This window comes from Ancylobacter sp., from assembly GCF_965279025.1.
In the GTDB taxonomy this organism is placed as follows: Bacteria; Pseudomonadota; Alphaproteobacteria; order Rhizobiales; family Xanthobacteraceae; genus Ancylobacter.
The window spans coordinates 2,965,466-3,077,262 of the sequence record NZ_OZ257132.1; the positions used below are offsets into that span (position 1 = coordinate 2,965,466).

Annotated in this window: 102 protein-coding genes (2 of these 102 running past the window's edge); 47 read left to right on the forward strand and 55 right to left on the reverse strand. The window is 68.0% G+C overall.

Annotated elements, in window-relative coordinates; all coding sequences use genetic code 11:
* The 10 genes from ACQY76_RS13640 to ACQY76_RS13685 form a co-directional block, all read left to right on the forward strand.
* Positions 1-116, forward strand: the 3' portion of a protein-coding gene (locus ACQY76_RS13640) for a sensor histidine kinase (protein ID WP_428029276.1). Its footprint begins 1,270 nt before the window's first position; 116 of the gene's 1,386 nt are visible here — the last part of the coding sequence; its start codon lies beyond the left edge, outside the window; the stop codon is at positions 114-116.
* Positions 117-244: 128 nt separating this feature from the next.
* Positions 245-712, forward strand: coding sequence for a YMGG-like glycine zipper-containing protein (locus ACQY76_RS13645; RefSeq protein WP_428029277.1), 468 nt, complete (start codon positions 245-247; stop codon positions 710-712).
* Between the two features lie 173 nt (positions 713-885).
* A complete protein-coding gene (ccmI, locus tag ACQY76_RS13650) occupies positions 886-2,013 on the forward strand; it encodes a c-type cytochrome biogenesis protein CcmI (protein WP_428029278.1) in 1,128 nt (375 codons plus the stop codon).
* A 4-nt stretch (positions 2,014-2,017) separates the two neighbouring features.
* On the forward strand, positions 2,018-2,464 hold the full coding sequence (ccmE, locus tag ACQY76_RS13655) for a cytochrome c maturation protein CcmE (RefSeq protein WP_428029279.1): 447 nt from the start codon (positions 2,018-2,020) through the stop codon (positions 2,462-2,464).
* Between the two features lie 220 nt (positions 2,465-2,684).
* The gene (locus ACQY76_RS13660; protein ID WP_428029280.1) at positions 2,685-4,685 is read left to right on the forward strand and encodes a heme lyase CcmF/NrfE family subunit; all 2,001 of its coding nucleotides are present in this window, start codon (positions 2,685-2,687) and stop codon (positions 4,683-4,685) included.
* A gap of 5 nt (positions 4,686-4,690) precedes the next feature.
* Positions 4,691-5,194 carry a cytochrome c-type biogenesis protein gene (locus ACQY76_RS13665; RefSeq protein WP_428029281.1) on the forward strand — a complete coding sequence of 168 codons (504 nt, stop codon included), beginning with the start codon at positions 4,691-4,693 and terminating at the stop codon, positions 5,192-5,194.
* 91 nt (positions 5,195-5,285) lie between these two features.
* Positions 5,286-6,863, forward strand: coding sequence for a Do family serine endopeptidase (locus ACQY76_RS13670; protein WP_428029282.1), 1,578 nt, complete (start codon positions 5,286-5,288; stop codon positions 6,861-6,863).
* A gap of 390 nt (positions 6,864-7,253) precedes the next feature.
* On the forward strand, positions 7,254-7,934 hold the full coding sequence (locus ACQY76_RS13675; RefSeq protein ID WP_428033013.1) for a winged helix-turn-helix domain-containing protein: 681 nt from the start codon (positions 7,254-7,256) through the stop codon (positions 7,932-7,934).
* Positions 7,918-9,339 (forward strand): sensor histidine kinase, encoded by a 1,422-nt coding sequence (locus tag ACQY76_RS13680; protein ID WP_428029283.1) that lies wholly within the window; start codon positions 7,918-7,920, stop codon positions 9,337-9,339. The genes ACQY76_RS13675 and ACQY76_RS13680 overlap by 17 nt, the downstream gene beginning before the upstream one ends.
* 34 nt (positions 9,340-9,373) lie before the next feature.
* On the forward strand, positions 9,374-12,355 hold the full coding sequence (locus ACQY76_RS13685; protein WP_428029284.1) for a bifunctional [glutamine synthetase] adenylyltransferase/[glutamine synthetase]-adenylyl-L-tyrosine phosphorylase: 2,982 nt from the start codon (positions 9,374-9,376) through the stop codon (positions 12,353-12,355).
* Here the strand turns inward: ACQY76_RS13685 and ACQY76_RS13690 are convergent.
* On the reverse strand, positions 12,352-13,467 hold the full coding sequence (locus ACQY76_RS13690) for an NAD(P)/FAD-dependent oxidoreductase (RefSeq protein WP_428029285.1): 1,116 nt from the start codon (positions 13,465-13,467) through the stop codon (positions 12,352-12,354). The two genes, ACQY76_RS13685 and ACQY76_RS13690, sit on opposite strands and share 4 nt — an antisense overlap.
* Before the next feature lie 9 nt (positions 13,468-13,476).
* Complete coding sequence (locus ACQY76_RS13695; RefSeq protein ID WP_428029286.1) at positions 13,477-15,681, reverse strand: PAS domain-containing sensor histidine kinase; 2,205 nt, start codon at positions 15,679-15,681, stop codon at positions 13,477-13,479.
* Positions 15,682-16,086: 405 nt separating this feature from the next.
* On the opposite strand from ACQY76_RS13695, the gene fae reads away from it, so the two are divergent.
* Positions 16,087-16,626, forward strand: a complete 540-nt coding sequence (fae, locus tag ACQY76_RS13700; RefSeq protein ID WP_428029287.1) for a formaldehyde-activating enzyme — start codon at positions 16,087-16,089, stop codon at positions 16,624-16,626.
* A 76-nt stretch (positions 16,627-16,702) separates the two neighbouring features.
* Here fae and pepN read toward each other — a convergent pair whose 3' ends face one another.
* Positions 16,703-19,351 carry an aminopeptidase N gene (gene pepN, locus ACQY76_RS13705; RefSeq protein ID WP_428029288.1) on the reverse strand — a complete coding sequence of 883 codons (2,649 nt, stop codon included), beginning with the start codon at positions 19,349-19,351 and terminating at the stop codon, positions 16,703-16,705.
* A gap of 196 nt (positions 19,352-19,547) precedes the next feature.
* Here pepN and ACQY76_RS13710 point away from each other — a divergent pair, with 196 nt between their 5' ends.
* Complete coding sequence (locus ACQY76_RS13710) at positions 19,548-20,801, forward strand: acyltransferase family protein (RefSeq protein ID WP_428029289.1); 1,254 nt, start codon at positions 19,548-19,550, stop codon at positions 20,799-20,801.
* On the opposite strand, the gene folB is transcribed toward ACQY76_RS13710, so the two are convergent.
* Genes folB through ACQY76_RS13725 form a run of 3 tightly spaced genes read right to left on the reverse strand, consistent with a single transcriptional unit; the run spans position 20,785 to position 23,092 of the window.
* Positions 20,785-21,147 (reverse strand): dihydroneopterin aldolase, encoded by a 363-nt coding sequence (gene folB, locus ACQY76_RS13715; RefSeq protein WP_428029290.1) that lies wholly within the window; start codon positions 21,145-21,147, stop codon positions 20,785-20,787. The genes ACQY76_RS13710 and folB overlap by 17 nt on opposite strands.
* Positions 21,148-21,176: 29 nt before the next feature.
* Positions 21,177-22,220: a hydantoinase/oxoprolinase family protein gene (locus ACQY76_RS13720; protein WP_428029291.1), complete on the reverse strand. Its 1,044-nt coding sequence runs from the start codon at positions 22,218-22,220 to the stop codon at positions 21,177-21,179.
* Entirely contained in the window at positions 22,217-23,092 is an 876-nt protein-coding gene (locus ACQY76_RS13725) for an ATP-grasp domain-containing protein (RefSeq protein WP_428029292.1), read from the reverse strand. Before ACQY76_RS13725 ends, ACQY76_RS13720 begins: the two co-directional genes overlap by 4 nt.
* A gap of 117 nt (positions 23,093-23,209) precedes the next feature.
* On the opposite strand from ACQY76_RS13725, the gene ACQY76_RS13730 reads away from it, so the two are divergent.
* Complete coding sequence (locus ACQY76_RS13730; protein ID WP_428029293.1) at positions 23,210-23,908, forward strand: HisA/HisF-related TIM barrel protein; 699 nt, start codon at positions 23,210-23,212, stop codon at positions 23,906-23,908.
* Here the strand turns inward: ACQY76_RS13730 and ACQY76_RS13735 are convergent.
* From ACQY76_RS13735 to ACQY76_RS13760, 6 genes are all read right to left on the reverse strand, one after another.
* Positions 23,898-24,719, reverse strand: coding sequence for a triphosphoribosyl-dephospho-CoA synthase (locus tag ACQY76_RS13735; protein WP_428029294.1), 822 nt, complete (start codon positions 24,717-24,719; stop codon positions 23,898-23,900). The two genes, ACQY76_RS13730 and ACQY76_RS13735, sit on opposite strands and share 11 nt — an antisense overlap.
* A complete protein-coding gene (locus tag ACQY76_RS13740; protein WP_428029295.1) occupies positions 24,716-25,624 on the reverse strand; it encodes a RimK family alpha-L-glutamate ligase in 909 nt (302 codons plus the stop codon). The genes ACQY76_RS13735 and ACQY76_RS13740 overlap by 4 nt, the downstream gene beginning before the upstream one ends.
* Positions 25,621-26,592 (reverse strand): methenyltetrahydromethanopterin cyclohydrolase, encoded by a 972-nt coding sequence (gene mch, locus ACQY76_RS13745; RefSeq protein WP_428029296.1) that lies wholly within the window; start codon positions 26,590-26,592, stop codon positions 25,621-25,623. Before mch ends, ACQY76_RS13740 begins: the two co-directional genes overlap by 4 nt.
* Positions 26,593-26,599: 7 nt before the next feature.
* Positions 26,600-27,760 (reverse strand): ATP-grasp domain-containing protein, encoded by a 1,161-nt coding sequence (locus ACQY76_RS13750; RefSeq protein WP_428029297.1) that lies wholly within the window; start codon positions 27,758-27,760, stop codon positions 26,600-26,602.
* Positions 27,726-28,622 carry an NAD(P)-dependent methylenetetrahydromethanopterin dehydrogenase gene (locus ACQY76_RS13755; RefSeq protein WP_428029298.1) on the reverse strand — a complete coding sequence of 299 codons (897 nt, stop codon included), beginning with the start codon at positions 28,620-28,622 and terminating at the stop codon, positions 27,726-27,728. The genes ACQY76_RS13750 and ACQY76_RS13755 overlap by 35 nt, the downstream gene beginning before the upstream one ends.
* A gap of 88 nt (positions 28,623-28,710) precedes the next feature.
* Entirely contained in the window at positions 28,711-29,676 is a 966-nt protein-coding gene (locus tag ACQY76_RS13760) for a beta-ribofuranosylaminobenzene 5'-phosphate synthase family protein (RefSeq protein ID WP_428029299.1), read from the reverse strand.
* Between the two features lie 211 nt (positions 29,677-29,887).
* Here ACQY76_RS13760 and ACQY76_RS13765 point away from each other — a divergent pair, with 211 nt between their 5' ends.
* The 5 genes from ACQY76_RS13765 to ACQY76_RS13785 all read left to right on the forward strand — a co-directional run bounded on the left by ACQY76_RS13765 (position 29,888) and on the right by ACQY76_RS13785 (position 35,260).
* On the forward strand, positions 29,888-30,268 hold the full coding sequence (locus tag ACQY76_RS13765) for a 4a-hydroxytetrahydrobiopterin dehydratase (protein ID WP_428029300.1): 381 nt from the start codon (positions 29,888-29,890) through the stop codon (positions 30,266-30,268).
* An 18-nt stretch (positions 30,269-30,286) separates the two neighbouring features.
* A complete protein-coding gene (locus ACQY76_RS13770; RefSeq protein ID WP_428029301.1) occupies positions 30,287-31,522 on the forward strand; it encodes a formylmethanofuran dehydrogenase in 1,236 nt (411 codons plus the stop codon).
* Positions 31,523-33,190 carry a formylmethanofuran dehydrogenase subunit A gene (locus ACQY76_RS13775; protein WP_428029302.1) on the forward strand — a complete coding sequence of 556 codons (1,668 nt, stop codon included), beginning with the start codon at positions 31,523-31,525 and terminating at the stop codon, positions 33,188-33,190.
* Between the two features lie 355 nt (positions 33,191-33,545).
* A complete protein-coding gene (gene fhcD, locus ACQY76_RS13780; RefSeq protein ID WP_428029303.1) occupies positions 33,546-34,463 on the forward strand; it encodes a formylmethanofuran--tetrahydromethanopterin N-formyltransferase in 918 nt (305 codons plus the stop codon).
* Entirely contained in the window at positions 34,460-35,260 is an 801-nt protein-coding gene (locus tag ACQY76_RS13785; protein WP_428029304.1) for a formylmethanofuran dehydrogenase subunit C, read from the forward strand. Before fhcD ends, ACQY76_RS13785 begins: the two co-directional genes overlap by 4 nt.
* Positions 35,261-35,374: 114 nt before the next feature.
* Here ACQY76_RS13785 and mgtE read toward each other — a convergent pair whose 3' ends face one another.
* The 10 genes from mgtE to ACQY76_RS13835 all read right to left on the reverse strand — a co-directional run bounded on the left by mgtE (position 35,375) and on the right by ACQY76_RS13835 (position 44,791).
* Positions 35,375-36,754, reverse strand: a complete 1,380-nt coding sequence (gene mgtE / locus ACQY76_RS13790; RefSeq protein WP_428029305.1) for a magnesium transporter — start codon at positions 36,752-36,754, stop codon at positions 35,375-35,377.
* Between the two features lie 444 nt (positions 36,755-37,198).
* Positions 37,199-37,921, reverse strand: a complete 723-nt coding sequence (locus ACQY76_RS13795) for a (5-formylfuran-3-yl)methyl phosphate synthase (protein ID WP_428029306.1) — start codon at positions 37,919-37,921, stop codon at positions 37,199-37,201.
* Positions 37,918-38,484, reverse strand: a complete 567-nt coding sequence (locus tag ACQY76_RS13800; RefSeq protein ID WP_428029307.1) for a DUF447 domain-containing protein — start codon at positions 38,482-38,484, stop codon at positions 37,918-37,920. The genes ACQY76_RS13795 and ACQY76_RS13800 overlap by 4 nt, the downstream gene beginning before the upstream one ends.
* Entirely contained in the window at positions 38,481-39,953 is a 1,473-nt protein-coding gene (locus ACQY76_RS13805; protein WP_428029308.1) for a DUF6513 domain-containing protein, read from the reverse strand. Before ACQY76_RS13805 ends, ACQY76_RS13800 begins: the two co-directional genes overlap by 4 nt.
* A 1-nt stretch (position 39,954) precedes the next feature.
* Complete coding sequence (locus ACQY76_RS13810; RefSeq protein ID WP_428029309.1) at positions 39,955-40,512, reverse strand: flavoprotein; 558 nt, start codon at positions 40,510-40,512, stop codon at positions 39,955-39,957.
* Positions 40,509-41,114, reverse strand: a complete 606-nt coding sequence (locus ACQY76_RS13815; protein ID WP_428029310.1) for an aspartate kinase — start codon at positions 41,112-41,114, stop codon at positions 40,509-40,511. The genes ACQY76_RS13810 and ACQY76_RS13815 overlap by 4 nt, the downstream gene beginning before the upstream one ends.
* Before the next feature lie 276 nt (positions 41,115-41,390).
* Positions 41,391-42,197 carry a TrmH family RNA methyltransferase gene (locus ACQY76_RS13820; protein ID WP_428029311.1) on the reverse strand — a complete coding sequence of 269 codons (807 nt, stop codon included), beginning with the start codon at positions 42,195-42,197 and terminating at the stop codon, positions 41,391-41,393.
* 136 nt (positions 42,198-42,333) lie between these two features.
* Positions 42,334-44,148 carry an ABC-F family ATP-binding cassette domain-containing protein gene (locus tag ACQY76_RS13825; protein WP_428029312.1) on the reverse strand — a complete coding sequence of 605 codons (1,815 nt, stop codon included), beginning with the start codon at positions 44,146-44,148 and terminating at the stop codon, positions 42,334-42,336.
* 63 nt (positions 44,149-44,211) lie between these two features.
* Positions 44,212-44,517 (reverse strand): type II toxin-antitoxin system RelE/ParE family toxin, encoded by a 306-nt coding sequence (locus tag ACQY76_RS13830; RefSeq protein ID WP_428029313.1) that lies wholly within the window; start codon positions 44,515-44,517, stop codon positions 44,212-44,214.
* Positions 44,507-44,791 (reverse strand): type II toxin-antitoxin system ParD family antitoxin, encoded by a 285-nt coding sequence (locus ACQY76_RS13835; RefSeq protein WP_428029314.1) that lies wholly within the window; start codon positions 44,789-44,791, stop codon positions 44,507-44,509. Before ACQY76_RS13835 ends, ACQY76_RS13830 begins: the two co-directional genes overlap by 11 nt.
* 56 nt (positions 44,792-44,847) lie before the next feature.
* Between ACQY76_RS13835 and ACQY76_RS13840 the strand changes: the two genes are divergently transcribed.
* The 4 genes from ACQY76_RS13840 (at position 44,848) to ACQY76_RS13855 (ending at position 49,002) form a co-directional block, all read left to right on the forward strand.
* On the forward strand, positions 44,848-46,284 hold the full coding sequence (locus tag ACQY76_RS13840) for an FAD-binding oxidoreductase (protein ID WP_428029315.1): 1,437 nt from the start codon (positions 44,848-44,850) through the stop codon (positions 46,282-46,284).
* A 205-nt stretch (positions 46,285-46,489) separates the two neighbouring features.
* The gene (gene exbB / locus ACQY76_RS13845) at positions 46,490-47,575 is read left to right on the forward strand and encodes a tonB-system energizer ExbB (RefSeq protein ID WP_428029316.1); all 1,086 of its coding nucleotides are present in this window, start codon (positions 46,490-46,492) and stop codon (positions 47,573-47,575) included.
* A 6-nt stretch (positions 47,576-47,581) separates the two neighbouring features.
* Positions 47,582-48,139, forward strand: coding sequence for a TonB system transport protein ExbD (gene exbD / locus ACQY76_RS13850; RefSeq protein ID WP_428029317.1), 558 nt, complete (start codon positions 47,582-47,584; stop codon positions 48,137-48,139).
* Positions 48,136-49,002 carry an energy transducer TonB family protein gene (locus tag ACQY76_RS13855; protein ID WP_428029318.1) on the forward strand — a complete coding sequence of 289 codons (867 nt, stop codon included), beginning with the start codon at positions 48,136-48,138 and terminating at the stop codon, positions 49,000-49,002. Before exbD ends, ACQY76_RS13855 begins: the two co-directional genes overlap by 4 nt.
* Here ACQY76_RS13855 and ACQY76_RS13860 read toward each other — a convergent pair.
* The 5 genes from ACQY76_RS13860 to ACQY76_RS13880 all read right to left on the reverse strand — a co-directional run bounded on the left by ACQY76_RS13860 (position 48,989) and on the right by ACQY76_RS13880 (position 54,759).
* The gene (locus ACQY76_RS13860; protein WP_428029319.1) at positions 48,989-50,011 is read right to left on the reverse strand and encodes a dipeptide ABC transporter ATP-binding protein; all 1,023 of its coding nucleotides are present in this window, start codon (positions 50,009-50,011) and stop codon (positions 48,989-48,991) included. The two genes, ACQY76_RS13855 and ACQY76_RS13860, sit on opposite strands and share 14 nt — an antisense overlap.
* Positions 50,008-50,997, reverse strand: coding sequence for an ABC transporter ATP-binding protein (locus ACQY76_RS13865; RefSeq protein WP_428029320.1), 990 nt, complete (start codon positions 50,995-50,997; stop codon positions 50,008-50,010). The genes ACQY76_RS13860 and ACQY76_RS13865 overlap by 4 nt, the downstream gene beginning before the upstream one ends.
* Positions 50,997-51,977, reverse strand: coding sequence for an ABC transporter permease subunit (locus ACQY76_RS13870; protein WP_428029321.1), 981 nt, complete (start codon positions 51,975-51,977; stop codon positions 50,997-50,999). Before ACQY76_RS13870 ends, ACQY76_RS13865 begins: the two co-directional genes overlap by 1 nt.
* Positions 51,970-52,980, reverse strand: a complete 1,011-nt coding sequence (locus ACQY76_RS13875; protein ID WP_428029322.1) for an ABC transporter permease subunit — start codon at positions 52,978-52,980, stop codon at positions 51,970-51,972. Before ACQY76_RS13875 ends, ACQY76_RS13870 begins: the two co-directional genes overlap by 8 nt.
* A 180-nt stretch (positions 52,981-53,160) precedes the next feature.
* Positions 53,161-54,759 carry an ABC transporter substrate-binding protein gene (locus tag ACQY76_RS13880; RefSeq protein ID WP_428029323.1) on the reverse strand — a complete coding sequence of 533 codons (1,599 nt, stop codon included), beginning with the start codon at positions 54,757-54,759 and terminating at the stop codon, positions 53,161-53,163.
* A gap of 262 nt (positions 54,760-55,021) precedes the next feature.
* Here ACQY76_RS13880 and ACQY76_RS13885 point away from each other — a divergent pair, with 262 nt between their 5' ends.
* The gene (locus ACQY76_RS13885; protein ID WP_428029324.1) at positions 55,022-56,254 is read left to right on the forward strand and encodes an acyl-CoA dehydrogenase; all 1,233 of its coding nucleotides are present in this window, start codon (positions 55,022-55,024) and stop codon (positions 56,252-56,254) included.
* A gap of 52 nt (positions 56,255-56,306) precedes the next feature.
* Here the strand turns inward: ACQY76_RS13885 and ACQY76_RS13890 are convergent, their stop codons facing one another.
* From ACQY76_RS13890 to ACQY76_RS13930, 9 genes are all read right to left on the reverse strand, one after another.
* Positions 56,307-56,756 carry an RrF2 family transcriptional regulator gene (locus ACQY76_RS13890; protein ID WP_428029325.1) on the reverse strand — a complete coding sequence of 150 codons (450 nt, stop codon included), beginning with the start codon at positions 56,754-56,756 and terminating at the stop codon, positions 56,307-56,309.
* A gap of 129 nt (positions 56,757-56,885) precedes the next feature.
* Positions 56,886-57,035, reverse strand: a complete 150-nt coding sequence (locus ACQY76_RS13895; RefSeq protein WP_428029326.1) for a hypothetical protein — start codon at positions 57,033-57,035, stop codon at positions 56,886-56,888.
* 55 nt (positions 57,036-57,090) lie between these two features.
* The gene (locus ACQY76_RS13900) at positions 57,091-58,437 is read right to left on the reverse strand and encodes an ATP-dependent DNA helicase (protein ID WP_428029327.1); all 1,347 of its coding nucleotides are present in this window, start codon (positions 58,435-58,437) and stop codon (positions 57,091-57,093) included.
* A 132-nt stretch (positions 58,438-58,569) separates the two neighbouring features.
* Positions 58,570-59,589 carry a glycosyltransferase family 8 protein gene (locus tag ACQY76_RS13905; RefSeq protein WP_428029328.1) on the reverse strand — a complete coding sequence of 340 codons (1,020 nt, stop codon included), beginning with the start codon at positions 59,587-59,589 and terminating at the stop codon, positions 58,570-58,572.
* A 129-nt stretch (positions 59,590-59,718) separates the two neighbouring features.
* Positions 59,719-60,561 carry an EamA family transporter gene (locus ACQY76_RS13910; protein WP_428029329.1) on the reverse strand — a complete coding sequence of 281 codons (843 nt, stop codon included), beginning with the start codon at positions 60,559-60,561 and terminating at the stop codon, positions 59,719-59,721.
* Between the two features lie 71 nt (positions 60,562-60,632).
* Positions 60,633-61,469, reverse strand: coding sequence for a DMT family transporter (locus ACQY76_RS13915; protein ID WP_428029330.1), 837 nt, complete (start codon positions 61,467-61,469; stop codon positions 60,633-60,635).
* Positions 61,470-61,558: 89 nt separating this feature from the next.
* The gene (locus tag ACQY76_RS13920) at positions 61,559-63,019 is read right to left on the reverse strand and encodes an NAD-dependent succinate-semialdehyde dehydrogenase (RefSeq protein ID WP_428029331.1); all 1,461 of its coding nucleotides are present in this window, start codon (positions 63,017-63,019) and stop codon (positions 61,559-61,561) included.
* A 169-nt stretch (positions 63,020-63,188) separates the two neighbouring features.
* A complete protein-coding gene (locus ACQY76_RS13925; RefSeq protein ID WP_428029332.1) occupies positions 63,189-66,020 on the reverse strand; it encodes a DNA translocase FtsK in 2,832 nt (943 codons plus the stop codon).
* A gap of 190 nt (positions 66,021-66,210) precedes the next feature.
* Complete coding sequence (locus ACQY76_RS13930; RefSeq protein ID WP_428029333.1) at positions 66,211-66,531, reverse strand: GNAT family N-acetyltransferase; 321 nt, start codon at positions 66,529-66,531, stop codon at positions 66,211-66,213.
* A gap of 181 nt (positions 66,532-66,712) precedes the next feature.
* Here ACQY76_RS13930 and ACQY76_RS13935 point away from each other — a divergent pair, with 181 nt between their 5' ends.
* The gene (locus ACQY76_RS13935) at positions 66,713-67,324 is read left to right on the forward strand and encodes a nitroreductase family protein (protein ID WP_428029334.1); all 612 of its coding nucleotides are present in this window, start codon (positions 66,713-66,715) and stop codon (positions 67,322-67,324) included.
* 9 nt (positions 67,325-67,333) lie between these two features.
* On the opposite strand, the gene ACQY76_RS13940 is transcribed toward ACQY76_RS13935, so the two are convergent.
* Both ACQY76_RS13940 and ACQY76_RS13945 read right to left on the reverse strand, forming a co-directional pair.
* Positions 67,334-68,119, reverse strand: coding sequence for a hypothetical protein (locus ACQY76_RS13940; RefSeq protein WP_428029335.1), 786 nt, complete (start codon positions 68,117-68,119; stop codon positions 67,334-67,336).
* 7 nt (positions 68,120-68,126) lie between these two features.
* Positions 68,127-69,419: a hypothetical protein gene (locus ACQY76_RS13945; protein ID WP_428029336.1), complete on the reverse strand. Its 1,293-nt coding sequence runs from the start codon at positions 69,417-69,419 to the stop codon at positions 68,127-68,129.
* 296 nt (positions 69,420-69,715) lie between these two features.
* On the opposite strand from ACQY76_RS13945, the gene ACQY76_RS13950 reads away from it, so the two are divergent.
* Entirely contained in the window at positions 69,716-70,150 is a 435-nt protein-coding gene (locus ACQY76_RS13950; RefSeq protein ID WP_428029337.1) for a hypothetical protein, read from the forward strand.
* 68 nt (positions 70,151-70,218) lie between these two features.
* Here ACQY76_RS13950 and ACQY76_RS13955 read toward each other — a convergent pair whose 3' ends face one another.
* From ACQY76_RS13955 to ACQY76_RS13965, 3 genes are all read right to left on the reverse strand, one after another.
* A complete protein-coding gene (locus ACQY76_RS13955) occupies positions 70,219-72,393 on the reverse strand; it encodes a malate synthase G (protein WP_428029338.1) in 2,175 nt (724 codons plus the stop codon).
* A gap of 327 nt (positions 72,394-72,720) precedes the next feature.
* A complete protein-coding gene (aceA, locus tag ACQY76_RS13960; protein WP_428029339.1) occupies positions 72,721-74,016 on the reverse strand; it encodes an isocitrate lyase in 1,296 nt (431 codons plus the stop codon).
* Between the two features lie 147 nt (positions 74,017-74,163).
* Positions 74,164-74,415: a hypothetical protein gene (locus ACQY76_RS13965; RefSeq protein WP_428029340.1), complete on the reverse strand. Its 252-nt coding sequence runs from the start codon at positions 74,413-74,415 to the stop codon at positions 74,164-74,166.
* Positions 74,416-74,556: 141 nt separating this feature from the next.
* Here ACQY76_RS13965 and ACQY76_RS13970 point away from each other — a divergent pair, with 141 nt between their 5' ends.
* Positions 74,557-75,975, forward strand: a complete 1,419-nt coding sequence (locus ACQY76_RS13970) for a helix-turn-helix domain-containing protein (RefSeq protein WP_428029341.1) — start codon at positions 74,557-74,559, stop codon at positions 75,973-75,975.
* 6 nt (positions 75,976-75,981) lie between these two features.
* On the opposite strand, the gene ACQY76_RS13975 is transcribed toward ACQY76_RS13970, so the two are convergent.
* Complete coding sequence (locus ACQY76_RS13975) at positions 75,982-77,745, reverse strand: chloride channel protein (protein ID WP_428029342.1); 1,764 nt, start codon at positions 77,743-77,745, stop codon at positions 75,982-75,984.
* Positions 77,746-77,954: 209 nt separating this feature from the next.
* Here ACQY76_RS13975 and yghU point away from each other — a divergent pair, with 209 nt between their 5' ends.
* The gene (gene yghU, locus ACQY76_RS13980) at positions 77,955-78,833 is read left to right on the forward strand and encodes a glutathione-dependent disulfide-bond oxidoreductase (RefSeq protein WP_428029343.1); all 879 of its coding nucleotides are present in this window, start codon (positions 77,955-77,957) and stop codon (positions 78,831-78,833) included.
* A gap of 57 nt (positions 78,834-78,890) precedes the next feature.
* Here the strand turns inward: yghU and ACQY76_RS13985 are convergent, their stop codons facing one another.
* Entirely contained in the window at positions 78,891-80,318 is a 1,428-nt protein-coding gene (locus tag ACQY76_RS13985; RefSeq protein WP_428029344.1) for an MmgE/PrpD family protein, read from the reverse strand.
* A 31-nt stretch (positions 80,319-80,349) separates the two neighbouring features.
* Complete coding sequence (locus tag ACQY76_RS13990; protein WP_428029345.1) at positions 80,350-81,420, reverse strand: tartrate dehydrogenase; 1,071 nt, start codon at positions 81,418-81,420, stop codon at positions 80,350-80,352.
* A 295-nt stretch (positions 81,421-81,715) separates the two neighbouring features.
* On the opposite strand from ACQY76_RS13990, the gene ACQY76_RS13995 reads away from it, so the two are divergent.
* Positions 81,716-82,453, forward strand: coding sequence for an FCD domain-containing protein (locus tag ACQY76_RS13995; protein ID WP_428029346.1), 738 nt, complete (start codon positions 81,716-81,718; stop codon positions 82,451-82,453).
* Positions 82,454-82,457: 4 nt separating this feature from the next.
* Complete coding sequence (locus ACQY76_RS14000) at positions 82,458-83,486, forward strand: PdxA family dehydrogenase (RefSeq protein ID WP_428029347.1); 1,029 nt, start codon at positions 82,458-82,460, stop codon at positions 83,484-83,486.
* 201 nt (positions 83,487-83,687) lie between these two features.
* Here the strand turns inward: ACQY76_RS14000 and ACQY76_RS14005 are convergent, their stop codons facing one another.
* From ACQY76_RS14005 to ACQY76_RS14030, 6 genes are read right to left on the reverse strand one after another with little or no spacing between them, the layout of a single operon-like run.
* On the reverse strand, positions 83,688-84,389 hold the full coding sequence (locus ACQY76_RS14005; RefSeq protein ID WP_428029348.1) for an FCD domain-containing protein: 702 nt from the start codon (positions 84,387-84,389) through the stop codon (positions 83,688-83,690).
* Between the two features lie 42 nt (positions 84,390-84,431).
* On the reverse strand, positions 84,432-85,538 hold the full coding sequence (locus ACQY76_RS14010; protein WP_428029349.1) for a tartrate dehydrogenase: 1,107 nt from the start codon (positions 85,536-85,538) through the stop codon (positions 84,432-84,434).
* Positions 85,525-86,619, reverse strand: a complete 1,095-nt coding sequence (locus ACQY76_RS14015) for an isocitrate/isopropylmalate dehydrogenase family protein (RefSeq protein WP_428029350.1) — start codon at positions 86,617-86,619, stop codon at positions 85,525-85,527. The genes ACQY76_RS14010 and ACQY76_RS14015 overlap by 14 nt, the downstream gene beginning before the upstream one ends.
* A 5-nt stretch (positions 86,620-86,624) precedes the next feature.
* Positions 86,625-87,992, reverse strand: a complete 1,368-nt coding sequence (locus tag ACQY76_RS14020) for an MmgE/PrpD family protein (RefSeq protein ID WP_428029351.1) — start codon at positions 87,990-87,992, stop codon at positions 86,625-86,627.
* A gap of 11 nt (positions 87,993-88,003) precedes the next feature.
* Positions 88,004-88,798: an SDR family oxidoreductase gene (locus ACQY76_RS14025; RefSeq protein ID WP_428029352.1), complete on the reverse strand. Its 795-nt coding sequence runs from the start codon at positions 88,796-88,798 to the stop codon at positions 88,004-88,006.
* Complete coding sequence (locus ACQY76_RS14030) at positions 88,782-89,888, reverse strand: AbrB family transcriptional regulator (RefSeq protein ID WP_428029353.1); 1,107 nt, start codon at positions 89,886-89,888, stop codon at positions 88,782-88,784. Before ACQY76_RS14030 ends, ACQY76_RS14025 begins: the two co-directional genes overlap by 17 nt.
* A gap of 512 nt (positions 89,889-90,400) precedes the next feature.
* Between ACQY76_RS14030 and ACQY76_RS14035 the strand changes: the two genes are divergently transcribed.
* From ACQY76_RS14035 to ACQY76_RS14045, 3 genes are all read left to right on the forward strand, one after another.
* On the forward strand, positions 90,401-91,396 hold the full coding sequence (locus tag ACQY76_RS14035; protein WP_428029354.1) for a tripartite tricarboxylate transporter substrate binding protein: 996 nt from the start codon (positions 90,401-90,403) through the stop codon (positions 91,394-91,396).
* 76 nt (positions 91,397-91,472) lie between these two features.
* Positions 91,473-91,973 carry a tripartite tricarboxylate transporter TctB family protein gene (locus ACQY76_RS14040; RefSeq protein ID WP_428029355.1) on the forward strand — a complete coding sequence of 167 codons (501 nt, stop codon included), beginning with the start codon at positions 91,473-91,475 and terminating at the stop codon, positions 91,971-91,973.
* A 10-nt stretch (positions 91,974-91,983) separates the two neighbouring features.
* Positions 91,984-93,552, forward strand: a complete 1,569-nt coding sequence (locus ACQY76_RS14045) for a tripartite tricarboxylate transporter permease (RefSeq protein ID WP_428029356.1) — start codon at positions 91,984-91,986, stop codon at positions 93,550-93,552.
* 162 nt (positions 93,553-93,714) lie between these two features.
* Here ACQY76_RS14045 and ACQY76_RS14050 read toward each other — a convergent pair whose 3' ends face one another.
* Together ACQY76_RS14050 and ACQY76_RS14055 are read right to left on the reverse strand one after the other, a co-directional pair.
* On the reverse strand, positions 93,715-95,304 hold the full coding sequence (locus ACQY76_RS14050; RefSeq protein WP_428029357.1) for a rhodanese-like domain-containing protein: 1,590 nt from the start codon (positions 95,302-95,304) through the stop codon (positions 93,715-93,717).
* Complete coding sequence (locus tag ACQY76_RS14055; protein WP_428029358.1) at positions 95,301-96,230, reverse strand: alpha/beta fold hydrolase; 930 nt, start codon at positions 96,228-96,230, stop codon at positions 95,301-95,303. Before ACQY76_RS14055 ends, ACQY76_RS14050 begins: the two co-directional genes overlap by 4 nt.
* A 401-nt stretch (positions 96,231-96,631) precedes the next feature.
* Between ACQY76_RS14055 and ACQY76_RS14060 the strand changes: the two genes are divergently transcribed.
* The 15 genes from ACQY76_RS14060 to ACQY76_RS14130 all read left to right on the forward strand — a co-directional run bounded on the left by ACQY76_RS14060 (position 96,632) and on the right by ACQY76_RS14130 (position 108,466).
* Entirely contained in the window at positions 96,632-96,940 is a 309-nt protein-coding gene (locus ACQY76_RS14060) for an ArsR/SmtB family transcription factor (protein WP_428033014.1), read from the forward strand.
* The gene (locus ACQY76_RS14065) at positions 96,937-97,383 is read left to right on the forward strand and encodes a YeeE/YedE family protein (protein WP_428029359.1); all 447 of its coding nucleotides are present in this window, start codon (positions 96,937-96,939) and stop codon (positions 97,381-97,383) included. Before ACQY76_RS14060 ends, ACQY76_RS14065 begins: the two co-directional genes overlap by 4 nt.
* Positions 97,384-97,387: 4 nt before the next feature.
* Entirely contained in the window at positions 97,388-97,804 is a 417-nt protein-coding gene (locus ACQY76_RS14070; RefSeq protein ID WP_428029360.1) for a DUF6691 family protein, read from the forward strand.
* A 70-nt stretch (positions 97,805-97,874) separates the two neighbouring features.
* Positions 97,875-98,564 carry an HAD family hydrolase gene (locus ACQY76_RS14075; protein ID WP_428029361.1) on the forward strand — a complete coding sequence of 230 codons (690 nt, stop codon included), beginning with the start codon at positions 97,875-97,877 and terminating at the stop codon, positions 98,562-98,564.
* Positions 98,561-99,520, forward strand: a complete 960-nt coding sequence (locus ACQY76_RS14080) for a sugar-binding transcriptional regulator (RefSeq protein ID WP_428029362.1) — start codon at positions 98,561-98,563, stop codon at positions 99,518-99,520. The genes ACQY76_RS14075 and ACQY76_RS14080 overlap by 4 nt, the downstream gene beginning before the upstream one ends.
* A 191-nt stretch (positions 99,521-99,711) precedes the next feature.
* Positions 99,712-101,028, forward strand: coding sequence for an ABC transporter substrate-binding protein (locus ACQY76_RS14085; protein ID WP_428033015.1), 1,317 nt, complete (start codon positions 99,712-99,714; stop codon positions 101,026-101,028).
* Between the two features lie 235 nt (positions 101,029-101,263).
* Positions 101,264-102,136, forward strand: coding sequence for a carbohydrate ABC transporter permease (locus ACQY76_RS14090; protein ID WP_428029363.1), 873 nt, complete (start codon positions 101,264-101,266; stop codon positions 102,134-102,136).
* Between the two features lies 1 nt (position 102,137).
* Positions 102,138-102,968 carry a carbohydrate ABC transporter permease gene (locus ACQY76_RS14095; protein WP_428029364.1) on the forward strand — a complete coding sequence of 277 codons (831 nt, stop codon included), beginning with the start codon at positions 102,138-102,140 and terminating at the stop codon, positions 102,966-102,968.
* Between the two features lie 10 nt (positions 102,969-102,978).
* Positions 102,979-103,977, forward strand: a complete 999-nt coding sequence (locus ACQY76_RS14100) for an ABC transporter ATP-binding protein (protein ID WP_428029365.1) — start codon at positions 102,979-102,981, stop codon at positions 103,975-103,977.
* 89 nt (positions 103,978-104,066) lie between these two features.
* Complete coding sequence (locus ACQY76_RS14105) at positions 104,067-105,503, forward strand: mannitol dehydrogenase family protein (protein WP_428029366.1); 1,437 nt, start codon at positions 104,067-104,069, stop codon at positions 105,501-105,503.
* Between the two features lie 22 nt (positions 105,504-105,525).
* Positions 105,526-106,494: a carbohydrate kinase family protein gene (locus tag ACQY76_RS14110; RefSeq protein WP_428029367.1), complete on the forward strand. Its 969-nt coding sequence runs from the start codon at positions 105,526-105,528 to the stop codon at positions 106,492-106,494.
* A gap of 79 nt (positions 106,495-106,573) precedes the next feature.
* Positions 106,574-106,978: a hypothetical protein gene (locus ACQY76_RS14115; protein WP_428029368.1), complete on the forward strand. Its 405-nt coding sequence runs from the start codon at positions 106,574-106,576 to the stop codon at positions 106,976-106,978.
* Between the two features lie 140 nt (positions 106,979-107,118).
* A complete protein-coding gene (locus ACQY76_RS14120; protein WP_428029369.1) occupies positions 107,119-107,625 on the forward strand; it encodes a ferritin-like domain-containing protein in 507 nt (168 codons plus the stop codon).
* Positions 107,626-107,698: 73 nt separating this feature from the next.
* Positions 107,699-107,884: a DUF3008 family protein gene (locus ACQY76_RS14125; RefSeq protein WP_428029370.1), complete on the forward strand. Its 186-nt coding sequence runs from the start codon at positions 107,699-107,701 to the stop codon at positions 107,882-107,884.
* 177 nt (positions 107,885-108,061) lie between these two features.
* Positions 108,062-108,466 (forward strand): low affinity iron permease family protein, encoded by a 405-nt coding sequence (locus tag ACQY76_RS14130; protein ID WP_428029371.1) that lies wholly within the window; start codon positions 108,062-108,064, stop codon positions 108,464-108,466.
* 6 nt (positions 108,467-108,472) lie between these two features.
* On the opposite strand, the gene ACQY76_RS14135 is transcribed toward ACQY76_RS14130, so the two are convergent.
* From ACQY76_RS14135 to ACQY76_RS14145, 3 genes are all read right to left on the reverse strand, one after another.
* Positions 108,473-109,633, reverse strand: coding sequence for an ROK family protein (locus ACQY76_RS14135; protein WP_428029372.1), 1,161 nt, complete (start codon positions 109,631-109,633; stop codon positions 108,473-108,475).
* Positions 109,634-109,730: 97 nt separating this feature from the next.
* Positions 109,731-110,063 carry a DUF2934 domain-containing protein gene (locus ACQY76_RS14140; protein ID WP_428029373.1) on the reverse strand — a complete coding sequence of 111 codons (333 nt, stop codon included), beginning with the start codon at positions 110,061-110,063 and terminating at the stop codon, positions 109,731-109,733.
* A 144-nt stretch (positions 110,064-110,207) separates the two neighbouring features.
* Positions 110,208-111,797: the 3' portion of an FGGY-family carbohydrate kinase gene (locus ACQY76_RS14145; RefSeq protein ID WP_428029374.1), read on the reverse strand. It continues 15 nt past the right edge of the window; 1,590 of the gene's 1,605 nt are visible here — the last part of the coding sequence; the start codon falls outside the window, past its right edge; it ends in the stop codon at positions 110,208-110,210.

Here is a 111,797-nt window from a genome sequence, read left to right on the forward strand (position 1 = left end):
CCGGGCTCGGGCTTTCCATCGTCACGGAACTCGTCGGGCTGTATGGCGGACGGCTGACGCTCGACCGCTCGCCCTTTGGTGGCCTGCGCTGCGTGGTGCGCCTGCCGGCCGCCTGAGATGGCCGGTGAGAGGTGACGGGGCCGCGCTTTCGCCCTATTCCTCTTTCTTGGTGCGAGCCATGTTCGCGCGCGGTGCGTCGCGTGCGCAGCAGCACCTGCCTTGGCGAAGTTGGAGAATGGAATTCATGCGCGCTTACCAATTCGTGGCCGTGGGCCTTGTCGCCGGCGCCCTCGCGGGCTGCAGCACCGCGCAGGAGAACCCGAACACCGTCGGCGGGGCGGCAATCGGCGCGGTGGCGGGCGGCATCATCGGCCAGGTGGCAGGGCGCAGCACGGCCAGCACGCTGGTGGGCGCAGCGGTGGGCGGCCTGATCGGCGGCACCATCGGCAACGCGCTCGACCAGGCCGACCGCCAGCGGGCGCGCGATGCGGAAATGCAGGCGCTGGAATATGGCAACCCCGGCGCGCCGGTGAGCTGGCGCGGCGACAGCGGCAATTACGGCACCATCGTTCCAGGCCCCGCCTATGCGCGCGGCGGTTCGCCCCGTTGCCGCGAATTCACGCACACCATCTATGTCGACGGCCAGCCGCAGACAGCGCGCGGCACCGCCTGCCGCAACCCGGACGGCACCTGGTCGCCGGTGGCCGGCTGACGCCCGCACGCGCCCGTGGCGGGGTGACGCAGCGCCGGGCGGCTTGCCCGGCAAAGCGGCGCCGTTGCACCCGCCCGGTCGCGCGACTGTGAGCCTGCGGCGATCGGACCGAGGCTGTTACGGATTGGCGACAGGGCCGGGACCGGGTAACCCAGCGCATTAGAGGAAGACTAATGTTGCTGTGGATCGCCTTCTCGCTGATGACGGGGGCCGCCATTCTGGCGGTGCTCTGGCCGTTGCGCTCCGGCGCCTCCCGCGCGGCGGCCAGCGGAGCCGCGGCCGACCTTGCCGTCTATCGCGACCAGCTGGAAGAGATCGAGCGGGACCGGGCCTCCGGCCTCATCGCGGCGAGCGAGGGCGAGGCGGCACGTACCGAGGTCGCCCGCCGCATCCTGCGCGCCTCGGGAGAGATCGAACGGGAAGGTGCCGCGTCGGGCGGCGACCGGCGCCGGCGCCTGGTGGCGGTGATCGCGCTGGTCGGCATTCCCGTGCTGGCGGGCGGCCTGTATCTCTCGCTCGGCTCGCCGCTCTATCCGCCGCAGCCGCTGGCGCAGAGGCTGGAGGCGCAGCCAAACCCCTCCGACATCGCCATCCTCATCCGCAAGGTGGAGACCCATCTCGAAGCCAACCCGAATGACGGGCGCGGCTATGAGGTGGTGGCGCCCATCTATGCCCGCAGCGGCCGCTTCGACGACGCGGCGCGGGCCTGGGCGAACGCCATCCGCCTGCTCGGCCCCAGTGCCCCGCGCCAGACCGGGCTCGGCGAGGCGCTGATGGCGCAGGCCGGCGGCGTGGTGACGGCGGAATCGAAGGCGGCCTTCGAGGCCGCGCTCGCCGTCGATCCCAAGGACCCTAAGGCGCAGTATTTTCTTGGTCTCGCCGCCGAGCAGGACGGACAGAAGGCGCAGGCCGCCACGCTCTGGACCGCGCTGGCGGCCGAGACGCCGGCCGATGCGCCCTGGCGCGGGCTGCTGGGCGATGCCCTTGCCCGTGTCGGCGCGCCAATGCCGCCGCCGGCCGCCGCCGGGCCGGGAGCCGGCGATGTCGCGGCCGCCGAGGCGCTTTCCGCCGAGCAGCGCCAGCAGATGATCCGTGGCATGGTGGAGCGGCTGGAGGCCCGGCTGGCGGAGCAGGGCGACGACATCGACGGCTGGTTGCGCCTGATGCAGGCCTGGAACGTGCTCGGCGAGGGCGACAAGGCGAAGACCGCCGCTGCCCAGGCGCGCACGCATTTCGCAGGCGACACGGCCGCGCTCGGCCGCATCGACGCGCTGGCCCGCGAACTCGGCCTCGGGAGCTGAGCCCATGACCCGCAAGCGCCGCCGCCTTCTCGTCATCTCCTGCGCGCTCGGCGTGCTCGGCATCGCGGCCGGGCTGGTGCTGTTCGCGCTCAACGACACGATCGTGTTCTTCCGCACGCCCAGCGAGATCGCCCGCGAGGGCACCGCGCCGGGCACGCGGGTGCGGCTGGGCGGGTTGGTCAAGGACGGCAGCGTGCTGCACACCGACGGCACCCATGTGCGCTTCGTCGTCACCGATGGCGGGGCGGATATGGGCGTAAGCTATGCCGGCCTGCTGCCCGACCTGTTCCGCGAGGGGCAGGGGGTGATCGCCGAGGGGGTGGTGGCACCCGATGGCAGCTTCACCGCCGACAGCGTGCTGGCCAAGCATGACGAAACCTACATGCCCAAGGAAGTCGCCGACGCGCTGAAGAAGCAGGGCGTCTGGAAGGAAGGGGAGGCGACGCCGTGAGGGGGACCTTGCCCCAAGTCCCCGCATCGTCATCCCGGACGCGGCGCAGCCGCGCGCCGGGTTCGAGTGCAGTTCTGAAGGGCGTCGACGTCACGCGATCCCGGCTCGGCCTTGCGGCCGTCCGGGACGACGTTTCTTCCGGTTGCGCGCCCTTCGGCCACGCCGTCATCCTGAGGCGCCGCGCAGCGGCCTTGAAGGATGCTTGTTGGGAATCCCGCCCATGAACCCGGAAATCGGCCATTACGCGCTGGTGCTCTCGCTCGCCGTCGCCCTTTTGATGACGGTGATCCCCATCTGGGGGGCGCGCACCGGGGATGCGGCGCTGATGAAGGTCGGCTCGGCGCTGGCGCTGGTGCTCGCCGGCTTTGTCGGCCTGTCCTTCGCGACGCTGGTCGTCGCCTATGTGCAGTCCGATTTCTCGGTGCTGAACGTGGTCGAGAACTCGCACTCGGCCAAGCCGCTGCTCTACCGCATCACCGGCACATGGGGGAACCATGAGGGTTCCATGCTGCTGTGGGTGCTGGTGCTGGCGATCTTCGCGGCGCTGGTGGCGCTGTTCGGGGCCAACCTGCCGGCACGGCTGAAGGCCAATGTGCTCGGCGTGCAGGGCTCGGTGGCGGTGGCGTTCCTGCTGTTCATCCTGCTCACCTCGAACCCGTTCACCCGGGTCATCCCGCCCCCGGCCGAGGGGCAGGACCTGAACCCGATCCTGCAGGATATCGGCCTCGCCATTCATCCGCCGCTGCTCTATCTCGGCTATGTCGGCTTCTCCATCACCTTCGCCTTCGCCGTTGCCGCGCTGATCGAAGGGCGGATCGACGCCGCCTGGGCGCGCTGGGTGCGGCCCTGGGCGCTCACCGCCTGGGCGTTCCTGACGCTCGGCATCGCCATGGGTTCCTACTGGGCCTATTACGAACTCGGCTGGGGTGGCTGGTGGTTCTGGGACCCGGTGGAGAACGCCTCGCTGATGCCGTGGTTTGCCGGCACGGCGCTGATCCACTCCGCCGTGGTGATGGAAAAGCGCGACGCGCTGAAGGTGTGGACGGTGCTGCTCGCGATCCTCGCCTTCTCGCTGTCGCTGCTCGGCACCTTCCTCGTCCGCTCGGGCGTGCTGACCTCGGTGCATGCTTTCGCCACCGATCCCTCGCGCGGCGTGTTCATCCTTGCCATCCTGGTTTTCTTCATCGGCGGCTCGCTGGCGCTCTATGCGCTGCGCGCGCCGATGCTGCGGCAGGGCGGCATCTTTGCCCCGGTGTCGCGCGAGGGCGCGCTGGTACTGAACAATTTGCTGCTCACTGCCGCCGCCGCCGCCGTGCTGGTCGGCACGCTCTACCCGCTGGCGCTGGAGGCCTATAACGGCGCCAAGATCACCGTCGGTCCGCCCTATTTCAACCTGACCGTCGGTGCGCTGATGCTGCCGGTGGCGTTTGCCATGCCGTTCGGGCCGCTGCTGGCCTGGAAGCGCGGCGACCTGGCGGGCGCGGCACAGCGGCTGATGGCGGCCTTCGGCGCGGCCATCGTTATCGCCGCGCTGGCCGCCTATGCGCAGGGCGGCGGACCGGTGCTGGCGCCGTTCGGCATGGGGCTCGCCGCCTTCGTGGTGATCGGCGCGGTGGCGGAAGTGACCGAGCGCGCCGGCTTCGGCCGGGTGCCGATGGCGACCGCCTTCGCCCGCCTGCGCGGCCTGCCGCGCTCGGTGTTCGGCGGGGCGCTGGCCCATGCCGGCGTTGGCGTCTGCCTGTTCGGCATCATCGCCGAGACCAGCTGGAACGCCGAGCGCATCGCCGGCGTGAAGGTCGGCGGCAGCTTCGAGGTGGGGGGCTATGAACTCACGCTCGACCGGCTGGAGCCGCGCAACGGGCCGAATTATCGCGACCTCGTCGGGGTGTTCTCGATCCGACACGGCGGCGTCGACCTCGGCACCATCGAATCGGCCAAGCGCCTGTTCACCGCCCGCAACATGCCGACCACCGAATCGGGCATCCGCACCCTGTGGTTCAGCCAGCTCTATGTCAGCCTCGGCGACGAACTGCCCGGCGGCGGCGTGGGCGTGCGCGCCTATTGGAAGCCGTTCGTCACGCTGATCTGGATCGGCTCGATCATCATGGCACTCGGCGGCGCGCTCTCGCTCAGCGACCGGCGCCTGCGCGTCGGCGCGCCGAAGCCGGCGAAGAAGCCGAAGGTCAAGCCTGTTCCGGCGTCGCCGGTGCCGGCGGAGTGAGGGTAATGCGCGCGGGCCTCGCCTTTCTGCTGCTGGCGCTGACGCTCGCCGTCACTCCCGCCGCCGCCGTGCAGCCGGACGAGGTGCTGCCGGACGCGGCGCAGGAGGCGCGGGCACGCGAGCTCTCCAAAGAGCTGCGCTGCATGGTCTGCCAGAACCAGTCCATCGACGATTCCGACGCGCCGCTGGCGCGCGACCTGCGCCTGCTGGTGCGCGAGCGCATCAAGGACGGCGACAGCAACGGCGAGGTGCTGGACTATCTCGTGGCGCGCTATGGCGAGTTCGTGCTGCTGCGCCCGACCTGGCATGGAGCGAACGCCATCCTGTGGCTGGCGCCCTTTGCCGTGCTGGTCTTTGGCGGCATCGGCCTGTTCATTGCCTATCGCCGCCGTGCCGCACAGCCTGTGGCGGCGACCGCGCCGCTTTCCCCGGACGAGGAGGCGCGCCTGAGGACGGCGCTGGCCGACATCGCGTCTGCGGACAAGCCGGCCGACGTTACGAAAGTTTAACGCCGCCGCCAGACTGCGTTAAGGCGACGGCCTCTACGTTCTCGTTCAACGCTCCCGGTGGGGAGAGTCACTGTCGAACGAGGAACGATCTATGTCGCGCACCGCGCCCCTTCCGACCCGCACCCCTTCCTCCACGCTGCGCAAGAGCCGTTCCCGGCTGCTCGCCGGCGTCTTCACCCTGGCCCTCGCCGGCGGCACCGTCGGCGCGTTCGTGCTGCCGGAGATGATCTCCCCCGCCCAGGCGCAGCTCTCCACGAACCAGCCGGCCGGCACGTTCTCCTTTGCCGACATCGTCGAGAAGGTCTCCCCCGCCGTCGTCAGCGTGAAGGTGAAGAAGGACGAGGACGAGGTCGCCTCGAACGACGAGGAAGGCATGGGTGGCCAGAACGTGCCCCCGCAGATCGAGCGCTTCATGCGCCGCTTCGGCTTCGGCCCGGGTGGCCCCGGCGGCCCCGACATGGGCCCGCGTCGCGGCCCCGGCCCCGGCCATCGCAATGTGGTCGGACAGGGTTCCGGCTTCTTCATCTCCAATGACGGTTACGTTGTCACCAACAACCATGTCGTCGACGGCGCGTCCGAGGTGGATGTCACCACGACCGACGGCAAGAGCTACACCGCCAAGGTGATCGGCACCGATCCGCGCACCGACGTGGCGCTGCTGAAGGTCGAAGGCAAGTCCGACTTCCCGTGGGTGAAGCTCGCCGCCAAGGCGCCGCGCGTCGGCGACTGGGTGGTTGCGGTCGGCAACCCGTTTGGTCTCGGCGGCACCGTCACGGCGGGCATCGTCTCGGCCCGTGGCCGCGACATCGGCTCGGGCCCCTATGACGACTTCCTGCAGATCGACGCCCCGATCAACCGCGGCAATTCCGGCGGCCCGACCTTCGGTCTCGACGGCGAAGTGATCGGCGTCAACACCGCCATCGTCTCCCCCTCGGGCGGCAATGTCGGCATCGCCTTCGCCATTCCCTCCGAGACCGTCTCCGAAGTGGTTGACGCCCTGAAGGCCGGCGGGCAGGTGGCGCGCGGCTATGTCGGCGTGCAGATCCAGCCGGTCAGCGACGAAGTTGCCGAGGCGATGGACCTGAAGTCTTCGGAAGGCGCGCTGATCGCCCAGGTGCAGCCCGGCACGCCCGGCGAGAAGGCCGGCCTCAAGCCCGGCGACGTGGTGACGGAGATCGACGGCGCCACCGTGAAGGACTCCCGCGAGATGTCGCGCGAGATCGCCCGCAAGAAGCCGGGTACGGTCGTGAAGCTCAGCGTGCTGCGCGACGGCAAGCCGATGAGCATTCCGGTCACGCTGGAGCAACTGCCGACCGACGTCGCGGCGGCCGACAAGGCCAAGGCCGACGCCGAGGACAATGGCGAGAAGGACGGCAAGGGCATTCCGCGCCTCGGCCTCTCGCTGGCTCCGGCCAAGGGTGTCGCCGGCGCCGGTGACATCGGCGTCGTCGTCACCGAGGTCGATCCGAACGGCCCGGCCGCCGAGCGCGGCCTGAAGGCGGGCGACGTCATTCTCGACGTCGGCGGCAAGCCGGTGATGACCCCTGCGGAAGTTCGCGACGGGCTCGCCACCGCCAAGAAGGACAACCGCAAGGCCGTGCTGATGCGCGTGAAGTCCGAGCAGGGCACCCGCTTCGTCGCCATCTCGCTGGGCGACCAGCGCGGCTGACCGAGAGCACGCGCCGATCCGCCTGCCCGGCAAGCGGATCGGATCGCGGGCGCTCTCGTCCCGTGCAGAGGGCGATTTGCCGGACAGATTGATGAAATCTGATCGGATCGCACTCTGAGAGTTCCGGCTGCGGCTCGTTCCGTCGCCCCTTGGGCTGCGGCCGGTTCGGTGGCGCGGGGAGTCCGGAAGGGCTTCCCGCGTCATCCATTTCAAGGGTGGGCCGGTGCTGTCGCCGGCGGATGCACGATAGGCGCGAGGCTCGAAATGACGTACATGGAGACGAATTCGAATCCCACCGCCGCCTCCGGTTCCGCGCGGGGCAATGATGGCCCGGTCATCGACCTCGCGGATATCCGCAGGGCTGCCCGAAAGATCGCCGAAGAGTCTCCCATGCGCCTGCTCATCGTCGAGGACGACCGCGACGCCGCCGACTATCTGCGCAAGGCTTTCCGCGAGGCCGGCCATGTGGTCGACGTCGCCTCGGATGGCGAGGAAGGCCTCATGCTGGCGCGCGAGGGCGGCTATGACGTGCTGATCGTCGACCGCATGCTGCCCCGTCGCGACGGCCTGTCAGTGATCGCCGACCTGCGCGGGCGCGGCGACAAGACGCCGGCGCTCATCCTCTCCGCCCTCGGCCAGGTGGATGACCGCGTGACCGGCCTGCGGGCCGGCGGCGACGATTATCTGCCCAAGCCCTATGCCTTCACCGAATTGCTCGCCCGCGTCGAGGCGCTGGCGCGACGCGGCGGTCCGCAGGCGGCGGACACGGTGTACCGCGTCGCCGATCTCGACCTCGACCGTCTGGCGCATCGCTGCACCCGTGCCGGGCAGGAGATCGTGCTGCAGCCGCGCGAGTTCCGCCTGCTGGAATATCTCATGCGCCACGCCGGTCAGGTGGTGACCCGCACCATGCTGCTGGAGAACGTGTGGGACTATCATTTCGACCCGCAGACCAACGTGATCGACGTCCACGTCTCGCGGCTGCGCTCGAAGATCGACAAGGGCTTCGATCCGCCGCTGCTCCACACGGTGCGCGGCGCGGGGTACATCATTCGTGACGGCGCTCGGTAAACTCATCCGCACCACCGCGTTCAAGCTGCTCGCGGCCTATCTCTTCGTCTTCGCCATCTTCGCCGGATCGGTCATCGCCTATCTCGGCTGGCACACCCAGCGGCTGGTGACGCGCCAGGCGGTGGAGGCGATCGAGAACGACACGCGCTTCATGCAGGCGCAGTTCGAGCGCGGCGGCATTTCGCGGCTCGTGCAACTGGTGAACCGGCGCGCCCGCGCGCCGGATGCCGGGCTGCTGCTCATCACCAGCTTCAACGGCGACGCGCTCGGCGGCAATGTCCTGAACCTGCCGCTGAACTTCCTTGACAAGCAGGGCTGGCGGGAGATCGACTATCTGCGCTCGGAGGATTCTTCCGCCCCGCCAAGCCGGGCGCTCGTCCATGTGGTGTTCCTGCCCGGCGAATACCGGCTGCTGATCGGCCGCGACGTGGTCGAGCGCGAGGAACTGCGCCAGATCATCATCGGCCCCGCCGTCTGGGGGCTGGCGCTGCTCGTCGTGCTGGGCATGGCGGGCGGGCTGTTCATCACGCGGCGCGTGCTCAAGCGCATCGACCAGATGACCGCGATCTCCGACGGCATCATGGCCGGCGACCTCTCCGGGCGGCTGCCCGTGTCGGGCACCGGCGACGAGTTCGACCGCCTCGCGCTCAGCCTCAACGCCATGCTCGACCGTATCGAGGCGCTGATGGCGGGGCTGAAGGAGGTGTCGGACAACATCGCCCACGACCTGAAGACCCCGCTCACGCGGCTGCGCAATCGCGCCGAGGATGCGCTGCGCACCGCGCAGTCGGAAGAGGAATGGCGCCTCGCCACCGAGCGCACCATCGAGGAGTCCGACGGGCTGATCCGCACCTTTGACGCTCTGCTGATGATCGCCCGCGCCGAGGCCGGGCAGGCGAGCGCTTCCATGGTGCGGTTCGACCTCGCCGAGACGGTCGCGGGGGTCGCCGAACTCTATGAGCCCGTGGCCGACGAGAGCGGGCTCGACCTGCGCGCCGAGGTCGCCGGGCCGCTGCCGATGCGCGGCGTGCGCGAACTGTTCGGGCAGGCTCTGGCCAACCTGATCGACAACGCCATCAAGTACAGCGCGCCGGAAATGCCCGGCGACGCGCCCGACCTGCGTCGCGACATAACGCTCACCGCCCGGCGCGAGGGCGAGCGCGTGCGGCTCGTCGTTGCCGATCGCGGCCCCGGCATTGCCGAGGCGGACCGCCCGCGCGTGCTGGAGCGTTTCGTGCGGCTGGAGGCTAGCCGCACGCGTCCCGGCTTCGGGCTGGGTTTGTCGCTGGTCGCCGCAGTGGTACGGCTGCACGGCGGCACACTGTCGCTGGAGGGCAACGATCCGGGGCTGCGGATCGTTATCGACCTGCCGCTCGACCTTTCCGACGAGGTGATGGCGGATTAGACGGTGGACGGGGCGCAAGGGGGGCGACGAAGGCATGGCGGCAAGGAAGAACGGGCCGGTTACGTTGCGGGAGGGGCGCCTCATCGCAAGGCTTCGCCGTGCGCCGGGGTTTGCCGTGCCAAAGGTGCTTCCCGATGCCGTGAAGGATGCCGTCGCCTCTTCCTCGCAGCCCGTGCGGGTGCGTCTCGACACCTTGCTCGCCACGCATGACGATGCCCGCGCCGTCCTGGCGGCCGTGGTGGCGCATTCGCCCTTCCTGACCGATCTCATCCGTGTCGACCCCGCCCGGCTGCTGGCGCTGCTGGAGACGGAGCCCCTTGAGGCGCTGGCGAAGGCGCGCGCCGACACGGTGGCGGCGGTGGACGCCTCCTCCGACGAGGCCGAGGTGATGGCGGCGCTGCGGCGGCTGCGCGCGCAAACGGCGCTCACCGTGGCGCTCGCCGATATGGGCGGGGTGTTCGATCTTGTCACCGTCACCGCCGAACTCACCGCGACGGCCGATACGGCGATAGCGGCGGCGGTGGCGTTTCTGGTGCGCGAGGGCATCGGCGCGCGCAAGCTGCGCAAGACCGGCGTCGAGGGCCTCGGCTACACCGTGCTCGCCATGGGCAAGCACGGAGCACGCGAACTCAACTATTCCAGCGATGTCGACCTGATCGTGCTCTACGATGCCGATCGCGCCCCGCTCGCCAAGGATGTGGAAGCCGCGCCGTTCTTCGTGCGGATGACGCAGCGGCTGGTGCGGCTTATCCAGGAGCGCACCGGGGACGGCTATGTCGCCCGCGTCGACCTGCGGCTGCGCCCGGACCCGGCCTCGACCCCGGCGGCGCTCTCGGTGGAGGCGGCGCTCGCCTATTACGAACGCGAAGGCGCCACCTGGGAGCGCGCGGCCTACATCAAGGCGCGGCCCATCGCCGGGGATCTCGACCTCGGCCAGGATTTCCTCAGGCAGCTTGCCCCCTTCGTCTGGCGCCGGGCGCTGGATTACGCCGCGGTTTCCGATGTCCACGCGATGAAGCAGGACATTCACGCCTTTCGCGGCCATGAGGCGATCGCGGTCGAGGGGCACAACGTCAAGCTCGGGCGCGGGGGCATTCGCGAGATCGAGTTCTTCGCCCAGACCCAGCAGCTCATCGCTGGCGGGCGCGATCCGCGCCTGCGCACGCCGCGCACCCTGGAGGCGCTCGCCGTGCTGGCGCAGACCGGGTGGATCGGCGAGGGCGCGCGCGAGCAGCTCGACGAAGCCTACCATTTCCTGCGGCGGGTGGAGCACCGGCTGCAGATGGTGGCGGATGCGCAGACCCACAGCCTGCCGGAAGACGAGGAGACGCTGGCCGGCTTCGCCCGCTTCATGGGCTATGGCGACCGCGAAACCTTCGCGCAGGCGCTGACCCAGCGCCTGACCCGCGTGCAGGACCATTATTCCAAGCTGTTCGAGGACGCCCCGCCGCGCGCGGCGGTCGAGGGGCGGCTGGAGTTCCCGCTGAAGGCCGATGATCGCGAGACGCTGGCGACGCTGCACCGGCTCGGCTATGCCGACCCCAAGGTCGCCAGCGCCACCGTGCGCGGCTGGCTCGCCGGCGAGCCCCGCGCGCTGCGGCCGGACGGCATGCGCGAGGAGCTTGAGGCGATCGTGCCGCTTCTGGTGGACGCGCTGGCGCGCGGCGGCGCCCCCGATGCCGGGCTGAACGCGGCCGACCGCTTCTTCCGCGAAATGCCGACCGCGCAGCGGCTGCTGGCGGCGCTGCGGCACAATCCCGACCTCGTGCGGCTGCTTGCGACCATTCTCGGCACGGCCCCGCGCCTCGGCGAGATGCTGGCGCACCGCCCCTCGCTGCTCGACGCGCTGCTCGACCCCGCCTTCTTCGGCGCCCTGCCGGACGAGCCGGAACTGGCCGCCCGCCTCGCCGCCGACCTCGCCCAGGCGACCGACGAGGAGGACCGGCTCGACCGTGCCCGCCGTTTCCGGCAGGAGCACCATGTGCTGATCAGCGTACGCATCCTCTCCGGCACGTTGCCCGCCGCCCGCGCCGGGGAGGCCTTCGCCCGGCTGGCCGACGTGATCATCCGCTCGCTGGAAGAGGCGGTGGTCGCCCGCTTCCGCGAGGCCCACGGCACGCTGCCGGGGGCGGAGATCGCGGTGCTCGCCATGGGCAAGCTGGGCGGGCGGGAGATGACGGCCGGTTCCGATCTCGATCTCATCGTGCTCTATGATTTCGACGAGGAATCCCCCGACAGTGACGGGCCGCGCCCGCTCTATGGCGGCCAGTATTTCGCGCGGCTGACCCAGCGCATCGTCAGCGCGCTCACCACCCCCACCAATGCCGGCCAGCTCTATGAGGTGGACCTGCGGCTGCGTCCCTCCGGGCGCTCCGGGCCGGTGGCGACCAGCCTGCCGCGCTTCAAGACCTATCAGGCCGAGGAAGCCTGGACCTGGGAGCACATGGCGCTGACCCGCGCCCGCGTGGTCGCCGCCTCGCCCGGCTTTCGCGCGCGCGTAGAGGACGCTATCGGGGACGTGCTGGCGAGCCCGCGCGACGCGCATCGTCTCGCGGCCGACATCGTCGACATGCGGGGCGCGATCGCCGACGAGAAGGGCGACGACGCGCCGTGGGACCTCAAATATGCCCGCGGCGGGCTGGTCGATATCGAGTTCATCGCCCAGTACCTGGTGCTCGCCCATGCGGCGCATGAGCCGCGCATCATCGACACCTCGACGCTCAAGGTGATGGAGGCGGCGCAGCGTGTCGGCATTCTCGACGTTCAGGACGGGCAATTGCTGACGGATGCCTGCCGGCTGCTGCACGACCTGACCCAAGTGCTGCGGCTCGCGCTCACCGAGCCCTTCAAGCCGGCGGAAGCAAGCCCGGCGCTGCGCCGCCTGCTGGCGCGGGCAGGGGCGATGCCGGACTTCTCGACGCTGGAAGCGCATCTGTTCGAGACGCAGCGGGCGGTGCGCGCCACTTTCGAGCGGCTGCTGAGCGCCGAGCCAAAGCGCCGCCGGAAGCGTGCCTAGCCCAGCTTGGCCGTCACCAGCCCGGCGATGGCCAGACTGGCGGTGAGGCCGGGGGATTCGATGCCGAACAGCTGCACCAGCCCCGGCACGCCATGCTCGGTGGGGCCAGCGATGCGGAAATCCGCCGCCGCCGTGCCGGCCGGCACGATCTTCGGCCTGATGCCGGCATAGGCCGGGTGCAGCGCCCCGTCGGGCAGGGCCGGCCAGTAGCGGCGGATGGCGGCGTAGAACACCTCGCCCCGCGCCGGGTCGACCGTGTAGTCGGGTGTGTCGATCCACTCGGTGTCCGGCCCGAAGCGGGCCTGCCCGCCGAGATCGAGTGTCAGATGAACGCCGAGGCCCGCCTGTTCCGGCACCGGGTAGATCAGCCGGGAAAAAGGCGCCCGGCCGGACAGGGTGAAGTAGGAGCCCTTGCAGAAATAGGCGGGCGGGATCGCCTCGGCGGGGATGCCGGCAATGGCGCGGGCCAGCGGCACGGCGCCGTGGCCGGCGGCATTGATGAGGCTGGTGCAGCACAGCCGCATCGGCTCCGCCCCGCCCACATCGATGACGACGCCCCGGCCCGTCACTTCGCCGCGCAGGATGGGGGCGTTGAAGGCGATCATGCCGCCGGCATCTTCCAGATCACCGCGCAATGCCAGCATCAGCGCGTGGCTGTCGATGATGCCGGTGGAGGGCGAGAGCAGCGCCGCCTGCGCATGCAGCGCCGGCTCCAGCGCCCACGCCTCGGCGCCGGTCAGCGGCTGAAGGTCGTCGACGCCGCAGGCGCGGGCATGGGCGTCGATGGCGGCCAGCCTGTCAGTCTCCGCCGGGCTGGTGGCGACGATGAGCTTGCCGGAGCGGCGGTGCGCAATGCCGTGATCGGCGCAATAGGCGTAGAGCGCCGTGCGGCCCTCGACGCAGAGCCGGGCCTTCAGCGTGCCGGGCGCGTAATAGATGCCGGCATGGATGACCTCGCTGTTGCGGGCCGAGGTGTCCGATCCGACGAGCCCGGTCGCCTCAAGCACCAGCACGTCACGCCCGGCGCGTGCCAGCGCGCGGGCGATGGCGAGGCCGACGACCCCGGCCCCGGCCACGACGCAGTCGACCGACGTCTCCTCGGGAGCGCTCATCCGGCGATCTTATTCGGCCGGCAGGGTGCGGCTAGTGCGATATTGCAGCGCGGGGCGCCCATTCAGCGGCAGGCGGATGACGACAGTGGTGCCGACGCCTTCCGAGGAGCGGATGCGCATCGAGCCGCCATGCAGTTCCACCAGCGATTTGGCGATGGCGAGGCCGAGACCGGAGCCCTTGTGCGTCTTGGTGAACTGGCTTTCCACCTGCTCGAAGGGGCGGCCGATCTTGGCCAGCGCGCTCTTGGGAATGCCGATGCCGCTGTCCTCGATCACCAGCAACGCCGCGTGCTTGGAGCGGCGGGTGCGCAGGCTGATGCGGCCGTGCTCGGGCGTGAACTTGATGGCGTTGGAGAGCAGGTTGAGCGTGATCTGCTTGAGCGCGCGCTTGTCGGCCTCGACCGCGACGGCCGCGTCGGAATCGTCGACGATCGCCAGCTGCTTCTCGCCCGCCCGCACCGACATGACACGGATGGCGTCGGCGACCACCTCGTCGAGCCGTACCGGCTGCAGGTTGAGCTGCATGCGTCCGGCCTCGATCCGCGACATGTCGAGAATGTCGTTGATGACGTCGAGCAGATAGCGGCCGGAATCGCGGATGTCGCGGCAGTACTCGTTGTACTTGTCATTGCCGAGCGGGCCGAACAGGCCGCTCTCCATCAGCTCCGAGAAGCCGATGATGGCGTTGAGCGGCGTGCGCAGCTCATGGCTCATATTGGCGAGGAATTCCGATTTGGCGCGGTTGGCGTCCTCGGCCTTGGTCTTCTCGTCGGCGTAGTTCTGGGCGAGCTCGGCCAGCTGGAGCGCCTGCATCTCCAGCGTCTGCTGCGATTTGCGCAGGTCCGCGACCAGGGCCATCAGGCGCTTTTCGCTCTCCATCAGGCGCTCTTCGTGGCGCTTGAGAGCGGTGATGTCGGTGCCGACCGAGACGTAGCCGCCATCCTTGGTGCGGCGCTCGGCGACCTTCAGCCAGCGGCCGCCTTCCAGCTGCGCCTCGAAGGCGCGGGCGCCCTCTTCCGGCCGGTCTTCCGGGCGGAGGGGAATACGCACCACCGGTTGGCGGGCGAGGGAGGCGATGGTCTCGAACTCGGTGCCCTGCGCCACATTGGCGTCGCCAATGCCGTAGAGCGACTGGAACCGTGAATTGCAGAGCACCAGCCGGTTCGCGGCGTCCCACAGCACGAAGGATTCGGAGATGCTCTCGATGGCATCGCGCAGGCGCATGTCGGCGGTGGCGGTGCGCTCGGCCAGGCGGCGCTCCTCGGTCACGTCGACGGCGATGCCGACGAGATGCGGCGGCTCGCCATTTTGCTGCGGCACCACTTCGGCGCGGGCGCGCAGCCACACCCAGTGGCCATCGGCATGCTTCATGCGGAACACCCGGTCGATGGTGCGGCCGGGCTTGTCGGCGATCTCGCGGGCGATGTCGTAGAGATTGGTGTCGTCGGGATGCACGAGGCTCGCGACCTCGCCGAAGGAAATCAGTTCCTCCCGCGGTTCGTGGCCCAGCATTTCGAACATCGAGTCCGACCAGAACATGCGCCCCCGGCCCATGTCCCAATCCCACAAGCCGCAGCGGCCGCGTGAGAGCGCGGTGTCGATGCGCGCCCGCACGGTCTCGTAGATGCCGTCCGCCTCGCGGGCACGGGTGGCCTGCCAGTGGAAGGCGAAGCCCAGGATCATCAGCACCGCGCCCGTGGTCGACAGCAGCGTGACGGTGAGGATGGTGTCCGACTGCCAGGTCGCCAGCGCGCCGGAGAGCGGCTGCACGACGACGAGCTGCAGAGCGCCATTGGGCAGATTGCGCACCGTGGCGAGGGCGGCGGCGCCGTCCGGCATCACCACGTCGAGCACGCCGGCATTCTCGGCGAAGATGGTCAGCGCCTGCGTGTTGGCGAGAAGCTGGGTGATCTGCTCGGCGGCCGTGGCCGTCGCGTCATGGGCGGCGAGGACCTTGCCGCTGGAATCGATCAGGCCATAGCGCCGGCCATCCTCTGCGGCGCGTGGCGGCAGGGCGTTGGTCAGCAAGGCATCAGGCGTCACCGTGCCGGCGGGGTGCCGGCCGGCCTCGCTGGCAATGGCGGCGGCGAACAGCGCGAGATCGTCCTTCGCCTTGGCGATGGCCTCGGAGCGATAGGCGTTGATCTGCACGATCGCGGCGATGGCGACCGATGCGATGAAGGCGATGATAAGCGCCGGCACCGCCTTGCGCATGAACGGTTCGGCGTCGACCAATCGCTGATACGCAGGTCGCGCCACGGTACGCGCAAGCCCTCTCATGGCTTGAACGCGCACGGACGCGCCTGCGGCGTTGGCGCGAGCCATCGCCGGCCTCCCCCGAAGTCCCAAAACCCGATCCCACTTAGACAGGAGCGATGTGCCGCATCTCTCCGAATCACTCCGATTTGAATCGATATGGCCCCCCACTGTCCAGAGTCCCGGGGAGTCAAGTTAACGATTCAGCAACCTATGGAGGCGTTGTGGGTGCCTGGGTGTGTGGCGGTCGGGAACAGCGGAGGTGACGCATCCCGGCAATCGCGCGGCATGGACGCCGCGCAGGTGCTGGTGCTATGCGCTTTCGTCCGGTTTATGGGCGGCGGCAGAAATAAAGAGGTTCACATGAGCGATATCTGGTTCCGCACGGGCGAGGCGACCGTTCTCGCCGCCGACGGGCAGTTCACCGACGCCATGCCGGAAGTGCTGATCGGCTCGGTACGCGGCCCGGCCGGGCAGGCATTTGCCTCCATGATGGGGCAGGTGCAGGGGCACACCCGCATGTTCGTGGTGCGCGACCTGAATCAGCAGGTGCGTCCGGCGACGATGATGACCACCAAGGCCACCATTCACACGCTGGAATATGTCGACCTGCTCGGCGGCGTGGTGCAGGGCGCGATTGGCGACGCCATCGTCGACGCGCTGGTCGAGGGCATCCTGCCCAAGGACCAGGCGGACGAGCTGTGCATGATCGTGATGGTGTGGCTCGACCCGCGCTGCGCCGAGGATGCCAATCTCGACAAGGCGGACCTCTACCGCACCAATTACGAGGCGATGAAGCTGGCGCTGGAGCGCGCCATGACCGGCAAGCCGACGGTCGACGAGCTGATCGCCAACCGCAAGACGGTGAAGCACTACGCGCTCGACGGTGTTGTCGAGTACTGAGCTGCGCCTTCGCGCCTCCGGTCTCCGCGTCGCCCGGCGGCAGCGATGCCGTCCGGGCCGACGCGGGATGGGTCGGTTACCCGAGTGAGCGGCCTACAATGTCGCTCACATCCGGCGACAGGCCCGGCGTGGCGGCGACGCGCCGCAGCGCTGCTTCGGCCGAGGCGCGGCGCACGGGTTCCAGCGAGCGCCAGCTCTTGAACGCGGCGAGCAGCCGCGCGGCGAGCTGCGGGTTGCGCCCGTCAATGTCGATCACCGCCCCCGCAACGAGATCGTGGCCGGCGCCGTCGAGGCGGTGGAACTGCGTCGGGTTGAGCCCGGCGAAGCTGCCGATCAGCGCCCGCACCCGGTTGGGGTTGCTCCAGGCGAAGGCGGCATGGGCGGTCAGGTCGCGCACTCTCTCAAGCGTCTGCGGCTCGGCAATCTGCGCCTGAAGCGCCAGCCATTTGTCCACCACCAGCGGATCGTCGCGGAACCGCGCGTGGAAGGCGGCCAGCGCGGCATCGCGCGCGCCCGGCGCCGCATGGGCCAGCACGGCGAGCGCGAAGAAGCGGTCGGTCATGTTGTCGGCGGCGTCGAAATGCGCCTGCGCGCGGGTGAGGCTCTCCGCCGTCCCGCCGGCCGCCATGAGATCGAGACAGCTATTGCGCAAAGCGCGCTTTCCAGCCGATGCCGCCCCCGGCGAATAAGCACCTGACGGCGCATTGCGGGCATAGGTCGCCGCGAGCGCCGGGGCCAGCGCCTCGCTCACCGCCCGGCGCAGCGCCGTGCGGGCGGTGTGGATGGCGTCAGGGTCGACATCCACGCCGATCTCGCGGGCGACGTCCGCCTCCGAGGGGATGGACAGCGCCTGCGCCACGAAGGCGGGGTCGAGCCCCGGATCGCCCAGCGTCGCGCCCAGCGCTTCGACCAGCGCCTCCGGCTCCGGTAGGGCGGCACCCGCGCGGATGGCGCTGGTCGCCTGCACGAGGTGGCCCAGTGCGATGGTTTGGGCGGCGTCGAAGCGGTTGAACGGATCGCTGTCATGCCGCGCGAGGAACAGCAGGTCGGCGGTCGACAGGTCGCTGGAGAGCTTGACCGGGGCGGAGAAGCCGCGATTGAGCGAGGGCACCGGGCGGTGCGGCACGTCGCGGAAGACGAAGCTCTGGCGCGGTTGAGTGACGAGCAGCACGCCGCGCTCGGCATTGCTGCCATCGTCCAGCGTGAGCGGCATGTCTCGGCCATCGGGACCGACGAGGCCGACGGCGAGCGGGATCACCATGGGCTGCTTGTCGCTCTGCTCCGGCGTCGGAGGCAGGGTCTGCGCGACATCGAGCCGGTAGGTGTGGGTGGCCGCATCCCACGCGCCGCTGACGGCGACCTGCGGGGTGCCGGACTGCGCGTACCACAGCGCGAACTGGGTGAGGTCGGCGCCATTGGCGTCGGCGAAGCAGGCGAGGAAATCCTCCACCGTCGCGGCGTCGCCGTCATGCCGGTCAAGATAAAGGTCCATGCCGGCGCGGAAGCCTTCGTCGCCAAGCTGCGTCTTCAGCATCCGCACCACTTCCGCGCCTTTTTCATAGACGGTGGCGGTGTAGAAATTGTTGATCTCGCGGTAGACCGACGGCCGCACCGGATGTGCCAGCGGGCCGGAATCTTCGGGGAACTGGTGACCCTTCAGCAGGCGCACATCGGTGATGCGCTTCACCGGGCGCGAGCGCTGGTCGGATGAGAATTCCTGGTCGCGGAAGACCGTGAGGCCTTCCTTCAAGCAGAGCTGGAACCAGTCGCGGCAGGTGATGCGGTTGCCGGTCCAGTTGTGGAAATATTCATGGGCTATGATCGCCTCGATATTGGCGTAGTCGGCGTCGGTGGCGGTCTGCGGGCTGGCGAGAACATATTTGTCGTTGAAGATGTTCAGCCCCTTGTTCTCCATCGCCCCCATGTTGAAATCAGCCACGGCGACGATGTTGAAAACGTCGAGGTCGTACTCGCAGCCGAACGCCTCCTCATCCCAGCGCATGGAACGCTTGAGCGCGTCCATGGCGTAGGCGGCGCGTTCGGTCTTGCCGGGCTCGACATAGATGCCGAGTTCGACCCGCTTGCCGGTGGCGGTGACGAAGTCCTCATGGATGCGGTCCAGCTTTCCGCCGACCAGCGCGAAAAGGTAGCAGGGCTTCGGCCAGGGATCGTGCCACACCGCATAGTGGCGGCTGGTGCCCTCCACCGCGCCACTCTCGACAGGATTGCCGTTGCCGAGCAGGACCGGCGCCTCCTCGCGCTCGGCCTCGATGCGGGTGGTGTAGACGGCGAGCACGTCCGGACGGTCCGGGAAATAGGTGATGCGTCGGAAGCCCTCGGCCTCGCACTGCGTGCAATAGGTGCCGCTGGAGCGGTACAGCCCCATGAGCTTGGTGTTGGCCGAGGGATCGACGACGGTCTCGATCTCCAGCGTCAGCGCCTGCCGCGGTGGCGCGAGCACGGTGAGAGAGCCCGGGGTGGCGACATAGGCCGTTCCGGCCAGCGGCGCGCCGTCCAGCGTCAGGGATGTGAGGTTCAGCTCATCGCCGTCGAGCACGATGGGCGAGCCCTCGCGCCCTTCGGGGTTCGGCCGCATGGCCAGCCGCGCCACGATGCGCGCCGCATTGGGGTGGAGGCGCACATCGAGATGGACCGTATCGACAAGCCAGTCCGGTGGCCGATAGTCGCCGAGGCGAACGGGCTGGGGATCGGCATCGCGCGGCATGGTCAACTCCACGGCCAGAGACGGGCAGTAGCCAACAGGTAAGCGCTTCGTGCCCCCGCCGAAAGCCCCGCGTTGGGTGCCGTTCCGCATCCCGCTGCTGCGCCATGGAGGCCGCCGGTTTGGGGAACCGATGGCGATGGGGGAGGTTACTCGCTCCGAGGCGGGGGAAACCCGTCACGGATAAGAAGGGCTCGGCATGGCCGCAGATGCAGGTTCCGAACGTTTCGAAGTGCTCGATGCCTGGCGCGGACTCTGTGCCGTGATGGTCGTCGTCTACCACTACAGCTACTTCGTTCGTCTCGACGGGTTGCAAAACGCGCTGATTGCCAATGCCTATCTCTTCGTCGATTTCTTCTTCGTGCTCTCCGGCTTCGTGGTCTGCCACGCCTATGCCGGGCGGATCGGCGGTGTTCGGCAGGCGGGAGGGTTCCTCCTGCGGCGGATCGGGCGGCTCTGGCCGCTCCATCTCACCGTGCTGTTCGCCTTCATGCTGGCGATCATGGCGATCAATCTCGGCGGCCGGCACCCCGAGCACCTTCTGATCGAAGCCGGCACGGGCAATTATTCGATGCGGGGCCTGCAGCTGAACGCGGCGTTGCTCAATTCGATGGGCTTGTATGGCGTTGCCTGGAATGGGCCGGCCTGGAGCATCGGCGCCGAATTCTACACCTACGCCTTGTTTGCCGCCGTGCTGCTCACGCTGGGCGCGCGGCGACTAATGGGGGTGGCTCTCGTTCTTTCGATGGGAGCCATGGCCGCTGTTTTGCTCTACGCCCCCGCCTATATGAACTCGACGGCGGATTTCGGCTTCCTGCGCTGCATCGCCGGGTTTTTCGCCGGGGTGGTCGCCTGTCACGCGCATCGTCGCTGGCGTGAGGTGACCTTGCCGGGAGCGGGGGCCTGGGAGGCGGGCGCGGTGCTGCTGGCCGGGCTGTTCTTCGTCGCGGCCGGGGACGGCCCCGACCGCGTGGCGCCCTGGAGCGTGATGGCGCCGGTGGTGTTCGCGCTGGTCATCCTCGTCTTCGCCCGCGAGGCCGGGAGCCTTTCGCGACTGATGAAAGCGCCCGTGCTCGCGGTGCTGGGGCGCTGGTCCTATTCGATCTACCTGCTGCACATGCCGCTGCTCATCGTGCTCGGCTATTTCCTCTGGCTTTATGGCGATGTGAACGGGATCGACATGCGCCCGGCTGTCGAGGTGCTCGGCAGCGAGAAGCGCCTTTACGACCTCGGCTCGCCAATCCTCGCTGTCGGCCTGCTGGCAGCGCTGCTGGCGTTGGTGATCGCGCTGGCTGGCCTGACCTTTCGCCTCGTCGAAGTGCCGTGGCGCGAACGCTTCACCCTTTTCGCCCGCAATTGCGAGCGCGGCGGACGGGTGCTCGCGCCGCTGCCGCCCCGCGCCGTCACGTCGGTGCCGGCACGTGCCCGCCGGCTCGTCAGCGGGCGCGGGTAATTTCCACCCCGGCGTCGCGAAAGATGCCGGGGATGGGCGCAGATGGCTTGTGCAGTTCGACGCGCACCTTCTCCACCCTGGGATAGCGGGCGAGCACCGTCTCGGCGATCGCCTGCGCGAAGGCTTCGAGAATGTGGAAGCGGTGGCCGGACGAGACCTCGTGAATGATCTCGAACACCTTCTCATAGCCGACCGTCTCGCCGTAATTGTCGTGCGCGGCGGCATCGCCGGCGTCGAGCCACCAGTCGATATCGACAATGAAGCGCTGGCCGAGCCGTGCTTCCTCTTCGAGCAGGCCGTGGGTGGCGTGCAGGTCGACGCCCCGAAGGAAGATGCGGTCGGACATGGGCGGGTTCCGTTCGGGTTCGTAAGGGGTCAGGCCGCGTCGAGGGCGGCCGCGAGCAGGCCGACCGCCACGGCGGGCGCGCAATCGGCGGCCTGGCGGGAGAGGGCGGGATCGTCTGTCAGCACATCGGCAAGGTCCAGATAGGTCAGGTCGCGCCGCTCGGCGAGGCGGGCGGCCATGAAACGTCCGACGCCGGCGCCGACGAGCATATCCGGCGCGTTTTCCTGAGCCGAGGTGACGCAATCCAGCGCCCGCCCTATACGGGCGAGCTGCGCCTCGGCGAGATGGCGTGCCAGCGCCCTCGCCTTGGGCAGCTGGGGCGGCGAAAAGTCGTGCCCCACCATGCGCAACAGCCGGCGCGCGCTGGCCTCCTCGGTCTTTGGCCCCCCATCGGCGCTGGGATGCAGATCGGCGTCCTCGGTGAGGTCGCCGGTGAGGCGATGAATGTCGGCGCTCGTGGCGTAGTGCTCGGCCATCAGCGGCAGCCAGCGCCCGCCGAACGGTGCCTCGGCGGCCAGCGCCAGGACCGGGGTGCGGGCGGCGCCGGTGTAGACGAGTTCGTTGCTGGCGAGGCGCTCGGCATCGCTGAAGCCGCGCGCCGTCACCCGCCCGCTGTCGAAGGGAATGAGGTCGGTCGTGGTGGAGCCGATATCGACGAGGATGCCCCCGGGAAGCAGATGCGAGAGCACGGCAGCGGCGGCGTACCAATTGGCCGAGGCGATGTGGTCGGCATGTTCGGCGGCGCGCTCGGGCGGCACGAAGCCTTCCGGCCCTGCGAACAGGGCGAGCGGCGCGCCCGCCAGCTCACGCATCAGCAGCGCGGCGGTGCCGATCACCCCGGCCCGGCGATCCGGCCACAGATCGGCGCCCTCGGCGGTCATGGTGACGGCGGAGGGCACGCCGGGCTCGAATTCGGCGCGGAGCTCGCGCAGGGCGTGGGCAAGGGTCTCCTCGCCCTTCCATACCGGGCAGGGGGCGATGCGCACCGCCTTCAGCCTGCCATCCTGCCCAAAGGCGGCGAGCTTCACATGGGCCCCACCAACATCCCATCCCAGACGGACGATCTTCTTCACGGCACAACCTCGACAGGCAGAGTGGGCGGCAGATGCGGCAGGTCGGGGACCACGCCGTCACGGATAAGTTCGGCGACGAAGGCGAGCGGGTTCACACCGAGCGCCCGGCGCAGCCCGACATAGGAGGTGGTGAGGCGCGGATTGACCTCCACCACGACGGGCCCGTCGGGTGTCACGAGGTAGTCGACGCCGACGATACCCCGCAGCCCCGGCAGCGCCGCGCCGATGCGGTCAGCAAGCGCACGCAGGGCCCCATCCACCGGGAAGGCGCCGACGGTGACGCCGGTGAAGCGCAGCGTGTCGCCAACCCGTGCGACATGCTGGCGATTGGCGGCCAGCACATGGGTGCGCCCACTCTGGCATAGCACGGTCAGGCTCGCCGGCGTGCCGTTCATGAGCGGCTGCACGACGAGGCCCGGCGGAAAAGGCGCGACGGGCGGGCGTTCGACAATGCGGATGCCGAGCGCGCCCGCGCCATCGTCCGGCTTGACGACGAAAGGGCCGGCGCCATCGCGCGGCACGTCGCCCGGCAGCCAGGTGGGGACGACCTTCACGCCGGCCGCGTCCAGAGCCTGCGCCGTGCGTCTCTTGCTCGCGCACAGGGCGAGCGTCTGCACATCCGGCGCCACAACCCGGCGGCAATGGGCGCGCAACCCCTCGACCAGACGCGCAAGGACGCCATCGGTCTCGGGGGCGATCGGCCAGCAGCAATCGGCTTGCTGCGCCATCAGCCTCCAGATTGAGGCGGGATCATCGCCCAGGCGCAGCGCGGTGCTGGTGCCGCGCGGCGGTGGCGGAAGGCGGGCATCGTGGGTGGTGATGACCCGCACCCCGGGCAGGTCCTCAAGATCACCGATCAGCGTGTCGCGCATCAGCGCGCCTTCCGCTATCAGCGAGTCGGGCAACGCGTCAGCGAGAGAACCGCCGCCCGTGGCTGTTTCAACGACGAAGACCAGCATTTACCGATGTGCCAGAGAGGGACGCGCGACGTGGAACTTATACCGGTGATCGACCTGATGGGAGGTGCGGTGGTCCACGCGAGGCGCGGTGCCCGCGAGGCCTACCGGCCGATCGAGACGCCGCTGGCGGCGAGTGCCGCCCCGCAGGATATCGCCGACGGGCTGCTGGCGCTCGGCGCCTTCCGCACGCTCTATATCGCCGACCTCGATGCCATCGCCGGCACGGGAGGGCATGACGCGGCGCTCCGCGCGCTTGCCATGCGCCATCCCGCGCTCACCCTCTGGGTCGATGCCGGGGAGGCCGCCCCTGCCGTCTTGTCCCGCCGTGTCGCCAACGGGCCGGGCCGGCCAGTGATCGGCAGCGAGAGCCTCGTTGATCTCGCGCAGGCGCAGGCGGCACTGGCGAGCGGGGCCGGGTTGCTCTCGCTCGACTATGGGCCGGAGGGGCCGCGCGGGCCGGCTGAACTCCATGCCGACGCCGCTCATTGGCCGGAAGCGGTGATTGTCATGACGCTGGCGCGGGTCGGCGCCGGGCAGGGGCCCGACGTCGAGCGCCTGTCGGCCATTCTGGCCCTTGCGCAGGGCCGACGGGTCTATGCGGCGGGCGGAGTGCGCGATGTAGGCGACCTTCATCGGCTGGCCGATCTCGGCGTCGCCGGCGTGCTGCTGGCGAGCGCGCTGCATGACGGGCGGCTGTCACGGGAGGACATTGCCGCGTTCATGCGGTGAGGCGCGCGACGAACAGCGTCGCCACGGTCAGGTCGGCGCTGGTGCCGGGGTTGAGCCCGCGTGCCTTCAGGCTGGCGTCGAAGGCATGAAGCGGCGCCCGGCGCTCGTCGGCGCGGGCGCGGAAATCGGTTCGCGCGGCAACCATCGTCGCCTCGGCACGCACCTGTTCGGCCACCGCCTCCCCGAACTTGCGGGCGATGTGGCTGTCGGGAAAGGCCGCCATGAAGGCGAGATGCACTGCCTCGGTGCGGGCTTCCGGCTCCGCGTCTTCGAGCCCGCTGTAGCGGGCGAGGCCGATCTTAAAGACGTCGTCGAAGCCGCTGACATATTGCCGGGCGATGCGATCGCGCCCCGCCGCGTCCGCCATCGCCTCGCGCAGGCCGATGCGGGCGGGGGCCGCCACGTCATGCGTCGCGTGTCGGCCGAGCCCGCCGGGGCTGGCGGCGGCGATGGCGCGGAAGGCGTCTTCGGCATCGGCGAGGTCGAGGCTTGCCAGCACGGCGTCAAGGTTCGGCCGAAGCGTGCCGGGCCGTTCCGCCGCGGCGGCGAGGGGCGCGCAGAGCAGGAGGATGCCGAGATTGGTGTTGAGGCCTGTGGCTGCCAGCGAGGCCGCGACCGCCGTCTCGATCCGCCGGCCCACCCGCTCTCCCGGTGCGGCAAGGGGCGCTGCCGCCGCATCCGCCGCCCGCTCGAAATGCGCCACCTCCATGCCATGGCCGGCGCTGAAGCGGTGGACATTGCCCGCCTTCAACGCGTCGAGCTCGGCATGGCAGGCGGCGCGGAAGGCGTGCGCGATGGCGTCGGGCGTCATGCCGGGACCGTTGCGGGAAGCGTTGCGGCGAGGTGCCGGGCCAGCGCCTGCGCGATGTCGATACCGGTCGCCTTCTGCAGGCCCTTCCACGCCGGCATGGAATTGACCTCCAGCACCAGCAGCCGCCCCTGCGCGTCCTCGATGAGGTCGACACCGGCATAATCGGCGCCGACCGCCGCCGTAGCGCGGATGGCGAGGTCATGCGCGCGGGCGTCGAACGGCGCCGGCACGCCGACGGCGCCCTGGTGGATATTGGTGATCCACACCGGCGAACGGCGCAGCATGGCACCGGCCACCTGTCCGCCAATAACGAAGACCCGCCAGTCCTGATAGGTCTCGGCCATGGGGGCGGCGACGAAGTCCTGCAGATAATACAGGCCCCCGACCTTTTCGGGGGCGGGCAGCAGGTCGCGCGGCGCCAGCCGGCGAATGCCGCGCCCCTGTGCACCGAACAGCGGCTTGAGCACCATGTCGCCGGGGGCCTCGTCGAGCAGCGCCTGCATCGCCGCGCGGTTCTCGCTCACGAAGCTGCGCGGCGTGGGCAGGCCGGCCTGCGCGACGAGAAAACTGGTCATCGCCTTGTCGACGCAACGCTCGACGGCGCGGGCGTCGTTCATCACCTTCACGCCGAGGGCCGTGAGCGCGTGCAACAGGCCGAGCCGGGCGGTGATCTGCTCGGTCGAGCCCTTGGCGATGAGCCGCACGAAGGCAGCGGCGGGCAGAAGGTCGCCCAGGCCCGGCAGAACGAGGCCGTGCGGGCTCTCGCCAATGGCGAAGCCGCACTCATTGAGCGAGAGCACGAGGACCTTGAAGCCCTCGCGCTCGATCGCCGCCTTGAGACGGCGGGTGTGCCAATCGGCGTCCTCGGTGAAGATGACGACCGTATCGGAACGCGCCGGCCTCATGCGAAGGAACGCTCCAGAATATCGTCATGGAACGCCCCAAACGTGAAGCTGCGGCCGGTTTCCAGCGCGGTCACCGTCACGCGTGCCGGGCTGAACAGCATCGGGTCCATGGCGTAGAAGTCGCCTTTGTAGGCGGTGAAGATCTCCGCGAAGGTGCGCCCGTGGTCGCGCGAGGAGGAGCTGGGCAGGCCCTCGGCCAGCTCGCGTGCCTCGCTCTCGGGGCCGGTGACGAACAGCTGCACGTCGCCGCCATAAAGCGTCGCGTCATTGGTGCGGCCCATGGCGGCGACGAAATCGGGTGCGGGCGGCGGCAGGGGCGAGGAGCCGATGCCATCCACCACCCGGTCGAGCGGGAAATGCAGCGCATGCGTCTTGTGCAGCGCCACTTCCAGCACCCGGGCGACGATCTGCACCGTGCCGGCGAGGCTCGATGTGGGGGTGAGGATCAGCGTCAGCTTCTCCGGCGCGATGCCGCATTCCTCGGCGATGCGGGCGACCAGCACGTCCGGCGGCATGCGGTCGACTTCCAGCACGAGGCAGGCATTGTGGGCGCTGTCGCGGTAGCCGAGTTCCTCGAACAACGCTTCCTTGCCCCATAGCGCGCGGGCCGGGCCCGAGCCGAGGGCGAAGAAGTCGCCTTCCGCGAGGCTCCAGCCGGCATATTGGCTGCCGAGGCAGGCGATGACCGGGTCGGCGGTGGTCACCGTCACCATGGTGCCCCAGCGCACGAAGCGGCCGCTGGTGTTGAGGCTGACGGTGCCAAGCCCGCCGAGGCAGATTTCGGCGATCCGGCGGCCCGCTTCCAGGCCGCCGCGCGCGGCGATGCCGGCATCGACAATACGCGCGCCGCAGGGGCTGCGGCTGACGCCGAGCCGCAGCGTGGTGGCTTCCGCGACGAGGTCGTCGACCAGCGGCGCCGCCAGCGCCGCCACGCTTGGCCTGACGATGTTCGGTTGGAGAGTTGCCATGGGAGGTTTACTCCGCAGCTGCGCGGCTGGCTGTGCCCAGCGCGCGCGAAAGGTGATCCATGCGTCGCGCCAGAACGGCGCGGGCGTCGCAGACGTCGCTCCCGGTCGCCCGCACGGTGCAGACGGGTTCCCCCGCTGAGATGCGCGTGCCCGGTGCGGGACGATCCGCCGCCCAGTCGGGCAGCGCGTCCCTCACCACGATGGCGGCGGGTGCGTAAAATATGCCGGCGGCCCGGGCTTCCACGCCCGCGCCGGGGACAAGGAGCGGGAGATCGGGCAACGTCCCTGCCCAGGCGTCGAGGTGAAGCCGGAGCAGGGGTGGGAACGGGGGAGCGTCGAAGATGTCCAGCGTCGCGCCGGGCCGGGGGTTGACCTCGATGAGGCTCCAGCCCTGCGGGTGGAGGACGAGGTCGGCGCTGGCGAGGCCAACGAGACCGCCCGCCCGGGTGAGACGGTCGAGCGCCGCGCCGATGTCGCGCTCGAGGTCCGGCTCCAGCCGTATCGGCCCGGCGCAGCCGCCATAGCGGAAGGGCGCGTCCGGGCAGGGCTCGCACCACTGCTCGGAAAAGCCGAGCCGCCGCGCCGCAAGGCCATTGCCGAGGAACAGGGCGGAGACGCTGCGCCCTTCCACGAACTCCTGCAGATACCAGCCCTCGCCGCGTGGCCGGACGGCCGGCCGGACATGGCCCCCGCCCGCGCCACCGACACGCTTTTCCACCGTGCGCACGCCAGTGGGGGCGCTTTCGGCAAAAATGCGGGGGTGGGCGATGTGGAGCTCCGCCAGCAGTTGCGCGAACCGCATAGGGTCCTTGAGCCGAGCCAGCGTGGCGGCACCGTTCCCGGCCAACCGATAGCGTTCCGCCAGCCGGGCAACGAGATTCGGCGCATCCTCGAATCCCGTGCCCAGCACGACGGGGATGTCCGCACCCGCATGGCGAGCGAGCTGCGCGAACAGGTCGCCGGGGTCGATCGCCAGGCCATTGCCGCGGCGCAGACGGACAGCGCCATGCGCGAGCCGGCGCGTGTCCTCGTCCGCGAAGAGGTCGAGGACAAGGGCGCGCAGCCCGGCGCGGCGGGCGGACGCCGCCAGTGCGCGCGCGGCGATGCCGACAAGCACGACATCGGCGTCGCCTTCAGGCCGAGAGGGATCGCGCGAGGACGAAGGCATCTTCAAACCCGATGGTCATCGCCGAGGGCGCGACACGCATGCGCTGCAGCAGTTCATGCTGCACGCGATATTTGAGATGGCCGATGGTCAACGCGCCGATGCCCAGCGCGCCATGGGCGAGCGGCGTGCCATTCGCATGGGCGTCGATGCCGGCAATGCCGGAGGGCGGCACGGCGTTCACATCGGCGGCGACCTTGAGGTGCTTTGCCTCGGCCAGCACGTCGGCGGAGAGGATTTCCACCCCGGCACGGCCGCAGGCCAGCACCACCTCGACCTCCGCCACCAGCGCGCGCTTGTCGTCCTCGCTCTTGCCGCTGGCGCTGGCGAGATCGACGCCGAAGCGCTGCTTGAAATCGCGCGCCTTGGCTTCCACCGCCTCGATGTCGCGATGGCTGACCAGCGTCACCTCGGCTCCGGCCTGCGCGGCGATGACCCCGGCGATGCCGCCGACGACGCCGGTGGCCCCGTAAACCTGCACCTTCACGCCCTTCAGCCCCTCCGGCCGGGTGGGGCGGAGCTTCAATTCGACCTCGGCCACCATGGCGGCGGCGGTGGTGAAGGAGCCGGCGGGATCGACGAAGATGGAGATCTCGAAGGGCGGGAACAGCACGCTCTTCGCCTTGTTCGCCATGTCGAGCGCCAGGCCCGCATCCTTGCCGCCGATGAACAGCCCGGTGCGCGGCGCGGCGTCGGGATGGCGCGAGAACATCATGTCCTGCGTCAGGTCGCCAACCTCGTCGAGCGTGACCCCGGAATAGGGGAGGATGGTGGCGTAGCCGGCATCGACAGCCATGTTGACGTCGAACGGGCTGACGTGGCGAAGCGGCGAGATGATGTGGAGAATGGGGGCGATATCCGCCATGGCGTGCGTTCCCTAGGTCAGAATCGGGCCTTGCGGCCTCTCTTGCGGAAGATGAGGGAGCGACGCGGGCGTTACGCCAAAACCGTCGCTAGCACTGCTCGACGCAGGCAAGCCATTCGATCCGCGCACCGGCATTGCTGCCGCGCGCACAGTCGAAAGCCAGAGCGGGCCGGTCGCCGAAGCGAACGCGAGCCTCGCTGAGAAGCTGGTCGGCCTCTTCGGGGCTGCCGATGATGGCAAAACCCGTGGGGCCCCAGGAACTCTGGCCGAGGCCGCGCAGGCCGCGCGCCTCAAGCCAATCCATCACCTCGGCGACAGAACTGCTTGTATAGCGGCCACCCTGTGCACTCGCATAGTGCTCTCCGAGCAGTCGCTGCATTTCGCCGACGGCGGCGGCGAAATAATCCACATCCCCTTCGGCCAGCGCCGGCAGGGCGACCATCACCGCGAGCCGCGCCATATGGCCGGCGAGCGTGTCGGCGAAGGGCGGCAGCCCTTCCATCGCCTTCACTTCCTCCGTGCCGCTAAGTCCCTGATGGGCGTTGTCATATACCAGCAGAAGGCGCCAGTTTTCGGGGAAGGACAGGCGCGAGAGAATGGGCGGGGGAGCGTCCGAGCCCGGCTTCTTGCCGCCATCGAGGATCACGCCGCCCTCGGTGAAGGCGCCGATGCCGATGGCGGAACGCGCACCGCGACCCAAAGCCGCGCCGACCTCGCGTGGCGAGATATCGAGCCCGTTGATGAGGCACAGGCCCGTCGCCACCGCCAGGCCGAGCTGGGTGCCGGAGCCGAGGCCTGAATGCGGCGGCAGCGCCGCCTCGACGGTCACCTCCACCCGCTTGTCGAGGCCGAAGCGGGCGGCGGCCTTCTCCACCGCCGCGACGGCGCGTCCCGCATCCGGTCCGCTGGCGGTAAGCCGTTCCGCGCGGCGCAGGCGCACGACAGTGGAGGGGCGGTCGAGAGCAATGCCGAGGCTGCCGAAGCGCCGGCCGAGCGTGCCGGCGAGATCGAGGAATCCAAGGTGCAGCCGGCCCGGCGCGGTGATGCGTATCACCGCCCTGTCCAATGCCTCATTCGCCGTTCGCAATTGACGTGTTGTGGTGTTCACCAGCGTTTCCTCGAGGGCCATGGTAAGGCCCGGAAGGCGTTCGGGACAAGCCGGGTCGTGATATCGGCGTTTGCGGGATGCGGCGCGGGCGTGCTACCGAATCAGTTAATGCCGCCCGCGACAGAACGGGCACACGCCGCCAGGAGGACGCCAGGAAATGGCGCTGGACCCGAAAAAAACCTTCACCGACAACGAGGTGGAGGAACGGCTCGCCGTCGATCTGCCGCAGTGGAAGCTGCAGGACGGATGGATTCGGCGTACCTATCGCACGTCGAGCTGGAAGGGCACGCTGATGGTGATCAACACCGTCGGCCACCTCGCAGAGGCAGCCTGGCACCATCCCGACCTCACCGCTTCCTACGCCTGGGTCGAAGTGCGGCTCATGTCGCACGACGCCAAGGGCATCACCGAGCGGGACTTTCAGCTGGCGAAGAAGATCGAGGACGTTGTCGGCTGGCAGCCGGGAGGCGAGCCGGACAGCGCGCTGGAAGGCACGCCGCGCGGCGACCAGCGCTTCGCCTACATCAAATATGATTGACAGGTCAGGTAGTTGAGCATGGCCGAGGTTCAGACGATCGAGGATGTGGCCTGCGGCTTCTGCGGGCTCGGCTGCGACGACCTGACGGTGGAGGTCGAGGGTCGCGCGATCCGTGCGAAGGGCTCGCTCTGCCCCGAAGCCGCGCGGCTGTTGCGGCGCCTGGATACCTCTGATCCGGTGGCGCGTGTGGCCGGTGAGGTGGCCGGTCAGGCCGATGCGGCCAAAGCGGCTCGCCAGATACTTGCGGCGGCGCGGGCGCCGCTGATCGGCGGGCTCGGCGTCGACATGGCCGGTGCGGGCGCGGCGGTCGACCTCGCCATTCGCTTCGGCGGGGTGCTCGACCACTACGCCTCGGACGGGCTGTTCCGGAACTATGCCGCCGCGCAGCGCACCGGCTGGCTCTCGACCACGCTGGCCGAGGTGCGCAACCGCTGCGACGTGCTGCTGGTGGTCGGCGACGACCCCGCCGCGACCTGGGGCCGGCTGTTCGAGCGGCTGTTTCCCGCCACGCCGCTTTTTGCCGACCAGGGCCGCACCGTGGTGTTTCTCGGCGGCGCGCCGGGTGACAAGGCGAAGGGCCAGCTTGCCGGCGCGCGGGTGATCCATCACGCCACCGTCGACCCCGTCGTCGCGCTGGAAGCACTCGGCAGCCTCGTCGCTGGGCGCCGTCCGCCCGGCACCAGCTTCGGCGGGATTGCGGCAGACACGCTGGCCGCTTTGGCCGAGGACCTGCGCAACGCGCGTTACGCGGTCGTGACCTGGAACGCGGCGGATCTTGGCGATGGCGACCTCGTCGCGGCCCGCGCCACCGCGCTGGTTGACACGCTGAACGTGACCACACGCGCCGGCGTGTTTCCGCTCGGCGGTCGCGACAACATCATCGGTGCGAACCAACTCATGCTCTGGCGGCTGGGCTATCCGCTGCGCACCGCCGTGCGGGGGCAGGCGAGCAGCCATGACGGTGCGCTCTACGCCACCGAGGCGGCGCTTGCCGATGCCGACGTGCTGGTGTGGATCTCGGCGTTCCGGCCGGAGCCGCCGCCGGCCTTTGCGGGCAAGCTCATTGCGCTCGCCCATCCCGATACGGTTTTCGACAAGGAACCTGATGTTCTGATCCCTGTGGGGACTCCCGGCGTCGACCATGCCGGCACGGTTTTCCGCATGGATTCCATCGTAAGCCTGCCGCTCGGCGCCTTGCGCGTCGCGACGCTTCCCAGCGTTGCCGAGGCTGTGCGTTGCATAGCGGAGGGGTAAATGAGACTGCGGCTGAAGGGCGGGCGTGTGCTCGACCCGGCCAATGGCGAGAACGGCGTCGCCAGCGGCACCGTGCGTGACATCGAGATCGTCGACGGGCGCATCGTCGCCCCCACCGACCTGAAGGCCGATGCCGAGTACGATCTCGCCGGCGATGTCGTGATGGCCGGCGGCATCGACCTGCACAGTCACATCGCCGGCGGCAAGATGAACCTCGCCCGCCTGCTGATGCAGGAGGACAGGCGGGCCTTTCCCGAAATGCCGGGCAATTTCTGCGGCTGCGGCGGCGGGCGGGCGGTGCCCACGGCGCACGCCACCGGCTGCCGCTATGCGGAGCTCGGCTACACCACGGTGTTCGAGCCGGCCATGGTCGGTGCCAATGCGCGCGGCGCGCATCTGGAAATGGCCGACATTCCCAATCTCGACACCGGAGCCTATCTGGTGCTGGGCAATGACGATTATTTCCTGCGCCTGCTGGCGGCCGGGGCCGGGCAGGAACAGGTCAACGCCTATGTCGGCTGGATGATCGAGGCGACGCAGGCCTTCGCCATCAAGATCGTCAATCCCGGCGGCATCAACGCCTTCAAGTTCAACGCCCGCAAGATGGACCTCGACGAGGCCAACCCGTATTACGGCGTGACCCCGCGCAAGGTGCTGACGACGCTGATCCGCGCGGTGACGGAACTCGGCATTCCGCACCCGATCCATCTGCATGGCTGCAATCTCGGCGTGCCGGGCAATGACGACACGACGCTCGCCACCATCCTCGCCGCCGAGGGGCGCCGGCTGCATTTGACCCATCTGCAGTTCCATTCCTACGGCACCGAGGGCGACAAGCGCTTCTCATCCTCCGCCGCGCGGATTGCGGAAATGGTCAACGCCAACCCGAACATCTCCGTCGATGTCGGGCAGGTGATGTTCGGCCAGACCGTGACGGCCTCGGCCGACTACATGTCGCAATACCGCAATCGCGGCCTTGCCAGCCCCAAGAAGTCCATCGGCATGGACATCGAGCTGGATGCCGCCTGCGGCGTGGTGCCGTTCGAGTACAAGGACAAATCCTTCGTCAACGCGCTGCAATGGGCGATCGGGCTGGAGCTGTTCCTGCTGGTGGAAGACCCCTGGCGGATCTTCCTCACCACCGATCACCCCAATGGCGGGCCGTTCACCACCTATCCGCACCTCATCCGCCTGCTGATGGACCGCGATTTCCGCAACGCCCAGCTTGCCACGCTGAACAAGACGGCGCAGGCGCATACGCTGCTGGCGCAGATCACCCGCGAATATTCGCTGGAGGAGGTCGCCATCCTCACCCGCGCAGCGCCGGCCCGTATTCTCGGACTCACCGACAAGGGCCATCTCGGCCCCGGCGCGGTGGCCGACATCGCCGTGCATGCCGAGGCCGCCGACCGCGAGGCGATGTTCTCCACCACGCGGCTGGTGTTCAAGGACGGCCGGCTAATCGTGAAGGACGGCGCGGTGGTGGAACTGGCGCAGGGCACCACCCATGTCGCCCGCCCGGACTACGACCGCGCGGTGGACAGGGACATGCAGCGCTGGTTCGACGAGGCGGTTGGGCTGAAGTCCAAGCATTTCCGCATCGCCGACGGCGAACTGCGCAACGGCGCCGGACCGACCATCCTGAAATGCGAAGGGGTGGCATCGTGATGGCAGGTATCAGCTTGGTGCAAACCGCCCAGCCCGCTCGCCGTCATGGCCGGGCTTGGCTCGGCCATCCCCGACTTGCGCGGAGGCGCTCGATGGCGGCCAGGACGTGGATCCCCGGGCCAAGCCCGGGGATGACGTGGTCCTCGGGAAGGCGTGAGTGGCGCGGGCTGATGGATTCGGTGGAAGAGTTTCTCCTGGGTCCCGGATCGGCGCTGCGCGTCGCGCAGCTTGTCGGGGAAACCGTTGCCTCTGCGTGTCCCGGCCCAGCGACGCCGAAGGCGGAGCGCCGAGCCGGGATCCAGGGAAAAATCCGCCGCAGGCGTCCTGAATCCATGACGCCGCCGGAGGGCGCCCGATGATCCTCAATGGCGTCGAAATCCGCGACACGTTCGCGGAAGCGTTCCCGATGGTGGGCACACGGCTCATCGTCACCGCCGACACGCCGGAATGGGCGCTGATCGCCGGGCGGACCACCACCGGCTTTGCCACCTCGGTCATCGGCTGCGGCTGCGAGGCGGGGATCGAGCGCGCGCTGGCGCCCGAGGAGACGCCGGACGGGCGCCCGGGCGTGTCGCTGCTGATCTTCGCGATGGATTTCGGCTCGCTGAAGAAGGTGGTGCCGCTGAGGCTGGGCCAATGCGTGCTGACCTGCCCGACAACGGCTTGCTATGCCGGCATCGAGACGGGAAAGCGCGTGCCGCTGGCCAAGACCATCCGCTACTTCGCCGACGGGCACCAGATTTCCAAGAAGATCGGCGACAAGCGCTTCTGGCGCCTGCCGGTGATGGAAGGCGAGTTCGTCTGCGACGAGGACACCGGCTCGGTCGATGGTGTCGGCGGCGGCAATTTCCTCATCCTCGCCCGCTCGCGCGGGCAGGCGCTGGCGGCTGCCGAGGCGGCGGTGGCGGCCATGGGCACGGTGGCGGGCATCATCATGCCCTTCCCGGGCGGTGTGGTGCGCTCCGGCTCCAAGGTGGGGTCGAAATATAAGGGTCTGTTCGCCTCCACCAACGACGCCTACTGCCCGACCCTGCGCGGCGCGGTGCCGAGCCAGCTTCCTCCCGAGGTCGGCTCGGTGCTGGAAATCGTCATCGACGGCGTGAGCTTCGCGGCGGTGGCGGAGGCCACACGGGTCGGCATTTCGGCCGTCTGCGCCATCGGTGCGGAAGGCGGCGTCGTGGCGATCGACGCCGGCAATTATGGCGGCAATCTCGGCCCGTTCCACTTCAAGCTGCGCGAGATCATGCAGAACGGCGCGGGAGAGACGGCATGAGCGGGGTTTCCCTGAAGCCGCGCGCGCCCTTCGAGGCCCGCGTCGACCTTTCCGGCATCACGCCCTCGGTCACCTGCCCGCTGCCGCTGCGGGAGCTGGAGCACCTTGCCGTGCCCTGCGGCGGGCGCAGCCTGAAGCTGGCCGAACTGTTCTTCATCGAAGGTGCGCCGGAAGGCGTGCTGCTGATCGAGATCGGCGACGAGCGCCTCGACGGCGTCGGTGCCGGCATGACGACAGGCGAGCTGATCGTCGATGGCCGTGTCGGCGCCTTCGCCGGGCGCGGCATGAGCGGGGGATTCCTGCGCATCGGCGGCGATGCCGGCGACTTCCTCGGCGCGGAAATGTCCGGCGGGCGGATCGAACTGGCCGGCAAGGCGGGTTCGCATGCCGGCGCGGCGGGGTCCGGTTCGCGGCGAGGCCTGTCGGGCGGGGTGCTGCGGATCGGCGGCAATGCCGGGCCGCGCGCGGCCGAGCGCCAACGCGGCGGGCTCATCACCATTGCCGGCGATGCGGGCGACGGGCTGGCCACCGACATGATCGCCGGCACGGTGAGCGTCGGCGGGGCGATCGGCTCCATGGCGGGGCGTGGCATGAAGCGCGGCACCATCTTCGCCAACACCGTTCCCGAGCTGCCGGCCGGCTTCGTCGACACCGGCACGCATGAACTCGTGGCGCTGCGTCTGCTGGCCCGCCGGGTGCCGGAGCTGAAAGACATGCTTGGCGGCTGGACCCATGCCCGCCGGTTCGTCGGCGACACGCTGATGGGCGGGCAGGGGGAAGTGCTGGCGGGCGCGTAGGGCCGGCCTCGGTCGTCATCCCGGACGGCCCAGGGGGCCGATCCGGGATCGCGTTTGGTGACGGATGGCGATCCCGGCTCTCGCTGCGCTCGGCCGGGATGACGTTGCTCCGCTTTACAGCAGCGTGCCCCGCAGGATGACCAGCGCGACTGTGAAATAGATCACCAGGCCGGTCACGTCGACGAAGGTGGCCACGAACGGCGCCGAGGCGCTGGCGGGGTCGAAGCCGAGGCGGCGCAGCACGAAGGGCAGCATCGAGCCGATCAGCGAGCCGAAGGTGACGATGGCGATCAGCGTCGCGCCGATGGTCGCCGCCACCAGCATCCAGTACTCGCCATAATCGTGGAAGCCGGCGAGCTGCCAGATGGTGATACGGGTGACGCCGAGCGCGGCGAGGATGGAACCAAGGACGAGGCCCGACGGCAATTCGCGCAGGGCGACGCGCCACCAGTCCTTCAGCTTGATCTCGCCCAGCGCCAGCGCGCGGATGATCAGTGAGGTCGCCTGCGAGCCGGAATTGCCGCCCGAGCTCATGATCAGCGGGATGAACAGTGTGAGCACGATGGCGCGCTCCAGCTCGTCCTCGAAATGCTGCATGGCATTGGCGGTCAGCATCTCGCCGAGGAACAGGATGGAGAGCCAGCCGGCACGCTTCTTCAGCATGGCGAAGAAGCCGATCTCCATATAGGGCTCGTCCAGCGCCTCCATGCCGCCGAACTTCTGCGCGTCCTCGGTGCCTTCCTCGATGATCGCGTCGATCATGTCGTCGACCGTGACGATGCCCAGCACCTGCTGGTTGTCGTCGACGACCGGCACGGCCAGCAGGTCGTATTTCGAGATCAGCTTGGCGACTTCCTCGCGATCGGTGCGCGGCGAGGTGGTGATGGGATCGTGGCGGGGCGCCACGTCGAGGATCGGCTGCTCGGGTTCGCCGGTGATGAGGCGGCGCAGCGTCACCGCCTTGAGCAACTGGTGCGAGAGGGGATCGAGCACATAGATGGCGTAGATGGTCTCGCGCGTGCGCTCGGTCTCGCGGATATGGCGCAGCGTTTCTCCCACCGTCCAGCTGGAGGGCACGGTGACGAATTCCGTGGTCATCAGGCTGCCGGCGCTGTGCTCGGGCCAGGCGAGCAGGCGGTTCAGCTCGGCCTGCGTATCCAGCGGCAGGCGCGCGAACAGATGCGAGCGGGCGGGCTCGTCCATCCAGCGGAACAGGTCCGCCGCCCGGTCGGCCGACATGTCGGCGACAAGGCGGACCGCCTCCTCGACCGGCAGGGCCTCGATCAGTTCGCTGGTGAGATCGACATCGGGGCCGTCCAGCACCTCCACCTGCTGCTCGCGCGGCAGGCTGGCGAGCACGGCCGAGGCTGTCCGCGGCTCCTGCTCGTCAAGTGCCTCGGCGATATCGGCGGGGTGTTCTTCGGCGAGTTCGGCCGCGAGCGCTGCGGCGTCCACGAACACATCGTCGCGGCGGTCTTCCGTCCGTTCGTCCATTTCGGCTCTCTTTCCGCTGACCGGCCTTTGGAAGGCGGGCGCGGGGAGCCGAAATCCGGGTCAGGCCCGGGACCGGCTCACGGCGCCGGCCGTCGGCCGGACAATCGACTGGTACTGTCGCTGGGCATGGTTAGGGGATTCCGGTTGCGTCGCGGTGACACGCGACGGCGGGGAGATGAACCTGCGAAAAGGTAAAGTCAAGGCGGAGGGCGGGAACAAGACCTGCGCCGCCTTTCGCATCCTCGTGTCCCGAACGCCTGTAGCGGCAGCGGAGGGCGAGCCGGGACCCAGCGCAAGAGTCTTTAGCTGTCATGACCGGGCCGGGGGGCTCGTGCGGCCTTGCGGGAGCGAAGGTCGCCTGCGGCGGGATTTTCTCCTGGGCCCCGGCTCGGCGCGCCGCTGCGCAGCGCTGGTCCGGGGGACGCAGGGGCGTGCGGCTGGCCGCTAATGGTCGCTGGGCTCGCGCAGGCGGGCATGGACCTGGCCGAGCCGCGCCGGGTCGAGCGTGCCGGTGCGCCCGCCTTCGCAGAGCGCGCCACGGAAGCCGAGATAATCGGCGCCGACGCCCACCAGCGACGGGATGTCCTCCAGCCGCAGCGAGCCGGCCAGCCCGGTGAGCAGCCCGTGGCGGCGGGCCTCGGCGACGAATTGGCCGAGGGTGAGCGCGTCGAGATGCTCGGTCAGCGATCCCGCCTTCTTGTCGGCGGTGTCGATCATCACCCCGGCGAAGCCGGCGCGGCTCAGCGCCGCCAGCACGCCGAAATCCGGCCCTTCATCGGCGAACAGCACGCCGATCATGCGGGTGCGGCCGGCGAGCGGCGCCAGCGCTTCGACGCATTCATTGGTGTGCTGGGACGCTGACAGACCGACCTTGACGATGGGCACGCCGGTTCCCGCCACACGCTCGGCGGCGGCGCGCAGTAGCGCCGGCACCATGGGCTGGTCGCCGGCCGTGGCGCTGAGGGCGGGTCGCCCGGCGGCGCCGAGCTGGTCGCCCCAGGCGTTCCACAGCATGACTGCAGCGGTGAGCGCCTGCGTGCTCCACGCGCCGAGCGCACCGAAGGCCGGCTGCTTGAGGTCGACGATGTCGGCGCCGCCGGCGCGCGCGAGTTCCATCTCATGGAGATCGGTGACGCTTGCCAGCAGGCCGGTCGGGGTCGGGCTCATGAGGCGCGCCGGCTGCGGTGCTCGGCGACGGCCTCCAGCATCCAGCCCCAGGCTTCCAGCTCGTCCGGCCCGGCGGTCTTCTCCACCGCGATGGCAAGATAGGCCATTTCCTGCGCGATCTTGTCATCGGGCAGCATGTTCAGCCGGCTGACCAGCACGGCGGCTTCCAGCACCGCCGCCTTGGCGCGGTTCATGCCGTCGAAGCGGGTGTGGCCTTCCCCGTGATAGGTCTTGCAGAAGAATTTCGGCCGCTGCGGGTCGTCTTCCGCGCGCTCCACCGTCACCTCGTCATGCGAGAGCGCATCGGCGAGGCGCGGGCAATCGATATAGGTCGCCTTCTTCACATCCACATTGTACCGGCGGCCGACGACGCAGCTGGCGAAGATGCGGACATCGTCGGTGAAGTTCACCACCGCGATGCGGGTGGCGGCGAGATTTTCCAGCGTGCGGGAGGGGCGGAAGGGCTGCAGCAGGTAGCCGCCCTCGATCACCGTCGCACCCATCGGCGCGATGTGCGGCTCGCCTTCGAGCGAGCGGGTGGTGACGATGGCTTCACGGATCACGGCGTTTCTCCGGCTTTCGCCTTGGCTGATTTGGCCTGCAAGGTCGTGCCGGCCTCCTTGAATGTCAAACGATGCGCTTCTTCCGGGCTGCCGGCGATCTCGCCCGCGACGCCCCATTTCAACCCCTCGTCCTGCGCGTAGCGCTTGCCGAGCTTGAAGGCGATTTCGGCTCGGGCGGCCTCGACGCCGAGATAGAAGGCGTGGGCGCCATCTGCTTCCACACCGAGATGGGGAAACAGCGCGAAGGGCTCGGCTCCGACATGGTGGCCGTCGCGATTATAGATGTGGATGCCCGCCTGCGTGACGTCGATACGGAAATTGCGGTCGCGCACCTCTGAGGCCAAACGGGCGATCTCGTCGGGCGAGGCGGCATAGGGCTTGCGGTCGCGCAGCGCCATCAGCCCGCCGCCAAAGCCTTGAGGCAGCGCGCCGGCCTGCCTTGCGGCGAAGAATTCGCGCCGCGCCCGGTCGAACTCGCGCACCGCCGTGCGGCAATGCGGGCTCACCTGCACGGCCAGCACCGCCTGGATGTGCAATTCCGAGATCATCCCCATGAGAATGGCGTTGATGCCGGTCGTGTCGGCGTCGGTCAGTTCGGTGACATTGCCGATGCCCATGAGGATCGGAATGTCAGTGTAGCGCCGGCGCAGCTCGGCATAGCGCACCACCGAGGCGGTGTAGCCATAGTGGATGGGGTCGAGGATGGGGTCGGCATAGAAGGGCTGGCCGGCGGCAAGGCAGGCATCGACGGCGCGGCATAGCGACGAGAGGTCGCCCTGAACCGCCGGGACAAGGACCGGCACTGCCGGCCCCTCCTTTGCCACGTCGAGATTGGTCTCGTTGAGGCTGAGCAGATAGTCGGCACCGGCGCGGGTGGCGCGGGTGAGTTCATCGAGGTTGAAGGAATCGACGCTGACCTTCAGCCCCTGCGCCTGCAGGGCGGCGATGGCGTCTTCCAGATGCGGGAAAGGCGTGTCCGGCAGGCAGCCGAGGTCGATGACATCGGCGCCCTCGCCCTTGAGGAACAGAGCGCGGGCGATGAGCGCGTCGATATCCAGCACGGTGGCGTCGACGATCTCGGCGAAGATGGTCACGTCGTGCCCGGAGAGGTCGGTGGCCCGGCGCTTCTGGCCGAAATAGTCCGGCAGGTCCGCCACCTCGTCCGGGCCGCGTGCGAAGGGCACGCCGAAGAAGCGCTCCAGCCGGTCAAGATCGCCACGGAAACGGCCGGGCATCAGCACGCGGTCGGTTCCCTCCGGCAGCTTCAGCCGGCGCTCGACGATTTCCGCCGTCATCAGCGCCGCCACCTTCACGCCGACATTGACGACGACGGGGTCGAGCGTTGCATCGGTGATCTCGCCGGCAATCTTTGTCAGGCGCGGCTCGGCCAGCGAGCCGGTGACGAGGGCGACCTTCTCCGGTCTGGCCGGGGGCCCGGCTGGCGTCTCGGGGGCGCGCTCGTCCGCCATTTCAGGAAGCGGCCCCGCCGGAGAGGTGGAGGCGGCGCGCGGCGATGGCTTGTTCCAGATCGCCGATCGACTCGACCACGACGGTGTCGTCGAACTCCTTCAGCTTGGCCGTATTCTCGAGGTCGATACGGCGGGGATAGACCGAGACCGGCCCCTTGGGCGCCATGGTGATCATCTCCGGCGCGGTGTCGCAGGCGAAGACGATGGCGTGGACGCGGCACTTGCCGGCCTGCGCGAAGCAGTTGGTCACCAGAGTGTCGGAGATGCCGAACACCGCCTTCGCCACCGTGTTGGACGAGGCGGGCGAGACCACCAGCGTGTGGTACAGGCCTTCATAGAACCGCCCGACCGGGGCGGAACTGGCCGTCGTCTCGCGGAAGATGCGGGTGTCCTTGGGCAGGTCCTGCTTGTACATGCGCAGCACCTCGTCCGCCGCCTTGGAGACGAACAGGTCCACCGCGTCGAGCGCCTTGATGAGGGCGATCGACTCGGTGAAGAAATGCCCTGAGCCGGTGAGCGCCCAGGCCCAGCGCGGGTAGTTTCCCTTGGTCGCGCTCATGCGGCGATATCCCCGTGGTTCAGTTCGGCCAGCAGCGCATCCACTGTCGTCAGGTGGACGGGGCAGGCGAGGCGGGCGGCGAAAACCGGAAACAGCGGATCGACCAGCCCGGTCACGGCCCAGTCGGCGGCTGTGCCGGAGGCGGCCGCGACGGATTTGACCAGGGTCAGCCTCACGGCGCCGAGCTCTGCCGCCAGCCATGTCGCAAGGCTGTCCGAGGTCAGGTCCCAGTTCTCCGGCAGGTCGGTCGCCGCCAGCGCCATGCCGGCAGGGAGCCACAGGGCGGCGCGGCCTTGCCCATGCGCCTCGGCCATTGCGCCAGGCGTAGCGACGAGGGCGAGGCCGGGCGCGAGATCGGCGAAGGCGTGGGCGGTCTGTTCCATGGCGAGGATCGCCATGCGGTGGCAGGCCGCATCGGAGAGCGCCAGGCGCGGCTGCAGCGCCCGCACGCCGTCCGCCAGCGGCCCGCCGCCGGTGACCAGGATGAGCGGCGCCCCACGCCCCGCCAACGCGTCCAGCAGCGCCGGCAGGCGGGGATCGCCGACGAGGCTGCCGCCGAGCTTGACGATCTCGGGGCGGGAAGGCTGGAACAGGTCCGGCATCGTTGAGCTTCCGTAGCGGCCGGGGTGAGGCCGGCTCGATCAGGTGCCCAGCCTAATCGGTTCCGTCTCCCGGCCATAGATCGTGCCGCGCGGTGGCCGCAATACCAGCAAAAGCCCTCCGTCCAAAGCGGGGGCGATAGAAAAAAGGCCCGAGGGGATGCCTCGGGCCTTGAAGAGTTGACGATCAATCAGACGGCTGCCCGCCTGTAGAAGTGCATTTCAGGATGCGCCTCGGTGCCCGGATTGTCGAGCGTTGATTCGCACCTCACGCGTGCTTTACCGGCCGGCGGCCAGAGCATGCAGCGCGATACCGCTGGTGGTGGCGACATTCAGCGAATCGAAGCCGGCGCTCATCGGAATGCGCACGGTGCGGGTGCGCGCGAGGATGGCGTCGGGCAGGCCGGGGCCTTCCGCTCCCAGCAACAGGGCGGTGCGCTGGGCCGGTTTCACCTCGCCCAGCGTCGCCTCGCCGGCCGGGCTCAGCGCCAGCAGCTCGAAGCCTGCGGCGGCCAGCAGGTCGAGCAGCGCCTCCGCCGTTCCCTCGCGCGCGAACGGCACGATGAGGCTTCCGCCCACAGAGACCCGGATCGCCTTGCGGTACAGCGGATCGCAGGAGGCGAAATCGAACAGCGCCGCATGGGCGCCGAACGCGGCGGCATTGCGCATGATGCCGCCGACATTGTCGTGATTGGCGATGCCGAGCGGCACCACCACCAGCGCCGCTTCGGGCAGGGCCGCGATGGTTTCCACCATCGAGGGCAGGGCACCGCGCAGCCCGACGCCGAGCAGGCCGCGATGAATGTGGAAGCCGGTAATGCCGTCGAGAATGGACTGGCTGGCGGTGTAGATCGGCAGGTCTTCGGGCGCCTGCGCCAGCAGCGGGCCAAGCGCCTCGATCCGGCTCTCGGACAGCAGCAGCGATTCCAGCGCGAAACGGTTGCGCGGCGAGAGCGCCACGTCCAGCACTGTGCGCCCCTCGACGATGAAGCGCCCGCCGCGCCCGACCAGGTCGCGCTCCTTGATGACGCGATAGGCGTCGATGCGCGGGTCGTCCGGGGAGGTGAGGGGGATGAGGCGGGGCATGGCTAACGGGCTGCGTCGGCTGTCATCCCGGACGGTCCGCAGGGCCGATCCGGGATCGCGAGCGCAATGGAAAGCGATCCCGGCGCTCCGCTTCGCTGCGGCCGGGATGACCGCCGGACCGAAGGAGCACGCCCGCTCACCCGCCCATTTCCTCGCGCATCATCTCCAGCTCCAGCCACTGCTCCTCAGACTTGGCAAGTTCCGCCTGCGCCTTGCTCAGCTCGGCGGTGGCCTTCTGGAAGCCGGCGGGGTCGCGGGTGTAGAAATTGGGCGTGTGCAGGGTGTTGTTGAGGCGCTTGATGTCCGATTCAAGCTGCGCCATGCGCTTGGGCAATTGCTCCAGCGCGTGCTTTTCCTTGAAGGAGAATTTGCGCTTGGAGGCCGGGCCGGACGGCGGCGCGGCGGTGGACTTGGCCGGCGCAGCCTTCACCGGCGCGGCTGCGGCCGCCTTTGCCTTCACGCCATGGCCGCGCTGGGCCACCATGTCGGAATAGCCGCCGGCATAGACTTCCCAATTGCCGTCGCCCTCGAACGCGATCGTCGCTGTCACGGTGCGGTCGAGGAAGTCGCGGTCATGGCTCACCAGCAGCACGGTGCCGGCATAGTCGTCGATCATCTCTTCCAGCAGGTCGAGCGTCTCGAGGTCGAGGTCGTTGGTCGGCTCGTCCAGCACCATCAGGTTCGACGCCTGCGCCAGCGCGCAGGCCAGCAGCAGCCGGCCGCGCTCGCCGCCCGACAGCCGCGAGACGGCGGTGCCGGCCTGCTCAGGCGTGAACAGGAAGTCCTTCATGTAGCCGATGACATGGCGCGGATTGCCGCCGACGAACACCTGGTCGCCACGCCCGTCGGTCAGCGTCTCGCGCACCGAGCGGTTGGGGTCGAGCGCGGCGCGGCGCTGGTCGAGCGTCGCCATCTCGATATTGGTGCCCATCTTGGCCTTGCCGGTGTCGGGAGCCAATTCGCCGGTCAGCATCTTCAGCAGCGTGGTCTTGCCGGCGCCGTTGGGCCCGACAATGCCGATGCGGTCGCCGCGCTGGATGCGGATGGAGAGGTCGCGCACGATGACGCGCTCGCCATAGGATTTGGAGATGTGCTCGGCTTCCATCACCAGCTTGCCGGAGACTTCCGCCTCGGTGGCCGCCATGGTGATGCCGCCGACCGCGCCGCGATGGTCGCGGAACTGCGCCCGCAGCGCCGCCAGCTCGCCGACGCGGCGCACATTGCGCTTGCGCCGTGCGGTGACGCCGTAGCGCATCCAGTGCTCTTCCGCGACGATCTTGCGGGCGAGCTTCTGCTGGTCGCGCTCTTCCTCTTCCAGAACCTGGTCGCGCCATTCCTCGAAGAACGCGAAGCCGCGCTCCATGCGCCGTGTGCGGCCGCGGTCGAGCCAGACCGTGGCGCGGGTGAGGTCCTGCAGGAAGCGGCGGTCATGGCTGATGAGCACCAGCGCCGAGCGCAGCGAAGCGATCTCGGCTTCGAGCCATTCGATCGCGGGGAGGTCGAGATGGTTGGTGGGCTCGTCGAGCAGCAGGATGTCCGGCTCGGGCGCCAGCACGCGGGCCAGCGCCGCGCGGCGCGCCTCGCCGCCGGAGAGGTTCGCGGGGTCTTCCTCGCCGGTGAGGCCGAGCTCGTTGAGCAGATAGATCGCGCGATATTCCTGATCGCCCGGGCCCATGCCGGCCTCGACATAGTCGAGCGTCGTCTTGAAACCGGTGAGGTCTGGCTCCTGCGGCAGGTAGCGCACCGTCGCTCCGGGCTGCACGAAACGCGCGCCGCCATCGGCCGAGACGAGGCCGGCGGCGATCTTGAGCAAGGTGGACTTGCCCGAGCCATTGCGGCCGACAAGGCCGACGCGTTCGCCGGCGGAGACGGAAAGCTCCGCCCCTTCCAGCAGCGGCGTGCCGCCGAAGGTGAGTTTGGTATCTTGAAGCAGAAGAAGAGGAGGCGCCATGGCGCGGGGATAGGGGGAAAGCCGCGCCGGGGCAAGGGGGATGCTGCAATGCGGTGGCGCGGGTCATTCGTCGTCGCCCAACCTTTCCAGCGAGCGCCCTCCATAGAGAATGCGATCGAACACCACGCGCTCGCTCTCGATGTGAAAGGCCATGGTCACGCGCCGCTCGAACCCGACGATGCGCAGGCCGGGCCGGATGTCGTCCCGGCAGACCCCTCGGGTCGGGAAATCCGCGAAAGTCAGGCAGTGAGCCTCGATCCGTTCGACATAGCCGAGGGCGACGTCTTTTCCCGCGCGTGCCGCAATAAACGTGAACAGGCCGATCAGATCGCCACGGGCCTCCGGCGAGATAATTATCCTATACGCCACGGCGGGACGGGAACTCGGCGTGCAGGGCGCGGATTTCGTTGAACACGTCCTCTGCCGGAATGCCCCTTTCCGGGTGTTCCTGCATTTCCGCCATCACCGGCGCCACCTCCTCGCGCAGCCAGCGCTCGATGACGGCATCGCGCTCCTGAAGCGCGCGCAGGCCGGCGCGAATGACTTCGCTGGCGCTGCCATAGGTGCCGGTATCTACCAGCCGGTCTATGAATTCCGTCTGCTCGCGTGGCAGACTGAAGGTACGCTTCTGGGCGGTCGCCATGGGAGCCTCCACATCACGGTATGAAAAAATCATACCGTTTATCGACTGAGATCTCAATGACGCCCACGGCCTCCCCGACCCTCGCCCCCCTTCTCGCCGCCATCGCCCAGCGCATCGGGGCGGGCCATGTGCTTACCGATCCGGCCGACATGGCGCCTTATCTGCACGAGGAGCGCGGGCTCTACCGGGGCGAGTCGCCGGCCGTGCTGCGGCCGGGCTCCACCGAGGAAGTGGCGTTCATCGTCGAGGCCTGCGCGCAGGCGGGGGTGGCGCTTGTGCCGCAGGGCGGCAATACCGGGCTGGTGGGCGGGCAGATGCCCTTCGGACAGATCCTGATGTCGCTCGCCCGGCTCGACCGCATCCGCAGCGTCGACCCGGTCGACATGACGATGACGGTGGAGGCGGGCTGCATTCTCGACACGGTTCACAAGGCGGCGGAGGAGGCGGGCTGCCTGTTCCCCCTGCATATCGCCTCGCAGGGTTCCTGCCGCATCGGCGGCAACCTCTCCTCCAATGCCGGCGGCACCGCCGTGCTGCGCTATGGCAATGCGCGCGAACTGGTGCTGGGGCTGGAGGTGGTGCTGGCCGACGGGCGGGTGTGGAACGGGCTGAAGCGCCTGCGCAAGAACAATGCGGGCTATGACCTCAAGCAGTTGTTCCTGGGCACCGAGGGCACGCTCGGCATCATCACCGCCGCCGTGCTGAAGCTGTTTCCCCAGCCGGCGCAGCGCGCGACCGCCTTCCTCGCCGTGCCGGACCCCGCCGCTGCGCTCGCTTTGCTCAAGCGGCTGCGCGGCGAGGCGGGCGATGCGCTCACCACTTTCGAGCTGATGGCGGCCTTCGGCGTCGAGACGGTGCTGAAACACATGCCGGGCACCGTGCGCCCGCTGGGCGACACCTATGACTGGTACGTGCTGGCGGAACTGTCCTCGCCTACCCGCGCCTTCGATATTGGCGCGCTGCTGGAGGAAGGGCTCGGCGCCGCGATGGAAGCGGGCGAGGTGCTGGACGCGGTGATCGCCACCAGTGAGGCGCAGGCGGCCAATCTGTGGCGCCTGCGCGAGGACATGTCGGAGGCGCAGAAGCACGAGGGCGGCTCGATCAAGCATGACGTTTCGGTGCCGGTCTCGCGCGTGCCGGAATTTCTGGAGCGGGCGCTGCCGGCCTGCATGGCGGCGCTGCCGGGGCTGCGCCCCTGTCCCTTCGGCCATGTCGGCGACGGCAACATCCATTTCAACCTGAGCCAGCCGGTGGGCATGGAGAAGGCCGCCTTCATCGCCATGTGGGAAACGTTCAACCGCATCGTGCATGACATCGTGGTCGACATGGACGGCTCCATTGCCGCCGAGCACGGCATTGGTCGTCTGAAGCGCGAGGAACTGGCTCATTACGCTGATCCGGTGGCGCTGGACCTCATGCACCGTGTGAAGCGCGCGCTTGATCCCGCGACAACTCTCAATCCGGGTAAGGTGATTGGTGTTCAGGTGGGATGAAGTCTTAGTCTAGAATAATGTTAAATTGTATAATCCCGCTCTATCCTTTGTTTTGAACAGTTCTACATTTGCGCTGTTCGACGTTTTAGTGTTGTCGACCCCGCCGCTGCGGGTTTATGGAACCGGAACTGAGGAAGCCCTGGGCGATACGTCCGCATCCGTGCGGTTGTCGAGCGGGAAGCGACCGAAACTCCGGGAAGCCGCCATGTCGACGACACGCACGACCCTTCCGAAGCATCCGGCGCTGAACGCGCTTCTGGCGCTGGTGCTTCTCGTTGCCGGGCCGGCGGGCGCGTGGGCGCAGGTGCAGCAACCGGCCCCCGCCATTTCCGCTCCTGCAGCGCCCGCTCCTGCCACCTCCGCACCCGCGGCCGATCCGCTGGTTCCCCCGGCGCCCGGCATGGGAACCGCCCCGGCGGCCGGGGAGCCTGCACCTGCACCTGCACCGGCCGCCACCGCGCCCTCCGCCGACCCCACGCTCGCCGCTCCGGCCGGCGATCCCGCCGCGAGCGCCCCGGGCGCGGCGGTGGGCGATCCTTCGCAGGCCGGCATGCCGCTGGACCAGGCCGAGGACACCTCCGTCGCCGCGCAGCTCCCGCATGACCTGTCCCCCTGGGGCATGTTCATGGCGGCGGACTGGGTGGTGAAGGCGGTGATGATCGGCCTCGCTTTCGCCTCGGTGGTGACCTGGACGGTGTGGCTGGCCAAGACCATGGAACTGGCCGTCGCCAAGGGCCGCTTGCGGCGCGCGCTCAAGGGCTACCTTGCCAGCGCCACGCTGGACGAGGCGCGCCGTGTCGACCCGCGCGGGCCGGCCGGCGCCATGCTGCGCTCGACCGATCTTGAGCTGAAGCGCTCCGGCCCCCTGCCGGCCGACGGCATCAAGGAGCGGGTGTCGATCTCGCTCTCGCGCATCGAGGTGGCGGCGGGGCGGGCGATCACGCGCGGCACCGGCCTTCTTGCCACCATCGGCGCCACCGCGCCCTTCGTCGGCCTGTTCGGCACGGTGTGGGGCATCATGAATTCCTTCATCGGCATCTCGAAGGCGCAGACGACGAACCTCGCGGTTGTGGCCCCCGGCATCGCCGAGGCGTTGCTCGCCACTGCCATCGGCCTTGTCGCAGCCATCCCGGCGGTGGTGATCTACAATCATTTCTCGCGCCAGGTGTCGGGCTATCGCGTGCTGATGGGCGATGCCTCGGCCGAGGTGCTGCGGCTGCTGTCGCGCGATCTCGACCGGCGCGATGCGGCCCGCGCGGCGCCCCAGCGCGTGCGCGCGGCGGCGGAGTGAGCCGGCATGGCCGCCAAGCTGCAGAGCACGGACTCCGACGAACTCGTCGAGAACCACGAGATCAACGTCACGCCGTTCATCGACGTGATCCTGGTGCTGCTGATCATCTTCATGGTGGCGGCACCGCTGTCGACGGTCGACGTGGCGGTGGACCTGCCGGCCTCCAATGCGCAGGTACAGCCGCGCCCGGACAAGCCGGTCTATCTCACCGTGAAGAGCGACCTCGTGCTGGCGCTGGGCAATGACGACGTCGCCCGCGAACAGCTCGGCGCCACGCTGGACCGGCAGACCGAGACCAAGCGCGACACCCGCATCTTCCTGCGGGCCGACAAGACCGTCGACTACGGGGCGCTGATGGAGGTGATGAACCTGCTGCGCAGTGCCGGCTACCTCAAGATCGCGCTGGTGGGCATCGAAATGACCGGCCAGCCGGCTGCCGCGCCCGGCACCGCCCCTGCGGTCGCCCCCGGCACGGCGCCCGCTTCACCCGCCGCCGCAGCCCCTGTTCCCATGTCTCCCGCTCCCGCGTCCCCCGCTCCCGCGTCCGGGGCGCCGGCTCCATGAGCCTGTTGCTGCTCAGGGGTAGCGGCGGCCATCGCCTGCGCGAGGCGAGCGTCTGGCTCGTCTGCGGCGCCGTCGTGCTCGCCGTGCATGGCGGCGCGCTCGGCTACATGCTGACCGACCCGCCCATCGTCGCGGCCGAGGAACCGGCGGCGATCATGATCGAACTGGCGGAAATGCCGGTGGCGCCGGCGGCCGAGCCGATCGACCTGCCGCCGGGTCCGCAAATGGTGGAGGCGCAGGAGAAGGTCGAGGAGGAAATCCCGCCCGATCCGCTCGCCACCGAGGAAGACGCGCCGCCGCCCGAGCCCGTGCCGGAGCCGGAACCCGTGCCCGAAGTGTCGGAGAGCCCGGCCAAGGACATCGAGGTGCCGCTTCCCCCGCCGCCGCCGCTCGCCTCCGAGTTGCCGCCGCCGGAGGAGAAGCCCGATCCGCCGAAGGAGCGCCCGAAGCCGAAGCCCAAGCCGAAAAAGGAGAAGAGCGATCTTCCCCCGGCGCCGCGCACCTCTGCCGCGCCTTCGATCGACGCGCAGCGCTCGGAGCGCATCGCCGCGCCTACGGCCGGGGCAGCGACCGCGAACAGCCGCGCGCCGGCCAATTGGCGCTCGCGCCTGATGGCGCATCTGAACCGCCACAAGCGCTATCCCAGCGGGGAGAGTGCCGCCGGCAGGGCGCGCGTGGCGTTCTCCATCGACCGCTCGGGCCGGGTGCTGTCGGCGCGGCTGGCGGGCTCGTCCGGCAATCCGAGCTTCGACGAGGAGGCGGTCGCCATGGTGCGGCGCGCCTCGCCCGTGCCGCCGCCGCCGCCCGAAGTGGCGGGAGGGACGATCACCTTCACGGTGCCGGTGCTGTTCAGCCTGCGCTGACGGGCGCGCCGGCCTCGCTGCCGGTGACCCAGCAGGCCACGCGCTGCGCGCCCTTGTGCGCCAGCGGCGGCATTTCCACCCGGCAGCGCTCCACCACCAGCGGGCAGCGCGGGTTGAACGGGCAGCCGCGCGGCGGGTTGAACGGTGAGGGCAGTTCGCCCTCCAGCACGATGCGCTCCTTCTTCGCCTCCGGGTCGGCCACCGGCGTGGCGGAGAGCAGGGCGCGCGTATAGGGGTGCAGCGGGGCGTCGAAAATGGCGTCGCGCGGGCCGTGCTCCACGGCGCGGCCCAGATACATCACCAGCACCTCGTCCGCCATGTGCCGCACCACGCCGAGATCATGGCTGACGAAGACATAGGCGACGCCCAGCTGCTCCTGCAGCTCCACCAGCAGGTTCAGCACCTGCGCCCGCACCGAGACATCGAGCGCCGAGACTGGCTCGTCCAGCACCAGGATCTTCGGCCGCAGCACCAGCGCGCGGGCGATGGCGATGCGCTGGCGCTGGCCGCCGGAGAACATGTGCGGGTAGCGGCCATGGTGCTCCGGGCGCAGGCCGACGCGCTTCATCATGTCGAGCGCCCGTTCGCGCCGCTCGGCGGCGGGGAGCGAGGTGTTGACCAGCAGCGGCTCCTCGATCGCCTTGCCGATGGTCTGGCGCGGGTTGAGCGAGCCGAACGGGTTCTGGAACACCATCTGCACCTCGCCGCGATAACGGCGCAGCGTGCGCGCATCCGCCTCGGCAACGTCGATATCGTCGAGCCGCAGCGAGCCGGCACCCGGCCGCTCGATCAGGGTGAGCATGCGGGCGAGGGTCGACTTGCCGGAGCCGGATTCGCCGACCACCGCCAGAGTGGAACGCGGGGCCAGCCGGAAGCTGATGCCGGCAACCGCCTTCACCGTCGCGGATTTGCTGAAAAGGCCGCGCGAGACCTCATAGCTCTGCGCGAGGTCGATGGCCTCCATCACGGCTTCGGCGGCGGTGGTCTCATGGGCAGCGACCAGGCTCATGCCACGAACTCCCGGCGCTGCGGCACCCCGCCGACGAGGGGCGTGTGGCAGAGGGCGAGGCCGAACTCCGCGCCGGCGCGTGGCGGCGGCACGGTGCGGCAGGTGTCGGTGGCGAAACGGCAGCGCGGCGAGAACAGGCAGCCGGTCGGCCGGTCGGCCAGCCCCGGCACGATGCCGGGAATGGACGGCAGCAGGCGCCCCTGCGCGCGCTCCGGCAGCGCCGCCAGCAGCGCGGCGGTGTAGGGATGGTGCGGATCGCGGAACAGGCCGCGCGTGCTTTGCATCTCCACCTGCTGGCCGGCATAGTGGACGCAGACGCGCTGCGCCATCTCGGCCACCACCCCCATATCATGGGTGATCAGCACCAGCCCGACGCCGCTTTCCTTCTGTAGCTTCAGCAGCAGATCGAGGATCTGCGCCTGGATGGTGACGTCGAGCGCGGTGGTCGGCTCGTCGGCGATGATGAGCTTGGGATTGCAGGCCAGCGCCATGGCGATCATCACACGCTGGCTCATGCCGCCGGAGAGCTGGTGCGGGAAGGCGTTCAGCCGGCGCGCGGGTTCGGGAATGCCGACCAGTTCCAGCAGATCGATCGCCCGCGCCTGTCGCCCGGCGCGCGAGAGGTCGAGATGCGCCTTCATCGCCTCGCGAATCTGGAAGCCGACGGTGAAGCATGGGTTGAGGCTCGACATCGGCTCCTGGAAGATCATCACCAGGTCGCGCCCGATGATCTTGCGGCGCTCGCGGGCCGACAGGGTCAGCAGGTCGCGACCGTCGAACATCATCCGGTCGGCGGTGACGCTGGCGATCCAGGGCAGCAGGCCCATTACCGCGAGCATGGCCACCGATTTGCCCGACCCCGATTCGCCGACGATGGCGACAAGCTCGCCCGCGTCGACATCGAGGTCCACCCGGTCCACCGCTCGAAAGGGGCCGCGGCCGGTTGCGAAAGTGACGGAAAGATTGCGGATGGAGAGCAGGGGCATCAGCTGCGCCTCAGCTTCGGGTCGAGAGCGTCGCGCAGGCCGTCTCCCATCAGGTTGATGGCGACCACGGTGACGAGAATGGCGAGGCCCGGCAGCGTCACGATCCAGGGCGCGGAGCGGATGAATTCGCGGGCATCGGCCAGCATGGCGCCCCATTCCGGCGTCGGCGGCTGCGCGCCGAGGCCAAGGAAGCCAAGCGCCGCCGCCTCCAATATGGCGTCGGAAATGCCGAGCGCCGCCTGCACGATGAGCGGGGCGAGGCAGTTCGGCAGCACGGTGACGAACATCAGTCTTAGCCTGCCAACTCCGGCGACCTGCGCGGCGATGACATATTCCTTCGTCAGCTCGGCGATGGCGGCGGCGCGCACCAGCCGCACATAGCGCGGGAGATAGACCACGGTGACCGCGATGATGGTGTTGGCGAGGCTCGGGCCGAGCACCGCGACGATGAGGATGGCGAGCACGAGGCTGGGGATCGCCACCACCATGTCCATGACGCGCATCACCACCACCTCGACGATGCCGCGCATGAACGCCGCCGCGAGGCCGAGCACGATGCCGAGCGCCACCGAGACCACCATCACCGACAGGCCGATGCCGAGCGAGATGCGCGCGCCATAGATGAGGCGCGAGAGCACGTCGCGTCCCACCGCGTCGGTGCCGAAGGGGAAGCTCCAGTTTCCGCCGGCCCAGACCGGCGGCAGCAGCACGCTCTGGCGGAACTGCTCGATCGGCGAATGCGGTGCGACCCAGGGTGCGAACAGCGCCAACAGGGTGATGAACACCACCACGGCGAGCCCGAGAACCGCGCCGCGGTTTTCGCTGAAGGCGGACCAGAAGGCGCGGAACGGGGAGGGTTCCTCGCCGACGGGCTCGGTCTGGGCCACGGCAAGCGCGCTGAGGCTCAAGCCGGAGGCGTCCGGCATGAAACGCTCCGGCGCGGTCGGCATCGGATCGTCGATGGCATTTTCCTCAGCCATGCCGGATCCTCGGGTTAATCGCGACATAGAGCATGTCGACGATGAGGTTCACGAGGATGACGATCGCCGAGATCAGCATGATGCCGCCCTGAAGCGCGGGATAGTCGCGGCGGGAGATCGATTCGATCAGCCATTTGCCGACGCCCGGCCAGGCGAAGATGGTCTCCGTCAGCACTGCGCCGGCCAGCAGCGTGCCGGTTTGCAGGCCGACCACGGTGACGACGGGGATCAGCGCATTGCGCAGCGCGTGCAGGCCGACCACGCGCAGCGGCGACAGGCCCTTGGCGCGCGCCGTGCGCACATAGTCCTCGCCCAGCACCTCCAGCATGGAGGAGCGCGTCATGCGCGCGATCACCGCCAGCGGAATGGTGCCGAGGACGATGGAGGGCAGGATGAGATGGGCCGCCGCCGCGCCGAACGCGCCTTCCTGGTCGGACAGCAGGCTGTCGATCAGCATGAATCCGGTCACCGGCTCGAAATAATAGTTGATCAGGTCCATGCGGCCCGAGACCGGGGTCAGGCCGAGATATTCCGAGACGAACATGATGAGCAGCAGGCCCCACCAGAAGATGGGCATCGAATAGCCGGCCAGCGCCACGGTCATCACCGAATGGTCGAGCATCGAGCCGCGCTTGACCGCCGCGAGCACACCGGCCGGCACGCCCAGCACGACAGCAAAGACGAGCGCGCAGAAGGCGAGCTCCAGCGTCGCCGGGAACAGGATCAGGAATTCATGCAGCACCGGCGTCTTGGTGACGATAGAGACGCCGAAATCGCCGTGCAGCAGGCCATAGACATAATCGAGGAACTGCCGCCACACTGGCTGATCGAGGCCGAGTTCGTGGCGAAGCTGCGCCAGCCGCTCCGGCGCGATGCCGCGCTCGCCGGTGCGCGCCTCGATGGGATCGCCGGGCACCATGCGCACGGCGGCGAAGGTGACGAACATGAGCGCCACGAAGGTGGGCAGTGTCAGCGCGATGCGGCGAATGACGAATTTGAGCATGTGTGGGGCGTACCCATAAGTCGTGCCTGATCCCTGCAAAGCATCCGTCATCCCGGACACCGCGCAGCGGTGATCCGGGGTTGCGAGACGGAGATGCGCCTTGGCGGGTGGCGATCCCGGATCGCGGCAAGCCGCGTCCGGGATGAATTTCGTGGCGACGGGCGCGAGGCTATCGCGCCATCACTTCAGCTCGACGCCATAGAATTCGTGGCGGCCAAACGGGCTGACCTTGTAGTCGACCACTTCCTTGCGCGTCGGCTCATACACCACCGAATGGGCGATGGTGAACCAGGGGGCGTCTTCCTTGAAGATCACCTGAGCCTGCTCGTAGAGCTTGGTGCGCTCGGCAAGGTCGGAACTCGTGCGCGCCTTGCTGATGAGCGCATCGAAATCCTTGTTGCACCATTTGGCGAGGTTCTGGCCGCCCTTGCGGGCCGCGGGGCAGCCGAGCAGGAAGAAGAAGTTATCCGGGTCGCCATTGTCGCCGGTCCAGCCGAGCTGGCCGGTGGTGTGCTCGCCTTCCTGCATGCGTTTGCGATACTCGCCCCATTCATAGGAGACCAGCTTGGCGTTGACGCCGATCTTGGCGAGATCGGACTGCATCATCTCGGCGATGCGCTTGGCATTGGGGTTGTAGGGGCGCTGCACCGGCATCCACCACAGGTCGATGTCGAGCGGCGTCTTCACCCCGGCGTCGGCCAGCATCTTCTTGGCCTTTTCGGGATCGTAGGCGTAGTCCTTGACCTCGGTATTATAAGACCAGATGGTCGGCGGGATCGGGTTGATCGCGGCCTGGCCGGCGCCCTGGTAGACGTCCTTGATGATGGCGCCCTTGTCGATCGCCATGCTGAAGGCCTGGCGCACTTCCTTCTTGTCGAAGGGCGGCTTTTCGACGTTGAAGGCCCAATAGGCGATGTTGAGGCCCGGCTGCGAGAGCAGGTTGACGGCCGGGTCGGTCTTCATGCCGGCAATGTCGGCCGGGTTCGGCGCGATCATCACATGGCATTCGCCCTTCTTCAGCTTGGCGTAGCGGGCGGTGGGGTCCGGCGTGATGGCGAAGACGAGGTTGTCGATCTTGGCCGGGCCCTCGAAATAGGCGGGGAAGGCCTTGTAGCGGATCACCGCGTCCTTCTGGTAGTTCACGAAGGAGAACGGGCCGGTGCCGACCGGGATCTGGTCGAACTGCTCGGGCGTGCCCTTCTTCAGCAGGAAGTCGGCATATTCCTTCGAGTGGATGGTGGCGAAGTCCATGGCAAGGTTCGCCAGCATGGGCGCGTTCGGCTCCTTCAGCACGAACTTCACCGTCAGATCATCCACCTTGTCGATGGAGGCCAGAAGGTCCGGCATGCCCATGTCGGCGAAGTAGTCATACGCGCCGCCGGTCACCTTGTGGTAGGGATTCTCGGGCTTCCACATGCGATCGAAGGTGAAGAGCACGTCGTCGGCATTGAAGTCGCGGCTCGGCGTGAAGCCGTTCACGCCCGAATGAAACTTCACGCCCTTGCGCAGCTTGAAGGTGAGTTCCTTGCCGTCGTCGCTAACCGTCCAGCTTTCCGCCAGGCCGGGCACGACCTTGGTGGTGCCGCGCTCGAATTCGACGAGCTGGTTGTAGACCGGGCGGGCGGCATCGAAGCTGGTGCCGGTGGTGTTGAGTGCGGGGGTAAAGTTCTCCGGGCTGCCTTCGGAGCAGTAGACCAGCGTTTTGGCGGCATAGGCCGGCGCGCACAGCGCCGTGAGCATCGCAGCCGCAAGGGCCGCTTTGGCATTGAAAGCCAGCATGTCTGATTCCCCTCTCATGAACCGCACGAGGCATGCCCATTGTCTGGGCTGGCCTATTGTTTGATCGTCGCGGTCCGATTTCACAACTGAAACACGTGTCTCAACGTTGCGCAATCATCCCCCACCCCTAGACCTAAGTCGGATGACGTAGCGGAGGCTGGCCGTTGCCGCGCCCGCATGCCGAAGGCCGGGTGCGCGCCACCGCGCGACGTTGTAAGACACACAGGCCGGCCTCTGGCGCCGGCGGTCCGGGAGAATCTGCATGAGTGCCGCGCCTGCCTCCGCCCCTGTCGCCGCCGGTGCGGCTTCGGCCCGCCGCGCAGTCTTCGACTGGGCAGACCCCATCGATTTCGACGGCCAGCTCACCGAGGAGGAGCGCCTGGTGCGCGACACCGCGCGCGCCTATGCGCAGGAGCGCCTGCAGCCGCGCGTCACCTCGGCCTTCATGGATGAGCGCTTCGACCGCGAAATCATGAGCGAGATGGGCGAACTCGGCCTGCTGGGGGCCACCATTCCCGAGGAATATGGCGGCGCGGGCCTCGGCTACGTGTCCTACGGGCTGGTGGCGCGCGAGGTGGAGCGAGTCGATTCGGGCTATCGGTCGGCGATGAGCGTGCAGTCTTCGCTCGTCATGCACCCGATCAACGCCTATGGCAGCGAGGCGCAGCGCAAGAAGTTCCTGCCAAGGCTCGCCACCGGCGAATTGGTGGGCTGCTTCGGCCTCACCGAGCCCGACGCCGGCTCGGATCCCGCCGGCATGCGCACCCGCGCCGAGAAGATCGACGGCGGCTACCGTCTCTCCGGCGCCAAGATGTGGATCACCAATTCCCCCATCGCCGATATCGCCGTGGTGTGGGCGAAGTCGGCGGCGCATGGCGACGAGATCCGCGGCTTCCTGCTGGAGCGCGGCATGAAGGGCTTCACCACGCCGAAGATCGAGCACAAGCTCTCGCTGCGCGCCTCGATCACCGGCGAGATCGTCATGGACGGGGTGGAGGTGCCGGAGGAAAACCTGCTGCCGGATGCCTCCGGCCTCAAGGGTCCGTTCGGCTGCCTCAATCGCGCACGCTTTGGCATTGGCTGGGGCGTCATGGGCGCAGCGGAAGCCTGCTATGCCAGTGCGCGCCAGTACACGCTGGACCGCAAGCAGTTCGGCAAGCCGCTGGCGGCGACGCAACTGATCCAGAAGAAGCTCGCCGACATGGCGACCGAGATCACGCTCGGCCTCCAGCTCGCTTTGCGCGCCGGCCGGCTGTTCGACGAAGGGCAGCTACCGATCGAGTCGATCTCTATGCTTAAGCGCAACAATTGCGGCAAGGCGCTCGACATCGCCCGAAACGCCCGCGACATGCATGGCGGCAACGGCATTTCCGGCGAGTTTCCGGTGATGCGCCACATGGTGAACCTGGAGACGGTGAACACCTATGAGGGCACGCACGACATTCACGCGCTGATCCTCGGTCGCGCCATCACCGGGCACCAAGCGTTCTTCTGAGAGGCCGCGAAGAGCGCCGTTCCCGGGTGTTGCCCGGGGGCGGCGGATCCACTCAGATATTGTACATGAGGTCGGCTTCGGGGGTCTGGGCGAATATCACCATGTCATGCAGCGACATGCCGTCGAGAATATCCGACATGGCGTCGCGCACCTTGCTCATGGTGATGCGCACCGAGCAGGTCTCAAGGTCCTCGCAGTCCTGGCAGGGCACGAAGGCGCTCTTGCTGGCGCAGTTGATTGGTGCGAGCGGGCCGTCGAGCACGCGGATGATATGGCCGATGCGGATGTCGCGCGGCGTCTTGGAAAGCGCGTAGCCGCCGCCCGGCCCCTTCTTCGAGCGCAGCATGCCGGCATTCCTCAGCTCCAGCAGGATGGCGTCGAGGAACTTCTTCGGAATGTTGTTGGCGGTGGCGATCTCCTGGCCCATGGCGCTCGAACCGGGTTCGAGGCGGGCGAGGAAGAGCATCGCCTTCAGACCGTATTTGCCCTTGTTGGTCAGCATGTCCGCTTCGTCATTCGGCTGCTTGAGGAGCAGCGCAATGGGATTGGTCCGCCGGGCGCCGAATCTCTGCCGCCAGCACTCCCTATAAATGGTAGATTGAAAAGTAATTTACCAGTGCCGGGCGCCGACTTAGCGCGCCGTTTCACTCGCCAGCGCGAGGCCTGCCGGCTGACGCACGTCCGGCGCCGGGTGCAAAAACAGCACGGCCGCGATGACGGCGCCGTAGGCGATGGCAAAAAGAAGTTTGTCGCGGTTGCGACGAAGGCCGGTCTCGCTCATGGATCACACTCCAGTTGGAGAGTAATCTATGGACAAAGTAGGAATATGTAAAGCGTCAGTCCTCCTCGAAGGCGCGCACCGCTGATCCGAGCGATCCGCCGGTCTCGAAAGCGGCGGTGAAGGCGGCGACCCGCCGGTCGATGCGGATGTCGGAGGCGCGCAGCGGGCGGGCGAGCGAGAGGCCTTCCAGCGAGCGGGCACGCGACAGCGCGACATAGGCCTGCCCGGCGGCGAAGGCCCCGCTGTCGAAGTCGATCCGCACATCTTCCAGCGTCAGGCCCTGTGCCTTGTGCACCGTCACCGCCCAGGCGGGCACGAGCGGAAGCTGCGTATAGCTGCCGACGACTTTGGCGGCGACCTTGCCCGTCGCCTCGTCCCAATCGTAGCGGATGCGCTCCCAGCTGGTGCGTTCGATCTCGACGATGCCCGCGCCGTCCAGCCGGACATAGGCGCGGTCCGGCGCGAGGCCGGTAATGGTGCCCACCGAGCCGTTGACCCACTGCCGCTCCGGGTGGTTGCGTACCGTCATCACCCGGGCACCGACCTTGAGCGCCAGCGTCTCCGGCACCGGCAGCCGGTCATTGGCGAGATCGAACTCGCCCTCGCTCTTGCCCTCATAGGCCCGCCCCATGTCCTGCAGGGAATCGAGGCCCCGGCGGTTATAGGCGTCGACGCGCATATTCGTTGGCGCCAGCACCACCGGCACCCGGCCGGGCCGGTGCTCGCGGAAGGAGGCGGCGTTGATGGCGGCGATGGCATCTCCGACATGGCGGCCAGTGCGCAGTTCCGCGAGATAACCGACAAAGGCGTCGTCGGTCTGGCGGTAGACCTGCAGGAAGGGCAGCCGCGCCGGTTCGACCTCGCGCAGCACGCGGGCGTCGAAGGCGAACGGCCCCTCATAGCCGAGATGGCCGAGGATCTCGCGCTCCGCGTTCGGCACGACCGGCGGCAATTGCAGGAAATCGCCCACCAACACCACCTGCACGCCGCCGAAGGGTTCGGGATTGCCGCGGGCGATGCGCAGGGAGCGGTCGACGGCATCGAGCACATCGGCCCGCACCATCGAGATTTCGTCGATGACGAGGCGCTCCAGCTTCTTCATCAGCGTGCGCTTGGGCGTGCGCGGACGCACCTGGTCAGGGTCCACCAAGCGGGGCGGCAGGCCGAAGAAGGAGTGGATCGTCTGCCCGCCGAGCTGCAGCGCCGCCACGCCCGTCGGTGCGAGAAAGGCCTGCCGGCCGCCGCCATGCTTGCGAAGCGCGTGAAGGAACGTCGTCTTCCCCGTGCCCGCGCCCCCCAGCACCATCACAACAGGCGCGCCGGACCCCACCAGAGCCAGCGGCCCGGCAAAGGCCTCGGCCGGAAGCGAAGGGCGAATCGGAAGCGCAACTTTATCGTTCATCGGCGCAATGGAGCACAGGAGGACGCATCCGACCAAGGCGTCGGGCACCGCGGCGCCAGCGCCGTTCGCCGGTCTTCCCCCTCCGACCGATGCGTGGCACGCAAGGGCTTGCCCGTCCTCTCGGGGGAGGCGTTACGGCGTCCCGCCACCATGACGGGGGGCCGTGCCCGGCTCATCAAAGTCTTCAGCAAACATCATTTCGACCGAGGTGATCGCGTTGTCGATGATCTTTTTGTACCGACGATGCCGAAATCTATTCAAATGTATCATCCAGTCAGGGGCGGCAGAGCCAAGTCCTTCCCTGCCGAGCGCTGCGCGAGCTCGATTGATCAAGCCTACATCTACGCTGTCATTGTAGAGAAATTTGAGCGGAATAAATTTCCCCTTGCCAACGTAATGACGAACAGCCGCTTGCGTCCATCTTTCGGAGAATATGGCGCATCCTTGCAAGTTGAATGTCAGCGGAAGTCGTGCCCAATTTTTCTCAAACACGAGGTTCATCACGCATTGATCTTGGAGGCCGCAATTGACTGAGTAGTCACATGAGAGCCGATGCCGCTCGAATTCGACGTTGAAAAGGCGCAGGCAGTCGCTGTCCCAATGCTCGTAATTGACCGCGATAAAACCTGAATTGAAATAGTGGGGGGAGCGACCTGTCTCTTCACAGCGCCGATGAAAAGTTTCGTTAGGAATATCGCCAACTTTCGCTATGTCATAGACTGCGGCAATAGGTCGTCCGCGAAAATTGATTTTTTCAAGATCGATATTTTTCACGAGAATTATATCGCTATCAATATATAATGATCTTTCGTAATCAGACGAAAGCTCATTAAGCGCCGTAAGTTTCATATTTGCTGCGCCGGTGACATGAGTAGATGTCACATTGGACGAAGCCTTTACGCCATCTCTTGAAATAGTGCGATAGTTTATGTTCTTGCCGAAATTATTACCTAAATTTATCAAATCATTTTTATTTTCCGGTGAAAAATCCACACAGAAAACAACGATATCCCTTACCGTTTCCTGCGTCAGAGCGGCGATGGCGGCCGCATGCTCGGTGAGCTCAAAGCCCTTCGCGTCGGTCACGAAGCAGATTGCGGTGCGCATGGAAACCTTGGGTTGAAGTGACATAACATATTGATAATTCTTCACCTTGCGCCCGATCTGTCAACCGATTGAACGTGCGCAAATGCCGTGCGCGAACGCCTTGGCTCATTGGCCCCAGCCGGCAACACGGTGTTTTCTGGCTCCGCCACGCTGCGGGTCCGCCTTCCATCGCTCTCAATGCAACTTGATCAGCACAAGCCCGGCAACGATGAGCGCCGCGGCCAGCAGGCGCTCTCGGCGGACCGGCTCGTGCAGCACCACCACGGCGATGACCGCCCCGAACAGCACGCTGGATTCGCGCACCGCGGCGACGAGACCGATCGGCGCCTTGGTCATCGCCCAGATGGAGATCCAGTAGGCGGTCAGCGACATCGCGCCGCCCGCCAGGCCGGGGCCGATGAAGGACAGCGTCGGCGCCAGCGCGCGGGGGCCCTTCCACGCCAGCCCGAACAGCGTGATGACGAGGCTGTCGGCGACGAACAGCCAGGATGTGTAGACATGCGGCGAGGTGGCGCTGCGGGCGCCGAGCCCGTCAACCAGCGTATAGGCGGTGATGGACAGCCCGCACAGCAGGGCGAGCCGCAGCGCGGTCGTGTCGAAGGCGCCCGCGCCCGACCGCCGCCAGGCGATGGACAGGATGCCCAGCGCCAGCAGGCCGACGCCGAGAAAGCCCTGCGCGTCGACGGCCTCGCCGACCAGCGTCACTGACAATATGGTGGTGAGCAGCGGCGCGCTGCCGCGTGCCAAGGGGTAGACCAGCCCCATATCGGCGCGGCGATAGGCGCCGGACAGCGTCAGGTAATAGACGAGATGGATGGCGACGGAGGCGGCGATCCACGGCCACACATGCGGCTCCGGCGGCCCGAGATACAGCGCCACCGGCAGAGCGAGCAGGCCGCAGGCGGCGTTGACCAGCACCACGGCGAGAAACGGGTCGAGCCGGATCTTCAGCACGGCATTCCAGCCGGCATGCATCGCTGCGGCGGCGATGACGGCGAGGAAAACGCTCGGTTCCATGCAACAGCCGGCCGGAGAGGGGTGCGCGGGCTTTAGCCGATTCCGCCCGCGCTGCCGAGGGGCTCGGCGCGCTAATGCAGTTTGATCAGCGTCACTCCCGCGACCACGAAGAGGGCGGCGACGGCACGCTCGGGGCGCAGCCTTTCATGCAGCACCAGCACGGCGAAAGCGGCGGCGAACAGCACACTCGCCTCGCGCACCGCCGCGACCAGGCTGATCGGCGCCCGCGCCATCGCCCAGACACAGAGCCAGTAACTGACGAACAGCATCGCGCCGCCCGCGAGCGCCAGCGGCAGATGCCGCATTACCGGCCGCAGGAAGGCCGGGCCCTTCCACACGGAAAGACCGACAAGCACGAGCACGGCATCGCCAACGAACAACCAGGCCGTATAGGTGGCGGGCGACCCCATATGGGCGGCGGTGCCGTCGATGATGGAGTAGGCGGTGACAGCCGCGGCCGAACCCAGCGCCAGCCCGAGCGCCACCGATTGCGACGCCTCGTCCCGGCTGCGCCAGCCCGTGACCAGCACCCCCGCCGCGAGCAAAGCGATCCCGGCGATGCCGATGGGCCCGATAGGCTCATGCAGCACCGTAATAGCAATGCCCGCCGTCATCAGCAGGGCGCCGCCCCGGGCGACGGGGTAGACGAGGCCGAGATCGGCACGCGCATAGGCGCCGGCGAGGCAGGCATAGAAGCCGATATGAGCGGCCATCGAGCCGGCCATCCACGGCCAGAGCGGGCGCTCGGGCAGGCCGAGCCAGAGCGCGAACGGCAGCGCCACCATGCCGCCGCCAAGCACCACCAGCATGAGGGAAGAAAGTGGGTCGAGCCGCAGCTTCAGCAGCACGTTCCACCCGGCTTGAAGCACTGCCGACAGAAGGACGACGAGAAGAACGGGAATGTCCATGTGGAACCGCGATGTCGGGTGCTACCTTGATACCCTACACCGCGGTCCCGCCGCGTGAAACCGTGCCGAAAGACGCGGGCCGACCTTCGTCAGACGCCGAGCTGGGTCACGAACTTGGTGTTCACATAGGCTTCCATCGCCTCGGTGCCGCCTTCCGAGCCGTAGCCGGAATCCTTGATGCCGCCGAACGGTACCTCAGGGAGGGCGAGGCCGTGATGGTTGATCGAGATCATGCCGCTTTCCACCCGGCGGGCGAACTCGTCGGCGCGGGCGGAGGAGGTGGTGTAGGCATAGGCGGCGAGGCCGTAAGGCAGCCGGTTGGCCTCGGCGATCACCGCTTCGGTCGAGGTGAAGGACTGTATCGGCACGATGGGGCCGAAAGGCTCTTCATTGAGGATGCGCGAATCCGGCGCGAGGTCGGTCAGCACGGTCGGCTCGAAGAAATAGCCGCTATTGCCGATGCGCGACCCGCCCACGCGCAGGGTCGCGCCCTTGGCGAGCGCGTCGGCGGTGAGCGCTTCCATGGCCTCGACCCGGCGCGGATTGGCCAGCGGGCCCATGCGCACGCCGTCCTCGAGCCCATTGCCGACCTTTACGCCCTTCACCGCCTCGGTGAAGCCGTCGACGAAGCGGGAATAGAGGTCCTCATGCACGAGGAAGCGGGTCGGCGAGACGCACACCTGCCCGGCATTGCGGAACTTGGCGCCGGAGAGCAGCTTGATCGCCACTTCCACGTCCGCATCCTCGAACACCACGGCCGGGGCATGGCCGCCCAGCTCCATGGTAACGCGCTTCATGTGTGCGCCGGCCAGCGCCGCCAGTTGCTTGCCGACAACGGTGGAGCCGGTGAAGGAGATCTTCTTCACCACCGGGTGCGGGATGAGGTACTGCGAAATTTCCGACGGCACGCCGAAGACGAGGTTGACCACGCCCGCCGGCACGCCGGCATCGGCATAGGCGCGCACCAGTTCGGCGCAGCTCGCCGGGGTCTCTTCCGGTCCCTTGAGGATGACCGCACAGCCGGCGGAGAGCGCGGCGGAAACCTTGCGCACCGCCTGGTTGATCGGGAAGTTCCACGGCGTGAAGGCGGCGACGACGCCTACCGGCTCGCGGTGCACGACCTGCTGCACGCCGGCGGCACGGGCGGGGATGAGCCGGCCATATTGACGGCGGCCTTCCTCGGCGAACCAGTCGATGATGTCGGCGGAGGCGAGCGTTTCCATCCGCGCCTCGGGCAGCGGCTTGCCCTGCTCCATGGTCATGAGGGTGGCGATCGTCTCATGCCGCTCGCGCAGCAGCTCGGCCGCCTTGCGCATGATCTTGTAGCGCTCATGCGGCGGCGTGTGGCGCCACACCGCGAAGCCCTTCTCGGCGGCGGCGAGCGCGGCGTCGAGATCGGCCCGGCTGGCATGGGCGACCGTGCCGATCGCCTCTTCCGTCGCCGGGTTGATGACCGGCTGGCTGGCCGGCGCGCCGCCATGCTCGCTGCCCCCGCGCCACGCGCCGTCAATGTAGAGCTGGACCTCGGGGTAGGACACGGAATGCGACATGGCCGGACCTTTCAAGCTGGGATGCTGGCGCATACCTAATCGCCCGGATGCCGGACGGAAAGGGGCAAGGCGGCCTGCCGCAGCGTTATTGGATCCACTTTCTGGGTCGCCCGCCATGGCCTGCAGGCGCAGGCGATCCGGCCCGTCATGGGGCCGGATCGCTGGGGCTTCAGCGCGCCTCGCGCAGGATGTCGCGCTTGCCGGCATGGTTGGCCGGGCCGACGATGCCCTCATGCTCCATCCGCTCCATCAGCGAGGCGGCACGGTTGTAGCCGATCTGCAGCCGACGCTGGATGTAGGAGGTGGAGGCCTTCTTGTCGCGCAGCACCACGGCGACGGCCTGGTCGTAGAGATCGCCGCAATCATCGCCGGAGAGGGCGCCATTGGCGGATTTGTCGAACACGGCGCTGTCCTCGGCGACGGGCTCCTCGTCCTCTTCGGCCGTCACCTCTTCGAGATATTCCGGCCGCGCCTGCGCCTTCAGATGCTCGACCACGCGCTCCACCTCCTGGTCGGAGACGAACGGCCCGTGCACGCGCGAGATGCGCCCGCCGCCGGCCATGTAGAGCATGTCGCCCTGACCCAGCAGTTGCTCGGCGCCCATCTCGCCGAGAATGGTGCGGCTGTCGATCTTGGACGTCACCTGGAAGGAGATGCGGGTCGGGAAGTTCGCCTTGATGGTGCCGGTGATGACGTCGACGCTGGGGCGCTGCGTCGCCATGATGAGGTGGATGCCGGCCGCGCGGGCCATCTGGGCCAGGCGCTGGATGGCGCCTTCGATTTCCTTGCCGGCGACCATCATCAGGTCGGCCATCTCGTCGACCACGATGACGATGAAGGGCAGGGGAGCGAGATCCATGATCTCCTCCTCTTCCTGCAACTCGCCGGTTTCCTTGTCGAAGCCTTTCTGCACCGTGCGGGTGATGATCTCGCCCTTGGCGGTCGCCTCCGCCACGCGAGCGTTGAAGCCGTCAATGTTGCGCACGCCGAGGCGGCTCATCTTCTTGTAGCGGTCTTCCATCTCCCGCACCGCCCATTTCAGGGCGACGATGGCCTTCTTCGGGTCGGTGACGACCGGCGTCAAAAGGTGCGGGATGCCTTCATAGACCGAGAGCTCCAGCATTTTGGGGTCGATCATGATCAGGCGGCATTGGTCCGGGCGGTGCCGGTACAGCAGCGACAGGATCATGGTGTTGATGGCGACCGACTTGCCCGAGCCGGTGGTGCCGGCGACCAGCAGATGCGGCATGCGGGCGAGATCGACGATCACCGGCTCGCCGCCAATGGTCTTGCCGAGCCCGATGCCGAGCTTGGCGCGGGCGGCCTCGAATTCATGGCTCGCCAGCATCTCGCGCAGCCACACCGTCTCGCGGCGCTGGTTCGGCAGCTCGATGCCGATGACATTGCGCCCTTCCACCACCGCGACGCGGGCGGAGATGGCGCTCATCGAGCGGGCGATGTCGGCGGAAAGACCGATGACGCGGCTGGACTTGATGCCGGGCGCCGGCTCCAGTTCATAAAGCGTCACCACCGGGCCGGGATTGGCGTCGATGATCTCGCCGCGCACGCCGAAATCATGCAGCACCTGCTGCAGCTTCACCGAGTTGCGGTCGAGGAACTCCTCGGAAAGCTCATAGTCCGGCTCGTTCGCCGGCGGCTCGGTGAGCAGTTCCAGCGGCGGCAGCTCATACTGGTCGCCCGCCGCGATCGCCGCGCGCGGGGCGGGGACGGGAGCCGGACGCGGCGCCGGTGCCGCCACGGGCATCACGGCGGCCGGCACGGGGGCAGGAGCAGGAGCCTGCGCAGCAGCCTGAGCGACGGTGGCCGGGGCGGCGGCCACCGCGACCATGCCGAACATCGGCCAGGAGAAGGAAAGCTCGGCGGGCGTGGCGCTGTAGCCGGAGAAGCCCGCCAGAGGAGCGGCCGGCGGTTCGGCCGCAGCGGGTGCTTCCTCGGTCAGGGCGTCCTCGCCGACAGTGCCGAGCAACGAATTGGCGGTCTCGTCTTCCGCCCAGAACTCCTCGACGACGACATCTTCGGCCATCTCGGCATCGGCCGCGTCGTCTTCAAAGACGTCGTCTTCGTTCAGCTCGACATCTTCCGCCCGTTCGGCGTCGTCGAAATCCTCGTCCGCCTCATAGGCGTCGTCATCGTCGGCCTCAGCCGCGAGTGCCGGCGCGCTCGTCGGCTCGGGCACGGGCTGCCGAACCGGCGCTGCGGCCGGCGTCGGCGCCATCTCGCGCACCGCGCCGTAGCGCGCGGCGAGGAGGCGCTCCTCCTCCGGGAATTCCTCCTCATAGTCGCCCTCTTCGAGCGGGATGAGGTCGTAGACATTGGCCACGTCATTGGCGGCGGTGAAGGTCTCTTCTGGCATCCAGCCCGCGCCGGGCGCCGGGGTCTGCGAGGCGGGGATCACCGGCGAGGCATCCCAGCCATACTGGATCATCGAGGACATCTGCCGCACCGACGTCGCAGCCGTAGCAACCGGCGCCGGGGAGGGCGCTGCCTCGACGGCGGGGGCCGGCACGGGAGCGGCGACCGTCGCCGGTTCCGGCACCGGCTGGGCGGAGAGCGCGCGGCGGGCATGGGCGGCTATCAGCGCCTTCGGCACCGCGCCGAGCGGCGGCTTGCGCGGCGGCACGCGCAGAACCGGCGTCTGCGAGGGACGGGGTGGCACCACGGCGGTGGCGGTGGCCGGCGCCTCCAGCGCGGACACCACCGCCGGCGGCTGGCGCATCAGATAGTCCGGCGTACGGGTAAAGCGCGTATTGGGCGGCATGGTGAAGGGCTGCAGCCAGCTCGGCACCAGTTCGTGCTGCGGCGCCACGACGACGGGCGGCCGGGCGGCCGGGGCCGCCACTGCCGCTTTCGTCACCTTCGGCGCCGGCGGCGCGTGCGTCACCTGCGGGTTGGCGCGGGAGAACACATGAGTCTGGGCGGTCGCCTTCGACTCGGAAGCCTTGTCCGCATTCGGATCGGAGGGACGCGCCGGATTACGCATGGGACGCTGGAACCTTTGCCGCTACTGCCGTTGAACCATCCGGCCGAAGCGCGGAGGGCGCCGTCTCGGCCGTGCCATATGGTTAGGCGCACAGCGTTAACGAACGGTATGAAGCGGCTGTTTTCCCCACGCGGCGTGTGGGTGAATTCGTACCCCCGGCGCGGTCCTTCCGGCCAGAGTTTGGCGACCTTCAGCTCGGCAAGCCTAGCGTGGCACGGATTTCCGCCGGCATCAGGTCATGCGTTTCGGGGTGCTTCATCATGTAGCGGCCGAACACCGCGCAGCGCGGCACGACGGCAAGGCCGCGCGCCCGGGCGCTGGCGAGGCCGGCTTCGACTAGCTTGGTGGCGAGGCCGCGCCCACCGAGCTCCGGCGGCACTTCCGTGTGGGTGAAGATGATGTGGTCATGCGCAAGAATATATTGAGCAACGGCGATCTGGCCGTCCTGCTCGATCTCGAAACGGTCGGCCGCGCGGTTGTCGCGCACCTGGACTTCGCCGTTCATGGTCATGTTTTTCTCCTTGGAGGCGCCCGGTTCGGGTTCGTGATGGCCGGCTTGGCGTGTTGTTCGGGCGCCATGGGATATTGTCGACCAAAACGGATGCGGTGTCGCCCCCGTCCGGTCGTGCGGGGTGAATTTATCGACTGGGTCCGATATAGGGCAGCCCTAACTGTCGGGAAGGCACCCCCCAATGACCCTGCCCACACGCCGTCCGCCCTCGCCCGAAATGCTGGCCCTGCTGGAGGCGCGGCGCTCGGTTTCCGCCGCCGGTCTCGGCGCGCCGGGGCCGGACGACGCGGCGACGCGCCGCCTGCTGGAGATCGCCGCCCGCGTGCCCGACCACGCCATGCTGGTGCCGTGGCGGTTCATCGTCATCGACGGCGCGGCGCGGGGGGATATCGGCGCCCTGCTGGCGCAGGCCTATCGCGACAACAACCCCGAGATGGCCCCGGAAAAGCGCGAGAAATTCGCCGCCATCATGGGCCGGCTGTTTCCCGCGCCGCTGGCGGTGGTGGTGGTGAGCCGGCCGGTGGGCGGCACCATGATCCCCGATTTCGAGCAGGAACTTTCCGCCGGCGCGGTGTGCATGAACCTTTTGAGCGCCGCCACGGCGATGGGCTTTGACGCCATCTGGGTTACCGGCTGGGTGGCGACGCATCCGGCCGCGAGGGCGATTCTCGGCCTTGGCGAGGGCGAGCGTGTCGCCGGCCTCGTCCATGTCGGCACGGCCGCGCAGGCACCAGGCGAACGGCCGCGCCCGGATGTCGAAGCGCTCACCACGCGCTGGTCGCCACCCGGCTGAAGGCGGGAGTCACGGGGCGGTGGCCAGCTTCAACTCGGTGAGTTCCTCGGGCGAAAAATAGAACAGCCGTTTGGGCGGGGTTTCCATCGCGTGGATCCACACCCGCGGATCGACGCCCATGGCGACGAGATGGCGCTGGCATTCGGCGGAAACGCGCTGGGCATCCGCCATGCCGGTATCGGCGGCATTGCCCTGCGCCGAGACCGCGAATACCTGATGCACGCCGATCGAGGCACCCTTGCGCGCGACGCGCTTCACCCCGCCGGCGAAGACCAGCGGGCAGGAAGAGGCGCAATGCGCGTCCGCGCCAACCTCGGTGGCGAAGCCCTTGTCGCGGATCAGCCGGCCCATGGCGAGCGCGTCCTGCACCGAGCCGCCGGGCGAGTTCAGCACCACCGTCTTCACATAGCTGCCGCGCCGTTCGACCTCGGCGGCGAAACGCTCGGCGGTGCCGGGGGTGATGGTGCCGGTCGCGGTGAGGCGTCCGTCGGCAGCGAGTTCGATCCGCATGGCTTCGCGCAGGCCGTCCGGGGTCGGCCGGCCACGCTCCTGCTCCGCCGGGTCGAGGTTCGGGCGGGAGGAGGGCAGGAAGGGCTCGACCTGCGGCACCTCGCCGGGCAGGAGCTGCTCGCGCGGTGGGGGCGGGGCGTTCATGCGCTCGTACATGTCGAAGGCCAGCACAGCGACGGTGATCCCCACCAGGGCGCGGAACAGCGCGCGCAGCAGCGTCTCATCCGGCCGGTCTCCCAGCAGCCGCCGCCAGCGGGCGGGTGCGCTCTGCGCGGCTTCGCTCATGTCGCGCTCATTCCTTCTTGGCGCCGCGACCCGGCTGCAGCGGGGTGACGGTGGACGAGTGCGCGGCGGGAAGGTCGGCCGGCCCGGTCTCCGCCGGCTCGACCGCCGGCTGCGGTGTCGCCGCAATCTGCCGCTCGTCCTCCACCTCGCGCAGCAGGCGCATGGCGGTGAGGAGTTGGGCCGCTGTCATGCTTTCGGCATCGGTCGGGTCATCCTCGCGCCGGATGGCGGCGTGCACCACGCACAGGGCCAGCACCAGCACGGCCGGCAGCAGATCGATGGAGATGGCGCCCGCCCAGCTCGGCAGGAAGTCGCCGGCATAGCGCAGCACGGCCTCGGCGGTGGACAGCGGCTGGAAGCGCGCCGGCTCGACCGGGCCATCGCCGACGATGCCGTCGGCCGCCTGTGAGAGCGCGCGCGCCTGCACGGCGACGGCCTTCTCCACATTGCCGACGACGGCGTTCTGCCGGCCCGCGAGGTCCGGCGTGCGCCCATCGGCGGCCGGGGCGATGAAGCCGCGCCCCATGTCGTCGGCGGCGCGCTTGACCGCCGGTGCCATCGACGATTGCTCCATCGCGGCGATGGTGCCGATGAGGCGCAGCGCCTCGGCGCCGAAGGCATCGCTGCGTTCCTTGATCGCGCCGCTGCCGGACACCAGCTCGCGCATCTTGGCGATCTGCGCGCTGCCATCCGTGTAGAGCTGCTCGGTGCGGGTGCCGCTCTCCACCAGCTGGCGGCCGAGATCGTCGAGCTGGTTCGACATCTGGCTGAGCAGCTGCACCACCGTGCCGGAACCGCCCGTGCCGGTGAGCGCGCCGGAACGCTCGGCCTCGGCGAGCCGGGAAAACCGCGCGGAGGCGAGCTGGATGTCGGGCAGCAGGCTCTGCGCGCCGAGCGCCCGGTTATGCGAGCGGTCGAGATCGCGCGTGTAGTCCTGCAGCGTGACGGCGAGGTGCTGCTCGATCGCCGCCGCGCCGGCCAGCGCCGCCGCGTTTAGCCAGGACGACATGGCGACGATCATCAGCGAGCCGAGCACCATGGCGCCGAACAGCCAGATCCGGCTCGCCGTCTCGCGCACATGCGGCAGGAACTGCATGAGCATCGTCCAGAAGGCGTAGATCGCCACCGATACCGCCGCCGAATAGATCAGCGCGGCGAAGAAGGTAAGCACCGGCGCACCGTCCAGCAGGTCGCGCACGCCGAGATAGGTGTAGACGCCGGAGGCCAGGGCCAGGATGCCCAGCGTCAGGCGCAGGGTGACATCAAGCCCGGCCACGCCGGCACGCAGCGCAGAAGCCATGAGGGGTCCCTTCGGGAAGGCAGGCGTGAAAGGGATGCACGTTGAGGGCGGTTCCCCAACGACACAGGTCCATTGCGCCGGGAATGTGTCGCAGGGAAAGCTGCCGCCCGCCCGCACACGGGCTTGTTACGCGTCCAGCGTGCACGGCGGCACGGTACATGGTGCGGGGATAGGGAACGCGTCTGCCGTTCTTCTCCGCCATGCTGACGTGCCGGCCGGAGGCCGGCCTCGAAGCACGCAGGCCGAGCGGGAGGCTTTTGCGTCCTTCGAGGCCCGGCTGCGCCGGGCACCTCAGGATGAAGGCCCTGCGCGACCTGGGCCTGCTTAGCTTCGCGACTTCTGTTAGCATCGGGAAGCAACAGCGGGAGTTTTTGGTGGAGCTGACCCGATCGTCCTGGGACGAGATAACCGCCCGGCTCGACCTCATCGTCGCGGAAGCCGCCGAGCCGTTTGATTCGCAAACGGTTTCTAATGGTCGGGAATTAATCGCCTATTTGCGGGCGCGCTTCACGCCTCCGGATGTCTTCAACAAAGGCTACTGGAGCACCTTCTCCCTGAGCTGGGACAATTTCGAGATCGAGGTGTTTGACGAGAGATTAGAAACCTATCGATTCTTCGAAGGTGCGACCGATATTCTGCATTTCGCACGTAAGCCGGGCGAGCCGTTCCCTCGCGAGTTTCTCGCCGAACTTCTGATGCCACCCCTTCAGGTCGCTCCTCCCGCTCCATGAAAAAGGCCGCCCCGGCTAACCGGGGCGGCCTCTCGTGCTGGCGTTTTTGGCGCTTCCTCGAACGGGGATCAGGCGGCGGCCTGGGCCTGTTTGGCTTCGCGGCGGCGGCGGGTGAGGACGAACTCGGTGTAGCCGTTGGGCTGTGCCCGGCCTTCGAGGATCAGGTCGCGGGCGGCGCGGAAGGCGAAGCCGTCATAGGAAGGCGCCATCGGCACATAGGCGGGGTCGCCCGCGTTCTGTCCGTCGACCACCTTTGCCATGCGGCGCAGCGTCTCTTCCACCTGCGCCTGCGTAACGACGCCGTGCATGAGCCAGTTGGCGACGTGCTGCGAGGAGATGCGCAGGGTGGCGCGGTCTTCCATCAGCCCGACATCGTGAATGTCCGGCACCTTGGAGCAGCCGACCCCCTGGTCCACCCAGCGCACGACATAGCCGAGAATGCCCTGGATGTTGTTGTCCAGTTCCTCCTGCACCGCCGCCGGCTCCCAATTGCCACGGTCGACCACGGGGAGGGTGAGCAGGTCGCGGCGGGAGGCCCGTTTGCGGCTTCGCAGCTCGGCCTGCCGCTTCAACACGTCCACCTTGTGGTAGTGCAGCGCGTGCAGCGTGGCGGCGGTGGGCGAGGGCACCCAGGCGGTGTTGGCGCCGGCCAGCGGATGGGCGACCTTCTGCTCGATCATGTCGGCCATGCGATCGGGCATCGCCCACATGCCCTTGCCGATCTGGCCATGGCCATCGAGATGGGCGGCGAGGCCGGCATCGACATTGTTGTCCTCATAGGCCTTGATCCAGATCTGCGCCTTCATCTCGTTCTTGCGCACCACCGGACCCGCCTCCATCGCGGTGTGAATCTCGTCGCCGGTGCGGTCGAGGAAGCCGGTATTGATGAACACCACACGCTCGCGCGCGGCGCGGATCGAAGCGGAAAGGTTGGCGCTGGTGCGGCGCTCCTCGTCCATGATGCCGATCTTCAGCGTGTTGAGGTCGAGCCCCAGCGCCTGCTCGACACGGGCGAACAGGTCCACCGCGAAGGCGACTTCCTCCGGCCCATGCATCTTCGGCTTGACGATATAGACCGAGCCGGCACGGCTGTTGCGCAGCTCGCCATTGCCCTTCAGGTCGTGCAGCGCGATCAGCGCGGTGACGGCGGCGTCGAGAATGGCCTCGGGAATCTCGCGGCCCTGCGCGTCCAGCACGGCATCGGTCATCATGTGCTGGCCGACATTGCGCACCAGCATCAGGCTGCGCCCGTGCAGGGTCAGTTCGCCGCCCGTGGCGGAGGTGTAGCGGCGGTCGGCGGCGAGGCTGCGCTCCACCGTCTCGCGGCCCTTGGCGAAGCTGGCGCTGAGCGTGCCCTTCATCAGGCCGAGCCAGTTGCGATAGACCAGCACCTTGTCCTGCGCATCCACTGCCGCGACGCTGTCCTCGCAGTCGACGATGGTGGTTACCGCCGCCTCGATGACGATGTCGGCGATGCCGGCCGGGTCGGTCTTGCCGATGCGGTGGTCGCGGTCGATGACGATGTCGATGTGCAGGCCGTGATTGATCAGCAGCACCGAGGATGGCGCGGCCGCCGCGCCGCTGAAGCCGGCGAACTGCGCCGGGTCCTTCAGCGAGGTGGCGCCGCCGGCGGAAAGCTCCGCCACCAGCGCGCCATCCGCCACGCGATAGGCGGCGACCGCGGCGTGGCTGCCGGAGGCCAGCGGCACGCTCTCGTCGAGGAAGGCCCGGGCGCGCTCGATCACCCGCTGGGCGCGCACCGCGTTGAAGCCGTTGGAGCGGCTGGCGCCGTCATCCTCGGGCAACGCATCGGTGCCGTACAGCGCGTCATAAAGGCTGCCCCAGCGGGCATTGGCGGCGTTCAGCGCGTAGCGGGCATTGGTGACGGGAACGACCAGCTGCGGGCCGGGAATGCGGGCGAGTTCCTCGTCGACCCGGGCGGTGACCACCTCGAACGCTTCCGGTTCGGGCAGGAGATAGCCGATCTCGGCGAGGAAGACCTCATAGGCCACGGGATCGACCGGCTTGTTGCGGTGCGCGCGGTGCCAGGCGTCGATCTGTGCCTGCAATTCGTCGCGGCGGGCCAGCAGTTCCGCGTTGCGCGGGGCGAAATCGCGCACGATGCCGGCGAAGCCCTCCCAGAAGGCGGCGACCGCGACCCCGGTGCCGGGGATTGCCTCCTTGTCGATGAAGTCGACAAGGGCGGAATCGACCTTCAGGCCGGCGACGTCGGTAGTGCTCATGACGGGTTCCTTAACGCGAGCGGAAAGCCGGTCGCCGCGAGCGGCCGGCACAGCTGTGCATTCCATTAAACAAAAGTGCGGGTGCGGCGCAACATCGCACATAGTCGGAGTTCGGTGTTTGACAAGCGTGCGCGTTCCAGTTCAACGCGCGGCAAGGCGTTTGCGCTGCAGCACGTCGCGAAAATGTCATCGCCTGGATGCCGCCGCCGGACGACAAAGGTGTCGCCCCGGAGCGCCCGGCCTATGCCGGACCACGGTGGAGGTCTTCCCCAAACCTCTACCGGGCGCGCCGCGCGCCGCCCCGGGGTGACGAAGAAAGGCCGGTGGTCAGAACTGCGCCGTTTCGGTCGAGTCCTGCATGGCCGTGGTCGCGCTCATGCCCTCGCTGAGCACCGTGGCGATGGCGTCGAAATAGGAGGTGCCGACCTCGCGCTGGTGGCGCGTGGCGGTGAAGCCCTGCGCTTCCGCCGCGAATTCACGCTGCTGCAGCTCGGAATAGGCGGCCATGCCGTCCTCCCGGTAGCGCCGCGCCAGGTCGAACGTGGTGAAGCACTGGTTGTGGAAGCCGGCCAGGGTGATGAACTGGTATTTGTAGCCCATGGCCCCCAGCTCGCGCTGGAAGGTCTTCATCTGCGCCCTGTCCATGTGCTTGGCCCAGTTGAACGAGGGCGAGCAATTATAGGCGAGCATCTTGCCCGGGTGCACCCGGTGCACGCCTTCCGCGAAGCGGCGGGCGTCGTCGAGGCTGGGCGTCGAGGTCTCGCACCACAGCAGGTCGGCATAGGGCGCATAGGCGATGGCGCGGGCGATGCCGGCTTCGAAGCCGCCATTGTAGCGGTAGAAGCCTTCCTGCGTGCGCTCGCCGGTGATGAAGGGGCGGTCCAGCTCGTCAATGTCCGAGGTGATGAGCCGGGCCGATTCCGCGTCGGTGCGGGCCATGATGACGGTCGGCACGCCAAGCACGTCGGCGGCGAGGCGGGCGGCGTTCAGCGTGCGGACGAACTGGCGCGTCGGCACCAGCACCTTGCCGCCGAGATGGCCGCACTTCTTCTCGGAGGCCAGCTGGTCCTCGAAATGCACCGCCGCGGCGCCGGCTTCGATCAGCGCCTTGGTCAGTTCATAGGCGTTGAGCTGGCCGCCGAAGCCCGCTTCGGCATCGGCGATGATCGGCACGAAATAATCGAGTTCCGGGCCCTTGGCGCCGTCAGCCCGCTCCATGGTCTGGATCTGGTCGGCGCGCATCAGCGCCTTGTTGATGCGACGGACCACGGCGGGAACGCTGTCGACGGGGTAGAGGCTCTGGTCGGGATACATGTCGCCGGCGGAATTGCCGTCCGCCGCCACCTGCCAGCCGGAGAGATAGATCGCCTCCAGCCCGGCCTTCACCTGCTGCACCGCCTGGATGCCGGTATAGGTGCCCATGGTCGGCACGAAATCCTGCGTCTGCAGCAGGTCCCACAGCCGGCGGGCGCCGTTGGCGGCGAGCGTGTGCTCGATGCGCAGCGAGCCGGCGAGGCGCGCGACCTCAGCGGGCGCGTAGCTGCGGTGGATATGGCGCCAGCGCTCCGGCGCCCAGTGCGGGGCGGGAAAGCTGTCGGGTGTGGTGCGGAGCTGGTCCAGCATGGTGTTTCCCTGCTGCTGAAGGTGAGGAGGATGAAAGGGGCGCGGGTGCCGAGGAGGGGGCGGCCCCCGCGCCGGCCGGGCCGGATCGTGCGTCCTCGATGCGGATCGGCCTGAAACGAGGTCTGGCGGCCATCGGCTGTCGGCCCGCTACCGGCCGCGCCGTGTATAGGTGGCGGCCACCAGCCGCCCACCCACCAGCGCATTGATCAGCGCGCTCATGTCCTGCTGGCCCGGCGCCATCGCGATGCGGTGGCGGCCGATGCGGTGGACGATGGTGAAGTCCTTGGCGGCAAGCCCTTCCGCCTTGAAGACCTGGCCGATCTCCTCGGCGTCGCCGCCGATGATGGTGACGAACTCGTCCTCGCCGGATGTGGTGTGGGTGGTGTCGCGCATGTTCATCTCAAATCTCCCGCGTCGTGTGGTGTAAAGATTTAACACTCGACACAAGAAGGCAAGAAAGATAGTGATTTGAGTGTGTTAAGCTGATAAGGCTTGTAAAGTTCATCGGCTGTTTTTGTAAAGCCAGCAAAGGATCAGGCCATGCTCGCCACCGAGCCGCGCATCGGCAGCCGGGTGCAGAGGCTGCGCCGGGGCAAGCGCATCTCGCAGGCGGACCTCGCCAGTGCGCTGGGCATTTCCGCGAGCTATCTCAACCTCATCGAGCACAACCGCCGGCGCATCACCGTGCCGCTGCTGATGAAGCTGGCGGGGTATTTCGGCATCGAGCCGGGCGAGCTGGTCGAGAACGACGAATCCCGTCTCGTCGGCGACATGATGGAACTTTTCAGCGACGAGCTGTTCGCCGAGAACGCGCTGACCAACACCGACATTCGCGACCTCGCCGCCTCGAACCCGGCGGTCGGGCGGGCGGTGGTGCGGCTCTACGACCAGTTCAAGACGCTGCGCGAGGCGCACCGCACCGGCGCCGCCGGCACGCCGGAAGGCGAGGGCGGGTATCATCCCTCGACCGACGCGGTCTCCGATTTCATCCAGGAGAACGCCAATCATTTCCCGACGCTGGAGGCCGAGGCCGAGCGCATCCGCCGCGACATCGATTTCGCCTCGGATTCGTTCGAGTACGGGCTGAAGAGCTATCTCTCCAACGTCTTCGGGCTGAACTGGCGCTCCGCGTCGCTGCCGGCCGGCATCGCCCGGCGCTATGATGCGGGCGCGCATGAACTCATCACCGCCGAGGTGCTGCCGCCGGAATCGGCGCTGTTCGTGGTCGCCCACCAGCTCGGGCTGCTCGCCGCCTCGCGCCAGATCGACGAATTGATCGCCGCTGCCAATTTGCCGGCGGACGCGCCCGTGGTAACCCGCAACGCACTGGCCAGCTATTTCGCCAGCGCGCTGGTCATGCCCTATGAGCCGTTCCTCGCCGCCTGCCAGGAGACGCGCTACGACATAGAGCGCATCCAGCGGCGCTTCCGCACCAGCTTCGAGCAGGTGTGCCACCGCATGACGACGCTGCAGCGGCCAGGGCGCGCGGGCATTCCGCTGCATCTCGTGCGCACCGACATCGCCGGCAACATCTCCAAGCGCTTCTCGCTGTCGGGCATCCATATCTCCCGGCATTCCGGCGCCTGCCCGCGCTGGAATGTCTATGCCGCATTCTTCCACCCCGAGCGGATCAATGTTCAGCTCAGCCAGATGCCGGAAGGCCAGCGCTATTTCTGCATCGCCAAGTCGATCACCAAGGGCGGTCACCGCCACAATGCCCCGCGCCGGCACCTCTCCATCGGGCTCGGCTGCCATATCAGCCATGCCCACCAGATGGTCTATTCCGACGGCATGAACCTGTCCGATCCCTCGCAAACCGTGCCCATCGGCGTCGGCTGCCGCATCTGCCCCCGGCTGGACTGCGAGCAGCGCGCCCAGCCACCCACCGACCACCGCTTCACGCTGAACGAGATCGACATGTCCGAGAGCTTCTACGCCCCGGCACGGCGGGGGGCGTAGCGCGCCTCACTCCACCTTCTCGCCCGTGAGCTCGTTGAGGCGCCGCCCCATCTCGTCGCTGTAGCGCCGGACCGCATGCGCCTCGCTCAGCAGGCCCGCCACCTGGCCGCCGGGCAGGGTGACGGCGAGGGCGTCGGTCTCCGTGCGTTCGAACAGGTCGAGCGCCTCGCGGATGGTCTGGGTCGGCAGCAGGCTGATGTCGGCATGGCGCAGGAGCGGGCGCAGCGTTGCCGGCGCCAAGCCCTCGGCGGTCTCGTAAAGCGCGGCGGGCGCGATCATGCCGGCATAGCGGCCATTCTCGGTGGCGATGAGATAGGCCGTCGTGCCGGCCGGGTAGCGGCGGCGCGCCTCGGCGAGGGGCGTCTCCACGTCGAGCTGCGCCACGTCCCGGCGCATGAGCGCGCCCACGGTGAGATCGCGCAGCCAGCCGATATCGTGCGCGCCGCGAATATTCTCGCCGCGCAGATGGAAGCGCCAGGTGGCGAAGGAGAAGCCGAACAGCCGCCGCGTCACCAGCGAGGCGGTGCCGGCCGCCGCCAGCACGGCCAGCGTCAGCTTGAGGTCGCCGGTCATCTCCAGCGCCAGCAGCGTCATGGTCATTGGCCCGCCGACGACGGCAACCGCCAGCGCGCTCATGCCGATGAGCGCGTAGAAGCCTTGCGAGGGCACGAGGTCTGGCAGCAGCAATTCCATCCCCGCGGCGTAGACCCGCCCGGCGAGCACGCCCATCAGCAGCGAAGCGAAGAACAGGCCGCCGCGAAATCCCGCGCCGATCGACACAGAGGAGGCCGTCACCTTTGCCAGCAAAAGCAGCGCCGCAAGCGCCAGCGGCGTCTCGGCGCCGAGATAATGATAGACGGCGCCATGGCCGGCGGAGAGCACGGTCGGGTTCCACACCGCCAGCGCGCCGATGATCAGCCCCGCCGCCGCCGGGCGCAGCCACACCGGCAGGCCGGAGCGGCGGAAGCCGGCCTCCACCACCGTCACCCCGCGCATCACCGCAATGCCGACCAGCGCGCAGAGGAAGCCGAGCAGCAGCACGGCCGGCAGATCGGCAAGGCTGGGGGCATCGATCACCGGAAGCGCCGGGTGCTGCTGCGGCGCCAGCACCTGCTGGGTGAGGGCGGCGGTGAAGGTTGCCGTCATCATCGGCACGAAAGCGGGGATGGCATAGGTGCCGAGCACCAGCTCGAAACCGTAGAACGCACCCATCAGCGGCGCGTTGAACGCCGCGCCGATGGCGGCACCGGCGCCGCAGCCGACCAGCAGCCGCAGGTCCGCCCGGCGCACATGCAGCAGCCGGCCGATCCGCGAGGCAAGGCCGGCGGCGGCCTGGGTATAGCCGGCCTCCAGCCCCACCGAGGCGCCGACGCCGCTGGAAAACAGCGTCTGCACCGCCACGACGGCGCTGTCGCGCAGCGACATCCGCCCGCCATGCAGAGCATTGGCCTCGATCGGATCGACCGGCGGGCTGGCGCGGGTGCGCAGGAAGGCCTTCACGCAGAGCCCGAAGGCGAGGCCGCCGAGCACCGGGCCAAGCAGCACCACAACGGGCGCCATGCCCTCGCTGATCGAGAGGTGGCTGCCGTCCGGAATGCGAAAGACGAGCTCGTGCAACGCTTCCAGCGCGCCGTTCATGGCGATGACGACGAGCCCGGCCAGCACGCCGACAAGGGCGGCGAGCGCGACGATGCCGAGCTCGCTGGTCCGCACCAGCCGCCGCAGTCCGCGCGCAACATGTTCGTCGTCGTCGGCTGAATGAGAGGTCACGTGGGCACTCGGTCGGGACCAGTCCTGTTTGACTAGGCAAGGACGCAGCCACGTGCAACCGCCATGGCGCGGCTTACCCTGCGGCGTGTCGCCGGGATGTGAAGGCGAAAGGCGGTGACCGGCGTCGTGGCGCGGATAAAGTCGCCGGGAAGCCACACGGATTCGGCGGCGCCCCCTCGTGCGGGCCGCCCATGAATGGAGTTCTCCTGATGTCCAATACGCCCGCCTACACGCCGCCCAAGGTCTGGACCTGGAACAAGGGCAATGGCGGCACCTTCGCCAACATCAACCGCCCGACCGCCGGGGCGACGCATGAGAAGGAGCTGCCGATCGGCAAGCACCCGCTCCAGCTCTATTCGCTCGGCACGCCGAACGGGCAGAAGGTGACGATCCTGCTTGAGGAACTGCTGGCGCTCGGCCATGCCGGGGCGGAATACGACGCCTGGCTGATCAAGATCGGCGAGGGCGACCAGTTCGGCTCGGGCTTTGTCGAGGTGAACCCCAACTCGAAGATCCCCGCGCTGATGGACCGGTCGGGCGCGGCGCCGATCCGGGTGTTCGAATCCGGCGCCATCCTGCTCTATCTGGCGGAGAAGTTCGGCGCCTTTCTGCCGAGCGAGCCGGCCAAGCGTGCCGAGTGCCTGTCCTGGCTGTTTTGGCAGATGGGCAGCGCGCCTTATCTCGGCGGCGGCTTCGGTCATTTCTACGCCTATGCGCCGGTGAAGATCGAATACGCCATCGACCGTTTCGCCATGGAGGTGAAGCGCCAGCTGGATGTGCTGGACCGGCGCCTTGCCGAGTGCGCCTATCTTGCCGGCGACGACTACACCATTGCCGATATCGCGGTGTTTCCCTGGTACGGCACGCTGGTGCGGGGCGGGGCCTATGGCGATTCCGCCGAATTCCTCTCCACGCACGAGTACAAAAACGTGCTGCGCTGGACCGAGGCGGTATTCGCCCGGCCGGCGGTTAAGCGCGGGCGCATCGTCAACCGCATGAATGGCGACCTCGCCGAGCAGCTGCGCGAGCGCCACGACGCCGGCGATTTCGACACGCGCACGCAGGACAAGCTGGAGCAGGCGAGCTGAGGCTCGCCCACGAAAAAGGGCGCCCCTGGGGGCGCCCTTTCCTTCATGTGGATGGCCTCAGGCGCACAGGCGGGTGAGCTCGCGAATGTCGCTCACCTGGTCGAGCCGGCGCACCGTCTCGATGATCGCCTCGGTCTTGGCCTTGTCCCAGCGGGCGAATTCGGCGCAGCCGCGGAACTTGTCGGCCGCCTCGTCATAGCTCATCGGGTTGGCCGGGCTGCCCTTGCCGAAGTCCGAGCGGCCGGAAATGGTGCGCCCGTCCTTCATGTGGATGTCGATGATGGTGGTCATCTTGTCGTAGCCGGCGGCCTCGGCCTCCGGATGGACATGGAAGTTCACCCGCTCGATCATCGCCTTCACGTCGGCCCGCTCCACCGTCTCGTCGGTGAATTCCGGCAGGCTGCCGCGCCCGTCGAGCAGCAGGATCGCCATGCAGAATTCCATCGAGAACTTGGCCTGAAGCTCGTTCTTCGGGCGATGATGGATCAGCGCGTTCGGCATGTTCTGGTTGGTGCCGACATCGACCCGCTCCACATCCTCGGCCTTGATGCCGTGCGTGCGGATGAGCTCCAGCATCTTGGTCATGCCGGGATGGGTGAGCGAGCCCGACGGATGCGGCTTGATGGAGACGCCCGGCGAGGCAAAGGTCCAGGGCTGGCCGAGCTTGCCGACAATGGCGTTGGGGTCGAAGCCGCCGCCCGCCGCCTGAAAGAAGCCGCGCGGCGCCTCCAGGATCTTGTCGGTGGTGGTCCAGCCCAGCGCCGCGAAGTCCGCCGCCACCACGCCGCTTTCCGACGAGCGGCCGGCGTGGAAGGGCTTCATCATGGTGCCGAAATTCTCGCGCAGCCCCGCCGACTGACTGCCGGCGCAACCGAAGGCGCGCACGACCTGCTCGACATCCAGCCCCTTCAGCTTCGAGGCGGCGGCGGCGGCGGCGTAGGTGCCGCAGGTCGCGGTGGCATGGAAGCCGTGCTGGTAGTGGCGCGGGTTGATCGCCTCGGCGATCTTGCACTCGATCTCCACGCCGAGATGATAGGCCAGCATCATGTCCGCCCCGGAACGCCCATCCGCCTCGGCCACGGCGAGCGCGGCCGGCAGGGCCGGCGCGGTCGGATGTGTCAGCAGGCCGTAGACGCGGTCCTTGGCGACGGCGAGCTGGGTGTCGTCATAATCGTCGGCATGGATGCCGACGCCATTGGCGAAGGCGGCGAAGCGGGTCGGTACCTTCAGCGAGGTGCCGATGACGGTCGCCGGCCCCTCCTTGATGCCGAGTCCGTTGAGATAGGCCTGGATGTATTCGCCGCTCTTGGCCACCGAGCCCGAAAGCGCGAGGCCGATGCCGTCGAGGATCGACTTCTTGCCAAGTTCGATCACGTCGGCGGGCAGGTCGGCATAGGTGGTGCCGACGACGAATTCCGCCACTTCCTTGGTAAGACCCTCGACGACGGGCTGGGCCTGCGCGGGGTTGGTCTGGTGCAGCGTCATGGGGCGTTTCCTTGTGTCTCGTTGGACGGCGTCACACCGACGAGGTGGGCAGGGCGCCGATGATGGCGTCGGTGAGTTCGCGGGTGCCGGCGGTGCCGCCGAGATCGCGGGTGAGGCTGTCGCGGCGGGCCAGCACGTCCTCGATCGCCTGTTCGATGGCGTGGGCGGTGGACTCTTCGCCGAGATGGCGCAGCATCATCGCCCCCGACCAGATCTGGCCGATGGGGTTGGCGACGCCCTTGCCCGCAATGTCCGGCGCCGAGCCATGCACCGGCTCGAACATGGAGGGGTATTCCTTCTCGGGGTTGATGTTGCCGCCGGGCGCGATGCCGATGGAGCCGACCACCGCCGGCCCGAGATCGGACAGGATGTCGCCGAACAGGTTGGAGGCGACCACCACATCGAACCAGTCGGGGTTGCGCACGAAATGCGCGGTCAGGATGTCGATATGGTACTGGTCGGTGGTAAAGCCCGGATATTCCTTGGAGATCGCGGCGAAGCGCTCGTCCCAGTACGGCATGGTGTGGCTGATGCCGTTGGATTTGGTAGCCGAGGTGACGTGCTGCTTGCGGCCCTTGGCGAGCTCGAAGGCGTAGCGCATCACGCGGTTGCAGCCCCGGCGGGTGAAGATGGACTGCTGCATCACCAGCTCGTCCTCCAGCCCGTCATAGAGCCGGCCGCCGATGGAGGAATATTCGCCCTCATTGTTTTCACGCACGACGTAGAAGTCGATCGAGCCGGCCTCGCGGCCCTTCAGCGGGCTCTCGACGCCGGCGAGCAGCTTCACCGGGCGCAGGTTCACATATTGATGGAAGCTGCGGCGGATCGGGATCAGCAGCCCCCAAAGCGAGACATGGTCCGGCACGCCGGGGAAGCCGACGGCGCCGAGGAAGATGGCGTCCTTGTCGCGGATCTGATCGAGCCCGTCGGCCGGCATCATCGCGCCGGTCTTGGCGAAGCGCTCGCAGCTCCAGTCATAATGGGTCCAGTCGAACGCGAAACCGCCGATGCGGCTCGCCGCTTCCAGAACGCGCTGCGCCTCCGGCACAACCTCGTTGCCGATCCCGTCGCCGGGGATGACCGCTATGGAATATGTCGTCATGGGAACTCCTGGAATATCGGCGGCGAAACCGCAGCGCATGCGGCAGGACAGTGTTCAACGTAGGGGTAACTGTCAACAATTTTTGGCAGCCGACGGCGTCCGATCCTTGCCATCGATGGCGAACGAAAGTTGCCGATCTCTTACAAAGTTTTGCTAAAACAATGTTTTATGCTCAGGATAGCCGCCGAGTACGGCTTGACTAGCGGAAAGGTTCCGCTAGGGGGTCTGGCCCGCGTTTTCGCAGATTTTCCGCATCATTGTTGACAATCGGCGATTTTGCGGGCGAAATGCCTTCATGCTTCGCCCCGTCGCACATCCCGCCCGCACGCCCCGCACCGCGTCCTATGTCCCGCTGATCCAGCGGGAGATCGAGCGCATGATCGGCACCGGGGAACTCACCGGCGGCACGCGGATCAATGAGAGCACGCTGGCGCTGCGGCTCGGCATCAGCCGTGGGCCGGTGCGCGAGGCGTGCCGGGCGCTGGAGCAGATCGGCCTGCTGCGCAGCGAGCTCAATCGCGGCTTCTTCGTGCGCGAGGTCAGCACCAAGGAAGCGCTCGACCTCTACGACATCCGCGCCGGCCTGTTCGGCACCGCCGGACGGCTCGCAGCCGCCATCATCACCACGGTGCAGTTGCGGGGGCTGGAAGAGCTGATCGCGCAGATGGATGCCGCCATCGAGGCGCCCGACATCGCGACCTTCTACACGCTCAACAATGCGTTCCACGGCGAGGTCGTGGTGGCCTCCGACAATGACAAGCTGATCGAGCTCTACCCGCTGCTGGAGGCGGAACTGCATCTGTTCCGCCGGCGCGGGCTGGTGCTTCCCGGCTCGATGCGCACCTCCAATGACGAGCACAAGGCGATCTTCGACGCGCTGCGCCAGAGCGATGGCACCGGTGCGGCGCGGCTGCTGGAGCGTCACATCCTCGCCGGCAAGGCCCGTTTCCTGCGCACGCTGGAAGACGACAGCGCCACCGAGGCCCGCCCCGGGCCGCTCGACCCCCGACATTCCCGCTCGAAAGACAGGTAGTTCGATGATCTCACACCCGCTCCCCATTCTTGCCCTCACCCCCGGCGACTGCACCGGCATCGGCCCCGAACAGACCGCGCGCCTGCTCAGCGAAGGCGGCTTCGGCGATGCGGCGCGGCTGGTGGTGGTGGGCGATGCGCGCGTGCTGGACATGGGCGCCCGCCATGCCGGGGTGGACCTCGTCTTTGCGCGCTATGATTCACCCGGTGCGGTGGATTGGAGCGCGCCGGGCATTCCGCTCATCGATCTCGGCAACACCGATCCCGATGCCTTCGAACTCGGCGTCGCAAGTCCCGATTCCGGCAAGCTGACCGGCGACACGCTGGCGCGCGCCATCGATTTCGCCAAGGCAGGGGAGGTGGACGGCGTGTGCTTCGCTCCGCTTAACAAGCAGGCGATGTATAGGGGTGGCTGGCGCTTCCCGGACGAGCACAAGATGTTCGCCCATCTGCTGGACCATAAGGGGCCGTTCAGCGAGATGAACGTGCTGGAGGGCCAGTGGATGACGCGCGTGACCTCGCATGTCTCGCTGCGCACCGCGCTGGACCAGGTGACGTTCGACAGCGTCTGCCGCGCGCTGCGCCTCGCCGACGAGACGATGCGCAAGGCCGGCATCGACACTCCCCGCATCGCGGTGGCGGCGCTCAACCCGCATGGCGGCGAGGGCGGGTTGTTCGGCACCGAGGAGATCGACATCATCCGCCCGGCCGTCGAGGCAATGGCCGGCGAGGGCATCGACTGCAGCGGGCCGTACCCCTCGGACACGGTGTACCTTAAGGCTTTCTCGGGCGCGTTCGACAGCGTGCTGGCGATGTATCACGACCAGGGGCAGATCGCGACCAAGCTCAAGGGCTTCAACAAGGGCGTGACCATCACCGCTGGGCTGGACGTGGTGTTCACCACCCCCGCGCATGGCACCGCCTTCGACATCGTCGGCAAGGGCGTGGCCGATATCGGCGCGTTCCAATCCGCCATCCGCCTCGCCGCCCGCGTGGCGTCGCGCAAGATCGAAGCCCGCGCCGCCGCTGCGTGAGAGGGCAGACGAACATGGGGCGACCATTTGCCCAGTGCTACGTCATCCTGAGGTGCTCGGGCGCAGCCCGAGCCTCGAAGGATGCTCATCGGGCGTGCGGCTTCAGGATCCTTCGAGGCCCGGCAAAACGCCGGGCACCTCAGGATGACGTTGTTCCAGAAGTGAAGCCGAGTTTGGGATCAGGCGCTCGAAAGAGCAGACTCAGTCGTGCCGTGCCGGGCCGTCGACGGCGGCGATGAGGCGGCGCTTGGCCAGTGCCACATGGCGCCAATGGGTCACCTGCGCCCGGTCGCCATCGCCAGAGGCCAGCGCCTCCAGCATGGTGCGGTGCTCGCGGTTCGACACGGCGAGGCCGCCACCCTGCACCAGCGCGCGGGCGCGGAACAGGTGCAGCTTGTTGACGAAGCGGTGGTACTCGGCCAGCAGCGTGCGGTTGCCGCAGGAGCTGACGATAAGGTTGTGGAAGCCGAGATTGAGCGGGTAATAATCGTCGAAGCTGCCGCGCTCGGCGACTGCGTCCATCTCGTCCACCATGCGGGTGAGCTCTGAGAGCAGCCCGTCGGTCATGCGTTCCGCCAGCAGCCGGCCGGCCTGGCCGAACAGCGCGGCGCGCACGTCATAGATCTCGACGGCATCCTCGACCGAGAGGCGCCGCACGAAGACGCCCCGGTTGCGCACCACCTCGACCAGCCCCTTCGCCTCAAGGCTGCGGGTGGCCTCGCGGATCGGGCCGCGACTGGTGCCGAAGCGGTTCGACAGGTGGATCTCGTTGATCCGCACGCCCGGCTCCAGCTCGCCGGTGAGAATGAGGCGCTCAAGTTCCTTCTCGAGCGCGCTCGTCAGCGAGACGCTCTTCACAACGGTCAGATCGTTCAAATGCGCGGAATCGCTCACAATGCTCATCCGTTAATTGTAAACAGTTCTGCGTTGGAAGGCTTCCAGTTTCTACGCGACGCTGCGGGTTGTGCCGGTGTCTGCGACACTTTGACGTTGAAGAAGGGCGATCACGGCCGCCGTCACCGCCTCGGTCCGCGCCGTGCCGCCGAGATCCGGCGTCAGGGCCGTGCCGTCCGCCGTCACCTGCTCGATAGCCGCCATCAGCCGCGCGGCAGCGTCGGCCTCGCCCAGATGCTCCAGCATCAGCACCGCGCTCCAGAACGCGCCGATCGGGTTGGCGATGCCCTTGCCGATCAGGTCGAAGCCGGAGCCGTGGATGGGCTCGAACATGGAGGGGGTGGCGCGATCCGGCGCGAGATTGGCGGTGGCGCCGATGCCGAGGCTGCCGCTCAGCGCCGAGGCGAGGTCGGACAGCACGTCGGCGTGCAGATTGGTGGCGAGCACCGTGTCGACCGTGCCGGGGCGCAGCACGAGGCGCATGGTCATGGCGTCGACCAGCATCCAGTCGACGTCCAGCTCCGGGAAGTCCTTGATCACCCCCCGGCAGACCTCGTCCCACAGCACCATGCCATGGCGCTGGGCGTTGGATTTGGTGACGATGGTCAGCTTCCTGCGCGGCCGCGACATGGCGAGTTCGCAGGCGAAGCGGCAGACGCGCTCAATACCGGCGCGGGTGAACACCGAAACGTCGATGCCGACCTCGATCGGGAGGCCGCGATGTGCCCGCCCGCCGGCGCCGGCATATTCGCCTTCGCTGTTCTCGCGCACGATCACCCAGTCGATGTCCTTGCCGAGTTCCGGCCGCAGCGGGCCATTGATGTTGGGCAGCAGGCGCGAGGGGCGCACATTGGCGTATTGGTCGAGCCCCTGGCAGATGGCGAGGCGCAGTTCCCAGAGGGTGATGTGGTCCGGGATATTGGGGTCGCCGACGGCGCCGAAATAGATGGCGTCGAAGCCGCGCAGGGTGTCGACGCCGTCTTCCGGCATCATCGTGCCGACGCGGCGGTAGCGGTCTGAGCCCCAGTCGAAGCTCTCGAAATCGAAACCGAAGCCGCCATCGGCGGCAGCCAGCGCGTCGAGCACCTCGCGGCCAGCATTGATGACGTCGGAGCCGATGCCGTCTCCGGGAATGAGCGCGATTTTATGCCGGCGCATGAGCGTTCTCCATATAGGCGATAATGGCGTCGACCATGTCGGTCTGGGTGCCGGTGCCGCGAATGTCGGGGGTGCGGGTGGCGGGGTTGGCCAGCGCCGCGTCGATGCCGGCCTTCATCAGAGCGGACGCCTGACCGGCAGCGGGAATGCCGCGTCGGCGCCCGAGCCACTCGATCAGCATCCGCGTCGATTCGATCATCGCATAGGGGTTGGCGAGCCCCTTGCCGGCGATGTCGGGAGCCGAGCCGTGGGTGGCCTGCGCCATGGCGATGTCGCCGCGTCCGATGCACAGGCCCGGCGCCATGCCGAGCCCGCCGACCAGCCCGGCCGCCTCGTCGGTGAGGATGTCGCCGAACATGTTGGTGGTGACGACGACATCGAAGCGCTGCGGCTCGCGCACCAGCTTCATCGCGAAGGTATCGACGATGACTTCCTCGATGGCGACATCGGGGAATTCCTTGCCGGCCTCGTAGCACTCTTCCACGAACATGCCGCAGCCGAGCTTGAATACGGTGTTCTTGTGAACCACCGTGAGCCGCTTCTTGCGCGCCTGGGCGATTTCGAAGGCGGCGCGGGCGACCTTGCGGCTGCCCTCGCGGGTGATGACGCGCACCGAGATGGTGGTGTCGTGCGTCGGCCGGAACTCGCCGCAGCCGGCCACCACGTTGCGGTCCGGCTGGAAGCCCTCATTGTTCTCGCGCACGATGACGAGGTCGATATCGTCATAGAGGCAGCCGAGCCCGGGATAGGAACGGGTGGGCCGCACATTGGCGAACAGGTCGAAGCTCTTGCGCAGAATCGGGTGCGGATTGATCGCCTCCGGCACCTTCGGATAGGCCTGATGGCCGATCGGCCCGAGAATGAAGCCGTCGAGCGTGCCGAGCGTTTCCAGCGTGCCCGGCGGCATGGTGTGGCCAAGCTCGTCCAGCGCGGCGCGGCCAAGCGGCATGGGGCGCCAGTCGATGGCGAGGCCGCAGGCCTGCGCCGCCGCTTGTGCGATGGCATGGGCGGCCGGCACGATCTCGTGGCCGATATCGTCGCCATTGAGGACTCCGATGCGCAGGGGTGGATGCGAAGCCATGGCGCTCACTCCGCCGCGTCGCGCAGGTTCGCCGGCACCGAGGCGCGGGCGATCTCGCTGACATCGCCCAGTTCGGGCAGGCGCCAGCACAGCGCCATCAGGCGCTCCGTCACCTCGTCGCCGACGACCAGCGCCGACTGATGGGCGAATTTGCGCGCCAGATGTTCGTTGCTCAGCGGCTTGTCGTGGCTGCCGATGGCGCGTTCGATCGACTTCTCGATCACGCGGCCGTCCGCAAATTCGACCTCGATGACGACGGAGGCCTCGTGGATCGAAGTGTCGGACGTCGCATGCACCCTGTCGCGCAGGGCGATGATATCAGGCGCGTTGGCGGCCTCGTCGGTGAAGGCGGTGGGCGAACCATCGCCGCGCAGCAGGGCGCAGGCGGCGGCGTGGAAGACGCTGAACTTGGTTTCCAGCCCGGTCTTCGGCGTGCGCTTGCCGGTGAGTTCAAGCACCAGCGGATGGGTGCGCAGGCGCACGGCGGCGATGTTGTTTATCGCGTCACCCAGTTCCTCGCGCAGTTGCTGGCAGCCGTCGATGGTGGGGTGGATGACGATGCCGCAGGCGAAGGGCTTGTAGGAATTGAGCCCGGCTTCCCAGTTCTGGCCGAGCCCGCCGAGGATCTCGTTATAGTCCTGCTTGGTGGAGAGCACATTGGCGAAGCCGCGCGGCGCCTCGATCGCCTGCAGCGAGCTGTCGAAGCCGGCCTTGGCGAGGAACGCGGCCAGCGCGCCATTGCGGGCGGCCGCTCCCGGATGCAGGCTCTTGCACATGGTGCCGAACATTTCGCGCAGGCCCGAAGCCTGCGTTGCGGCAATGCCCAGCGCCCACACCATCTGCGTGTCATCGAGCTTCAGCATGTGGCCGACGGCGGCGGCGGCGCCGAACACGCCTGTCGTGCCGGTGATGTGCCAGCCGCGATCATAATGTTCGGGATAGACGCTGTTGCCGATCCGGCATTCCACCTCGACGCCGACGATCAGCGCGTTGAGGAAGTCGGCGCCGGTCATCGGCTGATATTCAGCCGCCGCCAGAAGCGCGGAAGCCACCGGGCCGGCGGGGTGGATGATGGTCTTCAGATGGGTGTCGTCATAGTCGAGCACATGCGAGGAGATACCGTTGATCAGCGCCGCGTTCGGCACGTCCAGCCGCTCGCCGCGGCCGATCACGGTTGCCTGCGGGTTGCCGGCAAAGGGCGAGATGCCGGCGAGCGCACGGTCCACCGTCTCATGGCGGGCACCGCCGACGGCGCAGCCCATCCAGTTGAAGAAGGTGCGCACGCCTTCAGCCTGTACGGAGGCGGGAATGTCGTCGAGCTTGCAGCCGACGATCCAGGTGGCGAGCTGGCGGGTGACGTCTTTGTTGGACATTCTGTTCTCCTTTAAACGAGGCCGCGCGCGATGCCGCCGTCGACATTGATGGACTGGCCGGTGATGTAGCTGGCGAGCGGGCTGGCCAGCCAGGCGACCATGATTGCGATCTCGTCCGGCTCGGCGAAGCGCCCGAGCGGGATCTCGTGCGAGAATTCGGCATAGATGTCGTCGATCGGGACGCCGCGCTCTGCCGCCATCTTGGTGGCGCGATTGATCCAGAGCGCGGTCTTGGTGCGGCCGGGGCCGACCGCGTTGATGCGGATGCCCTTTTCGCCCAGCTCCAGCGCCAGCGTCTTTACCAGGCCGAGCAGGCCGGCTTTGTGGACGTTGGTCATGATCTGGTGGGCGTAGGGCATCTTCGCCGCCGCCGCGCCGAGGGTGACGACAGAAGGTGCGTCACCCGCCGCCAGCAAAGGCAGGGCGGCGCGCACGGTGCGCACCGTGGACAGCACGTTGAACTGGTAGCTGGCGAGCCAGTCCTCATCGCTCAGCGTGTCGAAATCGGCCCGCACGCTGCCACCGACCGCGCTGACGAGTATGTCGAGGCCACCCCAGCGGGCGCGCGCATGCTCCATCAGCGCAGCGGCCGATGCGGCGTCCGTGACGACATCGGCGACGAAGACCTCCGGCGCGCGGCCAGTGGCCTGTGCGAGGCGGGCGCTGGCGGCGTCGAGATTGTTGCGGCTGCGCGAGGCGATCATCACCTGCGCGCCCTCGCGCAGCAGGATGCCGGCGGTGGCCTCGCCAATGCCGTAGCTGCCGCCGACGATGACCGCGCGGCGCCCGTCAAACCCCAGATTCATAATGGCTCCTCAGCACGAAGCGGTAGACGCGGAACACGATCAGGATGGTCGACGAGATCACCGCGATGCGCACGATGTGGAAGGCGGTCACCAACTCGGCATCGGCGTGCATCGCTTTCGCGGTCAACACCATTTCGGTGATCGCCGCCGGGGCGAGGGCGAGGAAGCTGGTGGTCAGCGGCAGGCCGGTGGCAAGCGAGAGCACCTCCGCCCCGACCGCGGCGGCGAGGATCAGCAGCACGCCGATCAGCAGCCCGGACGCGGCAACGCGCGGCAGCCGCACGAACAGGTCGCGCCGAAAGCGCATGCTGAGCCACACCCCGATCATGATCTGGGCGGCGATGATGAGGATGCCGGGCACCGCGACATTCATCAGCCCCGAAGCGCCCAGCGCTGCGCTCGGCAGCAGGGAGCCGAGCAGCCATGGGTTGGGGATCACCGTCGGGCGCAGCGCCTGCGCGCCGAGATAGGCGATAACGAGGCCGAGGGCGAGCAGCAGCAGATCGTGCGAGGCGGCGGGATCGACCGAATTGACGGTGCCGGTCTCGCCGAAGGCGAACACCATGAACGGCACGATGCTCACCACCGTCGTCACCCGCAGCGCATGGACGATGGAGACCGCATTGGTGTCGCCGCCTCGCGCGGCCGCCACCACCGCCATGTCCGCCATGCCGCCGGCCGCCGTGGCGAAGAAGGCGGTGGTGGCGTCGATGCGCGCCAGCGGGCGCATGATGAGCGCACCGATGAAGGTGGCGACGATGATGTAGAGCGTCGCCAGCAGCATGGCCGGCAGCAGTTCAAGCGAGGCCAGCAGCAGATGCGGGGTGAAGCGCATGCCGATGGCAAGCCCGACGATCACCTGGCCGATCTCGCGCAGATGCGGTCCCGCCTGCAGCGGCGCGCCGGAAACATTGAGCAGGCCGCAGACGAAGAGCGGCCCCAGCATCCAGGGCAGCGGCATGTGGACGAGCGACGCGGCATAACCCGCCGCGGCGGCAATGGCATAGGTGGCCAGAAGGCGCAGCCCCATCTTCAGCCGGGACGGGCGCGGCGGCTCCATCAGCTTGGGGAGTTCGGGCACGTCGGCCATCAGCCCATCGCCCTGACGCGCGCGCCTTCAGTGCCGGCGGCGGCGATTCGCGCGTCGGCGCGCGCCGGTATCCGGCAATCGGGCGAGCGGACAGACATGACGGCCTCCCAAGGCTCTGCCGCACGGATCGGCGTTGCCGCAACTCATTCTTGGCGCCCGTCTCGGCGGCGGGGCGACCCCGCCCGGCAGGGCATGCGGCGATAGAGACAGCTTGAATGAAAACTGTCAACAGATCGGCATCGCTGCCGCTTCTACCGCACCCGCGTGGGGCGAGGTCTCGTTAAGGCGGCTACATGCCCAGATTTGTTACGTTAAAAGGCGATCAATGCGTGGTTTGCCGCGCGCTCCGCCTAGCCTGTCGCCGCCCGGGAAGGGGAGAGGGTCAGCAATGCCGCCCGCAAATCTGTTGACAGTTGACGGAGAGGGGGACAGTCTTGATCCGCCTAATCCACACGGGCCGGCCGCTCTTGGCCGCCGGCCGAAGGACCCAGATGGAACGGCGGGAGGAAAACATGACAGATTTCACACGCAGAGACGCCTTCAAAATCTCGGCCGGTGCGTTCGCAGCGGCCTCCGGCATGGTCGCCATGCCGTCCATCCTGCGCGCCGCTGCCTATCCCTCGCGGCCGATCAACGTCATCGTGCCGTTCGCCACCGGCGGCTATAATGACCGTCTCTCCCGTGCCTTCCTGCCCTATCTCGAAAAAGAGCTCGGGCAGCCGCTGGTCATCGTCAACAAGCCCGGCGCCGGCACGCAGCTCGGTAATTCCTACGCGCTGAACCAGCCGGCGGATGGCTATTCGATCCTGTGCACCTCGGCGGCCCCCTACATTCCGCTCACCATCCTGCTGCAGAACGCGCCCTACAAGTTCGAAGACTTCTCGATGATCAACCTGCCGTCGCGCGACTACACGCTGGCGGCCACCTCGGTTGATGGCCCGGTGAAGACCTTCGCCGAAGTGATCGAGAAGCTGAAGAAGGACCCGGCCAGCCTCAGCATCGGCGTGCAGCCGGCCTCCGCCGACTACGCCAACATGGTGCTCGCCTTCCAGGCCGCAGAGATCGACGCCTCCAAGCTGCGCATCGTCACCTATGATGGCGGCGGCCCCGCCCGCAACGCCACGGCCGGCGCCCAGGTCGATGTCGGCTTCGTCGGCGGCGAGGGCTTCCTGCCGCTCAAGACCAAGGTTCGCCCGCTTGCCATCTTCGCCGCGCAGAAGGTGGACTGGTATCCCGACGCGCCGCTGATCGGCGAGGCCGGCATCAAGACCGATTTCGTCGAAGGCTCGCAGCGCGGCTGGGCGGTGACGACCAAGCTCAAGAACGAGCAGCCGGAAATCTACAAGACCCTTGTTGCCGCGATCGAGAAGGCCAGCAAGAACCCGAAGGCGATCGAGGCCCTGAAGCTGCAGGAACTGGCCACCACCTGGTACGGCCCCGAGGCGTCCGACAAGGCGTATCTCGACAACGCCGCCAAGATGGCCAAATACGTCGACCTGCTGAAGTAGGCCGCATCAGCGAAGGCAGGCCGCCCACGAGCCGGCCTGCCTTTCCTTCTCGCTCCTCTGACGAATGGAGATGAAGATGCGTATCGGTCGGCAAACCTACGCCATCGACTACGGCCATCTGGCACTCATCACGGTGATTGCCGCTGCGGTCATCTGGTATCTGTTCGACGCGCGCAGCGTATCGCTCAGCGTCAACAATCTGCTTCTGGTGCAGCCGATCGCCATCTTCGCGCTGGCGATGTACCTTTTCATCCTGCCCCAGTGCTTCCACAAGGTCGACGCCCGCGAGGTGGCCAAGAGCCCGGCGCAGAAGGATCCGCTGCATGTGACCATCCCGTCGGAACGCTCCGACATTATGCGCATGCTCGCCCTCGGGATCTCGCTGGGCCTTATGGTCTTCCTGCTCGACGTCATCGGCTTCGACATCGCCATCTTTCTCTTCGCGGCCGCGGCGATGGCCATCTGCGGCGAGCGGCGCCCCTTCCACCTGCTGGTGTTCTCGCTCGGGGTGACCCTGGTCACGATCTACGGCTTCCGCGCCCTGATTTCCTATCCCATGCACACCACCCTGCTGTGAGGCGCGCCCGATGATCGACGTTTCCGCCTTCAATGAGGCCTTGGGCATCATGTTCACGTCGGTCGGGTCCTGGGGGTGGATTGTCCCCGGCCTGGTCGTCGGCCTCGTCTTCAGCGCCATTCCCGGCATATCGATCACCATGGCCATGGCCATCGTGCTGCCGATGTCGCTCTACATGGATTTCTTCTCGGCCATCGTCTTCCTGACCTCGGTCTATACGGGGGCGGGCTTCGGCGGGTCGGTGCCGGCCATCCTGATGAACATACCGGGGTCGCCATCATCCTTCGCAACGACCTTCGACGGCTATGCCATGTCGCAGAAGGGCGAGCACAACGAGGCGCTCGGCTACGCGCTGTTCGCCTCCACCCTGTGCGGCATCGCTGGCTATGTGCTGCTGCTGCTGGTGATCGAGCCGCTGGCCGACATCGTGCTGCGCATTGGCCCGGTGGAGATGTTCGCGGTGGCGATATGGGGCATGATGCTGCTGGGCTCGCTCGGCTCCACCTATATCAGCCGTGGCCTGCTGGCTGCCGCCTTCGGCATCCTGCTGGGCACGGTCGGCATGAACACCGCCGGCTTCACCCGCGGCACGATGGGCCTGCCGGTGCTGCTGGACGGCATCGCGCCGATCCCGGCCATGATCGGCCTTTTGGCCGCCAGCCAACTGCTTAGCCTGGCGACACGCGACTACATCATCGAGGCGGAGGGCTCGCGCGAGGTCAGCCTGCGCAAGATACTCAAGGGCTGCTGGGGTACGTTGAAATATCCCGGCGTGCTGCTGCGCGGCTCCATCATCGGCATCATCATCGGTGCCGTGCCGGGCGTCGGCTCGTCCATCGGCAATCTGATCGCCTATGCCGAGACCAAGCGCACCGCCAAGGACAGCGCGACCTTCGGCAAGGGCAACCCCAAGGGCGTCATCGCGGCGGAATCGGCGGTGGCGAGCGGCGAGGGCGGCTCCATGGCCACCATGCTGGCGCTCGGCATTCCCGGCGGCGGCGCGACGGCGATCCTGATCGCGGCCTTCATGATGCACAACATCGTGCCCGGCCCGAGCTTCATCGAGACCCAGAAGCCGATGGTCTACGCCATCATCCTCAACAACATCGTCCAGGCCATCGTGCTGCTGGCGGTGGGCATCGGCTTCATCTACGTCGCCTCCAACATCATGAAGGTGCGCACTCGCTACGTCCTGCCGGCGATCCTCGTCATCGCCACGCTCGGCACCTTCGCGGTGACGGGCGAGGCGGCCGGCCCGATCACGCTGTTCGTCTTCGCCCTGCTGGGCTACGCGCTGAACCGCTACCAATATCCGGTATCGGCGGTGGTGGTCGGCATCCTGCTCGGGCGCATGCTGGAGACGGAGTTCCTGCGCTCCTACCAGCTCTCGGGCGGCAACCCGCTCTACGTGCTGGAGCGGCCGGGCGCGATGGCCATCTTCGCGGTCATGTTCGCCTCGCTGGCGATGACCGCTTGGGGCAAGCGCAAGCAGAACCGGGCGGAAGCGGCGGAGGCCGAGGCGATGTTGCGAATGCAGCAGGACGCGGGCTCCGCGCACACCACGCCGAGCAAGGGCTGAGAGCTTCTTCTTCTCGAGACGACTTCCGAAAGGGCGGGTGCAAACCCGCCCTTTTCCATTACGCGGCGCTCATGCTTCCAGGTGCGGCGCCGGCACGAACGAAAAACCCCCACCGTCGATGACGGCGGGGGTTGAGGGCTGGGGACGAGCGGCGGCGAAGGCTCAGGGAGCGGCGCCAATCGGGACCTGGCCGAACGACGCGCGCTCGGCTTGGTCGAGCTGGTTGATGAGGTTCATTTCCCAGGCGAGATACTGACGGGAAGCCTCGGCATTGCCGTCATGGCGGTCATGGACGAACCAAACGCGGTCGCGCGCGTCCTCGCGGCTCATGCGCCGCTTCACCCGGTCCACCGGCCACCCCGCTTGCGCGCAGGCATCGAGATCGGCCGGCAGCCAATCGGCAGCGATGCCGGCAGCGTGCAGTTCGCAGCAAGCAGCAGCTACGGCAGTGGCGTCGCCCAGCAGGATCGCCCGCCGCGTGGCGGGGGGGAGAATGCCGGGCAGGTCACCGCGCAAGGCCCAGCGGGCGCCGTCGAGGCGGCCCGTCTCCCACTCGGTGGAGGGCCGCAAATCCAGCACCGGCACGCCCTTCTGGGCGAGGCTCCAGCCCGCGCCGGGCGTGATCGCCCGTGGCAGGACGGGCGGCCGCAACGGCGAGGCGGGCACGAGCGGGCCATCGGTTTCCGGGGCGTCGTCGAGCGCCAGCACATGCACCTCGAAGCCGAGCGCGCGCAGGAACAGCCCCGCCAGCGCCGCCCGCAGCCCGGTATCGTCCATCAGGATCAGCCGGGCATGACGCACCCCAACATACTGATCGGTCGCCTGAATCAGCTGGCCGGCAAGGGCGGGTACGGCGCCGGGCACCGGCCGCGCCGCGCGCTCCGAGTCGCTGCGCAGGTCGAACAGGAAGGTGGTCCGGCCGGCGTCGGCCAGCATCTCCTCCGCTTCAGGCGGCGAAATCGACGAGAGCTTGGAGGTGGCGATGAGGCTCGCCGCGCGCGCACGGCTCACCTGCGCCTGCGCCGGGTCCAGCGCCGGCATGGGTTCGGCGGTCGCGCCGCGGTCGAGCGGCATTCCCGCCAGGGCCCAGCCCTGCGTGCCGTTCTCCAGCGCGTAAACCGGGTTGCGCGTGCCGATGGCGCGCAGCGTCAGGGCGCCGACAATGCCGCGCGTACGCCCCGCGCAGGTGATGACGATGGGCGTCGCCTCGTCCGGCACCGCGGCATCCAGCCTGTGGGCGAGCTCGCCATTCGGCACGCAGCGCGCGCCCGAGATGCGCATCTTGCCATATTCGGCCGGCGGCCGGGCATCGAAGAAGGCATGCGCGCGGCCCTCGCGCCGCCAGCTCTCCAGCGTGGCGGCGTCGATCATCGTGGGGTGATGCTCGTGCTCCAGCAACTCGCCGAGCGTCTTGCTCGGCACGTTGACGCCCGCAAACACCCCGTGCCCCGCCGCTTCCCAGGCGGGCAGGCCGCCCTCGATCACCGAAACATCCGTGTAGCCGCAGGCGCCGAGGCGCCGGGCGGCCTTGAGGGCGATGCCGTCGCCCCCGCCGATCAGCAGCAGCGGGCAATCCGCGCGGGGAACCAGCGCAACTGCCGACAGTTCAAGCCGGCTGAACGGGCAGGGAATGGCGAAAAGTGGGTGCCCTTCCCCGAAGGCGGCCGCCTCGCGTATGTCAAGGAAGGCGATCTCCTCCCCGGCGTGCAGGCGGTCTTTCGCCGCCTCCGCCGTCACCAAAGCCGCGCTCATGCCACCGGCTCACCGCGGAAGAAGCGGTGGAAGGCCGCATAGATCAGGTCCGGGCGGTGCTCTGCCGGGTAGTGGCCGGTCGGCACGGGGAGGCCGACGAGATCGTCCGCCCATTCCGACCACGCTTCCACCGGCTTGAAGTGGCGGCCGCAATGGCTGTTGGTGCCCCAGATGACCATGGTGGGGCACTCGATCTTGCGCGTGCCGTAATCGGCCGTGTCCATGTCGAGATCGACGGTGATAGTGGCGCGGTAGTCCTCGCAGACGGCGTGGATCTGCTCCTTGGTCGCGCAGCGTATATATTCTTCCATCGCCTCGGGCGTGAAGATCTCCAGCCCCACACCCTTCTTGTTGAGCTTGTAGCGCATGTAATAATCGAGATCGGCGCCGAGCAGGTTCTCGGGAAAGGGCGCTTTCTGCGCCATGAAGAACCAGTGGTAGCTCTCGCGCGCCCAGCCGAGCGTGATGTTGTTCAGCACATGGTGGGTCGGCACGATGTCGAGCGCGGCGTAGCGTGTGACGCGCTCGGGATGGTCGAGGCACATGCGAAAGCCGACGCGCGCGCCACGGTCATGGCCGGCGACGGCGAAGGTGTCGTGGCCAAGCGCGTCCATCACATCGAAGGCATCCTCGCCGAGGGCGCGGAACGAATAGCCGGAATGGTCCTCGCCGCCATAGGGCTTGGAACTGTCGCCATAGCCGCGCATGTCGATGGCGACGACCGAAAAGTCGCGGGCCAGCGAGGGGGCAATCTTGTGCCAGCTCACCAGGGTCAGCGGGTTGCCATGGATCAGCAGGAGCGGGGGGCCCTCGCCGGCAGTAGCCACATTGATCTCGGCGCCACGGGTCTTGATGCGCTGGAAGGTGAAGCCCTCCATCAGCTTTGTGGTCGGCACGAGTTCGGGAACGGCTTCGGCGACGGCCATGGCGACTCTCCTCTTTCGGGTCGGATCGAACTATCCGAGTTTTGCCAACTGTCAACAATTTAGGTCGAAAAGGCAAGGGGTCGTGTGATTTCGCCATACGACGAGGCAACTGATGACAGGGTGTCCGATTGTCGACCATGGTGGCGTGGCGGTCCTGCCCCGGTTGTGGCAGCCCGTGCGGATGATTCCACGCGAATACGGGCGTCTTCAATTGCATTAAGACGATTGCATGTTTTTGCAATTGTTTTAGCTCTTGCGGCGGACGCAGCGTATGCGTCCCTCGGGCGGCGTTGAACGGGGCGGTTGCCCGCGATGTCGCTGGGGCGTTTCAACAAGGCCCCTTGGCCCAGGCAATCGGGATTCAAACCGTGAGCGAATTGCTCTCCGGCGGAACTGCCGACATGAAGGCGCGGGTCGGCGAGGCCTCGGCCTTTCTCAAGACACTGTCCAGCCCCGACCGGCTGATGGTGGCCTGCGCGCTGGTGGACGGCGAGCGCTCGGTGCGGGCGCTGGAGGAACTTCTCGGCATTCGCCAGCCCGGCCTGTCGCAGCAGATTGCCCGGCTGCGCGCGGCGCGCCTGATCGCCGGCCGCAAGGAGGGCAAGCAGGTGTTCTACCGGCTGGCCGACCCGCGCGTCGAAGCCTTCATCGCCACCCTGCACGCCCTGTTCTGCGCGCCGCGTGCGAGCGCGGCGGGGAACGGGTCATGACCGAGCTCACCCCGCTTGCCTCTTTGTCCGGTGGCGCCGTTGTCGGCCTCAGCGCTGTGCTGATGATGCTCCTGGAAGGCCGCATCGCCGGCATCAGCGGCATCGCCAGCCAGCTTGTCCCGCCCTATGCCGACACATCGGCCGCCGAGAGATCCGCCTTTGCCGGGCGGCTCGCCTTCATTGCCGGGCTGGTTGCCGCGCCCGTCGTCCATGCGGTGGCGACCGGCGGGGCCGTGGTGCAGGCGGTGTCGGCAAATCTCGTGCTGATGGCGATTGCAGGACTGCTGGTCGGCTTCGGCTCCGTCTGGGGCTCGGGATGTACTTCGGGCCACGGCGTGTGCGGCCTGGCCCGCCTGTCGCGGCGCTCCTTCGTGGCGACCGGCATTTTCATGGCGGCAGGTTTCGCGACGGTCTTTGTCATGCGTCACGTGATCGGGGGGTGAGGGGATGTCGATCCTCGTCAATCTCGGCCTCGGCCTGCTGTTCGGCTTCGGGCTCATCATCTCGGGCATGACCAATCCGGCCAAGGTGCTGAATTTTCTCGATCCGTTCGGCACGTTCGATCCCTCGCTGGCTTTCGTGATGGGCGGGGCGGTGATCGTCACCTTCATCGGCTACCGGCTGGTAGTGGCGCGGTGCGGGCCGCTGCTGGCGCCGCGTTTCCAGCTGCCGGCCCGCACCGATATCGATGCGCGGCTGATCGTTGGGCCGGCGCTGTTCGGCATTGGCTGGGGGCTGGGCGGCTTCTGCCCCGGCCCGGCCTTCACCGCGCTGGCCCTTGCCGCCCCCGGCACGCTGGCGTTCATCCCCGCCCTGCTGGCCGGCATGTGGGCGGCCCGCCTGATCGGCGAACGAAAGAGCTGAGGCCGGGCGCGCGGGCTGGACGCTCCTGCCGCCGCTGGACGGCGGGCGGGGGGAGGGCTAGACCGCTTGCATGCAGCCCGCGCTCCTCATCTTCGATTGCGACGGCGTGCTGATCGACAGCGAGGTGCTCGCTGCCGGCGCGCTTGTTGGCGAGCTTACCTGTCACGGTGTCGCCGTCGACGTGGGCTTCGTGGCGCGGCATTTCATCGGCCGCGCCCACACCATCATCCGGACCGAGGTGAAGGCGCGCTTCGGCGTGGACCTGCCGGCACGCTTCGAGGAGGATTATCGCGCCCGGCTGCTGGCCGCATTCGAGGCCGAGCTGCGCCCCATGGAAGGCGCGGTCGAGGCGTTGGCGGGGCTGCGCGTGCCGTTCTGCCTCGCCACCTCGTCCAGCCCGCCGCGCCTTGCGGCGTCGCTGCGCATCGTCGGGCTGGACGCGGTGTTCGCCGGGCGCGCTTTCACCGCCTCTCAGGTTGCTCGGGGCAAGCCGGCGCCGGACCTTTTCCTTTATGCGGCGAAGCAGATGGGGGCGGACCCCGCGTTCTGCATCGTGGTGGAAGACAGCGCGGCGGGGGTCGCCGCCGCGCTTGCCGCCGGCATGGAGGTTTGGCATTTCGTCGGCGGCGGTCATTTTGCCGCCATGGACATGAAGCTGCCCGCCGAGGTAACGCCGCATCGGCGCTTCGCCGCATTCTCGGACATCCGGGCGGCGCGGCCCGATCTCTTCCACGCGCCGGATGCGGCAGGCCCGACATGAACATGACGCCCGACCCCGACGCAACCATCGACGACCAGGCGGCGCGGGCGGCCTGGCTGTATTATGTCGGCGGCCTGACCCAGGACCAGATCGCCGGCGAGATGGGGCTGTCGCGCCAGCGGGCGCAGCGTCTGGTCAGCCGGGCGGTGGGCGCCGGGCTCATCCATGTGCGGCTCAACCACCACCTCGCGCGCTGCGTGGAACTGGAAGCGACGCTGCGCGCGCGATTCGGCCTCGTGCGCTGCCGGGTGATGCCAGGCCTCGGCCCGTCGCGCGACCCGGTGCGCTCCATAGCGCCTGCCGCCGCCGAGGAGATGGAACGGGTGCTGGCGGAAACCCGCTCGCGCGTCATCGCGCTCGGCACGGGGCGGGCGCTGCGCGGCATGGTGGACGCGCTGAGCCCGGTGGAGGCGCCGCAGCACCGGCTGGTCTCGCTGCTCGGCAATATCGCGCTGGACGGTTCGGCCTCGTATTTCGAGGTCATCATGCGCCTCGCCGAAAAGGTGCGAGCGCCGCATTACCCGATGCCGGTGCCGGTGCTGGTGGATACGGTGGAAGAGAACCGCACCCTCCAGTCGCTCGGCTCCGTGCGCAAGGTGCGCGGGCTGGCGCAGGCGGCGGACGTGACCTTTGTCGGCGTCGGCCAGATGACCGAGGACGCGCCGCTGATGACCGACGGCTTCCTTACCCCGGACGAACTGCACGAAATCCAGCGCGCCGGGGCGGCCGGCGAGGTCGCCGGGTGGATCTATGACGGGCAGGGGCGCTATCTCGACCTTACGCTGAACCGGCGCCTCACCGGCGTGCGGGTGGAGATCGCTCATCCCGAGCGCCCGGTCATCGGCATTGCCGCCGGCGCGGCCAAGGTGGTGGCGCTGCGGGCGGCGCTCACCTCCGGCATCATCAACGGCCTGGTGACCGACGAGCCGACCGCCGCCGGGATTCTGGCCGGCTGAGCCGTGCTGCCCAATAAAGCGGCGGCGAATTCATAACAAGTTACCTCCACAAGGCATCTGTCCGACGAAAGACGGGCGGCATGCTCGCGCGTGCAGCATCGAATTCACTTGACGCCCGCCGGGGTGCGCGTGAGTATTTGCCCATACGGCGATTATTTGCTCAAAAACGCCGAAGGGAGGAAGCTATGAACGTGACATCCCGCACCCTCGCGGGCGCCTCGCTGCTGGTAGCCCTGATGGGCACAGCCTCGGCGCAGACCACCATCACCGTCGCCACCGTGAACAATGGCGACATGATCCGCATGCAGCGCCTGACGCCCGAATTCAACGCCCTGCACCCGGACATCAAGGTTAACTGGGTGACGCTGGAAGAGAACGTGCTGCGCCAGCGCGTGACCACCGACATCGCCTCCAAGGGTGGCCAGTACGACGTGCTGACCATCGGCAATTACGAAGTGCCGATCTGGGCCAAGCAGGGCTGGCTGATGCCGCTGGAGAATCTCGGCGCCGATTACGACCAGGCCGATCTGCTGCCGCAGGTGGCACAGGGCCTCACCGTCGACGGCAAGCTGCACGCCGTGCCATTCTACGCCGAAAGCTCCATGCTGATGTACCGCACCGACCTTCTGGAGAAGGCCGGGCTGAAGATGCCCGAGAATCCCGACTGGGACTTCATCACCGACGCCGCCAAGAAGATGACCGACAAGGGCGCCGGCATTTACGGCATCTGCCTGCGCGGCAAGGCCGGCTGGGGCGAGAACATGGCGTTCCTCACCTCGATGAACAATTCCATGGGCGGCGCGTGGTTCGACATGGAGTGGAAGCCGCTGTTCAACGGCCCCGAGTGGAAGAAGACGCTCGACACCTATCTGAACCTGATGAAGGAATACGGCCCGCCCGGCTCGTCCTCCAACGGCTTCAACGAGAACCTCGCGCTGTTCCAGACCGGCAAATGCGGCATGTGGATCGACGCCACCGTCGCCGCCTCCTTCATCTCCGACCCGAAGGAATCGAAGGTCGCCGACAAGGTCGGCTTCGCCCCTTCGCCGGTGCGCAAGGGCGGCAGCAACCACGGCAACTGGCTGTGGTCGTGGAACCTCGCCATTCCGGCGACGACCTCGAAGGCCGAAGCCGCCAAGACCTTCGTCGCCTGGGCGACCTCGCCGGCCTACACCAAGCTGGTGGCGGAGAAGGACGGCATCGCCAACGTGCCTCCCGGCACGCGCACCTCGCTGTACAAGAACCCAGAATATCTGAAGGTAGCGCCGTTCGCGGCGATGACGCTGACGGCGATCGAGGCGGCCAACACCCAGAAGCCGTCGGACATGCAGGTGCCCTATACGGGCGGCCAGTTCGTCGCGATTCCCGAGTTCCAGGCGATCGGCACGGCGGTGGGGCAGCAGTTCTCGGCCGCGCTTGCGGGCAAGGCGACCGCCGACCAGGCGCTGGCCTCCGCGCAGGCGCTCACCACGCGCGAAATGACCCGCGCCGGCTACCCGAAGAAGTAGGCGCCTCTCCGCGCCGCCGCGAAAAAGCGGTGGCCCCAAGGTCCGCCCGGCGCCCGCCCGCGCCGGGCTGTTTCCCGACACGGCGCGGGTGTCTCCCGCTCTCGCGCCGTGTCGGGACCTCCCCTCAAAGGGTGAGATGTCGGCGCCAAGGCGTCGCCTGATACTCTGATCCGTTCCGTCCACCCGAGCCCGCGGCGGCCTGCGCCGGCGTGCGCTCCGGCCAGGGAGACCCTCCATGGCGACGCAAGCCTCACGCATTGCCGGCCGGCTGATGCTCTCCCCGGCGGTCGTGCTGCTGTTTCTCTGGATGATCGTGCCGCTGGGCATGACCATCTATTTCTCCTTCCTGCGCTTCAACCTGCTGATGCCGGGAACGGAAGAATTCACCGGCTTCGAGAACTACACCTACTTCTTCACCGATCCCGCCTTCTGGCCGGCGCTGACCAACACGCTGACCCTGGTGCTCGGCGTGCTGGTCATCACCGTGGTCGGCGGCGTCGCGCTGGCGGTGCTGCTCGACCAGCCGATGTGGGGGCAGGGGATCGTGCGCATCCTCGTCATCGCGCCGTTCTTCGTCATGCCGAGCGTTTCCGCGCTGGTGTGGAAAAACATGCTGATGAACCCGGTGAACGGGCTTTTCGCCGCGTTGGCGCGGGGACTGGGCCTGCAGCCCATCGATTTCTTCGCCGACGCGCCGCTCGCCTCCATCATCGCCATCGTCGCCTGGCAGTGGCTGCCCTTCGCGACGCTGATCCTGTTCACCGCGATGCAGAGCCTCGACCGCGAGCAGATGGAAGCCGCCGAAATGGACGGCGCCGGCCCGCTCTGGCGGTTCGTGCACCTCACCATTCCGCACCTCATGCGGGCGATGACGGTGGTGGTGCTGATCCAGACCATCTTCCTGCTGTCGGTGTTCGCCGAAATCCTCGTCACCACCAATGGCGGGCCGGGCACGGCTTCCACCACGCTCACCTTCCTCGTCTACATGCAGTCCATGCTGCAATTCGACGTCGGCCTCGGCTCGGCGGGCGGCATCGTCGCCGTCATTCTCGCCAACATCGTCGCGATCTTCCTGATGCGGATGATCGGCAAGAACCTGGAGGCATGAGATGGCACGCGAGGCTACCAAGGGCCGCAAGGCGTTCGTCACCGTCCTCGCCTGGGGCGTGGCGCTGCTGATCTTCTTCCCCATCCTGTGGACGTTCCTCACCTCGTTCAAGACCGAGGGCGAGGCGATCAGCTCGCACCCGTCCTTCCTGTTCTTCGACTGGACGCTGGAAAACTACGAGACGGTGAACCAGCGCTCCGACTACCTCGCCCATTTCTGGAATTCGGTGGTGATCTCCGTCGGCTCGACCGTGCTCGGGCTCATCATCGCGGTGCCGGCGGCGTGGTCGATGGCGTTCGTGCCGGGCAAGCGCACCAAGGACCTGTTGATGTGGATGCTGTCCACCAAGATGCTGCCGGCGGTGGGTGTCCTCGTGCCGATCTACCTGCTGGCCCGCGACGCCGGCCTGCTCGACACCAAGACCGGCCTCGTCATCGTGCTCACCATGGTGAACCTGCCGATCATCGTGTGGATGCTCTACACCTACTTCAAGGAAATCCCGGCCGAGATCCTTGAAGCCGCGCGCATGGACGGGGCCACTTTGTCCTCGGAAATTCTCTATGTCCTGACGCCCATGGCGGTGCCGGGCATCGCCTCGACGCTGCTGCTCAACGTCATTCTCGCCTGGAACGAGAGCTTCTGGACGCTGAACCTGACCGCCGCCAGTGCCGCGCCGCTCACCGCCTTCATCGCCAGCTATTCCAGCCCGGAAGGGCTGTTCTACGCCAAATTGTCGGCAGCCAGCACCATGGCCATCGCGCCGATCATGATCCTCGGCTGGTTCAGCCAGAAGCAGCTCGTGCGCGGGCTGACCTTCGGCGCCGTGAAATAGGGAGAGACTTATGGGCGAGATCGTTCTGACCGAAGTCCGCAAGTCCTTCGGCGGCGTGTCGATCATCCAGGGGATCGACCTCGTCATCCCCGATGGCGAGTTCGTGGTGTTTGTCGGACCCTCGGGCTGCGGCAAGTCCACCTTGCTGCGGCTCATCGCCGGGCTGGAGGACACGTCCTCGGGCACCATTTCGATCGACGGCAAGGATGCCACCCGGCTGCCGCCGGCCAAGCGCGGCCTTGCCATGGTGTTCCAGAGCTACGCGCTCTACCCGCATATGAGCGTGGCCAAGAACATCGCCTTCCCGCTGCGCATGGCCGGCGCCTCCGCCGAGGAGCAGGAGCGCAAGGTGCAGGCGGCGGCGAAGGTGCTGAACCTCACCCCCTATCTCGACCGCAAGCCGAGCCAATTGTCCGGCGGCCAGCGTCAGCGCGTCGCCATCGGCCGCGCCATCGTGCGCGAGCCGGCGGCGTTCCTGTTCGACGAGCCGCTGTCGAATCTCGACGCGGCGCTGCGCGTGTCGATGCGGCAGGAAATCTCCGAGCTTCACCACACGCTCAAGACCACGATGGTCTACGTCACCCATGATCAGGTGGAGGCCATGACCATGGCCGACCGCATCGTCGTGCTGAACGCCGGGCGCATCGAGCAGGTAGGCAGCCCGCTGGAACTCTATCATTCCCCCGCCAACCTGTTCGTTGCCGGCTTCATCGGCAGCCCGAAGATGAACCTCGTCGAGGGGCCGGAAGCCGCCAAGCACGGTGCGCATACGCTGGGCATCCGCCCCGAGCACATCGACATCGCCGATGACGGGCCGTGGAAGGGCACGGTCGGCCTGTGCGAGCATCTCGGCTCCGACACCTTCCTCAAGGTGGATGTGGCGGGCATCGGCCAGATCAATGTCCGCGTCGGCGGCGACGTGCCGCTGCGCCATGGGGCGCAGGTGGGTCTCGCCCCGCAGGCCGACAAGCTCCACCGCTTCGATGCACAGGGCAAAGCCCTCGCCTGAAACGCATCGCTCGTTCCGCGCCTTTGACTTCGCCGCGCCTTCAACGTCGCCCCGGCCTCGGCACGGCGCGACAACCGGAAGACTAAGAGATGACGACCCCCGCCTATACGCTCCCCGCCTATGACCGCGCCCGCCTCACCCCGGGCATCGTGCATATCGGCCTCGGCAATTTTCATCGGGCCCATCAGGCGGTGTATCTCGACGATCTGTTCGCCCTCGGCGAGGCTCATGACTGGGCGATCATCGGCGCCGGCGTGCGTCCGGCCGATGCGGCGATGCGCGACGCGCTGAAGGCGCAGGACTGCCTGTCGACCGTCATCGAGCTCGACCCCCATGGCCGCCGTGCCCGCCGCATCGGCGCGATGATCGACTTTCTCCCCGTCGAGCCCGGCAATGGCGCGCTCATCGCCGCCATGTCGACGCCGGAGATTCGCATCGTCAGCCTCACGGTTACCGAGGGCGGCTATTTCATGGATTCGGCCGGCCGGCTCGACACCGGCGCGCCGGCGATCCGCGCCGATGCCGCAAACCCCGCCGCGCCGGAGACCGCCTTCGGGGCCATCCTCGCCGCGCTGAAAGCCCGACGGGCGGCGGGCGTGCTGCCCTTCACCGTCATGTCCTGCGACAACCTTCCCGGCAATGGCGACGTGACCCGGCAGGTGGTGGTGGGGCTGGCGCAGCTTTTCGATGCTGACTTCGCCGCGTGGGTGGAGGCGAGTGTCGCCTTCCCCAATGGCATGGTCGACCGCATCACCCCCGCTACCGGGGAGCGCGAGCGCGCCATGGCGGCGGCGTTCGGGCTCGACGACCCGGTGCCGGTGACGTGCGAGCCGTTCCGCCAGTGGGTATTGGAGGATCATTTCCCCGCCGGCCGTCCGGCGCTGGAAAAGGTCGGCGTGATCTTCACCGACCATGTGCACGCCTATGAGGCGATGAAGATCCGCATCCTCAATGGCGGCCACGCCATCATCGCCTATCCCGGCGGGCTCATGGATATCGGGCTGGTGCACGAGGCGATGGAGGAGACGCTCATCTCCGCCTTCCTCGACAAGGTGGAGCGCGAGGAGATCATCCCCATCGTGCCGCCGGTGCCCGACACCGATCTCGGCGCCTATCACAGCGTTATCCGCGAGCGCTTCGCCAACCCAGAGGTGGCGGACACGGTGCGCCGGCTCTGCCTCGACGGTTCCAACCGCCAGCCGAAATTCATCGTCCCCTCCATTCGCGACAACCGCGCTGCCGGCCGGTTGCCGAGGGGGCTGATCCTCGAATCCGCCCTGTGGTGCCGCTACTGCGCCGGCACCAGCGACAGCGGCGCGGTGATCGAGCCCAATGACCCCAATTGGGACGCGTTGACCGCCCGCGCCGTGAAGGCCAAGGAGCATCCGGCAGTCTGGCTTGCCATGAGCGAGGTTTACGGCGAACTGGGTCAGGATGCCGAGGTCGTGGCGGCTTTCGCGGTGGCGCTCGACGCGCTATGGGCGAGAGGCGCCCGGGCGGTGATCACCGACTATCTCGCGGGCTGATCCGAGCGTCCCGAGGTCCACCATGTCCGCACCCGCCACCCCCTCCACGCCGGTCCTGCTCTGCGCCGGTGAAGCGCTGATCGACATGGTGCCGCGCCCGACGCAGGAGGGGCAGGCCTTCCTGCCGCTGCCGGGCGGCGCGGTGTTCAACACCGCCATTGCCGCCGCGCGGCTCGGCGTGTCCACGTGCTTCTGGTACGGGCTGTCCAGCGACATGTTCGGCCAGCAACTGCGCGCGGCACTCGATGCGGCGGGCGCCGATGCCAGCCTGTGCATCCCCGTCGAACGTCCCTCGACGCTGGCCTTCGTCACGTTGGTGGAGGGGCAGGCCCGCTATCTGTTCCTCGACGAGAACACCGCCGGCCGCATGCTGACGCCGGCCGATATTCCCGACCTTCCGCCCGAGGTCCGCGTGCTGTTCTTCGGCGGCATCAGCCTTGTCGGCGAGCCTGTCGGTTCCGCGATGGAGGCGCTGGCAGCGCGTACGGCGGGCGACGGGCAGGGGCGGCTGATGATGCTCGACCCCAATATCCGCCCCGGCTTCATCCGCGACGAGGCTGCCTATCGCGCCCGCATCCTCCGCCTGATCGGCCTCAGCCATGTGGTGAAGCTCTCGGACGAAGACCTGTTCTGGCTTACCGGGCCGGGCGACCTTGCGGCGCAGGCGCAGGCGATCCGCGCCATGGGCCCGTGCCTCGTGCTGATCACGCTGGGAGCGGAGGGGGCCCGGGCGTTCGGTGAGGGGCTGGACGTGGCGGTGCCGGGACAGGCCGTCGCCGTCGCCGACACGGTGGGCGCGGGCGACACTTTCAACGCTGCCTTCCTGTGCGCGCTCATCGAGCAGGGGCTGGCCACGCCGGCGGCCCTGGCCGCGCTTTCCACTGAGGCGCTTGAGGCCGCGCTGGCTTTTGCGGTGGCCGCGGCGGCGATTTCCGTCACCCGCGTCGGCGCCAACCCGCCCTGGCGCCGCGAGCTTGCCGAGTTGTACTGACACAGCGTGACGAATTCTTCCCCGGAACCCCCCGCTCGCGGGAGGCGTTGAGCCAGACAGGCAAACGGGAGAAGACTTCATGATCGCCCACCAGGCCGCCCCCACGACACCCGACATTCCCGGCGGCGTTCCCATGCCGGGCACGAATCCGGTGCCCGATACGGCGCCGATCCACGATCCAGTGCAGCCGCCGATCCAGGATCCCGACGTGCCGGAGATCCGCGATCCCGTTCCCCCCGCGGTCAGCGACCCCTGGCCGGCGCCGCCCGTGCCGCAGCGCGAGGGGCTGCAGGCCGCATCCATCCCCACCATGCCGCCGCCGCGCGAGCCGCCGGCGGACCGCCCTCAGCCGGGGATAGATGAGCCACTCATGCCGCCGGATCAGGATCCCGACATCACCCCCGATGTCACCGAGCCGCTGGATGAGCCGATCGCCCCGCCGGTCGACCTTCCCCCGCGCGACCCGGTTCCGGCACCGATGTAGCCACGCCCAAAAAGATGTGATCGCGGGAACGTTGCACGAGGCAACCGTGTTTCTTCTGTCTCACGCGGGAGAAGGCTCATTCCCCCCAGCAGGGACCATGTGAAGAGGTCCTGACGACCAATTACCAGGAGGAATTTACCATGGGACTGTTCTCAAAGGACATCAAGACCATGGACGATCTCTTCGTCCATACGCTTCGCGACATCTATTATGCGGAGAAGAAGATCGCCAAGACGCTGCCGAGCATGATCGAGAAGGCCACCGATCCGCAGCTCAAGGCCGATTTCCAGAATCACTTGTCTGAAACCGAGGGCCACATCCTGCGTGTCGAGGAGGTGTTCAAGATGCATGGTGTCGAGGCGAAGGCGGTAACGTGCCCGGCGATCGACGGCATCATCGACGAAGCCGAGGAAATTTCCGGCGAGGTGGCGGATGACCAGGTGCTCGACGCCGCGCTCATCGCTGCCGCGCAGGCGGTAGAGCATTATGAGATGACCCGCTATGGCACGCTGGTCGCCTGGGCCAAGCTGCTGGGTCGCCCTGATTGCGCTAGCGTGCTCGCCCGGAACCTCGACGAGGAAAAGAACGCGGATGCCAAGCTGACCAAGCTGGCGGAATCGCGGGTCAATCTGCACGCGGCGGAATGACCGTCGACGTGGCGCCGATCCTTGTGACAGAGAGCAGGGATCGGTGCCGGTCGCTTATGGCAGGGAGGCTTTCATGCCCGCCAAATCGAAGGCCCAGCAGAAGGCTGCCGGTGCGGCCCTTGCCGCCAAGAGCGGCGACGCCAAGAAAAGCGAACTGAGGGGTGCCTCGAAGTCCATGGAGACATCCATGACAGAGAGCGAGCTGGAAGAACTCGCCGGCACCTCGCGCAAGGGCAAGCCTGACCGCGTCGACCACTGATCAACTTAGAGAACGAGAGACGGCGGCAGCGGGCGGAACCTCGCCGCTGCCGGTGCGTTTTTCCCGGCGTTTGACAGGGGAAATTCGATGCCGGAAAGCGTTCCAGATCGTGGCAAGCCTCAGCGTTCCCTGTTTACCCGGTTCTCTCAATGGGTATCTGCGCAGGCGGGCAAGCCGGTGCTCTTCGCCGGCGCGGCCGGGCTCATCGTCATCTGGGCGCTCACCGGTCCCTTCGTCGGTTTCGGCGACACGTGGCAGCTTATCATCAACACCTCGACGACGATCATCACCTTCCTGATGGTGTTCGTGATCCAGAACAGCCAGAACCGCGACACGGCGGCGCTTCATATCAAGATCGACGAACTGATCGCCCGCACCGAAGGTACGCGGCGGGTTCTGCTGGATCTCGAGGAACTGGACGATACCGCGCTGGAAAAGATCCGCGCCGAATATGAGGAACTCGCCCGCCGCGAGCGGGAGGGCGGGCAGGACGGCACCGATTCGCCGTCGCCGCGCCGCCCCAGTGCCCCGCCCCGCGCCACGAAGCCGCGCGCCGGCAAACCACCGGCGCCGGCCCCGTAGCGGCGATCAGTCTTTTCCGCCCGCCTTCTTGCCGCCTTGCGACGGCGCGTCCCTTTCCTTGTCGTCGCTCGCTTTCTCGCCCGCTTTCGCCTTCTCGCTCAGATGGCGGTTGGTGAAGCGGGCATTGCCAAGGCCGGTGCCGATGGTGAGCACGCCCCACCGGTCGACATCCTGCATGAACGGCACTTCGCTCAGCCCCTGAACGACAGCATCATTGTGCATCAGCACGGTGGTCTCGTTGCCGCCGATCGATGGGATCGCGTCCCACAGTGCCGCCGGCAGGTGAAAGCGCGAGCTCTCCCAATTGCCCGGCAGGTTCTGGGCGCCGTTCTCGATCGTACCATCGCCGGCGATGGAGCCCGGACAGCCGACACCGATGAAGGGAGCCAGGCGAAGATCGTCCTTTTCCGCCTGCGCGATGAGCTTTTCGAGCATGCCCACCAGTTTCTGGACCGCCTGCTCGCGGCTCGGGTCGTCGTCGCCGTGGCGCCAGAGCTCGAACGAGCGCACGCGGGCCTTCGACAGGTCGTCCGCCTTGTCGAGGTTGAGCCGGACGATGCCGCAGCGGATGTTGGTGCCGCCGATGTCGATGGCGAGAATGTCGTCGAAGCTGGCGAACATCCAGCTCGGCGCGAGATGGGCGGCGCCGATGAGACCGGCCTCGTCGGGATCGTGCCGGATGGGGCGCATCTCGATGTCGATGCCCTCGGCCCGCGCCAGCAATTCCGTGCGGGCGACCGCAATCTCGGCAAAGCGGCCCGCCTTTAGCCCGCCGCCGATGACGATGCGCTGCGTGTCCCGCCATTCCTTGGTGCGCAGGAAGCGGCGGACGACGGAGAACAGCTCCTGCGCATATTCCTCGATGGCGCTGTGAATGATCGCCTGCTCGTGCGGCTTGCCCTCGGCCAGCGCCTCGTCGATCTCCGTCTTGGAAAGCTCGGCGGTGGGCTTCTCACCGAGCACCGACAGCTTGCGGTCACCCAGATCGCGCCAGCGGTCAAAGATTTCGAAGAAGGCGGCGCGGCGGGCGCGGTCGCCGATGAAACCGTCCTCGTCGCGCAACTGGGCATTGAACCCGTCGACCTTGACCTGCGGCAGTGTGGAGGCGCCGTGAACCGCGACCTCGGGCGGCAAAGGCCCGGCCTTGCGTGCTGCCGTCTTGGACATTGATGTCTCTCCCCGCCCATTCGTTGCGTGTCGTCATGAACGAACGAAAGGGACGGGGCGTTCCATTGCCCTGCGAGCCGGCCTTGCCAGGTGCGGATCAGGACCGCTTGCGGCCGGAGGGCGTCACGGAAGCCGGCGCTTCGGCTATCTTGGGCTCTGCGGCGGCCTTGCGGGCCTTCGTGGCCTTTGGCTTGGCAGCGGCGACCGAGACCCCCGATTCGGGTGCGGTTGTTGCACCAGCAGCCGGAGGCGCGGCCTCAGGAGCCGCCTCGGTGGAGGCGTCTACCGTCGCCGGGGCCGGCTGGCCTTCTTCCTGCAGCACGATTTCGACAGCGCGGAACCAGTGTTCCCCATCGCGGCCATGGGGGTATCCCTCCTGCTCCCAAAGCCGGTAGGCCCATTCACGGATACGCGTCTCTCGCTCGGTCATGGCGGGTCCCCTGCAACAGATGGCTGCAGCGTGTACCGTCCGGCAACGCTGCGCCACAGCAAAGGTGTCGCACGCCTATGAAAAGCGGAAGACGGAAGACTACGTGTCGCCCCCTCGGCCGACTGCGGCCGGCCGTTCGGCGCCTCAGTCGCGCAGGCTGCGATAGGCGGCCTGAAGGGTCTGGAAGGCGTTGAACCGGCGTGCGTGCCAGTCGCGCGTTTGCACGCTCGGCGTGTACACCACCTCGATCTCCGACATGGACGACATGGCGCCGGCAAAGCTGTCATAGCGACCGGCGGCGACGGCGCCGAGAATGGCGGAGCCGAGCAGCACCGGCTCCGGCGACGAGGTGGCGGCGACGTTCACCTGGGCCGCGTCGGCTAGCACCTGACGCACCAGCCCGCTCTGCCCGGCACCGCCGGAGACGACCACCATGTCGGTGCGCGCGCCCTTGGCAGCCTGGGCATCGAGGATCTGCCGCAGCCCGTAGCCGATGCCGGCCAGCCCCGCCATGTAGAGGCCGACGAGGCTGTCGAGGCCCTCATCCATGCCGAGCCCGGCGACGATGCCGCGCGCGAGATGGTCGGCGAACGGAGCGCGATTGCCGAGGAATTCCGGCACCACATGCAGCGTGCCGGCGAGTTCGGCGATGGCGCTGGCGCCGCCCGCCGCCTCGGCTTGCTGGGCGAGCCACACATTAAGGCCCTGTCCCTGCGCACTGGCGCGTTCCAGCGCCTGCGGCGCGGCGGGGTGCAGGCGCACCAGCCGGTCGATGGCCGCGCCGGCGGCGGATTGGCCGCCCTCGTTGAGCCAGAAGTCCGGCACCATGGCCGAATAATACGGCCCCCACACGCCCGGCACGAAGGCCGGCTCGGTGGTGGTGAGCAACGTGCAGGCCGAGGTGCCGAACACATAGGCCATGCGGTTCAGCACGCCGCCATTGCCGCCGCGCGCGCCGACCGTGCCGATGCCGCCGGCATGGGCGTCGATGAGGCCGGCCGCCACCGCCGTGCCGGGGGCAAGGCCGAGTTCCGCCGCCGCCGGCGCCGTCAGCCCCGCACCCAGCGGCGTGCCGGCGGCGACAATCTGGGTACCGATCCTCTCGAAGCCGTCATCCGCCAAGGCGGCGAGACCGATCTTGCTGAAATAGCCCTCGTCCCAACGCTGCTCATGGGCGAGATAGGTCCATTTGCAGGTGACGGTGCAGACCGAGCGGGCGAGGCTGCCGGTGGCCTTCCAGGTGAGGAAGTCGGCAAGGTCGAGAAACTGCCACGCGCCGTCGAAAGTAGCGGGAAGCTCCTCGCGCAGCCACAGCAGCTTGGGCGTCTCCATCTCCGGCGAGATAGTGCCCCCGACATAGTCCAGCACCGGGCTGCCGAGCGCATTGATGCGGTCGGCCTGCCCGGTGGCGCGGTGGTCCATCCATACGATGACATTGCGGGCGGCATCGCCATGCCGGCCGACGGGCAGCGGCTGTCCGCCCGCGCCGAGCACAACAAGCGAACAGGTGGCATCGAAGCCGATGCCGGCAATGTCGGCGGGGCCCAGGCCGGCCTTGTCGAGCGCCTCCTTCACGCAGGCGCAGACGCAGGCCCAGATGTCGTCGCTCGATTGCTCGACGATATCGCCCGGCTCCTTCCACATGCGGATGTCGCGCTTGGCGACGGCGAGCTGCCGGCCGTCACCGTCGAATATGCCGGCGCGCACGCTGCCAGTGCCGACATCGATTCCCGC

What these genes read in the sequence shown, in the direction of transcription:
- ACQY76_RS13915 (WP_428029330.1), bottom strand. Translation starts at nt 61,469, where the DNA reads ATGGACATTCCCGTTCTTCTCGTCGTCCTTCTGTCGGCAGTGCTTCAA.
- ACQY76_RS14140 (WP_428029373.1), bottom strand. Translation starts at nt 110,063, where the DNA reads ATGACCGAGCGAGAGACGCGTATCCGTGAATGGGCCTACCGGCTTTGG.
- ACQY76_RS13970 (WP_428029341.1), top strand. Translation starts at nt 74,557, where the DNA reads ATGCTCGCCACCGAGCCGCGCATCGGCAGCCGGGTGCAGAGGCTGCGC.
- exbB (WP_428029316.1), top strand. Translation starts at nt 46,490, where the DNA reads ATGTCGACGACACGCACGACCCTTCCGAAGCATCCGGCGCTGAACGCG.
- ACQY76_RS14100 (WP_428029365.1), top strand. Translation starts at nt 102,979, where the DNA reads ATGGGCGAGATCGTTCTGACCGAAGTCCGCAAGTCCTTCGGCGGCGTG.
- mch (WP_428029296.1), bottom strand. Translation starts at nt 26,592, where the DNA reads ATGGCAACTCTCCAACCGAACATCGTCAGGCCAAGCGTGGCGGCGCTG.
- ACQY76_RS13995 (WP_428029346.1), top strand. Translation starts at nt 81,716, where the DNA reads ATGCTTCGCCCCGTCGCACATCCCGCCCGCACGCCCCGCACCGCGTCC.
- ACQY76_RS13690 (WP_428029285.1), bottom strand. Translation starts at nt 13,467, where the DNA reads ATGAGCGCTCCCGAGGAGACGTCGGTCGACTGCGTCGTGGCCGGGGCC.
- ACQY76_RS13950 (WP_428029337.1), top strand. Translation starts at nt 69,716, where the DNA reads ATGAAGGCCCTGCGCGACCTGGGCCTGCTTAGCTTCGCGACTTCTGTT.
- ACQY76_RS13805 (WP_428029308.1), bottom strand. Translation starts at nt 39,953, where the DNA reads ATGGCGGACGAGCGCGCCCCCGAGACGCCAGCCGGGCCCCCGGCCAGA.
- ACQY76_RS13835 (WP_428029314.1), bottom strand. Translation starts at nt 44,791, where the DNA reads ATGGCGACCGCCCAGAAGCGTACCTTCAGTCTGCCACGCGAGCAGACG.
- ACQY76_RS13645 (WP_428029277.1), top strand. Translation starts at nt 245, where the DNA reads ATGCGCGCTTACCAATTCGTGGCCGTGGGCCTTGTCGCCGGCGCCCTC.
- aceA (WP_428029339.1), bottom strand. Translation starts at nt 74,016, where the DNA reads ATGCTGGACCAGCTCCGCACCACACCCGACAGCTTTCCCGCCCCGCAC.
- ACQY76_RS13735 (WP_428029294.1), bottom strand. Translation starts at nt 24,719, where the DNA reads ATGACGCCCGACGCCATCGCGCACGCCTTCCGCGCCGCCTGCCATGCC.
- ACQY76_RS13870 (WP_428029321.1), bottom strand. Translation starts at nt 51,977, where the DNA reads ATGGCTGAGGAAAATGCCATCGACGATCCGATGCCGACCGCGCCGGAG.
- ACQY76_RS13940 (WP_428029335.1), bottom strand. Translation starts at nt 68,119, where the DNA reads ATGAGCGAAGCCGCGCAGAGCGCACCCGCCCGCTGGCGGCGGCTGCTG.
- ACQY76_RS14020 (WP_428029351.1), bottom strand. Translation starts at nt 87,992, where the DNA reads ATGTCCAACAAAGACGTCACCCGCCAGCTCGCCACCTGGATCGTCGGC.
- ACQY76_RS13840 (WP_428029315.1), top strand. Translation starts at nt 44,848, where the DNA reads ATGACGCCCACGGCCTCCCCGACCCTCGCCCCCCTTCTCGCCGCCATC.
- fhcD (WP_428029303.1), top strand. Translation starts at nt 33,546, where the DNA reads ATGATCCTCAATGGCGTCGAAATCCGCGACACGTTCGCGGAAGCGTTC.
- ACQY76_RS14120 (WP_428029369.1), top strand. Translation starts at nt 107,119, where the DNA reads ATGGGACTGTTCTCAAAGGACATCAAGACCATGGACGATCTCTTCGTC.
- folB (WP_428029290.1), bottom strand. Translation starts at nt 21,147, where the DNA reads ATGTCCGACCGCATCTTCCTTCGGGGCGTCGACCTGCACGCCACCCAC.
- ACQY76_RS13660 (WP_428029280.1), top strand. Translation starts at nt 2,685, where the DNA reads ATGAACCCGGAAATCGGCCATTACGCGCTGGTGCTCTCGCTCGCCGTC.
- ACQY76_RS13935 (WP_428029334.1), top strand. Translation starts at nt 66,713, where the DNA reads ATGACCCTGCCCACACGCCGTCCGCCCTCGCCCGAAATGCTGGCCCTG.
- ACQY76_RS13695 (WP_428029286.1), bottom strand. Translation starts at nt 15,681, where the DNA reads ATGCGCAAGGCGGTGCCGGCGCTTATCATCGCCTTCATCGCATCGGTC.
- ACQY76_RS13855 (WP_428029318.1), top strand. Translation starts at nt 48,136, where the DNA reads ATGAGCCTGTTGCTGCTCAGGGGTAGCGGCGGCCATCGCCTGCGCGAG.
- ACQY76_RS14050 (WP_428029357.1), bottom strand. Translation starts at nt 95,304, where the DNA reads ATGAGCGCGGCTTTGGTGACGGCGGAGGCGGCGAAAGACCGCCTGCAC.
- ACQY76_RS13685 (WP_428029284.1), top strand. Translation starts at nt 9,374, where the DNA reads ATGGCGGCAAGGAAGAACGGGCCGGTTACGTTGCGGGAGGGGCGCCTC.
- ACQY76_RS14135 (WP_428029372.1), bottom strand. Translation starts at nt 109,633, where the DNA reads ATGTCCAAGACGGCAGCACGCAAGGCCGGGCCTTTGCCGCCCGAGGTC.
- ACQY76_RS14105 (WP_428029366.1), top strand. Translation starts at nt 104,067, where the DNA reads ATGACGACCCCCGCCTATACGCTCCCCGCCTATGACCGCGCCCGCCTC.
- ACQY76_RS13955 (WP_428029338.1), bottom strand. Translation starts at nt 72,393, where the DNA reads ATGAGCACTACCGACGTCGCCGGCCTGAAGGTCGATTCCGCCCTTGTC.
- ACQY76_RS14080 (WP_428029362.1), top strand. Translation starts at nt 98,561, where the DNA reads ATGAACATGACGCCCGACCCCGACGCAACCATCGACGACCAGGCGGCG.
- ACQY76_RS13815 (WP_428029310.1), bottom strand. Translation starts at nt 41,114, where the DNA reads ATGCCGGACCTGTTCCAGCCTTCCCGCCCCGAGATCGTCAAGCTCGGC.
- ACQY76_RS14115 (WP_428029368.1), top strand. Translation starts at nt 106,574, where the DNA reads ATGATCGCCCACCAGGCCGCCCCCACGACACCCGACATTCCCGGCGGC.
- ACQY76_RS13820 (WP_428029311.1), bottom strand. Translation starts at nt 42,197, where the DNA reads ATGCCCCGCCTCATCCCCCTCACCTCCCCGGACGACCCGCGCATCGAC.
- ACQY76_RS13675 (WP_428033013.1), top strand. Translation starts at nt 7,254, where the DNA reads ATGCGCCTGCTCATCGTCGAGGACGACCGCGACGCCGCCGACTATCTG.
- ACQY76_RS14110 (WP_428029367.1), top strand. Translation starts at nt 105,526, where the DNA reads ATGTCCGCACCCGCCACCCCCTCCACGCCGGTCCTGCTCTGCGCCGGT.
- ccmE (WP_428029279.1), top strand. Translation starts at nt 2,018, where the DNA reads ATGACCCGCAAGCGCCGCCGCCTTCTCGTCATCTCCTGCGCGCTCGGC.
- ACQY76_RS14075 (WP_428029361.1), top strand. Translation starts at nt 97,875, where the DNA reads ATGCAGCCCGCGCTCCTCATCTTCGATTGCGACGGCGTGCTGATCGAC.
- ACQY76_RS13945 (WP_428029336.1), bottom strand. Translation starts at nt 69,419, where the DNA reads ATGGCTTCTGCGCTGCGTGCCGGCGTGGCCGGGCTTGATGTCACCCTG.
- ACQY76_RS13810 (WP_428029309.1), bottom strand. Translation starts at nt 40,512, where the DNA reads ATGAGCGCGACCAAGGGAAACTACCCGCGCTGGGCCTGGGCGCTCACC.
- ACQY76_RS13785 (WP_428029304.1), top strand. Translation starts at nt 34,460, where the DNA reads ATGAGCGGGGTTTCCCTGAAGCCGCGCGCGCCCTTCGAGGCCCGCGTC.
- ACQY76_RS14005 (WP_428029348.1), bottom strand. Translation starts at nt 84,389, where the DNA reads ATGAGCATTGTGAGCGATTCCGCGCATTTGAACGATCTGACCGTTGTG.
- ACQY76_RS13860 (WP_428029319.1), bottom strand. Translation starts at nt 50,011, where the DNA reads ATGAGCCTGGTCGCTGCCCATGAGACCACCGCCGCCGAAGCCGTGATG.
- ACQY76_RS13925 (WP_428029332.1), bottom strand. Translation starts at nt 66,020, where the DNA reads ATGCGTAATCCGGCGCGTCCCTCCGATCCGAATGCGGACAAGGCTTCC.
- ACQY76_RS14040 (WP_428029355.1), top strand. Translation starts at nt 91,473, where the DNA reads ATGCGTATCGGTCGGCAAACCTACGCCATCGACTACGGCCATCTGGCA.
- ACQY76_RS14010 (WP_428029349.1), bottom strand. Translation starts at nt 85,538, where the DNA reads ATGCGCCGGCATAAAATCGCGCTCATTCCCGGAGACGGCATCGGCTCC.
- ACQY76_RS13795 (WP_428029306.1), bottom strand. Translation starts at nt 37,921, where the DNA reads ATGAGCCCGACCCCGACCGGCCTGCTGGCAAGCGTCACCGATCTCCAT.
- fae (WP_428029287.1), top strand. Translation starts at nt 16,087, where the DNA reads ATGAGCGATATCTGGTTCCGCACGGGCGAGGCGACCGTTCTCGCCGCC.
- ACQY76_RS13900 (WP_428029327.1), bottom strand. Translation starts at nt 58,437, where the DNA reads ATGAACGATAAAGTTGCGCTTCCGATTCGCCCTTCGCTTCCGGCCGAG.
- ACQY76_RS14015 (WP_428029350.1), bottom strand. Translation starts at nt 86,619, where the DNA reads ATGGCTTCGCATCCACCCCTGCGCATCGGAGTCCTCAATGGCGACGAT.
- ACQY76_RS13665 (WP_428029281.1), top strand. Translation starts at nt 4,691, where the DNA reads ATGCGCGCGGGCCTCGCCTTTCTGCTGCTGGCGCTGACGCTCGCCGTC.
- mgtE (WP_428029305.1), bottom strand. Translation starts at nt 36,754, where the DNA reads ATGGACGAACGGACGGAAGACCGCCGCGACGATGTGTTCGTGGACGCC.
- ACQY76_RS13765 (WP_428029300.1), top strand. Translation starts at nt 29,888, where the DNA reads ATGGCGCTGGACCCGAAAAAAACCTTCACCGACAACGAGGTGGAGGAA.
- ACQY76_RS13895 (WP_428029326.1), bottom strand. Translation starts at nt 57,035, where the DNA reads ATGAGCGAGACCGGCCTTCGTCGCAACCGCGACAAACTTCTTTTTGCC.
- ACQY76_RS14060 (WP_428033014.1), top strand. Translation starts at nt 96,632, where the DNA reads ATGAAGGCGCGGGTCGGCGAGGCCTCGGCCTTTCTCAAGACACTGTCC.
- ACQY76_RS13775 (WP_428029302.1), top strand. Translation starts at nt 31,523, where the DNA reads ATGAGACTGCGGCTGAAGGGCGGGCGTGTGCTCGACCCGGCCAATGGC.
- ACQY76_RS13985 (WP_428029344.1), bottom strand. Translation starts at nt 80,318, where the DNA reads ATGACGCTGCACCAGACCAACCCCGCGCAGGCCCAGCCCGTCGTCGAG.
- ACQY76_RS14000 (WP_428029347.1), top strand. Translation starts at nt 82,458, where the DNA reads ATGATCTCACACCCGCTCCCCATTCTTGCCCTCACCCCCGGCGACTGC.
- ACQY76_RS13890 (WP_428029325.1), bottom strand. Translation starts at nt 56,756, where the DNA reads ATGCTGACCAACAAGGGCAAATACGGTCTGAAGGCGATGCTCTTCCTC.
- ACQY76_RS14070 (WP_428029360.1), top strand. Translation starts at nt 97,388, where the DNA reads ATGTCGATCCTCGTCAATCTCGGCCTCGGCCTGCTGTTCGGCTTCGGG.
- ACQY76_RS13670 (WP_428029282.1), top strand. Translation starts at nt 5,286, where the DNA reads ATGTCGCGCACCGCGCCCCTTCCGACCCGCACCCCTTCCTCCACGCTG.
- ACQY76_RS13885 (WP_428029324.1), top strand. Translation starts at nt 55,022, where the DNA reads ATGAGTGCCGCGCCTGCCTCCGCCCCTGTCGCCGCCGGTGCGGCTTCG.
- ACQY76_RS13740 (WP_428029295.1), bottom strand. Translation starts at nt 25,624, where the DNA reads ATGAGGCCGGCGCGTTCCGATACGGTCGTCATCTTCACCGAGGACGCC.
- ACQY76_RS13750 (WP_428029297.1), bottom strand. Translation starts at nt 27,760, where the DNA reads ATGCCTTCGTCCTCGCGCGATCCCTCTCGGCCTGAAGGCGACGCCGAT.
- ACQY76_RS13710 (WP_428029289.1), top strand. Translation starts at nt 19,548, where the DNA reads ATGGCCGCAGATGCAGGTTCCGAACGTTTCGAAGTGCTCGATGCCTGG.
- ACQY76_RS13880 (WP_428029323.1), bottom strand. Translation starts at nt 54,759, where the DNA reads ATGCTGGCTTTCAATGCCAAAGCGGCCCTTGCGGCTGCGATGCTCACG.
- ACQY76_RS13770 (WP_428029301.1), top strand. Translation starts at nt 30,287, where the DNA reads ATGGCCGAGGTTCAGACGATCGAGGATGTGGCCTGCGGCTTCTGCGGG.
- ACQY76_RS13920 (WP_428029331.1), bottom strand. Translation starts at nt 63,019, where the DNA reads ATGTCGCATTCCGTGTCCTACCCCGAGGTCCAGCTCTACATTGACGGC.
- ACQY76_RS14095 (WP_428029364.1), top strand. Translation starts at nt 102,138, where the DNA reads ATGGCACGCGAGGCTACCAAGGGCCGCAAGGCGTTCGTCACCGTCCTC.
- ACQY76_RS13865 (WP_428029320.1), bottom strand. Translation starts at nt 50,997, where the DNA reads ATGCCCCTGCTCTCCATCCGCAATCTTTCCGTCACTTTCGCAACCGGC.
- ACQY76_RS13725 (WP_428029292.1), bottom strand. Translation starts at nt 23,092, where the DNA reads ATGCGCGACACGCTGATCGGTGATCTTGAGGACCTGCCCGGGGTGCGG.
- ACQY76_RS13910 (WP_428029329.1), bottom strand. Translation starts at nt 60,561, where the DNA reads ATGGAACCGAGCGTTTTCCTCGCCGTCATCGCCGCCGCAGCGATGCAT.
- ACQY76_RS14065 (WP_428029359.1), top strand. Translation starts at nt 96,937, where the DNA reads ATGACCGAGCTCACCCCGCTTGCCTCTTTGTCCGGTGGCGCCGTTGTC.
- ACQY76_RS14125 (WP_428029370.1), top strand. Translation starts at nt 107,699, where the DNA reads ATGCCCGCCAAATCGAAGGCCCAGCAGAAGGCTGCCGGTGCGGCCCTT.
- ACQY76_RS14055 (WP_428029358.1), bottom strand. Translation starts at nt 96,230, where the DNA reads ATGGCCGTCGCCGAAGCCGTTCCCGAACTCGTGCCGACCACAAAGCTG.
- yghU (WP_428029343.1), top strand. Translation starts at nt 77,955, where the DNA reads ATGTCCAATACGCCCGCCTACACGCCGCCCAAGGTCTGGACCTGGAAC.
- ACQY76_RS14090 (WP_428029363.1), top strand. Translation starts at nt 101,264, where the DNA reads ATGGCGACGCAAGCCTCACGCATTGCCGGCCGGCTGATGCTCTCCCCG.
- ACQY76_RS13825 (WP_428029312.1), bottom strand. Translation starts at nt 44,148, where the DNA reads ATGGCGCCTCCTCTTCTTCTGCTTCAAGATACCAAACTCACCTTCGGC.
- ccmI (WP_428029278.1), top strand. Translation starts at nt 886, where the DNA reads ATGTTGCTGTGGATCGCCTTCTCGCTGATGACGGGGGCCGCCATTCTG.
- ACQY76_RS14045 (WP_428029356.1), top strand. Translation starts at nt 91,984, where the DNA reads ATGATCGACGTTTCCGCCTTCAATGAGGCCTTGGGCATCATGTTCACG.
- ACQY76_RS14035 (WP_428029354.1), top strand. Translation starts at nt 90,401, where the DNA reads ATGACAGATTTCACACGCAGAGACGCCTTCAAAATCTCGGCCGGTGCG.
- ACQY76_RS13965 (WP_428029340.1), bottom strand. Translation starts at nt 74,415, where the DNA reads ATGAACATGCGCGACACCACCCACACCACATCCGGCGAGGACGAGTTC.
- ACQY76_RS13990 (WP_428029345.1), bottom strand. Translation starts at nt 81,420, where the DNA reads ATGACGACATATTCCATAGCGGTCATCCCCGGCGACGGGATCGGCAAC.
- pepN (WP_428029288.1), bottom strand. Translation starts at nt 19,351, where the DNA reads ATGCCGCGCGATGCCGATCCCCAGCCCGTTCGCCTCGGCGACTATCGG.
- ACQY76_RS14030 (WP_428029353.1), bottom strand. Translation starts at nt 89,888, where the DNA reads ATGGCCGACGTGCCCGAACTCCCCAAGCTGATGGAGCCGCCGCGCCCG.
- ACQY76_RS14025 (WP_428029352.1), bottom strand. Translation starts at nt 88,798, where the DNA reads ATGAATCTGGGGTTTGACGGGCGCCGCGCGGTCATCGTCGGCGGCAGC.
- ACQY76_RS13875 (WP_428029322.1), bottom strand. Translation starts at nt 52,980, where the DNA reads ATGCTCAAATTCGTCATTCGCCGCATCGCGCTGACACTGCCCACCTTC.
- ACQY76_RS13755 (WP_428029298.1), bottom strand. Translation starts at nt 28,622, where the DNA reads ATGGCGGATATCGCCCCCATTCTCCACATCATCTCGCCGCTTCGCCAC.
- ACQY76_RS13930 (WP_428029333.1), bottom strand. Translation starts at nt 66,531, where the DNA reads ATGACCATGAACGGCGAAGTCCAGGTGCGCGACAACCGCGCGGCCGAC.
- exbD (WP_428029317.1), top strand. Translation starts at nt 47,582, where the DNA reads ATGGCCGCCAAGCTGCAGAGCACGGACTCCGACGAACTCGTCGAGAAC.